The 111531-nt window shown below is 69.3% G+C and carries 111 protein-coding genes, 2 tRNA genes and 1 other RNA gene (2 of these 114 running past the window's edge); 42 read left to right on the forward strand and 72 right to left on the reverse strand.

Annotated elements, in window-relative coordinates; genetic code table 11:
- Nucleotides 1-1339: the 3' portion of an alpha-amylase family glycosyl hydrolase gene (locus V8246_RS00535; protein WP_336188298.1), read on the forward strand. 281 nt of this gene lie to the left of the window's left edge; the window shows 1339 of its 1620 coding nt (coding positions 282-1620); its start codon lies off the left edge, out of view; its stop codon occupies nucleotides 1337-1339.
- Nucleotides 1340-1498: 159 nt separating this feature from the next.
- On the opposite strand, the gene V8246_RS00540 is transcribed toward V8246_RS00535, so the two are convergent.
- The 7 genes from V8246_RS00540 to V8246_RS00570 form a co-directional block, all read right to left on the reverse strand.
- Entirely contained in the window at nucleotides 1499-2551 is a 1053-nt protein-coding gene (locus V8246_RS00540) for a LacI family DNA-binding transcriptional regulator (protein WP_336187468.1), read from the reverse strand.
- A 177-nt stretch (nucleotides 2552-2728) separates the two neighbouring features.
- The gene (locus V8246_RS00545) at nucleotides 2729-3211 is read right to left on the reverse strand and encodes an OsmC family protein (RefSeq protein WP_336187469.1); all 483 of its coding nucleotides are present in this window, start codon (nucleotides 3209-3211) and stop codon (nucleotides 2729-2731) included.
- Nucleotides 3208-3897, reverse strand: a complete 690-nt coding sequence (locus V8246_RS00550) for a DUF3365 domain-containing protein (protein WP_336187470.1) — start codon at nucleotides 3895-3897, stop codon at nucleotides 3208-3210. The genes V8246_RS00545 and V8246_RS00550 overlap by 4 nt, the downstream gene beginning before the upstream one ends.
- On the reverse strand, nucleotides 3894-7145 hold the full coding sequence (locus V8246_RS00555) for an efflux RND transporter permease subunit (RefSeq protein ID WP_336187471.1): 3252 nt from the start codon (nucleotides 7143-7145) through the stop codon (nucleotides 3894-3896). The genes V8246_RS00550 and V8246_RS00555 overlap by 4 nt, the downstream gene beginning before the upstream one ends.
- A gap of 1 nt (nucleotide 7146) precedes the next feature.
- Nucleotides 7147-8220 carry an efflux RND transporter periplasmic adaptor subunit gene (locus tag V8246_RS00560; protein ID WP_336187472.1) on the reverse strand — a complete coding sequence of 358 codons (1074 nt, stop codon included), beginning with the start codon at nucleotides 8218-8220 and terminating at the stop codon, nucleotides 7147-7149.
- A 14-nt stretch (nucleotides 8221-8234) separates the two neighbouring features.
- On the reverse strand, nucleotides 8235-8438 hold the full coding sequence (locus tag V8246_RS00565) for a DUF2892 domain-containing protein (protein ID WP_162108916.1): 204 nt from the start codon (nucleotides 8436-8438) through the stop codon (nucleotides 8235-8237).
- Between the two features lie 32 nt (nucleotides 8439-8470).
- Nucleotides 8471-9742, reverse strand: coding sequence for an FAD-dependent oxidoreductase (locus V8246_RS00570; RefSeq protein ID WP_336187473.1), 1272 nt, complete (start codon nucleotides 9740-9742; stop codon nucleotides 8471-8473).
- Nucleotides 9743-9850: 108 nt separating this feature from the next.
- On the opposite strand from V8246_RS00570, the gene V8246_RS00575 reads away from it, so the two are divergent.
- The 5 genes from V8246_RS00575 (at nucleotide 9851) to V8246_RS00595 (ending at nucleotide 12269) form a co-directional block, all read left to right on the forward strand.
- Nucleotides 9851-10240 carry a rhodanese-like domain-containing protein gene (locus V8246_RS00575; protein ID WP_271250109.1) on the forward strand — a complete coding sequence of 130 codons (390 nt, stop codon included), beginning with the start codon at nucleotides 9851-9853 and terminating at the stop codon, nucleotides 10238-10240.
- The gene (locus V8246_RS00580) at nucleotides 10237-10599 is read left to right on the forward strand and encodes a metalloregulator ArsR/SmtB family transcription factor (RefSeq protein WP_336187474.1); all 363 of its coding nucleotides are present in this window, start codon (nucleotides 10237-10239) and stop codon (nucleotides 10597-10599) included. Before V8246_RS00575 ends, V8246_RS00580 begins: the two co-directional genes overlap by 4 nt.
- 8 nt (nucleotides 10600-10607) lie before the next feature.
- Nucleotides 10608-10964, forward strand: a complete 357-nt coding sequence (locus tag V8246_RS00585) for a rhodanese-like domain-containing protein (RefSeq protein ID WP_336187475.1) — start codon at nucleotides 10608-10610, stop codon at nucleotides 10962-10964.
- A 22-nt stretch (nucleotides 10965-10986) separates the two neighbouring features.
- Entirely contained in the window at nucleotides 10987-11343 is a 357-nt protein-coding gene (locus tag V8246_RS00590) for a carboxymuconolactone decarboxylase family protein (RefSeq protein ID WP_187572258.1), read from the forward strand.
- Nucleotides 11344-11408: 65 nt separating this feature from the next.
- Nucleotides 11409-12269, forward strand: coding sequence for an MBL fold metallo-hydrolase (locus tag V8246_RS00595; RefSeq protein ID WP_336187476.1), 861 nt, complete (start codon nucleotides 11409-11411; stop codon nucleotides 12267-12269).
- 6 nt (nucleotides 12270-12275) lie between these two features.
- Here V8246_RS00595 and V8246_RS00600 read toward each other — a convergent pair whose 3' ends face one another.
- The 6 genes from V8246_RS00600 to V8246_RS00625 form a co-directional block, all read right to left on the reverse strand.
- Nucleotides 12276-13004, reverse strand: a complete 729-nt coding sequence (locus tag V8246_RS00600; RefSeq protein WP_336187477.1) for a murein L,D-transpeptidase catalytic domain family protein — start codon at nucleotides 13002-13004, stop codon at nucleotides 12276-12278.
- A gap of 58 nt (nucleotides 13005-13062) precedes the next feature.
- On the reverse strand, nucleotides 13063-14088 hold the full coding sequence (locus V8246_RS00605; protein ID WP_336187478.1) for a L,D-transpeptidase: 1026 nt from the start codon (nucleotides 14086-14088) through the stop codon (nucleotides 13063-13065).
- A 64-nt stretch (nucleotides 14089-14152) separates the two neighbouring features.
- On the reverse strand, nucleotides 14153-15442 hold the full coding sequence (gene thrC, locus V8246_RS00610) for a threonine synthase (protein WP_336187479.1): 1290 nt from the start codon (nucleotides 15440-15442) through the stop codon (nucleotides 14153-14155).
- A 48-nt stretch (nucleotides 15443-15490) separates the two neighbouring features.
- The gene (locus tag V8246_RS00615; protein ID WP_336187480.1) at nucleotides 15491-16420 is read right to left on the reverse strand and encodes a homoserine kinase; all 930 of its coding nucleotides are present in this window, start codon (nucleotides 16418-16420) and stop codon (nucleotides 15491-15493) included.
- A gap of 31 nt (nucleotides 16421-16451) precedes the next feature.
- Nucleotides 16452-18944: a bifunctional aspartate kinase/homoserine dehydrogenase I gene (gene thrA, locus V8246_RS00620; RefSeq protein ID WP_336187481.1), complete on the reverse strand. Its 2493-nt coding sequence runs from the start codon at nucleotides 18942-18944 to the stop codon at nucleotides 16452-16454.
- Between the two features lie 331 nt (nucleotides 18945-19275).
- A complete protein-coding gene (locus V8246_RS00625; RefSeq protein ID WP_336187482.1) occupies nucleotides 19276-19896 on the reverse strand; it encodes a hypothetical protein in 621 nt (206 codons plus the stop codon).
- Between the two features lie 206 nt (nucleotides 19897-20102).
- On the opposite strand from V8246_RS00625, the gene V8246_RS00630 reads away from it, so the two are divergent.
- The 6 genes from V8246_RS00630 (at nucleotide 20103) to V8246_RS00655 (ending at nucleotide 25382) form a co-directional block, all read left to right on the forward strand.
- A tRNA-Arg gene (locus tag V8246_RS00630) sits at nucleotides 20103-20179 on the forward strand.
- Nucleotides 20180-20394: 215 nt separating this feature from the next.
- Complete coding sequence (locus V8246_RS00635) at nucleotides 20395-21927, forward strand: aldehyde dehydrogenase family protein (protein ID WP_336187483.1); 1533 nt, start codon at nucleotides 20395-20397, stop codon at nucleotides 21925-21927.
- A gap of 146 nt (nucleotides 21928-22073) precedes the next feature.
- A complete protein-coding gene (locus V8246_RS00640) occupies nucleotides 22074-22352 on the forward strand; it encodes a DUF4190 domain-containing protein (RefSeq protein ID WP_336187484.1) in 279 nt (92 codons plus the stop codon).
- A 14-nt stretch (nucleotides 22353-22366) separates the two neighbouring features.
- The gene (locus V8246_RS00645) at nucleotides 22367-23422 is read left to right on the forward strand and encodes a quinone-dependent dihydroorotate dehydrogenase (protein WP_336187485.1); all 1056 of its coding nucleotides are present in this window, start codon (nucleotides 22367-22369) and stop codon (nucleotides 23420-23422) included.
- On the forward strand, nucleotides 23419-24459 hold the full coding sequence (murB, locus tag V8246_RS00650) for a UDP-N-acetylmuramate dehydrogenase (protein ID WP_336187486.1): 1041 nt from the start codon (nucleotides 23419-23421) through the stop codon (nucleotides 24457-24459). Before V8246_RS00645 ends, murB begins: the two co-directional genes overlap by 4 nt.
- Nucleotides 24460-24473: 14 nt before the next feature.
- A complete protein-coding gene (locus V8246_RS00655; protein WP_162108900.1) occupies nucleotides 24474-25382 on the forward strand; it encodes a DMT family transporter in 909 nt (302 codons plus the stop codon).
- 12 nt (nucleotides 25383-25394) lie between these two features.
- Here the strand turns inward: V8246_RS00655 and V8246_RS00660 are convergent, their stop codons facing one another.
- Nucleotides 25395-28115, reverse strand: coding sequence for a serine/threonine-protein kinase (locus V8246_RS00660; protein WP_336187487.1), 2721 nt, complete (start codon nucleotides 28113-28115; stop codon nucleotides 25395-25397).
- A gap of 95 nt (nucleotides 28116-28210) precedes the next feature.
- Between V8246_RS00660 and V8246_RS00665 the strand changes: the two genes are divergently transcribed.
- Nucleotides 28211-29107, forward strand: a complete 897-nt coding sequence (locus tag V8246_RS00665; RefSeq protein WP_253460593.1) for a GGDEF domain-containing protein — start codon at nucleotides 28211-28213, stop codon at nucleotides 29105-29107.
- Nucleotides 29108-29122: 15 nt separating this feature from the next.
- Here the strand turns inward: V8246_RS00665 and V8246_RS00670 are convergent, their stop codons facing one another.
- A complete protein-coding gene (locus V8246_RS00670; protein WP_336188299.1) occupies nucleotides 29123-30064 on the reverse strand; it encodes a DedA family protein/thiosulfate sulfurtransferase GlpE in 942 nt (313 codons plus the stop codon).
- 372 nt (nucleotides 30065-30436) lie between these two features.
- On the opposite strand from V8246_RS00670, the gene V8246_RS00675 reads away from it, so the two are divergent.
- Together V8246_RS00675 and V8246_RS00680 are read left to right on the forward strand one after the other, a co-directional pair.
- Nucleotides 30437-31852, forward strand: coding sequence for a pectin acetylesterase-family hydrolase (locus V8246_RS00675; RefSeq protein ID WP_284448075.1), 1416 nt, complete (start codon nucleotides 30437-30439; stop codon nucleotides 31850-31852).
- 49 nt (nucleotides 31853-31901) lie between these two features.
- Nucleotides 31902-32513 (forward strand): hypothetical protein, encoded by a 612-nt coding sequence (locus V8246_RS00680; RefSeq protein WP_336187488.1) that lies wholly within the window; start codon nucleotides 31902-31904, stop codon nucleotides 32511-32513.
- Nucleotides 32514-32681: 168 nt separating this feature from the next.
- Here the strand turns inward: V8246_RS00680 and V8246_RS00685 are convergent, their stop codons facing one another.
- Complete coding sequence (locus V8246_RS00685) at nucleotides 32682-33353, reverse strand: phosphatase PAP2 family protein (RefSeq protein WP_336188300.1); 672 nt, start codon at nucleotides 33351-33353, stop codon at nucleotides 32682-32684.
- 4 nt (nucleotides 33354-33357) lie between these two features.
- Nucleotides 33358-34623 (reverse strand): flavodoxin-dependent (E)-4-hydroxy-3-methylbut-2-enyl-diphosphate synthase, encoded by a 1266-nt coding sequence (gene ispG, locus V8246_RS00690; RefSeq protein WP_336187489.1) that lies wholly within the window; start codon nucleotides 34621-34623, stop codon nucleotides 33358-33360.
- A 95-nt stretch (nucleotides 34624-34718) separates the two neighbouring features.
- Between ispG and V8246_RS00695 the strand changes: the two genes are divergently transcribed.
- Both V8246_RS00695 and V8246_RS00700 read left to right on the forward strand, forming a co-directional pair.
- Nucleotides 34719-35942, forward strand: coding sequence for an ATP-binding protein (locus tag V8246_RS00695; RefSeq protein ID WP_336188301.1), 1224 nt, complete (start codon nucleotides 34719-34721; stop codon nucleotides 35940-35942).
- 13 nt (nucleotides 35943-35955) lie between these two features.
- Entirely contained in the window at nucleotides 35956-36510 is a 555-nt protein-coding gene (locus tag V8246_RS00700; RefSeq protein ID WP_162108894.1) for a response regulator transcription factor, read from the forward strand.
- A gap of 132 nt (nucleotides 36511-36642) precedes the next feature.
- Here V8246_RS00700 and V8246_RS00705 read toward each other — a convergent pair whose 3' ends face one another.
- The 4 genes from V8246_RS00705 to V8246_RS00720 all read right to left on the reverse strand — a co-directional run bounded on the left by V8246_RS00705 (nucleotide 36643) and on the right by V8246_RS00720 (nucleotide 41301).
- On the reverse strand, nucleotides 36643-37122 hold the full coding sequence (locus V8246_RS00705) for a copper chaperone PCu(A)C (RefSeq protein WP_336187490.1): 480 nt from the start codon (nucleotides 37120-37122) through the stop codon (nucleotides 36643-36645).
- Between the two features lie 172 nt (nucleotides 37123-37294).
- Nucleotides 37295-39496, reverse strand: coding sequence for a TonB-dependent receptor (locus tag V8246_RS00710; RefSeq protein WP_336187491.1), 2202 nt, complete (start codon nucleotides 39494-39496; stop codon nucleotides 37295-37297).
- Between the two features lie 62 nt (nucleotides 39497-39558).
- Nucleotides 39559-39957: a DUF2946 family protein gene (locus V8246_RS00715; RefSeq protein ID WP_336187492.1), complete on the reverse strand. Its 399-nt coding sequence runs from the start codon at nucleotides 39955-39957 to the stop codon at nucleotides 39559-39561.
- 63 nt (nucleotides 39958-40020) lie between these two features.
- Nucleotides 40021-41301 carry a sialidase family protein gene (locus V8246_RS00720; protein WP_336187493.1) on the reverse strand — a complete coding sequence of 427 codons (1281 nt, stop codon included), beginning with the start codon at nucleotides 41299-41301 and terminating at the stop codon, nucleotides 40021-40023.
- A 118-nt stretch (nucleotides 41302-41419) separates the two neighbouring features.
- Here V8246_RS00720 and xseA point away from each other — a divergent pair, with 118 nt between their 5' ends.
- The 3 genes from xseA to V8246_RS00735 all read left to right on the forward strand — a co-directional run bounded on the left by xseA (nucleotide 41420) and on the right by V8246_RS00735 (nucleotide 45069).
- Nucleotides 41420-42751, forward strand: a complete 1332-nt coding sequence (xseA, locus tag V8246_RS00725; protein WP_336187494.1) for an exodeoxyribonuclease VII large subunit — start codon at nucleotides 41420-41422, stop codon at nucleotides 42749-42751.
- A gap of 101 nt (nucleotides 42752-42852) precedes the next feature.
- A complete protein-coding gene (locus V8246_RS00730) occupies nucleotides 42853-43197 on the forward strand; it encodes a ribonuclease E inhibitor RraB (RefSeq protein ID WP_336187495.1) in 345 nt (114 codons plus the stop codon).
- Between the two features lie 105 nt (nucleotides 43198-43302).
- A complete protein-coding gene (locus V8246_RS00735; protein ID WP_336187496.1) occupies nucleotides 43303-45069 on the forward strand; it encodes a VWA domain-containing protein in 1767 nt (588 codons plus the stop codon).
- 37 nt (nucleotides 45070-45106) lie between these two features.
- Here the strand turns inward: V8246_RS00735 and V8246_RS00740 are convergent, their stop codons facing one another.
- A complete protein-coding gene (locus V8246_RS00740) occupies nucleotides 45107-48022 on the reverse strand; it encodes an EAL domain-containing protein (protein ID WP_336187497.1) in 2916 nt (971 codons plus the stop codon).
- Between the two features lie 249 nt (nucleotides 48023-48271).
- Here V8246_RS00740 and V8246_RS00745 point away from each other — a divergent pair, with 249 nt between their 5' ends.
- The 5 genes from V8246_RS00745 (at nucleotide 48272) to V8246_RS00765 (ending at nucleotide 52798) form a co-directional block, all read left to right on the forward strand.
- Nucleotides 48272-48826 carry an RNA polymerase sigma factor gene (locus tag V8246_RS00745; RefSeq protein WP_162108884.1) on the forward strand — a complete coding sequence of 185 codons (555 nt, stop codon included), beginning with the start codon at nucleotides 48272-48274 and terminating at the stop codon, nucleotides 48824-48826.
- Nucleotides 48823-49938: a hypothetical protein gene (locus V8246_RS00750; protein ID WP_336187498.1), complete on the forward strand. Its 1116-nt coding sequence runs from the start codon at nucleotides 48823-48825 to the stop codon at nucleotides 49936-49938. The genes V8246_RS00745 and V8246_RS00750 overlap by 4 nt, the downstream gene beginning before the upstream one ends.
- Complete coding sequence (locus V8246_RS00755; RefSeq protein ID WP_336187499.1) at nucleotides 49935-50525, forward strand: YigZ family protein; 591 nt, start codon at nucleotides 49935-49937, stop codon at nucleotides 50523-50525. Before V8246_RS00750 ends, V8246_RS00755 begins: the two co-directional genes overlap by 4 nt.
- 44 nt (nucleotides 50526-50569) lie before the next feature.
- Nucleotides 50570-52351: an ABC transporter transmembrane domain-containing protein gene (locus tag V8246_RS00760; protein WP_336187500.1), complete on the forward strand. Its 1782-nt coding sequence runs from the start codon at nucleotides 50570-50572 to the stop codon at nucleotides 52349-52351.
- A 69-nt stretch (nucleotides 52352-52420) separates the two neighbouring features.
- The gene (locus V8246_RS00765) at nucleotides 52421-52798 is read left to right on the forward strand and encodes a hypothetical protein (protein WP_336187501.1); all 378 of its coding nucleotides are present in this window, start codon (nucleotides 52421-52423) and stop codon (nucleotides 52796-52798) included.
- A gap of 19 nt (nucleotides 52799-52817) precedes the next feature.
- Here the strand turns inward: V8246_RS00765 and V8246_RS00770 are convergent, their stop codons facing one another.
- Nucleotides 52818-53981 (reverse strand): acyl-CoA desaturase, encoded by a 1164-nt coding sequence (locus V8246_RS00770; protein ID WP_336187502.1) that lies wholly within the window; start codon nucleotides 53979-53981, stop codon nucleotides 52818-52820.
- Nucleotides 53981-55084: a ferredoxin reductase gene (locus tag V8246_RS00775; RefSeq protein WP_336187503.1), complete on the reverse strand. Its 1104-nt coding sequence runs from the start codon at nucleotides 55082-55084 to the stop codon at nucleotides 53981-53983. The genes V8246_RS00770 and V8246_RS00775 overlap by 1 nt, the downstream gene beginning before the upstream one ends.
- Nucleotides 55085-55204: 120 nt before the next feature.
- Between V8246_RS00775 and fabR the strand changes: the two genes are divergently transcribed.
- A complete protein-coding gene (gene fabR / locus V8246_RS00780) occupies nucleotides 55205-55843 on the forward strand; it encodes an HTH-type transcriptional repressor FabR (RefSeq protein WP_244966723.1) in 639 nt (212 codons plus the stop codon).
- Nucleotides 55844-55849: 6 nt separating this feature from the next.
- On the opposite strand, the gene V8246_RS00785 is transcribed toward fabR, so the two are convergent.
- From V8246_RS00785 to rlmD, 11 genes are all read right to left on the reverse strand, one after another.
- Nucleotides 55850-56356 (reverse strand): L,D-transpeptidase family protein, encoded by a 507-nt coding sequence (locus V8246_RS00785; protein ID WP_336187504.1) that lies wholly within the window; start codon nucleotides 56354-56356, stop codon nucleotides 55850-55852.
- On the reverse strand, nucleotides 56353-57978 hold the full coding sequence (locus tag V8246_RS00790; protein ID WP_336187505.1) for an acyl-CoA dehydrogenase family protein: 1626 nt from the start codon (nucleotides 57976-57978) through the stop codon (nucleotides 56353-56355). The genes V8246_RS00785 and V8246_RS00790 overlap by 4 nt, the downstream gene beginning before the upstream one ends.
- A gap of 111 nt (nucleotides 57979-58089) precedes the next feature.
- Nucleotides 58090-59337, reverse strand: coding sequence for an NAD(P)/FAD-dependent oxidoreductase (locus tag V8246_RS00795; RefSeq protein WP_336187506.1), 1248 nt, complete (start codon nucleotides 59335-59337; stop codon nucleotides 58090-58092).
- A gap of 92 nt (nucleotides 59338-59429) precedes the next feature.
- Nucleotides 59430-59636 carry a cold-shock protein gene (locus V8246_RS00800; protein ID WP_162110185.1) on the reverse strand — a complete coding sequence of 69 codons (207 nt, stop codon included), beginning with the start codon at nucleotides 59634-59636 and terminating at the stop codon, nucleotides 59430-59432.
- Nucleotides 59637-59726: 90 nt separating this feature from the next.
- A complete protein-coding gene (locus tag V8246_RS00805) occupies nucleotides 59727-60473 on the reverse strand; it encodes an S-methyl-5'-thioinosine phosphorylase (protein ID WP_336187508.1) in 747 nt (248 codons plus the stop codon).
- Nucleotides 60474-60476: 3 nt separating this feature from the next.
- Nucleotides 60477-61046: a hypoxanthine-guanine phosphoribosyltransferase gene (locus V8246_RS00810; RefSeq protein WP_336187509.1), complete on the reverse strand. Its 570-nt coding sequence runs from the start codon at nucleotides 61044-61046 to the stop codon at nucleotides 60477-60479.
- Nucleotides 61046-62053, reverse strand: coding sequence for a beta-N-acetylhexosaminidase (nagZ, locus tag V8246_RS00815; RefSeq protein ID WP_336187510.1), 1008 nt, complete (start codon nucleotides 62051-62053; stop codon nucleotides 61046-61048). The genes V8246_RS00810 and nagZ overlap by 1 nt, the downstream gene beginning before the upstream one ends.
- 109 nt (nucleotides 62054-62162) lie before the next feature.
- On the reverse strand, nucleotides 62163-63728 hold the full coding sequence (locus V8246_RS00820) for a cryptochrome/photolyase family protein (protein ID WP_336187511.1): 1566 nt from the start codon (nucleotides 63726-63728) through the stop codon (nucleotides 62163-62165).
- Nucleotides 63725-63868, reverse strand: a complete 144-nt coding sequence (locus V8246_RS00825; RefSeq protein WP_336187512.1) for a DUF2256 domain-containing protein — start codon at nucleotides 63866-63868, stop codon at nucleotides 63725-63727. Before V8246_RS00825 ends, V8246_RS00820 begins: the two co-directional genes overlap by 4 nt.
- 72 nt (nucleotides 63869-63940) lie before the next feature.
- Nucleotides 63941-64432 (reverse strand): CYTH domain-containing protein, encoded by a 492-nt coding sequence (locus V8246_RS00830; RefSeq protein WP_336187513.1) that lies wholly within the window; start codon nucleotides 64430-64432, stop codon nucleotides 63941-63943.
- On the reverse strand, nucleotides 64432-65775 hold the full coding sequence (gene rlmD / locus V8246_RS00835) for a 23S rRNA (uracil(1939)-C(5))-methyltransferase RlmD (protein WP_336187514.1): 1344 nt from the start codon (nucleotides 65773-65775) through the stop codon (nucleotides 64432-64434). The genes V8246_RS00830 and rlmD overlap by 1 nt, the downstream gene beginning before the upstream one ends.
- 100 nt (nucleotides 65776-65875) lie before the next feature.
- On the opposite strand from rlmD, the gene V8246_RS00840 reads away from it, so the two are divergent.
- The gene (locus tag V8246_RS00840; RefSeq protein WP_336187515.1) at nucleotides 65876-66574 is read left to right on the forward strand and encodes a response regulator; all 699 of its coding nucleotides are present in this window, start codon (nucleotides 65876-65878) and stop codon (nucleotides 66572-66574) included.
- A gap of 3 nt (nucleotides 66575-66577) precedes the next feature.
- Here the strand turns inward: V8246_RS00840 and recO are convergent, their stop codons facing one another.
- The 9 genes from recO to rpoE all read right to left on the reverse strand — a co-directional run bounded on the left by recO (nucleotide 66578) and on the right by rpoE (nucleotide 75313).
- A complete protein-coding gene (recO, locus tag V8246_RS00845) occupies nucleotides 66578-67321 on the reverse strand; it encodes a DNA repair protein RecO (RefSeq protein WP_336187516.1) in 744 nt (247 codons plus the stop codon).
- 15 nt (nucleotides 67322-67336) lie between these two features.
- On the reverse strand, nucleotides 67337-68275 hold the full coding sequence (gene era, locus V8246_RS00850; RefSeq protein ID WP_336187517.1) for a GTPase Era: 939 nt from the start codon (nucleotides 68273-68275) through the stop codon (nucleotides 67337-67339).
- Nucleotides 68276-68285: 10 nt separating this feature from the next.
- Entirely contained in the window at nucleotides 68286-68948 is a 663-nt protein-coding gene (gene rnc / locus V8246_RS00855) for a ribonuclease III (RefSeq protein WP_336187518.1), read from the reverse strand.
- 4 nt (nucleotides 68949-68952) lie between these two features.
- Complete coding sequence (locus tag V8246_RS00860) at nucleotides 68953-69330, reverse strand: DUF4845 domain-containing protein (protein ID WP_187572213.1); 378 nt, start codon at nucleotides 69328-69330, stop codon at nucleotides 68953-68955.
- Between the two features lie 39 nt (nucleotides 69331-69369).
- On the reverse strand, nucleotides 69370-70170 hold the full coding sequence (lepB, locus tag V8246_RS00865) for a signal peptidase I (RefSeq protein ID WP_336187519.1): 801 nt from the start codon (nucleotides 70168-70170) through the stop codon (nucleotides 69370-69372).
- Nucleotides 70171-70245: 75 nt separating this feature from the next.
- Complete coding sequence (gene lepA, locus V8246_RS00870) at nucleotides 70246-72054, reverse strand: translation elongation factor 4 (RefSeq protein WP_336187520.1); 1809 nt, start codon at nucleotides 72052-72054, stop codon at nucleotides 70246-70248.
- Between the two features lie 146 nt (nucleotides 72055-72200).
- The gene (locus tag V8246_RS00875; protein WP_336187521.1) at nucleotides 72201-73706 is read right to left on the reverse strand and encodes a DegQ family serine endoprotease; all 1506 of its coding nucleotides are present in this window, start codon (nucleotides 73704-73706) and stop codon (nucleotides 72201-72203) included.
- 72 nt (nucleotides 73707-73778) lie between these two features.
- On the reverse strand, nucleotides 73779-74696 hold the full coding sequence (locus V8246_RS00880; RefSeq protein ID WP_336187522.1) for a sigma-E factor negative regulatory protein: 918 nt from the start codon (nucleotides 74694-74696) through the stop codon (nucleotides 73779-73781).
- Nucleotides 74693-75313 carry an RNA polymerase sigma factor RpoE gene (gene rpoE, locus V8246_RS00885; RefSeq protein WP_162110200.1) on the reverse strand — a complete coding sequence of 207 codons (621 nt, stop codon included), beginning with the start codon at nucleotides 75311-75313 and terminating at the stop codon, nucleotides 74693-74695. The genes V8246_RS00880 and rpoE overlap by 4 nt, the downstream gene beginning before the upstream one ends.
- Before the next feature lie 239 nt (nucleotides 75314-75552).
- Between rpoE and V8246_RS00890 the strand changes: the two genes are divergently transcribed.
- A complete protein-coding gene (locus V8246_RS00890; RefSeq protein WP_336187523.1) occupies nucleotides 75553-77616 on the forward strand; it encodes a 3-hydroxyacyl-CoA dehydrogenase NAD-binding domain-containing protein in 2064 nt (687 codons plus the stop codon).
- Between the two features lie 15 nt (nucleotides 77617-77631).
- Nucleotides 77632-78030 (forward strand): hypothetical protein, encoded by a 399-nt coding sequence (locus V8246_RS00895; RefSeq protein ID WP_336187524.1) that lies wholly within the window; start codon nucleotides 77632-77634, stop codon nucleotides 78028-78030.
- An 18-nt stretch (nucleotides 78031-78048) separates the two neighbouring features.
- Here the strand turns inward: V8246_RS00895 and V8246_RS00900 are convergent, their stop codons facing one another.
- Nucleotides 78049-78576 carry a GNAT family N-acetyltransferase gene (locus V8246_RS00900; protein WP_162110203.1) on the reverse strand — a complete coding sequence of 176 codons (528 nt, stop codon included), beginning with the start codon at nucleotides 78574-78576 and terminating at the stop codon, nucleotides 78049-78051.
- 124 nt (nucleotides 78577-78700) lie between these two features.
- Here V8246_RS00900 and V8246_RS00905 point away from each other — a divergent pair, with 124 nt between their 5' ends.
- A complete protein-coding gene (locus V8246_RS00905; protein ID WP_336187525.1) occupies nucleotides 78701-79330 on the forward strand; it encodes a hypothetical protein in 630 nt (209 codons plus the stop codon).
- A 6-nt stretch (nucleotides 79331-79336) separates the two neighbouring features.
- On the opposite strand, the gene V8246_RS00910 is transcribed toward V8246_RS00905, so the two are convergent.
- Nucleotides 79337-79591, reverse strand: coding sequence for a hypothetical protein (locus V8246_RS00910; protein ID WP_336187526.1), 255 nt, complete (start codon nucleotides 79589-79591; stop codon nucleotides 79337-79339).
- Nucleotides 79592-79674: 83 nt separating this feature from the next.
- The gene (locus V8246_RS00915) at nucleotides 79675-80568 is read right to left on the reverse strand and encodes an alpha/beta hydrolase-fold protein (RefSeq protein ID WP_336187527.1); all 894 of its coding nucleotides are present in this window, start codon (nucleotides 80566-80568) and stop codon (nucleotides 79675-79677) included.
- A gap of 111 nt (nucleotides 80569-80679) precedes the next feature.
- Between V8246_RS00915 and V8246_RS00920 the strand changes: the two genes are divergently transcribed.
- From V8246_RS00920 to V8246_RS00930, 3 genes are read left to right on the forward strand one after another with little or no spacing between them, the layout of a single operon-like run.
- Nucleotides 80680-81156, forward strand: coding sequence for a helix-turn-helix transcriptional regulator (locus V8246_RS00920; protein WP_336188302.1), 477 nt, complete (start codon nucleotides 80680-80682; stop codon nucleotides 81154-81156).
- On the forward strand, nucleotides 81153-81572 hold the full coding sequence (locus V8246_RS00925) for a VOC family protein (RefSeq protein WP_162110207.1): 420 nt from the start codon (nucleotides 81153-81155) through the stop codon (nucleotides 81570-81572). The genes V8246_RS00920 and V8246_RS00925 overlap by 4 nt, the downstream gene beginning before the upstream one ends.
- Nucleotides 81569-81805 (forward strand): hypothetical protein, encoded by a 237-nt coding sequence (locus tag V8246_RS00930; protein WP_162110208.1) that lies wholly within the window; start codon nucleotides 81569-81571, stop codon nucleotides 81803-81805. Before V8246_RS00925 ends, V8246_RS00930 begins: the two co-directional genes overlap by 4 nt.
- Before the next feature lie 29 nt (nucleotides 81806-81834).
- On the opposite strand, the gene V8246_RS00935 is transcribed toward V8246_RS00930, so the two are convergent.
- From V8246_RS00935 to V8246_RS00950, 4 genes are all read right to left on the reverse strand, one after another.
- Entirely contained in the window at nucleotides 81835-82053 is a 219-nt protein-coding gene (locus V8246_RS00935; protein ID WP_162110209.1) for a polyprenyl synthetase, read from the reverse strand.
- 92 nt (nucleotides 82054-82145) lie between these two features.
- A complete protein-coding gene (locus tag V8246_RS00940; protein WP_336187528.1) occupies nucleotides 82146-82871 on the reverse strand; it encodes a L,D-transpeptidase in 726 nt (241 codons plus the stop codon).
- Between the two features lie 112 nt (nucleotides 82872-82983).
- Entirely contained in the window at nucleotides 82984-83259 is a 276-nt protein-coding gene (locus V8246_RS00945) for a hypothetical protein (RefSeq protein ID WP_336187529.1), read from the reverse strand.
- Nucleotides 83260-83568: 309 nt separating this feature from the next.
- Nucleotides 83569-84213, reverse strand: coding sequence for a hypothetical protein (locus tag V8246_RS00950; RefSeq protein WP_336187530.1), 645 nt, complete (start codon nucleotides 84211-84213; stop codon nucleotides 83569-83571).
- Between the two features lie 186 nt (nucleotides 84214-84399).
- Here V8246_RS00950 and V8246_RS00955 point away from each other — a divergent pair, with 186 nt between their 5' ends.
- Entirely contained in the window at nucleotides 84400-84687 is a 288-nt protein-coding gene (locus V8246_RS00955) for a hypothetical protein (protein WP_185895777.1), read from the forward strand.
- A 6-nt stretch (nucleotides 84688-84693) separates the two neighbouring features.
- Nucleotides 84694-85689, forward strand: a complete 996-nt coding sequence (locus tag V8246_RS00960) for a DNA topoisomerase IB (RefSeq protein WP_336187531.1) — start codon at nucleotides 84694-84696, stop codon at nucleotides 85687-85689.
- On the opposite strand, the gene ligD is transcribed toward V8246_RS00960, so the two are convergent.
- From ligD to V8246_RS01035, 15 genes are all read right to left on the reverse strand, one after another.
- Entirely contained in the window at nucleotides 85684-88257 is a 2574-nt protein-coding gene (gene ligD, locus V8246_RS00965; RefSeq protein WP_336187532.1) for a DNA ligase D, read from the reverse strand. The two genes, V8246_RS00960 and ligD, sit on opposite strands and share 6 nt — an antisense overlap.
- Before the next feature lie 75 nt (nucleotides 88258-88332).
- Nucleotides 88333-88959, reverse strand: coding sequence for a GIY-YIG nuclease family protein (locus V8246_RS00970; RefSeq protein WP_336187533.1), 627 nt, complete (start codon nucleotides 88957-88959; stop codon nucleotides 88333-88335).
- A 3-nt stretch (nucleotides 88960-88962) separates the two neighbouring features.
- Nucleotides 88963-89871 (reverse strand): Ku protein, encoded by a 909-nt coding sequence (locus V8246_RS00975; RefSeq protein WP_336187534.1) that lies wholly within the window; start codon nucleotides 89869-89871, stop codon nucleotides 88963-88965.
- Between the two features lie 94 nt (nucleotides 89872-89965).
- Nucleotides 89966-90319, reverse strand: coding sequence for a PilZ domain-containing protein (locus tag V8246_RS00980; protein WP_162110216.1), 354 nt, complete (start codon nucleotides 90317-90319; stop codon nucleotides 89966-89968).
- 22 nt (nucleotides 90320-90341) lie between these two features.
- The gene (locus tag V8246_RS00985) at nucleotides 90342-91319 is read right to left on the reverse strand and encodes a DNA polymerase III subunit delta' (RefSeq protein ID WP_336187535.1); all 978 of its coding nucleotides are present in this window, start codon (nucleotides 91317-91319) and stop codon (nucleotides 90342-90344) included.
- Nucleotides 91316-91978, reverse strand: a complete 663-nt coding sequence (gene tmk / locus V8246_RS00990) for a dTMP kinase (RefSeq protein WP_336187536.1) — start codon at nucleotides 91976-91978, stop codon at nucleotides 91316-91318. Before tmk ends, V8246_RS00985 begins: the two co-directional genes overlap by 4 nt.
- Entirely contained in the window at nucleotides 91975-93042 is a 1068-nt protein-coding gene (mltG, locus tag V8246_RS00995) for an endolytic transglycosylase MltG (protein WP_336187537.1), read from the reverse strand. Before mltG ends, tmk begins: the two co-directional genes overlap by 4 nt.
- Nucleotides 93043-93110: 68 nt before the next feature.
- Complete coding sequence (locus V8246_RS01000; RefSeq protein WP_336187538.1) at nucleotides 93111-94472, reverse strand: aminodeoxychorismate synthase component I; 1362 nt, start codon at nucleotides 94470-94472, stop codon at nucleotides 93111-93113.
- A 114-nt stretch (nucleotides 94473-94586) separates the two neighbouring features.
- Complete coding sequence (gene fabF / locus V8246_RS01005) at nucleotides 94587-95828, reverse strand: beta-ketoacyl-ACP synthase II (protein WP_336187539.1); 1242 nt, start codon at nucleotides 95826-95828, stop codon at nucleotides 94587-94589.
- Nucleotides 95829-95938: 110 nt separating this feature from the next.
- Nucleotides 95939-96178, reverse strand: a complete 240-nt coding sequence (acpP, locus tag V8246_RS01010) for an acyl carrier protein (RefSeq protein ID WP_014161144.1) — start codon at nucleotides 96176-96178, stop codon at nucleotides 95939-95941.
- Between the two features lie 142 nt (nucleotides 96179-96320).
- On the reverse strand, nucleotides 96321-97064 hold the full coding sequence (gene fabG / locus V8246_RS01015; protein ID WP_336187540.1) for a 3-oxoacyl-ACP reductase FabG: 744 nt from the start codon (nucleotides 97062-97064) through the stop codon (nucleotides 96321-96323).
- 66 nt (nucleotides 97065-97130) lie between these two features.
- Entirely contained in the window at nucleotides 97131-98075 is a 945-nt protein-coding gene (gene fabD / locus V8246_RS01020) for an ACP S-malonyltransferase (protein ID WP_336187541.1), read from the reverse strand.
- A gap of 204 nt (nucleotides 98076-98279) precedes the next feature.
- Nucleotides 98280-99275, reverse strand: coding sequence for a beta-ketoacyl-ACP synthase III (locus V8246_RS01025; protein WP_185895766.1), 996 nt, complete (start codon nucleotides 99273-99275; stop codon nucleotides 98280-98282).
- Between the two features lie 92 nt (nucleotides 99276-99367).
- The gene (gene rpmF, locus V8246_RS01030) at nucleotides 99368-99562 is read right to left on the reverse strand and encodes a 50S ribosomal protein L32 (RefSeq protein ID WP_056880637.1); all 195 of its coding nucleotides are present in this window, start codon (nucleotides 99560-99562) and stop codon (nucleotides 99368-99370) included.
- Between the two features lie 67 nt (nucleotides 99563-99629).
- On the reverse strand, nucleotides 99630-100136 hold the full coding sequence (locus tag V8246_RS01035) for a YceD family protein (protein WP_336187542.1): 507 nt from the start codon (nucleotides 100134-100136) through the stop codon (nucleotides 99630-99632).
- A 122-nt stretch (nucleotides 100137-100258) separates the two neighbouring features.
- On the opposite strand from V8246_RS01035, the gene V8246_RS01040 reads away from it, so the two are divergent.
- Entirely contained in the window at nucleotides 100259-100828 is a 570-nt protein-coding gene (locus V8246_RS01040) for a Maf family nucleotide pyrophosphatase (protein WP_336187543.1), read from the forward strand.
- Between the two features lie 4 nt (nucleotides 100829-100832).
- On the opposite strand, the gene V8246_RS01045 is transcribed toward V8246_RS01040, so the two are convergent.
- Nucleotides 100833-102686, reverse strand: a complete 1854-nt coding sequence (locus tag V8246_RS01045) for a glycosyltransferase family 39 protein (protein WP_336187544.1) — start codon at nucleotides 102684-102686, stop codon at nucleotides 100833-100835.
- 69 nt (nucleotides 102687-102755) lie between these two features.
- Between V8246_RS01045 and V8246_RS01050 the strand changes: the two genes are divergently transcribed.
- The 4 genes from V8246_RS01050 to V8246_RS01065 are packed head-to-tail and all read left to right on the forward strand — an operon-like array spanning nucleotide 102756 to nucleotide 107106.
- On the forward strand, nucleotides 102756-103682 hold the full coding sequence (locus V8246_RS01050) for an AAA family ATPase (protein ID WP_336187545.1): 927 nt from the start codon (nucleotides 102756-102758) through the stop codon (nucleotides 103680-103682).
- Between the two features lie 8 nt (nucleotides 103683-103690).
- Nucleotides 103691-104650, forward strand: a complete 960-nt coding sequence (locus V8246_RS01055; RefSeq protein ID WP_336188303.1) for a DUF58 domain-containing protein — start codon at nucleotides 103691-103693, stop codon at nucleotides 104648-104650.
- Entirely contained in the window at nucleotides 104637-106580 is a 1944-nt protein-coding gene (locus tag V8246_RS01060; RefSeq protein ID WP_336187546.1) for a DUF3488 and transglutaminase-like domain-containing protein, read from the forward strand. The genes V8246_RS01055 and V8246_RS01060 overlap by 14 nt, the downstream gene beginning before the upstream one ends.
- A gap of 16 nt (nucleotides 106581-106596) precedes the next feature.
- The gene (locus tag V8246_RS01065; RefSeq protein ID WP_162109269.1) at nucleotides 106597-107106 is read left to right on the forward strand and encodes a Slp family lipoprotein; all 510 of its coding nucleotides are present in this window, start codon (nucleotides 106597-106599) and stop codon (nucleotides 107104-107106) included.
- Between the two features lie 72 nt (nucleotides 107107-107178).
- Here V8246_RS01065 and V8246_RS01070 read toward each other — a convergent pair whose 3' ends face one another.
- The 4 genes from V8246_RS01070 to dnaX form a co-directional block, all read right to left on the reverse strand.
- Complete coding sequence (locus tag V8246_RS01070) at nucleotides 107179-107532, reverse strand: histidine triad nucleotide-binding protein (RefSeq protein WP_336187548.1); 354 nt, start codon at nucleotides 107530-107532, stop codon at nucleotides 107179-107181.
- 25 nt (nucleotides 107533-107557) lie between these two features.
- Entirely contained in the window at nucleotides 107558-108151 is a 594-nt protein-coding gene (gene recR, locus V8246_RS01075; RefSeq protein WP_162109254.1) for a recombination mediator RecR, read from the reverse strand.
- Nucleotides 108152-108236: 85 nt separating this feature from the next.
- On the reverse strand, nucleotides 108237-108557 hold the full coding sequence (locus tag V8246_RS01080) for a YbaB/EbfC family nucleoid-associated protein (RefSeq protein WP_162109253.1): 321 nt from the start codon (nucleotides 108555-108557) through the stop codon (nucleotides 108237-108239).
- A gap of 7 nt (nucleotides 108558-108564) precedes the next feature.
- Nucleotides 108565-110322 carry a DNA polymerase III subunit gamma/tau gene (gene dnaX / locus V8246_RS01085; RefSeq protein ID WP_336187549.1) on the reverse strand — a complete coding sequence of 586 codons (1758 nt, stop codon included), beginning with the start codon at nucleotides 110320-110322 and terminating at the stop codon, nucleotides 108565-108567.
- A gap of 131 nt (nucleotides 110323-110453) precedes the next feature.
- Here dnaX and V8246_RS01090 point away from each other — a divergent pair.
- Nucleotides 110454-110546, forward strand: a tRNA-Ser gene (locus V8246_RS01090).
- A 72-nt stretch (nucleotides 110547-110618) separates the two neighbouring features.
- Nucleotides 110619-110715: signal recognition particle sRNA small type (ffs, locus tag V8246_RS01095), an RNA gene on the forward strand.
- 57 nt (nucleotides 110716-110772) lie between these two features.
- Here the strand turns inward: ffs and V8246_RS01100 are convergent.
- Nucleotides 110773-111531: the 3' portion of a beta-propeller fold lactonase family protein gene (locus V8246_RS01100; protein ID WP_336187550.1), read on the reverse strand. The gene runs 258 nt beyond the window's last position; only the last 759 of its 1017 coding nucleotides appear in the window; the start codon falls outside the window, past its right edge — the gene reads right to left on this strand; the stop codon is at nucleotides 110773-110775.

Raw genomic sequence — 111531 nt, forward strand, 5'->3', positions numbered from 1 at the left:
GGACAACCCGGATGAAGCCTTCACCGGCGGCGAAGAAGTGAAGTGGGCCGGGATGTTCACCGACCGCGGCAAGACCGGCTACCACGGCTACTGGGGCATCAACTTCTACAAATTGGACGAGCACCTGCCCAGCGAAGGGCTGGATTTCGCCGGCTTCACTCGCGGCATGAAGGCGCAGAAGCTCGACGTGGTGCTGGACATCGTCGGCAACCATGGCTCGCCCGCGTATTCGATGCCGAAGATGCAGCCGCAGTACGGCAAGCTCTGGGACAAGGATGGCAGGCTGGTCGCCGACCACCAGAACCTGGATCCGGACCAGCTGGACCCGCGCCGCACGCCGATGCACGCGTTCTACAACACCGGGGGCGGCCTGGCGCAGCTGTCCGACTTCAATGAGAACAACCCGGCGGTGATGGAGTACCTGGTCGGCGCGTATGAGCAGTGGATCGACCAGGGCGCGGCGGCGTTCCGCGTGGACACCATCGCCTGGATGCCGCACGCGTTCTGGAAGGAATTCGCCCACCGCATCCGCGCGAAAAAACCGGGCTTCTTCATGTTCGGCGAGAACTTCAACTACGACGCGGCCAGCATCGCCGGCCATACCTGGGCCCGCAACGGCAGCTACAGCGTGCTGGACTTTCCGTTGAAGGCAAAACTGACGGAGGTGTTCGAAAAGCCCGGCACCGGCTACGAGGAGATCGGCAAGGCGCTGTACCTGGAAGACGGCCCGTACGCCAACCCGTACGATCTGATGACGTTCTACGACAACCACGACATGGCGCGCATGAACGCCAGCGACGCGGGCTTCATCGACGCGCACAACTGGCTGTTCACGGCACGCGGCATTCCGGTGATCTATTACGGCTCGGAGATCGGCTTCGAGCGCGGCAATGCCGAGCATGCCGGCAACCGCAACTACTTCGGTCAGGAACGCATCGACGCGGCACCGCAGAGCCCGATCTTCGCCCCGCTCAAGCGCATCGCCCAGCTGCGCCGCGACACTCCGGCCCTGCAGCGTGGCCTGCAGCTCAACGTGCGCCTGAAAGGCGACCAGGCGATCTTCTACCGCGTCCTGCAGCACGAAGGCGTCACCCAGACGGCGCTGGTGCTGCTGAACAAGGCGGATGCGCCGGCGAAGCTGTCGGTGTCGGAGCACCTGCAATCCGGTCAATGGCGCGATGCGTTCACCGGCAAGACCCAACGTGTACGCAACCGCCTGCAGGCCGACGTACCGGCGCACGGCGTGCGCGTGTTCGTGCTGGATGCGCCGATCACCCGCGCCGATACGCGCGCGCGCCTGGCCGAGCTGATGGCACGCAAGGCGCCGAAGGCGGATTGAGGGGCCCCACTGTAGGAGCGACGTCAGTCGCGACCGGCTGCCGTCAGTCCACTTCGGCGCTGGATGCCCAAGGCGAACCTTTGCGGTTTGCAGGCCGGCACGCGTTCATGACATGCACGGTCTGCGGTCGCGACTGACGTCGCTCCTACGACGGCGCCCTCACTTCGCTGCGGTAGAGCCGCGCAGCGCCAGCTTCACCGCGATGGTCTGGCTTTCCGCCGGTTCGCCATGGATCAGCGCCAGCAAGGTCTCGACCAGCAACGCGCCCGCGCGCTTGGTGTCCTGCTGCACGGTGGACAGGCCGGGGTTGACGAAGCTGGCCAGCGGGATGTCGTCGAAGCCGGCCACGGCGACATCCTCCGGTACGCGCAGCCCGCGCTCCAGCAACGCCTTCATGGCGCCGACGGCGATCAGGTCGCTGGCCGCGAAGATCGCATCGAAGGAGGCACCGCGGGCCAACAGCTCGGTGGCCGCGTCGTGGCCGGACTGCTCGGTGGTGATGGCATCGACCTGCAGGGCGGGATCGGCCGAGAGGCCCGCGGTCTCAAGTGCCTGGCGATGGCCGAGGTAGCGCTCGAAGAACTCGGGATAGTGGTTGGACGCATGCCCCAGGAACGCGATGCGCCGTCGTCCCTGCGCGATCAGGTGGGCGGTGATGTCGTGGCCACCCTGGGTGTTGTCGCAACCGATCGACACACCGGGCGTATCCGGCTGGACGGCGCCCCAGCGCACGAAGTGGGTGCCCTGCTCGACCAGCTTCTCCAGCCGGCCGCGCGACTCCAGATAGTCGCCATAACCCAGCAGGATGATGCCGTCGGCCTTCTTGCTGTCCTCGTAATCGGCCTGCCAGTCGTTGGACAGCTGCTGGAACGAGATCAGCAGGTCGTAGCCGCGCAGCGCGCAGGCGCGGGTGATGCTGCCCAGCATGGACAGGAAGAAGGGATTGATGGACGACTCATCCGGGGTCGGATCTTCGAAGAACAGCAGGGCCAGCGTGCCCGAATGCTGCCGGCGCAGGTTGGAGGCGTTCTTGTCGACCTTGTAGTTCAGCTGCTCGGCGATGGCCAGGATGCGCTTGCGCGTTTCCTCGTTGACCATCGGGCTGCCCCTCAGCGCGCGTGAGACGGTGGGCTGGGACACGCCCGCCAGGTGGGCGATGTCCAGCGAAGTGGCCTTTCCCTTGATGGGCGCGATCACGGACGGCGTCTGCAACGGACTGCGGAGATCCGGATCATGCCATGCTCGGTGGCCGGCGGCGACCCGGAGGGCGCGGGGCTTACACGGCCTTGTGGCGCCCTGTGGGAGCGACGTGAGTCGCGATGATGCCTTCCCGCTGGCCCTTCGCGACTCACGTCGCTCCCACAACAGCAGCCACCCCCCATCTGCAACTCAGGAGTCGCCCTGCTCCGTCCGCGCCATGCCGTGCAGCTGGACGCCGTCGGCGTCGGTGATGCTGACGGAAACCTCGATGCCGTGGCGCACGCTCTCGGTCACCACGCAGAAGTTCTCGAACTGGGCCAGGATGCGTTCCAGCGAGGCGTGCGCCGTGCCGGGCTCGGCCAGCTGGATATCGGCATGGATGTGGCCCACACGCAGCCTGCCCTGCTCGTTGCGCACCAGCGCCGCGGTGGCATGGGTGACCAGCTTGCCCGGCGTGTTCCTGAACTTGCGCAACGCGAACAGCAGGCTGGCCGACAGGCAGTTGGCGACGGCCGATACCAGCAGCCGCGTCGGGTTCGGGCCCTCTCCCTTGCCCAGCGGCTCGGGCTCGTCGGTCATCAGGTCGGCGATGGTGGTGTCGTCGAAGCGGATGCGGAAGCTGTAGTCCTCTTCCTGCTCCAGGGTGATGCGGATCGGCGCGTCGGTGCTCATGGCGTGGCCTCCTGAGGGGTGTGGGCAGCGGTGGCGGGCACTTCGACCCACAGTCCGCCGCGCAGGTCGCCCACCGCGAAGCCGGTGGCCGCGTCGTCAGGATAATGCGCCGCGATGGCCGCGCGGACGGCCGGGGCGACCTGCGTGCCATGGCAGGCCAGGCAGCCGGGTTCGGTGGCGATGCCCCGCATCAGGCGCAGCGCGACGCCCTCGGGCAGGCCTTCGCGGACCACCGACACCTGCTCCGCGGCGGGCGCACCCTCCAGGACGGCTTGCTGGAAGGCGTCCAGCGTGGCGAGCTGCCACCCCTCGGCGGCCTGTCCGGCGTTGCGGTTGCGCCCGGGCAGCGCGACGCGGCCCAGGCGCACGCCGTGCTCGGCCATCACCGAATCTGCGATGGCCGGCGCCTCGGCGTGGCAGACCTCCACGGCAGCCGTGGGGCCACCGGCCTGCATCGCCGCCTGCAGGCGGCCACGCAGGCGAGCGCTGAAGGCCTGTGCGGCCGCCTTCGCGCGATCGAGATCGGGATCAAGCGCGGGCGCGGTCCGTGACGCTTCGGCGCCCTGTTCCGGGCGGGCTTCGGCCACGTTCCGGCCCGCATCACCGACGGCCCCGGGGGCGCATGCCGTGACGGCCCACGCCAGGCAAGCCGACCACAGCAGCCGTTGAGGGTTCGATGGGCTCATGCGTCGGACTCCTTGTAAGCACGGTGCTTCAGCGCGTAGTACAGCAACGGGATCACCACCAGCGTCAGCACCGTGGACACCAGGATGCCGAAGATCAGCGAGATCGCCAGGCCGTTGAAGATGGGGTCGTCGAGGATGAAGAACGCACCCGCCATCGCCGCCAGTGCGGTCAGTGCGATCGGTTGCGCGCGCACCGCGCAGGCGTCGACGACCGCCGACTCCAGCGACTGCCCGCGCTCGACCAGATGGTTGATGAAGTCCACCAGCAGGATCGAGTTGCGCACGATGATGCCCGCCAGCGCGATCATGCCGATCATGCTGGTGGCGGTGAACTGCGCACCCAGCAGGGCGTGGCCCGGCATCACGCCGATCACGGTCAACGGGATGGGCGCCATGATCACCAGCGGCACCACGTAGTTGCGGAAGTAGGCCACCACCAGCAGGTAGATCAGCACCATGCCGGCCGCATAGGCGATGCCCATGTCGCGGAAGGTCTCATAGGTGATCTGCCACTCGCCGTCCCACTTGATGCCAAAGCCGGCGGTCTCGGGCGGCTGGCGGATGTAGAACTGCCCCACCTGCTGGCCGTCGAGGGCGTTGTCCGACACCTGCCCGACCAGGTCGAACATGCCGTACAGCGGGCTGTCGACCGTGCCGCTCTCGTCGCCCATCACGTAGACCACCGGCAACAGGTCCTTGTGGTGGATGGCACCGTCCCACCAGGTGGAGCGCGCCTGCACCAGTTCCGACAGCGGCACGAGTTGGCCGCTGCCGCCCCTCACCCGCAGCGTGAGCAGACCGTCGAGCGAAGCCTGGTCGGCCACCGGCAGGCGCAGGCGGATCGGACGCGGATACTTCGAGCCGCCATCGATCACGTGGGTGGCGTCCAGCCCCGACAGGCCCGCGGCGATCGTCTCGGTGATCGCCGACTGCGGCACGCCCAGGCGCGCCGCGCGCACGCGGTCGATCACCAGGATGTCGCGGCGTGCATCGGCTTCCACGCTGGTGTCCACATCGACGATGCCCTCGGTCGCCAGGAAGCGCTGCTCGAGCGCCCGCGCCACCTGCCGCTGGCGGGCATAGTCGGGCCCGTACACCTCGGCCACGATCGGCGACAGCACGGGCGGCCCGGGCGGCACTTCCACCACCTTGACCGACGCGCCATGGCGACGGCCGATCGCGTCCACCTGCGGGCGCAGGGCGACGGCGATCTCGTGGCTCTTGCGCTCGCGGTCGTGGCGGTCCACTAGGTTCACCTGCAGGTCGCCCACGTTCGCACCCTCGCGCAGGTAGTACTGCCGCACCAGCCCGTTGAAGTTGATCGGCGCGGCCGTACCGGCATAGCCCTGGTAGTGCAGGACTTCCGGCGTGCGGTCCAGCACGCCGGCCAGTTCGGCCAGCAGGGCGTTGGTGTCTTCCAGCGTGCGGCCTTCGGGCAGGTCGACCACGATCTGCAGTTCGGACTTGTTGTCGAACGGCAGCATCTTCAGCACCACCAGCTTGAACACCGCCAGGCTGGCCGCCAGCGCCACCAGAACGGCCATGGCGACGAACAGCAGGCGCCGGCGTCGTGCGCCTCGGCCCGCATCAAGGAAGGGCGTCATCACGCGTTCGAACAGGCGATGCAGGCGCGCGGCCATGGTGCCTTCCGCATGGCCGTGGGCAGCGCCCTCACCCGCAGGCGCGACCGCATGCCGCTTGAGCAGCTTCAGCGACAGCCACGGCGTGACCACCAGCGCGATCATCAGCGACAGCAGCATGCCGACCGAGGCGTTGATCGGGATGGGCCGCATGTACGGCCCCATCAGGCCGGTGACGAAGGCCATGGGCATCAGCGCCGCGATCACGGTGAAGGTGGCCAGGATGGTCGGACCGCCCACTTCGTCCACGGCGGGCGGAATGGCCTCGGCCAGCGACATGCCGCCCTGCGCCATGTGCCGGTGGATGTTCTCGACCACCACGATGGCATCGTCCACCAGGATGCCGATGGAGAAGATCAGCGCGAACAGCGAGACGCGGTTGAGGGTGAATCCCATGGCCCACGACGCGAACAGCGTGACCGCCAGGGTCAGCACCACCGCGCTGCCGATCACGATGGCTTCGCGGCGGCCCAGCGCGAACAGCACCAGCAGCACCACCGATCCTGTGGCGAAGACCAGTTTCTTGATCAGCGTCTGCGCCTTGTCGCTGGCCGTCAGGCCATAGTCGCGCGTGGTCTCCACCTGGATGCCGTCGGGAATGACGGTGCCATGCAGCGCCTTCACCCGCGCCAGGGCGGCGGACGTGATATCGGCCGCATTGCTGCCCGGCTTCTTGGCGATGGCCAGCGTCACCGCGGGCGCCACGCCACTGGAAGGTCCCGCGCGTTTGGCGGGCGCACCGTGCCACACGTAACTCGACGGCGCATCGGCCGCATCGCGGACCGTCGCCACGTCTTCCAGGCGCACCGGCTGGCCACCCGACACGCCCAGCACCAGGCCGGCCACGTCCGCGCGATCGGCCAGGAACTGGCCGGAGGTCACCTGCACCACCCCGTCCGCACCGACGCGCTCGCCCGCCTGGCGCGCCAGATTGGCGGCCTGCAGGGCCGCGGACAGATCATTCACCGCCAGGCCATGGCTGGCCAGTCGCGCGGCATCGAGCTGCACCATCACCGCGCGCTCCGGTGCGCCGAGGGTGAACACGTCGCGCGTGCCGGGGATTCGCTTGAGCTCGGTTTCCAGCGTGTGGGCCACTTCGGCCAGGTCGCGTGCGCCGCGCTGCGGATCGTCCGTCCACAGGGTCAGCGCCATCACCGGCACGTCGTCGATGCCCTTGGGCTTGATGATGGGCTGGCCCACGCCGAGGTTCGCCGGCATCCAGTCCTGGTTCGAGAACACCTTGTCGTAGAGGCGCACCAGCGCGGGCTGGCGCTTCACGCCCACGTCGAACTCCACCGTCAGCACCGCCACGCCGGGCCGGCTGATCGAATAGGTGTGCTTGATCTCCTCGATCTCGGACAGTTTCTGTTCCAGCGGATAGGTCACCATCTGCTCGACCTGGCGCGCATCCGCGCCCGGGAACGGCACGATGACGTTGGCCATGGTGACGTCGATCTGCGGCTCTTCCTCGCGCGGCGTGATCATCACCGCCACCAGCCCCAGCAGCAGGCCGAGCAGCGCGAGGATCGGCGTCAGGGGGTTGGCCTGGAACGTGCGCGCTAGGCGACCGGAGATGCCCAGTCGCGGGAGGTTCGGGAGCGATGCCATGTCAGCCGTCCTTGCGCGCCGCCACCAGCGCCTGCTGCGCGGCGACCGGATCGGTGGCGATCCTCTCGCCGGGCTTCAATCCCGAGATCACGTCCACCTGATCGCCGGCCGCATCACCCACCCTGACCTGACGCAACGACAGCCGCCCGTCGCTGAGCACATACAGCGCCGTCACCTCGCCGCGGCGCAGCAGCGCGCTGGCGGGAACGCGCGGGAATGCCGCGCCCTTCACGGCCGGGAACACCACTTTCGCGGTCAGCCCGGGTTGCGGCGGCACATCGAGCGCCGGCAGCTGCACGCGGATCCGCACTGCGTGGGTGGACGCATCCGCGGCAGGAAAGACGATGACGTCGGCGGCATCGATCCGGCGCCCGTCGTCGAAGGTGACCACGGCCGCGGGGTTGGCCCGGACCGCCTCCGCTTCCGACTGCGGCACCGATACTTCGATGCGCAAGGCGCCCGGTGCGAACACGGTCATCAGGGTCTGGCCGATGCCGACGCTCTCGCCCGGTTCGACATCGCGGGTGGCGACGATGCCCGCGTAGGGCGCGCGCACCGTGGTGTAGTCGGTCTGCTGGCCGGCGTTCGCCAGCTGGGCGCGGGCGGCGTCGCGTGCGGCGGCCGCCGAATCGCGCGCCATCCGGGCCTGGTCGAGCTGGGCCCGTGAGACGAACTGGTCCTTCGCCAGGTTGGCGAAGCGCCGGTAGTTGGCTTCCGCCTCGGTCGCGGATGCTTCGGCCGCGCGCAACTGGGCGCGGGCGGCGTCGACACCGGACTGCTGTTCGACCGCACTGAGCCGCACCAGTACGTCGCCTGCCGCCACGCGGTCGTTGGCATCCCGCGCCACGGCGACCACGCGCCCGTTCGTCTGCGCCGACAGCGTGGCCTGTTGCACGGCTTCCACCACACCCTCCCAGGCACGGCCGCCCACCGCATCGGCAGTCTTCACCTGGAACGTCTGCAGTCCCTCGATGCGCGCGGCAGGCGCGGCGGGTTCTTCATGCCCGCACGCGGCCAGGGCGGCCACCAGCAACAGCGGCAACAACGGGCGCGATGACATCACGATGCGGCTCACGGCAGGCATCGCGCTCACTTGAATGCGCAGCCGGCGCGTACGCCCAGCTTGCGGAAGACGATGGCGGCGGGACAGAAGCCGGTCACGCTGGCCTGCAGCATGTTCACGCCGATGAAGACGGTGAACCAGAGCCACAGCGGCGAAACGAAGTGGGCCAGCGCCAGGCTGGCGAGGGTCATCACGCCGGCGAAGCCGAGGACGGCACGGTCGAGGTTCATGAGGGGTTCTCCAGAAATGGAATGGGGGGAAATCAGCGGGTGCGCATGATGCCGAGCAGCTTGAGCACGTATTTCTCGTAGATCGGTTCGGTGTTGCCGGACTTCATCTTCATCAGGAAGTACTTCTCGAACGCGATCTTGGCCACATGTACCCATTTGCCGACCTTGGCCCAGGTGACGTTGCGCGGCGGGATCTGCGGCAGGGCCACGAACGCCGCGCCGGTGTCGCCCATGTCCGCCAGGCAGATGGCGTTCCACGTCGCTTCGGCGGTGACCGGTCTGCCGGCCAGCTCGGCCTGGATGTTGTGCGCCACGGCGGTGACCATGGACTCGATCATGAAACCGGTCTTGGGCGCGCCCGTCGGCACCGGCGTGGCCTCCACGGGCGAGATCGCCACGCACACGCCGAGCGAGAAGATGTTGGGATAGGCCGGGTTGCGCTGGTGCTTGTCGATCAGGATGAAACCCCGCGGATTGCACAGCCCCTCGCCCTGGCGCACGGCCGGCACGCCGGTGAAGGCCGGCAGCACCATCGAATATCGGAACGGCAGGGTGTGCATCTTCCTCGGCTGACCGGCATCGTCCATTTCGGACACGTCCATCTCGCCCTCGCGCACCGCGGTGATCTTCGCGTTGGTGATCCACTGGATGTGGCGCTGGCGGAACTCCGATTCCATCATGCCCCTGGAATCGCCGACGCCCCCCAGCCCCATGTGTCCGACGTACGGTTCCGGGCTGACGTAGGTGATCGGCACCCTGTCGCGCAGCCTGCGCTTGCGCAGGTCGCTGTCCAGGATCATCGCGAACTCGTACGCCGGCCCGAAGCAGCTGGCCATCGGCGCCGCACCCACGACCACCGGCCCCGGGTTCTCGAGGAAGGCCTGGTAGGCCTGCCACGCGGTGGTCGCGTGCGGCGTGGTGCAGATCGAGTGGGTGAAGCCGCCTTCCGGCCCCAGGCCCGGCACTTCATCGAACGCCAGTCGCGGACCCGTCGCGATCACCAGATAGTCGTAGTCGAGGGTGCGCCCGTCGCGCAGCCGCACACGGCTGTGGTCGGGCTCGACCCGCTCGGCACCAACGCCCTCGAAGGCGATGTTCTTCTTCGCCAGGTAGCGGGCGACCGGCATCTCGACATCGGACGGCTTGCGCCAGCCCACGGCGACCCAGGGGTTGGAGGGCGTGAACGAGAAGCGGTCGCCCTCCCCGATCACGGTGATCTCGGGCCCTTGTCCCAAGGTGCCGCGCAGTTCGTAGGCGGCGCTCATGCCCCCGATGCCTGCACCCAGTACGACGATGCGTGCCATGTCTTCCCCTCCAGGTTCGATGGCCGCCGCCGGCAGGAGTGCCGGTCGGCTTGCAATACAAATTAGCATCTACTAATATTAGAGTCAACTAATATATTGGAGGCATCCATGGCACGCACCGTCCAGGATCTGGTGGCCGAGGCACGCGGCCGTATCGAAGAGATCGCGCCCGACCAGCTGGCGGCGCAGGACGACTGCGTCCTGATCGATGTGCGCGAACCCTCGGAATACGCGCAGGGCCACCTGCCGGGCGCGATCAACCTGCCGCGCGGCGTGCTGGAATTCCAGATCCACGCGCACCCGGCGATGGCCTGCACCACCAGCGAAGCGCTGGCCGTCGCCGACCGTGAGCTGGTGCTGTACTGCCTCACCGGCGGACGCTCGGCGCTGGCGGCCGACAGCCTGCAGGCGCTCGGCTTCACCCGTGTGCGCTCGCTTGCGGGCGGGCTCACCGCATGGCGCAATGCCGGCCATCCCCTCACCCCGGAACCCGCATGACCCGCAGCCTCTCCACGTCCACGTTCGACATCGCCGCCATGCAGGCGCATGCAGGCGATGCGGCGCAACTGCTCAAGGCCCTCGCCAACGAGAAGCGGCTGCAGATCCTGTGCCTGCTGACCGCGGGCGAGCGCTCGGTGGGCGACATCAACGCCCTGCTCGACCTGAGCCAGTCCGCGCTGTCGCAGCACCTGGCCGTGCTGCGCGAAGAAGGCCTGGTGCAGACGCGCCGCGAGGCCCAGAACGTGTTCTACGCACTGATGCCGGGGCCGGCGGCGCAGGTCATGCATACGCTGCACGGCATCTACTGCGCACCGGCCGCGGCGCCCGCGCCCCGGCAGCGCACGCGAAAGTCATGATGCTGGGTATGCTCAAGTCCCTGTTCGGCCGCCGCGGGGCGCAGGCTTCTCCGCAGGAAGCGGTCGCGTGCCTCAACCGGGGAGCCGCCCTGGTCGACGTGCGCGAACAGGGCGAGTTCGCACGCGGTCATGTGCAGGGCGCCCTCAACATTCCGTTGGGCGAACTGCGCGCCGGCGGCACCGCGCTGCTGGATGCCCACCTCCCCGCCGGTACGCGCGAGGTCGTGCTGGTCTGCCAGAGCGGCATGCGCTCGCGCGTGGCCCAGGCCATCCTGTCAGGCGACCCCGCGCGCACCTATCTCAACCTGGCCGGTGGCATGGCGGCGTGGCAGAGCCACGGCCTGCCCATCGTGCGACACCACTAATCCGAGACCACAAGGTATTCCCATGTCCAGTGCAGACCGTTATCAGGAACTGACCACCCGCATCAACCGGCACCTCGGCCCCTTCCGCACGGCGGCGCCGGAGGTGATGCAGGGATTCGGCGCCATGGCGCGCGGTGCAATGGCCGCCGGCGCGCTCGACGAGAAGACCAAGGAACTGATCGCGATGGCGATCGGCGTGGCGGCGCGCTGCGATGGCTGCCTCGGTTTCCATGCCAAGGCGCTGGTGCGCCTGGGTGCCACGCCGGAGGAGTTCCAGGAGATGCTGGGCGTCGCCGTCTACATGGGCGGTGGCCCATCGCTGATGTATGCGGCGCATGCACTGGAAGCATTCGAGGAGTTCTCCGCGAAAGCGTCCTGAGAGCGCTTGGCCGCGTGCGTGCGGGCTGCCATGATGGGCCGCCGCAACCCGCCAGGAGCCCTGCCATGACACAACCCCGGGTGCATGCGCAGTTCGACGAAGCCACCCACACGGTCAGCTACGTGGTCTGGGATCCGGCCACGCGAAGTGCCGCGATCATCGATCCGGTGCTGGACTACGACCACCGCACCGGCCGCGTGTCGCACCGCTCGGCGGATGACCTGCTCGGCTTCGTCGCTGACCAAGGCCTGTCCGTCGACTGGGTGCTGGAGACGCACGCACATGCCGACCATCTCAGCGCAGCGCCGTACCTGAAGGAAAAAACCGGTGCCCCGATCGGCATCGGCGCGCGCATCACCGAGGTACAGCGCACGTTCGCGCCCGTGTTCGGGCTGGACGATGTCAGCGGCGACGGCCGCGAATTCGACCGTCTTTTCCGCGACGGGGAGACCATCGCAATCGGCGGGCTGCAGGTCGAGGTGATGCACACGCCCGGCCATACGCCGGCCTGCGTGTCGTACCGCATCGGCGAGGCGGTGTTCGTCGGCGACACGTTGTTCATGCCCGACTATGGCACCGCACGCGCGGACTTCCCGGGCGGCGATGCACGCACGCTGTACCGTTCCATCCACAGGCTGCTCGCACTGCCGGACGCCACGCGCCTGTACCTGTGCCACGACTATAAGGCACCGGGACGCGACCACTTCGCATGGGAAACCACGGTGGGCGAAGAGAAGACGCGCAACATCCATGTGGGCGGCGGCGTGGACGAAGCCAGCTTCGTGGCCATGCGCGAGGCGCGCGATGCCACCCTGGCCGCACCCGTCCTGCTGCTGCCGTCGTTGCAGGTGAACATCCGCGCCGGCCGGCTGCCCGACCCGGATCGGGACGGACGCCGCTTTCTCAGGATCCCGCTGAAGCCCTGATCCGCGTCAGCGGCCCGCAGCCGACGATGCGGCGCGAGCGGCCACGCCGCTTCCGCAATCGGCGCTCAACAGGCGCGACTGCTTCAGCCAGGCGGGGTCGGGGTAATACGCGAACACGAAGGAACCGCCGCGGATGCTGTCGATCAGCGGCCGCGCCACGGCGGTACTGACGGCCGGGCACCCCAGGCTGCGGCCCAGCCGGCCCTGCGAACGCACCAGCGCGTCGCTGACGTAGGGAGCGCCGTGGATGACGATGGCGCGCTCGCGCGCCTTGTCGTTGAAGCCGGGCTCCAGTCCCTGCAGGCGCAGCGAGTACCCGTTGGAACCACGGTAGGCCTCCTGGGTGACGAAGGCGCCCAGGCTGGACATATAGCTGCCGGTGGCATTGGAGAAGCGGGTGGCCAGGTTCTCGCCGGTATTGCGGCCATGCGCGACGCGCTCCTCGAACAGCAGGCGGGCTTTTTCCAGGTCGAACACCCACAGCCGCGGCTGGGTGGACGGTCGGCTGTAGTCGATCACACTGAGCCGGCGCATCGGCACGTCGGCGTCGCCGCGCCGCAGGGTGCAGGCCATCGCGTGCGTGGCCATGGCCAGCACCTCGCGGTCAACGCCCGGCGCCGCCCGGTGGAGAGCCTCGGCCAGACGACCGGGGCCGACACGCGGGGGCGCGTCGGCCGCCAGCGCCACGGCGGTCGGGGTGCAGCTCAACAGCAGGACGGACAGGCAACGCTTCATGATCAGGCTCGGGAACGGGGGGACAGGATGCGCCGTGCCCGGGTTCCCTCCACACCGCTCAGCGTAAAGCCGAGGTGGGGCCCGCTTCATCCGATTCCAAGACCGGCACCGTCGGCTGTTCGGCCGGCGTTGCGCGCACGCCCGGCAGGTCCGACAGCAGCACGGTGGTGCCGGGAGTCAGGATGCCGTATAGCCGGCGGGCGAAGTCCTGCGGGATCCAGAGCGCATCGCCCAGCGAGCGCAGGGACGGCATGGGCGTGTCCGCCTCGCCCAGCACGCGGTGGGCGACCCAGCGGTGCTCCTTCTGCTGCGGATCCAGCAGGCTGGGGATGTCTTCCATCTCCGTCGTCATCACCAGCAGCACGGTGCCGTTGAGGGCGAAATCCTGAATTTTCTGCAAGGGCGCCGAACCGATCAGCACGCCGTTGCGCAACACCGACACGCGCTGGTCGTACAGGCTGACGAGGATGCTGACCGGGCCCTCCGGCGAGGCGGCTTCGTTCCAGTACACCTCGTAGGCCGACAGCGCCGGGTACGCGGCCTGCCCGCCGGCGATGACCGGCGCCAGCACCGCAGGATGCACGACGCTGGCCGGCGACGCCTTCGCATTGGCCACCACCACCGAATCGCCGAAGCGGGTGATGCCGAACAGCTTCTCCGCGAACGCCTGCGGCAGGCGCACGCAGCCATGCGATGCCGGGTATCCCGGCAGGTGGCCGCCATGCAGGGCGATGCCGTCCCAGGTGAGCCGCTGCATGTACGGCATGGGGGCATCGTTGTAGAGGTTGGACCGGTGATCCTTGTTCTTCTGCAGGATGGTGAACACGCCGGTGGGGGTTTCCTTGCCCGCCTTGCCGGAGCTGATCGTCGACACGCCGATGGCGATGCCGTTGCGGTACACATAGGCGCGCTGTTCGTCCAGGCTGACCACCAGCACTACCGGACCTTCCGGCGCGATCTGCGGGTACCACAGGAATTCGCCGGGCTTCAGCGTACGGACGTCGGGCGGCGAGACCGCGGACTGCGCCTGCGCGGCAGACGGGGCGATCCCCCACAGCAGCGTGGCCAGCAAGAGGGCGGGCAAGAAATGGCGCGTCATCCGATGAGCTTAGCGCAGGAGCTCCTGCCTTGTGCCAGATGGATCCCGACTACGGCAGCACGCGCTCGCGCAAGGCGTCGTAGTCGGCAGGAATCGGATCGGCATGCGCAGGACGCGACAGCAGGTCGGCCAGTGCGGGCGGCACCTCGACCGCGCGCCCGATCAGCGGCTCCACCACGCTTTCGAACTTGGCCGGGTGCGCCGTGGCCGCCACGGCCCAGTCGCCCTCCCCGCCCTGTGCACGCAGGTCTTCCAGCACCTTCACCGCCGTGGCGGTATGCGGGCAGTGCACTTCGCCATGGTCGCGGTAGCGGCGCGCGATCACCTCGCGGATGGTCGCGTCGTCGACCTCACTGGCGGTGAAGGCTGCGCGCAACGCGACGTCATCGCCGGCGTACAGCCAGCGCAGGCGCTCGAAGTTGCTGGGCGCCCCGACGTCCATCGCATTGGCCAGCGTCGCCACGCTCGCCGCCGGCGCGTAGGCGCCGCCGGCGAAGAAGGCGGGCAGCACCCGGTTGGCGTTGGTGGCCAAGGCGATGCGTCCCAGCGGCACCTCCAGCGTGCGGGCAAGGATCGCGGCCAGCGCATTGCCCAGGTTGCCCGTGGGCACGACGAGATTCAGCGTTCGGCCGGTGGCTGCCCGGTGGCTCAACGCCGCATGCGCGTAGTAGCTCATCTGCGGCAGCAGGCGGCCCAGGCTGATGCTGTTGGCGGAACTGAGCGGGGCCTGCGCCTGCAGCTCGGCGTCGTTCAACGCGCGCTTCACCAACGCCTGACAGTCGTCGAACGAACCCGCCACGCGCAGCGCCACGATGTTGTCCCCGAAGCAGCCCAGCTGGTGCGCCTGGCGCGGCGACACGCGCCCATCCGGATACAGCACGATAACCCGCAGGCCCGGCTGACGGTGGAATGCCGCAGCGACGGCCGCGCCGGTATCGCCGGACGTCGCCACCAGGATCGTCAGCGGCGCGGTCTCGTTGCGGCGTACACGCGCCATGCTCGCGGCCAGGAAGCGCGCACCGAAATCCTTGAATGCCGCCGTGGGCCCGTGGAACAGCTCCAGCACGTGGTCGTCCGGCGTACCCAGCGGGCGCAGCGGCGCCGGGAAATCGAACGCCTCCCGGCAGATCGCCGCCAGTTCGCCTGCCAGCGCATCACCGGCGAAGAATGGCGCCAGCAGCGTGGCGGCAGTGGAAGCGATGTCGTCCCCGGCCGCGAGCTCGCGCGGCGCAGGCAGCACGTCCGGTACGTACAGTCCGCCATCGGGAGCCAGTCCGGCGGCGATGGCCTGGCTGAGCGTGGCGGCGGGCGCGGTGTTGCGGGTCGAGATGAAGTTCATGGTCTGTCGTGGCAAGGCGGCGTATGCGGCGGCCGTGGGGGAAGGGATTCAGGTCGCGGACAGCAGTTCGGCGCCCGTCGCGTTGATCGGCGATACCCAGGCCTGGCTGTCGAAACCGGCGGCCGCGAAAGCCGCCTGCACGGCAGGCGCCGCCGCTTCGGCCTCGCCACGCGATTCGAACCAGGCGAACACGCTGGGGCCGGCGCCGGAAATGCTCGCCCCCATCGCATTGGCGTCCAGTGCCGCCTGTTTCGCCGCGCCGAAGCCGGCGATCAACGGCGCGCGCCGCGGTTCCACCAGCACATCGCGCAGGCCTTCGCGCACCAGTCCGGCGTCGCCGGCATGGCAGCCCGCAAGCACCAGCGCAAGGTTCGCGCTCTGCGCCACGAACTCCTTCAGTTCGTAGGCGCCCTGCAACGCGGCGCGCGCGCGGCGCGTCTCCAGGATCGCCTCCGGATGCACCAGCACGCTGTGCCAATGGTCCGGGACGGGCACACGCACCAGCCGGTCCGCCGTGGACAGCACCAGGCCGCCCAGCAGCATCGGCCCCAGGTTGTCGCCATGCTTGCCACCGCTGGCAACGGCCTCGCCGACCAGGGCGTGCGGATACAGCTGCTCGCGCGTCACCGGCGCATCGAGCAGCGCATTGGCCGCGACCAGGGCCGCCACGCACGATGCGGCGGAACCGCCCATGCCGGAGCCGAGGGGAATGCCCTTCTCGATCTCCACCTCGAAGCCGAACGGCAGCGCCAGCGCTTCGCGCAGCGAGATCAGCGCCGCACCGGCGGTATTGCCCGGCGCATCCAGCGGCAGGTCGACGGTGGCGCCGTGGATGCCGGTGATGCGCACATCCGTCGCCTCGATGCGACGCACCGTCACGGTGTCGCCGACGCCTTCGATCACATGGCCCAGGATGTCGAATCCCACGCCCACGTTGCCCACCGATGCCGGCGAAAACGCACTTGCCTGCTGCCTCATGCCCACTCCATGTCGTTCGTTCCCGGATGCGTCACAGCTTCGCGCCCTGCCCCGCGGCCACGCGCAGCACGTCGGCGAACACGCCGGCCGCGGTGACTTCCGGGCCCGCGCCCGGGCCCTGCACGATCAGCGGATTGTCGCAGTATCGGCGCGTGGTGAACTGCACGATGTTGTCGGTCAGGCGCAGGTTGGCGAATGCGTGCGCCGCGGGCAGTTCCACCAGCCCCACGCTGGCATGGCCTTCGGCATCCAGCCGGGCGACGTAACGCAGCACGTTGCCGGCGGCACGCGCCTTCGCCAACCGGTCGGCGAAACCGGCATCCACCTCGTGCAGCCGGGCCATGAAATCGTCCACGCTCGCCTGGCGGAGGGATTCGGGCACCAGGCTCTCCACGTCCACGTCCTCCAGCGCCAGTTCGCGTCCGGCTTCGCGGGCCAGGATCACCAGCTTGCGCGCCACGTCGGTGCCGGACAGGTCGTCGCGCGGATCCGGTTCGGTATAGCCCAGGCCACGCGCCTCGGTGACCAGCCGCGAGAACGGCGCGCTGCCGTCGAACTTGTTGAACAGCCATGCCAGCGTGCCGGAGAAGATGCCCTCCACCGACACCACCGCATCGCCCGTATCCAGCAGATCGCGCAGCGTGGAGATCACCGGCAGGCCAGCGCCGACGGTGGCTTCGTAGCGGAAACGCGCGCCGCTGCCGGACGCGGCATCGCGGATGGCGTGGTAGCGCGCCAGCGGACCGGCACCGGCCTGCTTGTTGGGCGTGACCACGTGGATGCCGGCGGCCAGCCATCCCGCATAACGGTCGGCCACCAGCGGACTGGCGCTGCAGTCGACGATCACCGCGTGCGGCATGTGCGCCGACAGCAGGTGCTCGGTGAAGCGGTCCAGGTCCGCGGCCTGCGTGCTGGCGTCGAAACGCGCGCGCCAGTCGTCGCCCAGGCTGCGCTCTTCCAGCACCATGCGCGTGCTGGAGGCGATGGCGCGCAGGCGCAGGTCCAGGTTGGCCTTGGCCAGCAGTTGCGGCTGCGCGGCGCGCAGTTGCTCGATCAGCGCCGCGCCGACGTTGCCCGGCCCGATCACGCCGATGGCGAAGGTCTGCGGCGACAGCCAGAAGCCGGCGTGCGCCGCGCGCAGCGCCTTGGTGGCGTCGGCGCTGTCGATGGCCACGGAGATGTTGCGCTCGGACGAGCCCTGCGCGATCGCCAGGATGTTCACCTGCGCGCGCCCCAGCGCGCCGAACAGGCGCGCCGACACGCCCGGGGTGCCGGCCATGCCGTCGCCGACGGCGGCCAGCACGCTGACGCCGTCGCGGCGCTGTACGCGCTGGATCTGGCGGGTATCCAGCTCGTGCGCGAAGGCATCCAGCAGCGCCGCCTGTCCCTTGGCGGCCTCGCTGGCCCTGACCACGCAGCAGATCGAATGCTCGGAGGAGCCCTGCGAGATCATCACCACCGAGACATGCGCGTTGCGCAGCGCGGCGAACACGCGCTCCGCCGTGCCGGGCACACCGATCAGGCCGGTGCCTTCCAGGTTGAGCAGGGCCAGGTCGGCGCTGAGCGTCAGACCCTTCACCGGGCCCACCGCGTCGCGCTCGGCGGTGATGCGGGTACCCGGATGTTCCGGATGGAAGGTGTTGCGGATGATGATGGGCAGTCCCCGCTCCATGGCCGGCGACATGGTCTGCGGATGCACGACCTTGGCGCCGAAATACGCCAGTTCGCAGGCCTCGTCGTAGCTCAGGGCACCCAGCTGTACCGCCTCGGGAACCACGCGCGGGTCGGCGGACAGCACGCCATCGACGTCGGTCCAGATGTGCAGTTCGGCCGCGTCGTACAACGCCGCGAAGATCGCGCCGGAATAGTCGCTGCCGTTGCGGCCCAGGGTGGTGAAGCGCCCCTCGCGGTCACGCGCGACGAAGCCGGTGGCCACCACGCGTCGTTGCGGGTGCGCGTCCCGCCACGCCGCGAGCCGCCGCGCGCTGTCCTCCCAGTCCACCACCACGCCCAGTTCACCGTGATCGACGCGCAGCACCTCGCGTGCATCCAGCACGGCGCAGTCCTCGCCCTGCAGCGTCAGGTATTCGCCCAGCAACCGCGCGGAACACACCTCGCCCAAGCCCTGGACGCGTTGCAGCACCAGCTCCGGCAGGCCGCCGATGACGATCAGCGCGTTGAGGATCTCCTCGAGCTTCTGGAAGCGCTCGTCCACCCACTCGATCACCGGCCCGGCCGCTTCGCCCAGCAACGCCACCGCCGCGCCGCGATGACGGGCGCGCAGCGCATGCCAGCTTTCGTGCCATTCCGGCCGGTTGGCGGCGGCCAGCTCGCACAGTTCGATCAGCGCATCGGTGACGCCCTTCATGGCCGACACCACGGTGACCTGCACCTCCTCGTCGCGCGCCAGCAGCAGCTTGGCCACGTGGCGATAGCGTTCGGCATCGGCGACGGAGGTGCCGCCGAACTTGTGGACGACGGTGCGGGGTTTGGGCTGTTCGACTTCGGCGCTGCGGGACGACATGGGTCAGGAACCTCGGTAAGGAGGCCCGGCACGCATCAGGAATCGGGGTGGCCCTGCATCCTGATCCGGGTGCGGGGCCGTGGGTTGCGGATTACGCGAACACGACCGGCCGCACCTGACGAGTCAGGGTGGTAATGGTCGTAATCGGGGTCGTGCGTCCGCCGTGCGCACGCGGGCTCGCCGGCATCGGGGCCGTCGTCGTATCCGCAGTGGCGTGGGCGTGGGAGCGCATGCACGAAGAAGACCACGGCACCCCCGGGGTCTGTCAAGCGCTGCGACGCAACAAAGCCAATGATTTCAGATGGATGCAACTGAAACCAATCAGTTCCCCCTACGGCGTCACTGTCATCCATTCGTAGTAAGCGTGCTGCAGCTGAACCGAATAGGCTCCGTTCTGCACCGCATGCATCTCCACATGCGTTGCCCACTCCTCTGGGCATTTCGCGTGTGTGTCATAGCGAGGACTACCTTTCGAGCAAGTACCCAAGGCGATGGGCCCCAGGAGGACGCGGTCCTGCTCCCGGATGGTGACGACGGCATAGTCCTCTGCCGCTCCCAGTTCGCCTTGCGGATTTGCATTGTAGTAGGCACCCCGTATCACGACGGTCAGCGCTCCGCACTCCGACGTCAACGCTTTCGTGCCTATGCGGAGGACCTCACCGCGGGAGTCTGCCTTGCCATAGACGACAAGCGAGCCCAGATCGATGACACGTGCCTCGTAACCACGCCGGAGACGCTGCGGTTGATCCGCAAGGATCACGCTGGACCGCTCGGGTGCGCAATGAAAAGCGATGTCTGAACCGTCAGCCTCCCCCTCCACGACCGGCGCGTCCGCGGGCGTTGCGAAACTGACCCGAGCGAGAACGCAGGCAAGCAGGCCAAGGCACCCTCTCGGCATGCGCAGAGCCAGACGGTGCGGATACATGACTGAGCGAGGATTCCGAAACTCCATGGGGGCCTCCTGGAGTGGGCAGTGAGGGCAGTTTGACGTGGGACGACGCGGCCGGGTATCGGACTATTCCGACAACGACGTTGTCCCACACCACCACGCAGACTTCCGTCGAACGAACCGCGGGCGTGCTGAGGATCACCCAGCGCTCCGGGATCGCGCACGCTTTGGGCCATTTGCCGGACTGCGCTATTCTTAGCATCAACGATGGCCCCGTAGCTCAGCTGGATAGAGCGGTCCCCTCCTAAGGGACAGGTCGCACGTTCGAATCGTGTCGGGGCCGCCATTCCCTGCCCTGCAGGCGCCGCTGCGCATCGGCAGATCGCCGATAGCGCCACCTCCGGCTCGGCAATCCGAACAGACGCCGACAGCGAATCAACGGCAACGTAAGCGGTTGAAATGCACGGGATTTCCCGGCGTTCGCGCCCGCCCGCTCTGGTAGAATCATGCCCCCGCGATGCGGCCCGGCCGCATCCCCGCATTCGATCCCTGGAGCACTTCATGCCCGCAGACCTTCTCAAGGCCCTTGGCCTTGCCAGCACCAATTCCGGCACCTACCTCGGCAGCGGCGAGTGGGCCACGACCACCGACGCCGGCCTGTTGCAGTCGATCAACCCCACCACCAACGAGGTGATCGCCGAGGTCCATGCCAGCAGCCAGGCCGACTACGAGAAGGTCGTCGCGCGCGCGCAGGCCGCGTTCAAGATCTGGCGCACCACGCCGGCGCCGCGCCGCGGCGAAGCCATCCGCCTGTGCGGCGAGGCGTTGCGCAGGCACAAGGACGCGCTGGGTTCGCTGGTCGCGCTGGAAATGGGCAAGAGCAAGCCCGAGGGCGATGGCGAAGTGCAGGAGATGATCGACATCGCCGATTTCGCCGTGGGCCAGAGCCGCATGCTGTACGGCTACACCATGCATTCCGAGCGTCCCGGCCACCGCATGTACGAGCAGTACCATCCGCTGGGCCTGGTCGGCATCATCAGCGCGTTCAACTTCCCGGTCGCGGTGTGGGCGTGGAACTCGTTCCTGGCCGCGATCTGCGGCGACGTCTGCATCTGGAAGCCGTCCAACAAGACCCCGCTCACCGCGATAGCCAGCATGAAGATCTGCAACGAGGCGCTGAAGGAAGGCGGCTTCCCGGACATCTTCTTCCTGATCAACGACGCCGGCGTCGAGCTGGCGCAGCAGTTCGTCGACGACAAGCGCATCCCGCTGATCAGCTTCACCGGTTCCACCCAGGTGGGGCGCACCGTGGGCGAGCGCGTCGCCCGCCGCATGGGCCGCAGCCTGCTGGAGCTGGGCGGCAACAACGCGATCATTCTGGACGAAACCGCCGACCTGAAGCTGGCCATCCCCGGCATCGTGTTCGGCGCCGTCGGTACGGCCGGCCAGCGCTGCACCACCACGCGCCGCCTGATCGTGCACGAATCGATCTACGACACCGTGCTGTCCACGCTGATCAAGGCGTACAAGCAGGTGGAGGGCAAGATCGGCGACCCGCTGGACCCGGCCAACCTGATGGGCCCGCTCAACAGCCAGGGCGCGGTGCAGCAGTTCCTGGACTCGATCGCCAAGGCCAAGGCCAGCGGCGGCACCGTCGAAACCGGCGGCACCGCGATCGACCGTCCGGGCAACTTCGTCCTGCCGGCCATCGTCACCGGCCTGAAGAACTCCGATGAAGTGGTGCAGCACGAGACCTTCGCCCCGATCCTGTACGTGATGAAGTACAAGACCCTGGACGAGGCCATCGAGATGCAGAACGCCGTGCCGCAGGGCCTGTCCTCGTCGATCTTCACCCAGAACCTGAAGGCGGCCGAACAGTTCCTGTCGGCGGCCGGCAGCGACTGCGGCATCGCCAACGTCAACATCGGCACCAGCGGCGCCGAGATCGGCGGCGCCTTCGGCGGCGAGAAGGAAACCGGCGGCGGCCGCGAGTCCGGCTCGGACGCGTGGAAGGTCTACATGCGCCGGCAGACCAACACGATCAACTACTCCGACTCGCTGCCGCTGGCGCAGGGCATCAAGTTCGACCTCTGACCCGCAAGACGGCCGGCATGCCCGCATGCCGGCTGCCCTGAACGGGCCAGCATCTGGGATAATCGCGCCTCCCTCATCGGGCGGCGCTTTTTTTTGCCTGTCCGATCCAGTGCCATCGCCTCCCTGACCCCTGCACGGAGCTCCTGATGAACCCAGCACGCACCACCAGCAGCCTCGCCATCGCCAGCCTCGTGTCCGGCATCCTCGGCTGGACCCTCCTGCCGGTCCTGGGCACGCTGGTGGCGATCGTCACCGGCCACATGGCGCGCGCGGAGATCCGCCGCAGCGGCGGTGCGCTGGAAGGCGACGGACTGGCCATCGGCGGCCTGATCCTGGGCTGGCTGTCGGCGCTGCTGTGGATCATCGGCATCGCGGTGCTCTTCCTGTTCCTGGGCGGCCTGGCCTGGCTGGCGACGCTGAACTGATCCCGCCCGCCGCCATGTATCCCCTCGCCCGCCCCTTTCTCTTCGGCCTGGATGCCGAAACCGCCCACGGCCTGGGCCTGAAGGCCCTCGACCTGGCCTACCGCACCGGCACCACACCGCTGGTGGCCCGCCCCATCGCGCCGATGCCCACCAAGGTGATGGGGCTGACCTTCCCCAATCCGGTCGGCCTGGCCGCCGGCATGGACAAGAACGGTGCGCACATCGATGCGCTGTTCGCGCTGGGTTTCGGCTTCGTCGAGATCGGCACGGTCACGCCCAGACCGCAGCCGGGCAATCCGAAGCCGCGCATGTTCCGCCTGCCGCAGCATCAGGCCGTCATCAACCGGCTGGGCTTCAACAACGAAGGCGTCGATGCGCTGGTGCGCAACGTGGAAGCCGCTCGCCGCGACCGTGGCCTGCTGGGCATCAACATCGGCAAGAACAAGGACACCGCCAACGAACGCGCCGCGTCCGACTACCTGTACTGCCTGGAACGCGTCTATCCGCTGGCGGACTACGTGACCGTCAACATCTCCTCGCCCAACACCGCCGGCCTGCGCGAACTACAGGAAGAACAGGCATTGCGCCAGCTGATCGGCACGCTGCGCGATGCGCAGGAGGACTTGGCGGCGCAGCACGGCAAGCGCGTGCCGATGCTGGTGAAGATCGCGCCCGACCTGTCCGACAGCGACATCGACGCGGTCGCGCGCGTGCTGGGCGACATGCAGGTGGATGGCGTCATCGCCACCAACACCACCGTGTCGCGCCTGAGCGTGCAGGACCATCCGCTGGCGCGGGAAACCGGCGGCCTGTCCGGCGCGCCGTTGATGGGCCAGGCCACGCTGGTCCTGCGCCGCCTGCGCACGCGCCTGCCCGACAGCATTCCGTTGATCGGCGTGGGCGGCATCCTGTCCGGCGCCGATGCGGTGGCGAAGATGTCTGCCGGCGCATCGCTGGTGCAGTGTTACACCGGCCTGGTGTACCGCGGCCCGGAGCTGATCCGCGAATGCGTGGAAGCCATCCGACGCCGTCGCGAAGCGCCGAGCCGCGGGCCGGTGGCGCCGGAATGACGCCAGGCTACCGCCTCACCGCCAACGCCCCGCTGCGCGACCGCAATACCTTCGGCGTGCAGGCGCTGGCGCCCTGGCTGGTCGAAGTGGACGACGCTTCGGCGCTGGCCGAAGTGATGGCGCTGCCGCAGGTCGCCGAATCCGAAAGCCTGGTGATCGGCGGCGGCAGCAACCTGCTGTTCGCCGGCGATGCACCGGGCGCGGTGATCGCCATGGCCACGCATGGCCTGCGCGTGCTGTCCGACGACGGCGGACAGGCGCGCGTGCGCGCCGATGCCGGCGTCGCCTGGCACCCGCTGGTGATGTGGACGCTGGAGCAGGGCCTGTGCGGGCTGGAGAACCTGGCCCTCATCCCCGGTACCGCCGGCGCGTCGCCCATCCAGAACATCGGCGCTTACGGCACCGAGGTGGGCGAGTTCATCGCCGTGGTCGAAGCGCTGGACCGCCATGCGGGCGCGATGGTGCGGCTGGACCGCGACGCCTGCGCATTCGCTTACCGCGACAGCGTGTTCAAGCACCAGGCCGACCGCTACCTGGTGACGGCGGTGGAGTTCGTGCTGCCGCGCACGCCGCACCTGCGCCTGGATTACGCCGGCATCGGCGAGGAACTCGACGCGATGGGAATCTCCGCGCCGACCGCGCGCGAGGTGGCCGAGGCGGTGATCCGGATCCGCCGACGCAAGCTGCCGGATCCGGCCGTGGTGGGCAATGCCGGCAGCTTCTTCAAGAATCCCATCGTCTCGCAGGCGCAGGCCGACGCGATGCTGGTCGACTATCCCACGCTGCCGGTATTCCGTGGCGACGCCCCGCACAACCGCAAGCTGTCCGCTGCATGGATGATCGAAGCCTGCGGCTGGAAGGGCCACCGCGATGGCGATGCGGGCGTCTCCGCCGCGCACGCCCTGGTGTTGGTCAACCACGGGCAGGCCACCGGCGCCGCGCTGCTGGGGCTGGCGCGGCGCATCGCCGAATCCGTGCACGCGCGCTTCGGCGTGGGGATCGAGCCGGAACCGAAGATCATCGGCGCCCGCTGGTAGCCCGACCACCGCGCATGCCCGCCATTCCCGCCCACTTCCGCGCCGCCGTGCTGATGCTGGGCAGCACGGTGCTGTTCGCCCTGATGGTGGTGGCGATCCGGCTGGCCTCGGCCACTTTGCACACGTTCGAGATCGCGTTCTTCCGCAATTTCTTCGGCCTGCTGGCCGCGGCGCCGCTCATCCTGCGGCACGGCCCGGGGTTCCTGAAGACCACCCAGTTCCCGCGCTACCTGTTCCGCTGCGTGATCGGCATCTGCTCGATGCTGGCCGGCTTCTGGGCCATCGGCCACCTGCCGCTGGCGCAAGCGGTGTCGCTGTCGTACTCCACGCCGCTGTTCGTCACCCTGGCCGCGGCCGCGATGCTCAACGAACGCGTGCGCGCGCGCCGCTGGACCGCGGTGGTGCTGGGTTTCGTGGGCGTGCTGGTGATCGTGCGGCCCGGCACCGCGGAATTCACCGCGGACGCGATGATCGCCGTGCTGGCGGCAGTGATGAGCGCACTGGTGGCGATCCAGATCAAGCAGCTCTCGCAGACCGAGCCGGCCGACCGCATCGTCATCTACACCACCCTGCTGTGGGTGCCGATGTCGCTGCTGCCGGCACTGGCCGTATGGGAATGGCCGCAGGGCATCACCTGGGTGTGGGTGGTCGCCGCCGGCGTGCTGGGCACCGGCGGCCACATGCTGTGGACGCGCGCGCTGAAGCTGGGCGAGGTCTCGGCCCTGACGCCGATCAGCTTCATGCAGTTGCCGGTGGTGGCGCTGTTCGGCTGGCTGCTGTTCGACGAAACGCTGGACGCATGGACGCTGGCCGGCGCCGGCATCATCTTTGGCGCCAACGCCTACATCGCGCACCGCGAGGCGGTGCTGTCGCGCCGCGCCGCGTCCGAGGCGCCCAGCGCGGCGGCCAAACCCGGCGAGTGACGGGGCCGGCGCTCAGCCCTGTTTGCCAGGCCGCCTGCCTTCTCGGTAACGTTTGACGAACTCGGCGTCCGCATCGGCCAGCGTGGCCGGATCGGCCGCAAGCAGGGGGGCGATGTACTGCCGCTCCAGCGCGTCGGCCTGCGTGGTCAGGCCCAGTTCGCGACTGGTGTCGATCAGGTTCCACGCCGCGGTGCGCGTTTCCACGTGCGTCTCGCCCAGCACCTTGCGTCGCAGTTCGAACAGGCGGCGGTACTCGTCCAGCGCCTCGCGCGTGCGCCCGGACACGCGCAGGGCTTCGGCGCGGATCACCATGGTCATCTGCGCCTGCGGGTGCCTTTCACCCAGCACCTTCAACGCCAGTGGCTGCACATCCGACAGCAGGCGCAGCGCGGCCTCGGGCTGCCCCGCATTGAGCAGCGTGCCGGCATGGTTGATCAGGATGGACAGCGTGTCCGGATGCGATGGGCCCTGCATCCGGCTGCGCACCGTGATGACCTGTTCCTCCAGCGGCAGCGCGGCCGCGTAGTCCTCCAGGCGTGCGTACGCCGTGGCGAGGTTCAGGCGAGTCCTTACCGACTGCGGGTGATCGCGCCCGAGGACGCGCTCGCGCGCGGCCAGCGCATCCTTGAGCAGCGGCAGCGCGGCGGCGGCGGCGCCGGCGTCCACCATCATCGTCGCCAGCGTGCTGCGTGCCTGCAGCGTGACCGGATGCTCGCTGCCCAGCTTGCGCACGTAGCGCGAAGTGAGGTCGCGCTGCATGGCGATGGCGGCGTCCTTCTCGCGGTTCATGATGCGCAGCACGGCCAGGTTGCCCATGGCCGACAACGTCTCTTCGTGGTCGGGACCGAGCACCGCGGTGCGGCCGGCCACCACCTGCTCCATGTTCGCGCGTGCCTCGGGCAGTTCGCCCAGGTTGCGCTGCACGGCGGCCAGATTGTTGGTGGCCTCCAGGGTGGCCGGATCCCGCTCGCCGGCGACCTCGATCAATCGTGCACGGACTGCCTCGACGACGCCCTTCGCCCGCGGTCGGTCGCCGCGGGCCGAGATCACCTGCGCCTGTGCCAGTTCCAGCTTGACCCGCACGCGGTCGTTGGCAGGCAGGGTGAACGCGCGCGGCAGCGCTTTCTCCAGCACGGCCTCGGCCTGGTCGAGGTGCGCCCCTTCCAACAGCGCCTGCACCTGCTCGTTGCGCACGCGCAGCGTCTCCGGTGCGCCGTCGCCAAGGCGAGCGGCGCGGTGCTCGGCCACCCGGCCGAACAGCTCGGCGGCCTTGTCGTAAAGGCCGATCGCGGCGTAGACGCGCGCCACGGACTCGCGCAGGCCGACGGCCACGTCGGGCTGGTCGGCGAAATCGCGGGAGATGGCCGCTTCCGCATTGGCCAGCAGCTGGCGGTCCACCAGGTCGCGAGCGAGATCACCGGTACTGGCCTTGGCCAGGGTGGCGCCGAAGGCGGCGGCGGCGACCGGGTCGCGTTCGGCCACCTGCGCCGCCAGACCCTCGGCCAGGCCCACGCCCATCGTCTCGATGTCGATTTCCTCCAGCATCGACTGCTGGAACGCAGCCACCTTCTCCAGCTCCGCACTGCGCGTTTCGGCCAGTGCGCGTTGCGTGCGCGCCTGCTGCAGACCGTACAACGACAACGCTAGACCCCCCAGCAACGCGACCAGCGCGAAGCCCGCGGCGACGGCTGCGGCGCGGTGGCGGCGCAGGAACTTGCGCCACACGTAGGCGCGGCTCGGCGGTACCGCCGCCACGGTGCGCCCCTCGAGATAGCGCTGCAGGTCGTCGGCCAACGCCGCGACGGACCCGTAGCGGGCGTCGCGATCGTGCTGCATGGCCTTCAGCACGATCCAGTCCAGATCGCCGCGCAGGCGCTCGCGCATGCGCGGCAGCGACAGGCCGCGCTCCTGCGCCACCTGCCGCGCCTGCTCGGCCGGCAGCGCCGCCAGCCGCGACGACGGCGCGACGGCGGTCGGCGTTTCCGCCGACCAGGTCTCGCCCACGGCCTCGGGGCGCACGCCGCTCACCAGTTCGCACAGCACCACGCCCAGCGAGTACACGTCGCTGCGCGTGTCCACCTGGCGCGCGTCACCATGCGCCTGTTCGGGGCTCATGTACTCGGGCGTGCCCGCGCGCTCCAGTGCGGCGTCGCCGGCCAGCGACGCGGCCATCGCGATGCCGAAATCGATGATCTTCGGCGCGGGCCGGCCGTCGAGCGTGTCCACCAGCAGGTTGCCCGGCTTCAGGTCGCGGTGGACCACGCCCTTGTGATGCGCGTGCTGCACCCCCTCGCAGACGCGGATGAACAACGCCACGCGTTCGTCCAGCGACAGCCGTTGCTCCCGGCAGTAGCGCGTGATCGGGCTGCCCTCGATCAGCTCCATCGCGAAGAAGGGATAGCCCTCCTCCGTGGTGCCGGCATCGTAGATCTGGGCGATGGCCGGATGGCGCATCTGCGCCAGCACCTGCCGCTCCACTTCGAACCAGGCCAGGTGGCGGGCCTGCAGGCGCTGCGCGCGCATCAGCTTCAGGGCCACCTCCCGGCGCACCGGTTCCAGCTGCGTGGCGCGGTAGACCTCGCCCATGCCGCCGCGACCCAGCAGGCCCTCGATGCGGTAATGCCCCAGGCGCGCCCCGGGCGCCAGCGTGCCGTCGGCCGCGGTCGGCGCATCCTGCAGTCGCGTGGCCAGGCTCTCGGTGGGTGCGAGTTCGTCGTAAGGCTGCGATGTCATTCCACGGTCCCCGGTGCGCCCCGGCATGGTATCGGAAGCGTGAGTTGACCGACCGATCCGGTACACTCGGGCCCGCACCTGCCAGCCGCACGCGCATGTCCCGGGACCCCCACGATCCACCCACCACGCAACGGACCATCCTGAGCGACGGCCCGCGGCCGGCCTCGCCGCGCTCGGCCTGCGTGGTGGTGATCCACGGCGAAGGCCTGGGCCGGCGTGCGGACATCGACACCGCCCGGGTGCGCGTGGGCCGCTCGCAGGAAGCCGACCTGCACATCCCGCACAACAGCGTCTCGCGCCTGCACTGCGAGCTCTGGCGCGACGGCGACACCTACTGGGTGCGCGACCTCGGCGCCACCAACACCACCCGGCTGAACGATACGCCGGTGGCGCAGTCGGCGCTGGTCGACGGCGACCACATCACCCTGGGCGAGAGCATCCTGAAGTTCATCAGCCACAGCAGCGTGGAGGCGCGTTACCACGAGGAGATCTACCAGCTCGCCACCCACGATGCGCTGACCGAGATGTACAACCGCCGCCATTTCATCGAAACGGTGGAGAAGGAGATCGCCCGCGCCATGCGCCACCAGCGCGCGCTGACCATGTGCATCATCGACGTGGATCTGTTCAAGCCGATCAACGACCGCTACGGCCATATCTCCGGCGACCAGGTGCTGAAGCAGATCGCCGGACTGGTGCGCCGGCATGTACGCAACGACGACGCGGCCGCCCGCATCGGCGGCGAGGAATTCGCCGTGCTGCTGCCCGAATGCGGGCCGGAAGCCGCCTACGGCTTCGCCGAGCGCCTGCGGGAGGCGGTAGAGACGGTGGTGTTCCGGCCCGGCGGCCAGCCGCAGCGCATCACGGTGAGCATCGGCATCGCCGCACTGACCCCCGAGCGCGACACGGTCAGCCGGATGATGGCCGCGGCGGACGCGGCCCTATACCGGGCCAAAAGCGAAGGCCGCAACCGGGTGTGCATCGAGCACTGACCGCGGCGGACGCGCTCAGCCGCCGATCCGTTCCACCCCGTAGCCGGCGTCCCGCCACGCATCGATGCCGCCCCGCAGCGGCAGCACGTCGCGGAAGCCGGCCTCGCGCAGCCTCGCCGCCATCCACGCTGCGGATACTTCATCCGGGCAGGCGCAGTAGATGACGACCTTCCCATCGCGCGGATACGTGGCCAGGATCCCGTCCAGCTGGCGCTCGTCGGCGAACACCGCGCCCGGGATGACGTACGGGTCCACGTCGCGGAAACCCGGCGCGCGGATGTCGAACACCACCGGCGGCTGGCCCGCCCGGACCAGGGCTTCGAGTTCCGGCGGATCGATCCGCGCCCCCTCCAGCGACCTCAGCAGCGTGCGCCGACGCCACCAGCGCCAGCCCACGTAGGCCGCCAGCAGCACGCCGATGACCACGCCGGCGCCAGTGCCCAGCTGCGACAACGCATCGATGACCGTTTCCACCTGGCGGGCGAACACCACGCCCAGTCCCAGCCCCAGCGCCGCCCACAGGGCAGCACCCAGGCCGTCGTAACGCAGGAACAGCGGCAGCCTCGCCTGCATGGCGCCGGCCAGCGGCACGGACACCATCGACAGGCCGGGGATGAACTTCGCCACCGACAGGACGCGGACGCCGAAACGGCCGTAGAAGCGTTCCGTGCGCTTCATGCAGGTGTCGCGCGACAGCGAAAGCCGGCACAGTGACTGCAGCGTACGGTTGCCGTAGCGGCGACCGGCGTAGAACCACACGCTGTCGCCGATCAGGCTGGCGGCCACCGACACCGCCAACACGCCCAGCAGCGGCAGCCACATCGCCTCCGGCTGCAGCGCCAGCCCCGCACCCACCAGGACCAAGGTGGGCATCGCCGGTACGGGCAGACCCAGCGACAACGCCAGCACATTGGCGAACACCAGCAGTGCGCCGTATCGGTCGACCAGATCCTGCATTGCCATCCCCGGGGAGTCCACGGCGCATTCGGCGGCGTGCGTGCGCATGTTCGATCCACGGCCGGCCTGCGGCAAGGCGTCCGCCCGCAACGATCCGTTGCCCGGCGCGATACCGCACGCCTGTACCACCTGCGTGCTGCGACGCGGGATCGCTCCGTTTACCTGACCGCCCGCGCGGGCGCCGAAGGGGGGCATCGCGGCCAATTCCGGGGGCCAGGGCAGCCAAAGCCGACGCCATCACGCGGACTTAATCCCGTGGCGCGACGAACGCACCACCATGCGCCGCTGTACGGTCGCCGCCCCCACGCGTGCCGCACGCCAAGGCAGTCCATCCCGTTGAACGTCCACAGACTCTCGCCGGAGGATCCGATCATGGTTGCACCCGTACGACCCGCACGCCTGCCGCTTGTCCTCTCCACCGCAGCGCTCGCGATCGCCATCGCCGCGCCACTCAAGGCCGAAGAAGGCGATTACAGCTTCTGGCAGACCCTGGTGAACCTGGTCTCGCCGCCCAAGGCCGACAACAAGGTGACCGCTGCGCAGCGCACCGGCAGCTATCCGCTGCTGTCCAATCCGTCCGGCTTCAGCGACGGCTTCCAGCCCGGCCGTTACGACGCCTGGCAGACCATCCAGCTGGCGCCCTCGACCGGCGCGGTCTGCGGCGACGGCTCGCCCTTCAAGTTCTTCGTCAACCGCGTGGCCGATACGCGCAATACCATCGTCTACATGGAAGGCGGTGGCGCCTGCTGGGACTACGCCAGCTGCACCGGCCAGACCGGCGTACGCGGCGCACGCAATCCCAACGGCATTCCCGACGACTACATGAGCCTGCTGAACCCGGGCGCGAGCCTGGTCAGTCCCTTCGTCACCCGCGTCAGTCCGTTCGATGCGGTGAAGACGCAGGGTTGGAACATGGTCTACATCCCCTACTGCACGGGCGACATCTACAGCGGCGACCGCGTGGCGGTCTACGACGACCCGAGCGGGCAGAACGCGCCGCTGGTGTGGCACCACAACGGCGTGCGCAACGTGCGCGCGGTGGTGAGCTGGCTGAAGGACAACCTGCCACGCCCCACCCAGATGCTGTCCACCGGCTGCAGCGCCGGTGGTGCCGGCAGCCTGACCAGCTACCACCCGCTGCGCCGCGACCTGGCGCCCACGCGCAGCTTCCTGATCGACGATTCGGGCCCGATCTTCCCCACGCCCAAGAACGGCAACCCGGTCGACTATCCCTCGCAACCGCTGATGGCCCTGATCCGCAGCGCTTGGGGGCTGGACCAGCCGAACGGCCCGCTGCCCTATCTCGCCAGCGGCCTGCCGCAGTTCGACCTCGACGAACTCGGCAGCCTGTATCCCGCGCTGTCCAGCAAGTACGCGAACGACCGCCTGGGCCATACGCACTTCTGGAAGGACCTCAACTATTCCTCGTACTCGTACGAGCGCTTCTATCCCGACATCGCCAACGCGCCCGACCAGGCGACCAAGGAAGCCCGCATCCATGCGCGCTGGGACATGGACACCGCACGCCTGCGCGACCGCCTGAATGGCCTGGACAACGTCGGCGGCTATTTCCCGCAGTACCGCGCGCTCAACGAAAGCCACTGCACCACCATCGTCGACTTCAAGAACGCCGACGTGCAGGCGCAGAACCTGGAACTGAAGCACTTCATCGACAGCGTGCTGGATGGCCGGGGCAAGGTGCTGGATGCCAGCGAGCAGGACGACAAGGCCGACAAGGCCAAACCGTTCAACCTGCTGTACTGGCTGGTGGACCAGTTGCTGGGGTGAAGCAGGAAGGCCGGGGCCGTCCGACGACGGTCCCGGTGGAGGGTCGCGCATGAAGAAGCTGCTGACGTGGGTGGTACCTTGTTTGGTGCTGCTGGCCGCCGTAGCGTGGTGGACAGGCGACGGCACGACGCCGACCGCCGTACAGCCCATCTCCGCAGGCGATGAAGTCGAAACGGCCCCAGCCGGGCTGGAGACGCTGCAAGCCACGCCACAGGCGAAGGAGCACCTCGAGCGCCAGCGCTTCGAAGCCGATGCGAAAGACTTCTTCGCCCGTTCCACGTCGTTGCGCGCGGTGGAACGCAGCGAACGCGCCGATGCGCTGACGCGCCAGATCGACAAGTACGAAGCAGCGGGCGGCCTGTCCGCGGGCGAAGCCGTGCTGTTGCGCACCGCGCTGGTCAAGGCCACCGTGGACGATCCCGCGCGACAGGCGGAGGAAGTCGCGGCCATCGCCGACCGCTATCGCGCCCACGCCGACCGGCGCATGGCCGCCTTCCTCGAACAGCAGCGCAACGACCCGCGCTTCCAGACCTACAAGGCGCGCGAAGCGCAGGTGGTCGCCGAGGTGATGGCCGCCACCACGATTCCCGCCGGCCTCACCCGCGACCAGTACCTGCGCCAGCGCCTGCAGGAAGAACGCGAGCGGGCGTATGCGCCGTAGAACCCGCTCGTTGTAGGAGCGACGTGAGTCGCGACCGCACGCTCTCCGCCGCCCCCCCCCTCGCTCACGCAACATGGCGACGCGGACAGGACGCTATCAGCTACGCATCCGCGATATTCAATTCGTGCGGTCGCGACTTACGTCGCTCCCACAGAAGAGCAGAACGCCTCACCGCACCTGCCACGGCCGCTCGCGGATGCGGTACAGCACCAGGTAGACGCCGGACACCCACGCGATGCCCGCCGCCCAGCCGCCGAGGATGTCGGACGGATAGTGCACGCCCAGGTAGATGCGCGAGGCCCCGACGGTCAGCGCGAACAGCGCGGCAAGCACGGCGGCTGGCCAGCGGAAGCGCGTGTGCCAGCACAGCAGCACCACCACCATCGCCAGCGTCGCCGAGCCCATCGCGTGGCCGCTGGGGAAACTGAAGGTGTGCTCGGGCGCGATGGACTCCCACAGCGCCGGCCTGTCGCGCTGGAAGAACTGCTTGGTCGCCATGTTCAACAGCGCGGACCCACCCAGCGAGACGCCGGCGAAGGTCGCTTCGCGCCAGCGACGCGCGACCAGCAGGCCCAGCGTCAGCACGATGTCGGCCGGGACCACGCCCCACTGGTAGCCGAGCGCCGACACCACCACGAAGAACCGGTCCAGGGTCGGGCTGGACAGCGCATGCGCCTGCCAGAGCAGCGCATCGTCGAAGTAGAAGTCTTCCAGCTCGTGGATTTCGTCAGCCAGTTCGACGAACAGCCACAGCGGCGCCAGCAGGCAGAGGAACAGCAGGACCAGGCGCCCGCCATGTTCGCGGAACAGGCCGGCGATGAAACGCCGGCCGTTCGCCAGCGGGTCAGCCGGCCGCACGCGCGTACTTGGCCTCGACGTACCCGTCGATCAGGGCGATGAACTCCTGCGCGATGTTCTCGCCGCGCAGGGTGAACTTCTTTTCGCCATCGACGAACACCGGGGCCGCGGGCGCCTCGCCCGTGCCCGGCAGCGAAATGCCGATGTTGGCGTGACGCGATTCGCCCGGCCCGTTCACCACGCAGCCCATCACCGCCAGCGTCATGTTCTCCGCGCCGGGATGGGTGACCTTCCACTCCGGCATCCGGCCGCGCACGTGTTCCTGCACGACCTTGGCCAGTTCCTGGAAGAACTCGGACGTGGTGCGGCCACAGCCGGGACAGGCCGTGACCATCGGCGTGAACGCGCGCAGGCCGGTGGTCTGCAGCAGTTCCTGCGCGACGATGACTTCCTGGGTGCGCGACTGGCCCGGTTCCGGCGTCAGCGAGATGCGGATGGTGTCGCCGATGCCCTCCTGCAACAGCACCGCCAGCGCGGCGCTGGACGCCACGATGCCCTTGCTGCCGATGCCGGCCTCGGTCAGGCCCAGGTGCAGCGCGAAATCGGTGCGGGCCGCCATGTCGCGGTACACCGCGATCAGCTCCTGCACGCCGCTGACTTTGGCGGACAGCACGATGCGGTCGCGCGGCAGGCCGATCTCGACGGCGCGTTCGGCCGAATCCACCGCCGAGCGGATCAGCGCCTCGCGCAGCACGCGGCCGGCATCCCACGGCACTTCGCGCGCGTGGTTCTCGTCCATCAGCTGCGCGGCCAGCGCCTGGTCCAGCGAACCCCAGTTGGCGCCGATGCGCACCGGTTTGCCGTAGCGGATGGCGAATTCGATGAGCTGGGCGAACTGGGTGTCCTTCTTCTTGCCGAAGCCCACGTTGCCCGGGTTGATGCGGTACTTGGCCAGCGCCTCGGCGCAGGCCGGCTCGCCCGCCAGCAACTGATGGCCGTTGTAGTGGAAGTCGCCGATCAGCGGCACCGAAATGCCCATCATCTCCAGCTTCTCGCGGATGCGCGGAATGGCGGCGGCGGACTCGGGGTTGTTGACGGTCAGGCGGACCATCTCCGAGCCGGCGCGCCAGAGTTCGGCGACCTGCTTCACGCTGCCGGCGATGTCGGCGGTATCGGTGTTGGTCATCGACTGCACCACCACCGGGCGACCGCCGCCCACGATGGTGTTGCCGATCTGGACGGCCTGGGTGATGCGGCGCGGCCAGGGCGCGGCGTCGGTAGGGGGCGTGGGGCGGGTGACGGCGTCGTGCATGCCCGCATTGTAACGTGGGCACCCCGCCCGCCTGCGACGCCGTGCCGCAGGCCGCGTGGGCGCGCTTGCACTAGCATGTACCGATGCCGAATACCCTGCTGACCACCACGCCGTCGTTCCTGCGCACGCTGTGCAACCTGCGCTGGGTGGCGATCGTGGGCCAGGCGGTGACCGTGCTGGTCGCGCTGGGTCCCTTGGGCATCGCCCTGCCCCGCTGGCCGCTGTGGGGCGGGATCGGTGCGCTGGCCCTGTTCAACGTGTACGCCACCTGGCGCAGCCGCCGGCCCGGCGAGGAGCGCCCGGGGGAAGCCTTCGCCCACATGCTGGTAGACGTGGCGGTGCTGTCCTGGCTGGTGGCCTGGAGCGGCGGCATCGGCAACCCGTTCAGCTCCATGTTCCTGCTGCTGATCGCCGTCTCAGCGCTGGCCCTGCCGCTGCGCTGGGTGCTGGCCACCGGCGTGGCCTGCCTGCTGGGCTACATCATGACCGCCGTGTTCGGCCGCCCGCTGCCGCACCTGCATGGCGGCCAGTTCAACGTGCACCTGTGGGGCATGGCGGTGAACTTCGTGCTCTCGGCCGGCGTGGTGCTGTACTTCTCCACCCGCCTGGTGGCCGCCTTGCGGATGCGCGAACAGGAACTCGCGCGCCTGCGCGAGCGCTTCGCGCGCAACGAGGGCATCGTCGCGCTGGCCACCCACGCGGCTGCCGTGGCGCACGAACTGAACACCCCGCTGGCCACCCTGACGCTGCTGGCCGAGGACATCCGCGAGCACGCCAGCGACGCGGATGTCCGCGACGACGCCGGCACGATGCGCCAACTGATCGACGTGTGTCGCGACCGCGTACGCGCGCTCGCCGCCTCGGCCGACATGGGCGTGCACCAGCGCGTGGACCTGGACGACGTGGTGCAGCGCTGGCAGCTGATCCGCCCGACGGTGGAGCTGCAGCGCACCGGCGCCCTGCCCCCCTGGCTGGCCACCGACGCCTCCACCGGGCACCTGCTGCAGGCGCTGCTGAACAACGCGGCCGATGCCAGCCGCCAGGCCGGCTCGCAACGGGTGGACCTGGACCTGCGCTGCGAGGGCGATGAACTGGTGGGCACCGTGCGCGACTACGGCAACGGCTTCCACGAATCGGTGCCGTTCCAGTCCGAACAACTCTTCCGCACCAGCAAGCCCGAGGGCATGGGCGTGGGCCTGGCCCTGTCGCACGCCACCATCGAGCGGCTGGGCGGGCGCATGACCATGCGCGCCGTGCCGCCCAAGGGCGTGCAGGTGCAGTTCCGCCTGCCGGTGGCGGGCAACGACGAATCTCCCTGATGCGAGGCATCCGATGAAAGGCCTGCTGGTCGACGACGACGAACTCTACGCGCGCACGCTGCAGCGCAGCCTGGCGCGCAAGGGCATCGAGACGGAAATCGCACTGGACGCGGCCAGCGCACTGGCGCGGGCGCGCGAATACCTGCCCGACTTCGCCCTGGTCGACCTGAAGCTGGGCAGCGATTCGGGCCTGACCCTGATCGAGCCGCTGCGCGCGCTGCGCGCGGACATGCAGATCCTGCTGGTCACCGGTTACGCCAGCGTCGCCACCGCCGTGGAATCGATCAAGCGCGGCGCCGACGACTACCTGCCCAAGCCGGCCACCGTGCCGACCATCCTGCGCGCACTGGGCCTGGAAACACCCGCCACGCCGATCGACGACATCGAGGCTGCCGAAGACACCATGACACCGCTCAGCCGGCTGGAATGGGAGCACATCCAGCAGGCGCTGGCCGAAACCGAAGGCAACATCTCCGCCGCCGCCCGCCTGCTGGGCATGCACCGGCGCTCGCTGCAGCGCAAGCTGGCCAAGCGTCCCGGACCGGAGCGACGCTGGGTCGACGAATAGCCGCCGAGGACAGCTTTACCGGCAACGCATCTGCCCGGCGAAGCTTCGGTCAACAAGCGTCGCTTCCTCCGGCGCCCCTCGCTGCCAGGGTCGGGCGCAGGGCGATGCCGTCAGGCGCTCCCTTCTTCTGCATCACTGGTGCGGCTTGGGCGACGCCGCACCGAGCGGCCTGACCTCGAACACGACCGGCATGCGGCCCGCGCGCTCGAACACGAGCGTCGCGTCCACCTGTTCGCCTGCCGGCAGTGCGCGCGTGGGCTGGATGAACATCAGGTGGTGACCACCCGGCTTCAGTTCGGCCATCGTGCCCGCGGGTAACGGCAGGCCATCGACCAGCTCGCGCATCCGGGCCACGCCCCCCTCGTCGCGCATCTCGTGGATCTCCACGCGCTGCGCCGCGGCGCTCTCGACCGTCAGCAGGCGGTCATCGGCCGACGTGCCGTTGTGGAGGGTGAGGAAGCCGCCGGCGACCGGTGCGCCCGGTGGCGTGGCGCGCAGCCACGGTCCGGTGACGGTCACGGCGGCGGATGGCGGGGCCGGCGGCTGGGTTTCATGGGGAGACGGCTGGCAGGCCGACAGCAGCAATATCAGGCTGGCAAGGGAACGTTTCATGTCGTGGTTTCCGTATCGGATGTGGACGAGAAGGTGTCGAGCAGGGTCAGCGGCCGTGCATGCGCGGCCACGCGCCCCAGGCCGCACAGGCCCAGTACGCAGGCCCACGCGATCAGCCAGCTGCTGACGCAGAGGAAGAAGATCGTGTCTATGGCAATCCCGGGCGATGCGGTCAGAAGGTCTTGCGCAGCACGATTTCCCAGCTGCGCGGATCGCCGAGATAGGCCATCGTGCTGCCCAGCGCGTACACCACGTGGGTGCGGTCGCCGAGGTTGCGGCCACGCACGCTAAGCTCGGTGCTCCCGTTCCACTTGAAGCCCAGGTGCGCGCCCCAGGTGGCATAGCCGGCGGTCGACAGCGTGTTGGCGGCGTTGGCGTAGCGCGATGAGACGCCGCGGACATCCAGGCCCGCCGACCAGCGCGGCCCGAACGCGTAGTCCACCCACAGGTTGCCCACGCGCGCGGGCGTGTTGGTGGGGCGATTGCCGGCACGCGACACCGGTACGCCGCCGACGTTCTCGTAGAAATCGTCGAGCGTGGCATCCACCCAGGCCAGGTTGCCCTCGACCTTCAGCGCCTCCAGCGGTCGCCAGCCGAACGTCGCTTCGATGCCCCGCGAGGACTGTTGCCCCACCGGCAGCGTCTGCCCCGGATGGGCGGGATCGGTGATGGCGAGGTTCCGCCGTACGATGCGGTACGCGGCCAGCGTGGCGAAGTGGCGCGCGTCGCGTGACTGGAACTTCGCGCCGACCTCGCCCTGCCGTCCCGTGGTCAGATCGAAGTCGCGCAGCGTGGCGAAATTGGCGGTGCTGAGGATGCCCGCCGGCGGATCGGCCGCGGTGCTGTACTGCGCATACACGCTCGTCTGCGGCGTGATGGCCCAGTTCAGCGCGACACGTCCCGTGGTGGGCGTGTACTCGCGCTCGAAGCGTGCGGGATTGGTGGCCGTGACCGCGCGGTGGTTCACCACGTCCAGCACGATGCGGTCGCGGCGCAGCCCGGTCAGCAGCGATAGCGAAGGCGTCAGCTCGGTCAGGTTCTCCAGGTACAGCGCCTGCGTGTGCAGCCGGTTGGTACGGTCGGGCGTGTAGACGATCGAGGTGCCGGGCACGTCGAGGAAGCGGCCCGGCGTCACGGCGTCGAGCGGCACGGTGTCCACCGTGGCCGACAGCGACAACGGAAAGCGTGTCTGCCGGTTGTAGCTGACATCCAGACCGGTCGCCCATTGCGTCGGCAACCCGAACAGCGCGCCGTCGTGGCTCCACTCCAGCCGGTTGCCGTAGACCTGCTGGTCGTGCCGCTGCAGCAGCGTGCCGGAGCGGATGACGCCGCCGTTGTCGGCCGTCAGGCGATAGCTCTCGACGTTGCGGTAATCGCGCAGCGCGTCGTAGTGGTAAACCGTGTTGCGCACGGTGTCGTGCCCGCCGGGCGTCCACTCCAGCAGCGAGCGTACCCAGCGCACGTCCTGTCCGTAGTAGCCGTCGGCGACGTTGTAGTTGCGACCCACCGTCTGCGGCAGCACCGACAGGCGACCGGTCGCGGGCTGGCGCACCGGCGTGCCCCAGTAGGGACGATGACTGTCCTCCTGCTGGAACTCGACCGCCAGCGTGTGGCGCAGCATGGGGGCGACCTGTACCAGCCACGACGCCGCGAGCGTCGAGGCTTCGCGTTCCTGCCCGTCGATCCCGCTTTCGGCGTCGCGCGTGCTCGCGTCCACGCGGATCGCCTGGCGCGTGTCGTCTCCCCCCACGCGCACGTTGGCCCCCATCGCCAGCGTGCCGTCGCGGAACGAGCCCCACGAAGCCTGCATGCCCGCTTCGTCGCGATCCAGCCGGGCCAGGCGGGTGACGTAGTTGATCGTGCCGCCGACCGCGCCGGCACCGTACAGGAAGCTCGATGGCCCGCCGATCGCTTCCACCCGCTCGTACTGCCACGCGTCCACGGGACGCGCGGCGATGCTGGCGTACTGCACGTCGATGCCGTTGAACAGCTGGGTGATCTGGCTGCCGGAGAAGCCACGGTAGGTCACCGCATTGCCATTGCCGGGCGGCGATGCCACGGTCAGGCCGGGGATGCCGGCCAGCGCCTCCTGCGTGGTGCGCACGCCGCGCGCATCCAACGTGTCGCGATCGATCACGGTGACCGAGGCCGGCGTCTGCAGGAGGCTCAGCGACAGGCGGGTGCCGGTACCGGCCGTCTGTTCAAGGCCGGCCTTGTGGCCTTTGACTTCAACGGTGTCGAGCTCGGTGGCACGCACGCCATCAGGCAACACGACGGATTCGGCGGCATGCGCGGACAGGACAAGCGAAAGGGCCGCGGCTACGGCCACGGACAGGCACGACGCACGCGGCGTCGCCCGGGACATCAGGGACATGGAAACTCCAAAGCACAAGGACGCGGCGCATCGGCCGCACGGTCAACCAGGGGTCTTGTGGTTCAGAGCAGGACGGGCGGTCCTTGCCCGCCCAGGCCACGCAGGCGCAGCCGCCTGGCGCGTGGAAGCGTTACGACGCTTGCGATCGCGTCTCCGGCCAGACGGGGGAACAGCAACGCGATGGCCAGTAGCAGCAAGGGCAGCGCCGCCGCCAGCGTGCAGTACGCGCAATCCGAGCCCATCGGCATGCCGTCGGGCAGCGGCGACTTACCGACCGGCGACTCGGCGCGCGTGTCGACCCATTGGGTGCCCTCGGTGGTGCACAGCTCGGTCCAGCCTGCCAGCACCTGCGGCCCGTCGCTCGCCATCCACCGCGTGATGGACGGCGCAAACGCCATCAGCAGCGCGGCCAGCAGGGCCAGCTGCAGCATCGGTCGGAGGAAGGCGTGTGAGCGGATCACCGTGGAATTCTAAGCGTTAAGGACTCTGGAGGTCAGATGCGACGGAATGTCGCACCCTCCTCATCAGGGCCACCTTACGCGTGCGCCGTGCAGGCCCGGCACGTCGCCGGCCACATCGGTCCACACCAGCCATGCGGCATCGTCGTGCCACTGCAGGCGGGGGATTCCACTCGCCCGCCCACGCGCGGACAGGGTGGCCACGCGCACGTGGTGCGCTTGCCGCCACGCGTCGTCGTATCGGCCCAGCACCAGCGTCTGGCGCTCGTCGGGCGCCTGCTCCAGCCAGCTCACCAGCAGATGACCCTCGCCGCGCGCCAGACCCAGGCGGCCCAGCACGTGCGGGCCCTTCGCCAGCGTCACCGGCGCGGCGAACGTGTCGCCCGCATCCGTGGAGCGCGCTGCCCGCAGCGCCGGCGTACCCTCCGCTTCCGTGTACCACGCGACCCAGACCGTCGCGCCATCGGCGACCACCACCGGCCCGTTCACCGGGCATCCCGCGATCCGCCAGCGGTCCGCATGCACGTCGCGCGGGGGCGTCCAGCGTTCGCCATCGAAGCGGACGATGCGCGTGTCGCGGATCTCGTCGTCGCTGCGTCCCCGGTAGACGACCACGACACCGCGATCCGTCACGGCGGACGAGGTGGTGCAGCAGTCGCAGGTGGACGTGTCGAGGGGCCATTCGGCGTCCTGCTTCGCCTCCGCGTCGTAGATCGCGGCACGCAGCATCATCGGCGCGCCACCGCCGTGATGGCCGTCATCGTGATGCGCATGCGCGCCCTCGACGGCCTTCTGCCGGCTGTCCAGCCAGGCGATGCCCAACCGGTCGCGCGCCTGCGGCCAGAACGTCACGAAGCCGTGATCGCCCGGCGTGCCGGCAGGATGCACCAGCTGAGGGGCGCTCCATGTCGCCCCGCCGTCGCCGGAACGCACCAGGTCGATGCCGTAGTCCATGCGCGAGGGCCCCGTGCTGCGCAGCCAGTGCGCCCACAGCGAACCGTCCTGCAAGGCATGGACGTGCGGTGTGTCGGCCCAGTTGACGAACCACTTCGCGCCTTCGGCGATCGTCCTGGGCGCATGCCAGTCCCCGGACTGCGCAGGACGACGGCTGAATCGCAGCCGATGCCCGCCTTTGTCCATCGGCTCCACCCAGCTCAGCAGCAGCGCACCGTCCGGCGCAGTGACCAGGTCGGGTTGCGCGGCAGGGGTGGGCGACGGCAGGCGCAGGTCTTCCACCTTGGGTTGGGCGGCGCCGACGGCGTGGGCCGGCGCGTCGGTGGGCGAACAGGCCGACAGCGCGACGATCAGCATCGGCAACGCGACATGGGACCAGCGTGACAGGGACATGCGGACGTTTCCGGCCATCGGGACCCCGGCATTCCATCACGGAATGCCGCCGCCCGACTGCGACCGCGTGTCGCAGGCATTCGCGTCACCCACCGGCGTCACCGTTTATCCTTCCCGCATGACCGACACCGCCCGCGACATCCTCACCCCCACCCAGCTGAACACGCTCGCCCGCGATCTGCTGGAAGGCGCGTTCCCGCTGGTGTGGGTGGAAGGCGAACTGGGCAACGTCACCCGCCCCGCCTCGGGCCACCTGTACTTCACCCTGAAGGACGCGCGCGCGCAGGTGCGCTGCGCCATGTTCAAGCCCAAGAGCCAGTGGCTGAAATTCGCCCCGCGCGAGGGCCTGCGCGTGCTCGCGCGCGGTCGTTTGACGCTGTACGAAGCGCGCGGCGACTACCAGCTGGTCATCGACAGTCTGGAAGAAGCCGGCGAAGGCGCACTGCGCCGCGCCTTCGAGGAGCTGAAGGCGAGGCTCACCGCGGAGGGCCTGTTCGACGACACGCGCAAGCGCGCCCTGCCCGCCTACGTGCGGCGTCTCGGCGTGCTGACCTCGCCCACCGGCGCGGCGGTGCGCGACGTGCTGAGCGTGCTGCAACGCCGTTACCCCTTGCTGGAGGTCGACGTGCTGCCCGTGCAGGTGCAGGGCGAAACCGCGGCGGGCCAGATCGTCGACATGCTGCAGCGTGCGGCGCGCAGCGGGCGTTACGACGTGCTGCTGGTCGCCCGCGGTGGCGGCTCGCTGGAGGACCTGTGGGCCTTCAACGATGAGCGCCTGGCGCGCGCCATCGCGGCCTCCCCGGTCCCCGTCGTGTCCGCCATCGGCCACGAGACCGACTTCACTCTCGCCGACTTCGCCGCCGACCTGCGCGCACCGACGCCCTCGGTCGCGGCCGAACTGCTGGTACCGGACCGGCGCGACCTGCTGGCGCGCGTGCAGGCGCTGCAAGGCCGGCTCGCGACGAACCAGGTGCATCGGCTGCGCAACGCCATGCAACGCGCCGACCGCGCCGCGTTGCGCCTCCATGCGCTGCGACCGCAGGCGCGCCTGGAGATGCTGCGGCGTCGCCAGGAAGACGCCGCACGCCGCCTGCATGCGCTGTGGCGCGACCAGCAGGCGCGTCGCCAGGCCGCACTCCGCCATGCCGACGCCGTGCTGCGCGCCCACGCGCCCCGGCGTCGGCTGGAACAACTGCGGGCGCGGCTGCTGGCCCTCGCCCCCCGCCCCCAGGCCGCCGTCGCCCGCACGCTGCAACGCGACGCCCTGCGCCTGCGCGCGCTGGCGCGTTCGCTGGAAGCCGTCAGCCCGCTGGCGACCGTCGCACGCGGCTACGCTTTGATCACCAAGGAAGACGGCACCCTGGTGCGCTCGGTGGCGCAGGTGCAGCCGGGTGAGCGCGTCGACGCACAGGTCGGCGATGGTCGCCTGACGCTGCGCGCCGAACCGTAGACCGGACGCGGATACCGCACGCAGGCCACCGGAACCGGGGCTATGGCACCCCACTTAAACGCGCGCCCGGCCGGCCGCGCGCATCACACCAGGAGCACGACATGATCACACGCGAACAACTGGTCGAGATGTTCGACAACATGGCCAGGGAAACCTCCTGGGACCTGAGCAAGCCGCTGGTCTGGGGCTATTTCTTCACGCATGGCTCGCGTCCCGCACTTGAAGCGGTCGTGCCGCTGCTGCAGGCGCAGGGCTACCGCGTCATCGCGCTGTACCTGGAGGACAAGGACAACCGGAAAGACCCGGACCTGTGGTGGCTGCATGTCGAGAAGACCGAAGTGCACACGCCCGACAGCCTCCATGAGCGCAACCAGGCGCTGTACCGCTTCGCCGAAGAACATGGCCTGGATGCCTACGACGGCATGGATGTGGGCGCCATCGACTGACGCGACACGCCCGCGCGCGGGGTGCGGATGCGGAGGCCTCCCTCGCTCAACCCCATTCCCCGACCCCGCGCGTTCGACTCCCTGTCCCACACACGGAGTCACGCCATGTCGCACCGTCTGACCGTCACCCTGCTGGCCGCCGCCCTGCTGGCCGCCTGCCAGTCCAGTCCCACCGCACAGCACGCGCCCGAGGCGGAAGCGGCCACCGCCGCGGCCGATGCCCAGCTCACCCACCAGGCCGCGGCGGCCGCACGCAGCGAGCAGGCCACGCTGGACAGCATCGTGGTGACCGGAACTCGCCTGCACCGCGAACAGGCCAAGACCGCCATGCCCACGGGGCACGTCTACGCGCCGCCTGCACCGCCGGCGCCGGTGATGGCGATGGAATACCGCATCGCCCACGCGCCACTGGCCCAGCCTGCCACGCCGGCCAACACCGAGAAGTACGCCGAACGCGACGACAATCCGGTCAAGCGCACGCTCGACGAACCCGTCTCCACGTTCTCCGTCGACGTCGACACCGGCAGCTACAGCAATGTGCGACGCATGCTGCGCGAGGGCCAGCGTCCGCCGGCCGACGCCGTGCGCGCGGAGGAATTCATCAACTACTTCCGCTACGGTCATGCCGCACCGACGGACCGCAGCCGTCCCTTCAATGTCACCACCGAACTCGCCCCTGCGCCCTGGAACGCCAAGCGCCAGCTGCTGATGGTCGGCATCAAGGGCTACGACGTACCCAAGGCGACGCTGCCGCCGGCCAACCTGGTGTTCCTGCTGGACACGTCGGGTTCGATGGAATCGCCGGACAAGCTGCCGCTGCTGAAGCAGTCCTTCGCCCAGCTGGTGCCGCAGCTGCGCCGTCAGGACCGCGTCAGCATCGTGGTCTATGCGGGCTCGGCCGGACTGGTGCTGCCGCCCACGGCGGGCGACCGCCACGAGGAGATCCTCGCCGCGCTGGACCGGCTGCAGGCCGGGGGCAGCACCAACGGCGGCGACGGCATACGGCTGGCGTACGCGATGGCCAAGCAGGCCTTCGTCAAGGACGGCGTGAACCGCGTGATCCTGGCCACCGATGGCGACTTCAACGTCGGCACCGTCAGCCAGGATGCACTGGAAACAATGGTGGCCGACCAGCGCAGGTCGGGCATCGCGCTGACCACGCTCGGCTTCGGCACCGGCAACTACAACGACGCCCTGGCCGAGAAGCTGGCCGATGTGGGCGACGGCAACCATGCCTACATCGACACGCTACAGGAGGGCCGCAAGGTGCTGGTGGACGAAATGCAGTCCACCCTGCTGACCATCGCGCGCGACGTGAAGATCCAGGTGGAGTTCAACCCCGCGGTCGTGTCCGAGTATCGCCTGATCGGCTACGAGAACCGCGTGCTGGCCAACGAGGATTTTGCCAACGACAAGGTCGATGCCGGCGACATCGGCGCGGGCCACGAGGTCACCGCGCTGTACGAGATCACGCCGGTGGGCAGCGGCGCCGCCCGCCTGCCCGCGCTGCGCTATGGCGACAGGCAGGTGGCCGCCGGCGCCCCGACCGACGAGGTCGCGCACGTGCGCCTGCGCTACAAGCTGCCGGGGCAGGACAGCAGCCGCCTGATCGAGGCGCCGGTCGCACGCACGTCACTGACCACGCAGCCCAGCGACGCGTTCCGGTTCGCCAGCGCAGTGGCGGCCTACGCCGATCTGCTGCGTGGCGGCCAGCGCATCGACGCATGGGATTGGCGCGATGTGGCCCGCACGGCACGACAGGCCGGCGGCCGCGACCCGCACGGACTGAAGGCGGAGTTCGTCGAACTGGTCGACCAGGCGCGAAGGCTGGTCGCGGTGCAGGACGATGCACCCGCCATCGCCGGCGAGTGAGCCGCAAGGAGGGCGGCATCGAGGCCGCCCTCCCGCTTTACCCGGCCTGTACCGTGTCGGCCATGCCGACCTGCTCCAGGCTCGCCATCGGCCGTCCCAGCAGATAGCCCTGGCCCAGATGGCAGCCCAGCTCGATCAGTGCGCTGCGCTGCTCCTCGGTTTCCACGCCTTCGGCGATGGTCTCGATGCCCAGCGTGCCGGCCAGCGCCAGGATCGCGCGCACCAGCGCCAGGCTCTCCGGCCGCGCTTCGGCGCCCAGTCCCGATACGAAGCTGCGGTCGATCTTCAACACCGAGATCGGGAACCGGTGCAGGTACGACAGCGCCGAGAAGCCTGTGCCGAAGTCGTCCAACTGGGCCAGGATGCCGTGCTGGCGCAGCGTGCGCAGGATGCGCAGCGTGCGCGGGGCGTCGTCGAGCAGCGCGACCTCGGTGATCTCCAGCCGCAACCTGGCCGGATCGGCGCCATGGGCCTCGAACATCGCCAGCAGGCGATCGCCGAAGTCGGGCGAACGGAAATGCCGCGGCGACACGTTCACCGAGATGTAGCCGTCCACGCCCCGCGCGATCTGCCGCACCACCTGCTCGTACAACAGCCAGTCGACCTGTTCGATCAGGCCGCTGTCCTCGCCCAGGCCGATGAACTCCGCCGGCAGCAGCAGTCCACGGCGCTCGTGCTGCCAGCGCAGCAGCGCCTCGTGGCCGATCACCCGCCCGTCGTCCATGCGGCGGATGGGCTGGTAGAACGGCAGGAAATCACGATGGTTGATCGCGCGGCGCAGGTCGGCCTCCAGATCCAGGCTCTGCATCGCCGCTTCGCGCATGGCTTCGTCGAACATGGCGCAGCGGTCGCGCCCCTGCTCCTTTGCGCGGTACATCGCGGCATCGGCATCGCGCAGCAGTTCTTCGCCATTGCGATAGCGCGGGTGCCACACGGCGATGCCCAGGCTGGCGGAGGGAAAAAGCTCGCGGCCGGCCACCCACATCGGCCGCCCCAGCACCGCCAGCAGGCGCTGGGCGAAGTCGCGCACGTTCTCCACGCCGTCCGTGTATTCCACCAGCAGGGCGAACTCGTCGCCGCCCAGGCGCGAGACCACGTCGTCCTCGCGCACGCTCATGGTGATGCGCCGCGCCACCTCCACCAGCAGTTCGTCGCCGGCGGCGTGGCCCATGCTGTCGTTGACCAGCTTGAAGCGGTCCAGGTCGAGGAACAGCACGGCGAAGGCCTGGCCGTCGCCATGCCGTGCGCGCTCGATGGCGGCCGACAGCCGGTCCAGCAGGTGCGGACGGTTGGGCAGACCCGTCAGCGCATCGTGGGTGGCCTGGTAGGTGAGCTGCTGCTCGGCGCGCAGGCGCTCGCCGATCTGTGCGCGCAGCTGGTGGTTGGCCTCGGCCAGCTCGCGGGTGCGTTCGTCCACCCTGCGCTCCAGTTCGGCGTGCGCGCTGCGCAAACGTTCGTGCGTGCGCTGCCGGTCCAGTCCGTTGCCGATGTGGTGGGCCACGAACGTCAGCAGGTTCTGGTCGTGCGAGGTGAACTTCACTTCTTCGGTGTAGCTCTGCACCACCACCGTACCCACCACGTCCTCGCCGCGGAACAGCGGCACGCCCAGCCAGCTGTACGCTGGCGGCCCGTGCTGCTGCAGCTTGCCCTGTTCGGCCAGTCGGGCGATCACGGGGCGGTCGGCCAGCAGCGGCCGGCCGGTGGCGATCACGTACTCGGTCAGCCCATTGGTCATGCGCCGCGACTTGCGCATCGGGTCGCGCTCGTCGATCGAGTAAGGGAAGTTGAGCTGCTCGCCGTCGTCCGAGACCAGGGCGATGTAGAAGTTCCGCGCATTGATCAGTTCGTCCACCACCACGTGGACGTCGGCATAGAAACGTTCCAGGGTCTCGGAGGTGATGGCGAGCTCGGTGATGCGGAACAGCGCGCGCTGCAGCTTCTCGGCACGCTTGCGCTCCATGATCTCGGCCTGCAGCTCGCGGTTGGCGCGCTGCAGCTCGTGCGTGCGCACCGCCACGCGATGCTCCAGCTCCACATGCGCATGCTTGCGGTCCAGCGCGGTCAGGATGTGCTGGGCCACGTACCCCAGCAGCGCGCGGTCCTCGTCGGCGTAGCTGGCGGGGGCGTCGTAGCTCTGCACGACGATGGCGCCGCAGACGCGGTCGTCGCGGCGCATAGGCACGCCCAGCCAGTCCAGGCTGTCCGGCCCGTGCGACGGGTCGCGGATCACGCCCAGCTTCTGCCGGATCACCGCCGACGGTCCCCGCAGGGGCTGGCCGTGGCGCAGCAGCGCGAACGTCATGCTGTTGGCCATTTCCTCTTCGCCGAATTCGCGTTCCGGTTCGGCGACATACGGGTCTCGCTGATCCGCGAAGTACAGGAAGCGCACCGTACGACGCTGGTCGTCGTAGAGGACGATGTAGCAGTTCTCCGCATACATCAGCGAGTTCACCACCGCGTGGATGCGGCGGAGCATCTCGGGCATCTCCAGGTCGGCACCGGCCAGATCGGCGATCTCGTACAAGGCCTGCTGCAGCCGCTTGGACTTCTCCAGGGACACGATGCGCGCCTGTGCGCGCGAGGCGTCCAGCGTGGTTTCCACCAGGGTACGCGCCAGCGCCAGCCACGCCGCTTCATGCTCGGCCGGGCGGCCGTGGGCTCCGGCCACCGCCAGCGCCATGCGGGCGTTGCCGTCGGCATTGTCCCAGGCGTGCACGCTCAGGTCCGGATCGTCGTGCTCGGCCGCGTCGGCCAGCGCCTGGTCCGCACGCCGCCGCAGCGCCGCCGATGCGCCCGGCGTGGCCGCGCTGCCACCGCCCAGCGCCCAGTCGCGCCAGCACACCGCCAGCTCCGCGTCCGGCGGCAGCAGGCCGCACAGGATCGCCGCGATCCGCTCTGCGGGCGACACGGGCGTGCTGGCCGGATTGTCCGCGCTGACCGATGGCGTAGGCATGACCGTGTCCCGACAGAGACGGTGCGTGAATCTGGATATCCCCCACGGCGAGCATACCGCCAGCCGGGCCCTGAACGGAAACGACCGCTGCAACCCCGCCGCACGTTCCGGGCCGTTCCGGAACAGGTGCGCCTTTTCCCTGCTCCCGCCACCTCCGCCCTCCGGTCGGCCTGCCGCGCGCGGCTCGCACCCGCTGCTCCCGCGTGTCCCAGCTTCACGCGCACGCGCGGACCGCTTACGCTGGTGCCGGTGAACGACCTTGCCGAGCCTGCCGACGAAACCCTGATGCTGGCCTACGCCAGCGGCGACGCGTCGGCCTTCGAACAGCTTTACGCACGCCATCGCGGGCCGCTGTACCGGTTCTTGCTGCGGCACCTGCGCGACGCCGCGCTGGCGGACGAGTTCTTCCAGGACACCTGGCAGCGCGTGATCGCGGCGCGCCAGGGCTGGAAACCGGAAGCCGCATTCGGGACCTGGCTGTACCGGATCGCGCACAATCGGCTCAACGACCACTGGCGCGCGCTCAAGCACCGGCCGCCCGCACCCGAGGACGCCGAGGCCCGCACCGAGCGCGTGCCGGACCCGGATACGCCGGAGCGCCAGCTGTCGCAGTTCGAACAGCGGCGGCGCCTGCAGCTGGCCATGGACGAACTGCCGCCGGAGCAGCGCGAAGTGCTGCTGCTGCGGCTGGAACAGGAACTGACCCTGGAGGAGATTGGCGAGATCACCGGCGTGGGCCGGGAAACCGTGAAATCGAGGTTGCGGTATGCGATGGACCGGTTGCGGACGAGATTGAACGAATGAAGACCCCCCACGAGCCCCTGACGCCCGAAGAACGCGCGCTGGCGCAGTCGCTGTCCCGGCTGGGTCCGCACGGCGGTCCATCGCCGGGGCTGGACGCGCGCATCCTGGCGGCCGCCCGTGCGGCCGCGCAGGAAGCGCCCGCACCGGGTGGGCAGGTGCCGCCCCCGCGTCGCCGCTGGCCGCTGGGCCTGGGCGTGGCCGCCTCGGTATTGCTCGCCGCCGGCGTCGCCTGGCAGCTGCGCCCTGCCTACGAGGTACCGGTGGCCAGCGAGGTCCCGGCCGCGGCGCCCGTCCACGCGCCCGCCGTGGTGATGGACAGCCCCGAGGCCGACATCGATCCGGCCGCCGTCAGCGCCGCCCCCGTCACCGTGCAGGAAGCGCCTGCCCCGGCGCTGCCGCCCACGGTCCCCGTCGACGCCGCGGCGTCGGGCCCCGCGCGCAAGAATGCGGAAGCGGCCGCGCGACAGGAGACGGCCCCCAAGCGGGGTCCGCTGGGACTGATTCCCGCCGTGCCCGGCCTTTCCGCCCCTGAAGCCCCACGGATCACGCGCTCCGCGCCCCAAGCCTTCCCGGCCGAGGCCACCAGCGCGCCGGCGCCCGCCCCGGTGGTGGCAGACGAAGCGATGGAGATGCAGGACGCTGCGGCTGCGGCGCAGGCGCGTGAACGGGCGGCCGCACAGCAGCAGGAACAGCGGATCCGCTACGACGAGGCGCGGCAGGAGAAGGCCCGGGCCACCGACGCACGTGCGCTGGAATCGATCACCGTGACCGGAAGCCGCGTCCAGAACCGGGAGACGCCCACCCGTGCTCAGGGAGCCGCCCCGGTGCCTGCCGACGTGACACCCCCCTCGCCACCCGCACCACCGCCCCCGGCCGCCAGCGCCGGCAGCAGCCAGCCCAGCGCCGCCCGTACCGCCCTGCGCCGCACCGACCTGCAGGTCCCCGTGGACGAGGACACACGGCTCCCGCCGGACGAATGGCTGGAACGCATCCGCCTGCGGCGCGACCTGGGCGACAGCGCCAATGCGTTGCGCAGCCTGCAACTGTTCGTTCAGGCGCACCCGTTCCAGCGCGTCCCGGACGATCTGCGCCCCTTGCTGGGCACGCCGTGACCGACACGCTTGCCGAGCGCACCTCCCATCTGCTGGAGGTGAAGCACAGCCGTTTCCTCGCCAAGGCCGCGCCGGTCGCCACGCCGGACGACACGCTGGCGTTCCTGCGCGAGATCGCCGTACCCGATGCCACGCACAACTGCTGGGCCTACCGGATAGGAGGCGAGTACCGCTCCAGCGACGACGGCGAACCTGCAGGCACAGCGGGGCGTCCGATCCTGGCTGCGATCGACGGCCAGGGCTTCGACCGGGTGATGGTGGTGGTCACCCGCTGGTATGGCGGCATCAAGCTGGGTGCCGGCGGCCTGGTCAGGGCCTACGGGGGCGCCGCCGCGGAATGCCTGCGCACCGCCCCGCGGCAACCGCTCGTGGTCACCACACGCCTGGTGCTGGCCTGTGTGTTCGATGACCTGGGAGCCGTGCATGCGGCCCTGGCACCATATCTGGCGACCAAACTGCAGGAATCGTTTGACGAGAATGGCGCGCTGCTGACGCTGGAACTTCCCGCGCATCGCGTGGACGCCTTGAAAACCCATCTGCGCGACGCCACCCGTAACCGGGTGCACGTGGTACCCGCAACGGCGTGAATCCGGCGGCAGGTGCGACACCCTCTTATCGATGCCGGATGCCGATGAACGACGACGCCACGACCACCCACACCGCTGCCGATCCCACGCCCAAGGCCAAGCTGGGCACCCTGCGCGCGCTGTGGCCGTTAGTGCGCCGGCATGGCGGACTGTTCACCGCGTGGCTGCTGGCCCTGGCGCTGGCCTCTGCGGCCACGCTGAGCCTGCCCGTCGCGTTCCGGCAGATGATCGACAACGGGTTCACCGACGGCGCCAATATCAACCGAGCCTTCCTGTTCCTGTTCGTGGTGGCGGTCGTGCTGGCCCTGGCCAGCGCCGCGCGCTTCTACTTCGTATCCCTGCTGGGCGAAAAGGTGGTCGCCGACCTGCGCGGCCAGCTCTACGGCCACCTGATCGGGCTGGACGCGGAGTTCCATGACCGCACACGCAGTGGCGAGCTGGTGTCGCGGCTCTCCGCCGACAGCGAACTGCTGCGGACCGTGGTGGCCACCAGCATGTCGGTCGCGCTGCGCAGCAGCGTCACCGTGATCGGCAGCCTGGCGATGCTCTTCGTCACCAGTCCGCGGCTGGCCGCCTTCGCGCTGATCGGCATTCCGCTGGCGGTGCTGCCGATCGTGCTGGGCGCGCGCCGGCTGGAAAAGGCCTCGCGCGCCAGCCAGGACCGCGTGGCCGATGCCAATACGCTGGCCAGCGAAACCCTGGGCGCCGTCCGCACGGTGCAGGCGCACGCGCGCGAACCTTACGAGCGCAGTCGCTTCGGCGCCGCCATCGCCACCGCCGTGGACGCGGCGCGCCGTCGCATCCGCGCCCAGGCCTGGGTGACGGCGGCGGCGATCACGCTGATCTTCGGCGCCATCACCCTGGTGCTGTGGTCGGGTGCGCACGATGTCATCGACGGCACGATGAGCGCCGGCACGCTGGGCCAGTTCGTGCTGTACGCCCTGATCGGCGGCGGTTCGGTCGGCGCCCTGGCCGAGGTCTGGAACGAACTGCAGCGCGCCGCCGGCGGCATGGGCCGCATCGCCGAATTGCTGGACGAGACGCCGACCATCCGCTCCCCGGCCGCGCCACGCGCGCTGCCTACCCCGGTGAAGGGCGAGATCCGCTTCGAGCATGTCGCGTTCCACTACCCTTCGCGGCCCGACCTGCCCGCGCTCGACGATTTCGATCTGACCGTGCGCCCGGGCGAAACGGTGGCCCTGGTCGGTCCTTCGGGCGCCGGCAAGAGCACCGTGTTCTCCATGCTGCTGCGTTTCCACGATGCGCAGTCCGGCAGCGTGCGCATCGACGGTGTGGACCTGCGCGACCTCGACCCCGCCCACCTGCGCGAACACATCGCCCTGGTGCCGCAGCAGCCCACCATCTTCGCCGCCAGCGCCGCGGAGAACATCCGCTACGGCAAGCTCGACGCCACGGATGCCGAGCTGCAGGCGGCCGCCGAGGCCGCCGAAGCGGACGACTTCATCCGCGAACTGCCGAGGGGCTTCGACAGCCAGCTCGGCGAACGCGGCGCGCGCCTGTCCGGCGGCCAACAGCAGCGCATCGCCATCGCCCGCGCCCTGCTGAAGGACGCCCCCATCCTGCTGCTGGACGAAGCGACCAGCGCACTGGACGCCCAAAGCGAGCGCGCCGTGCAGCATGCACTCGAGCGGCTGATGGCCGGACGCACGACGCTGGTCATCGCGCACCGGCTGGCCACCGTGCTCAAGGCGAACCGCATCGTGGTGATGGATCGCGGCCGTATCGTCGCCCAGGGCACGCATGCGGAACTGCTCGCCCAGGACGGCCTGTACGCGGAACTGGCGCGCCTGCAGTTCCTCGACTGATCCGCCGGGGGCGATGACGGCCGCCCGCGCACGGGTCTAGGATGCCGTGTTGCCCGCAGGAGATCGCGCATGATCCCCGAACCATTGCCGCCGCTGCTGCGCGGCCTGGGCACGCTGTTGATCCTGCTGACCAGCGCACTGGTCGTGACCGTGGAGCGTCGCGACAATGCCGAACGTGCCGAACAGGCGCACCTCGCCCGCATGGCGCTGGAGTCGGAACGATCGCTTCAGCAGGGCCGCACCGGCACGGACGCGCTCACCGCCGAACTCAGGCTGCTGCGCCTGCAACTGCAGGACAACGACCTGGCCGACGAGGTCTTCGAGAACCCCTGGTTCCAGTGGCTGGGCCTGCTGGGCACCGGCCTGATCGCAGCCTCGTTCTTCGCCGAATGGCAGCTCAAGCGCAGTATTGCCCGCGCAGCACGCGCAGTGTCGCCGGACGGCTAGGCGCGCACGCCTGCGCGCCTCACGCGGTGGCGTCGGCGTGCCGCAGCGGGGCGAACTTCGGCGGCCGGCTGGGGAAGGCGTGCCGCACGATCCGCCAGCAGACCTGGCCGAACTGGGTGAGCAGCGTGCCGGTGTTGTAGTGCTGGCCGTAGCGCGCGCAGATGGCGCGCACTTCCTTGGCCATTTCCGCGTAGCGGTTGGCCGGCACGTCCGGGAAGAAATGGTGTTCGATCTGGTGGCTCAGGTTGCCCGACATCACGTTCATCAGGAAGCCGCCGCGCAGGTTGGACGAACCGCGCAGCTGGCGCAGGTACCAGTGGCCGCGCGACTCGTTCTTGACGCATTCCTTCGGGAACGTCTCGGCGTTGGCGGTGAAGTGCCCGCAGAAGATGATCACGTAGGTCCACACGTTGCGCAGGCCGTTGGCGACCAGGTTGCCCAGCAGCACGGGCAGGAAGAACGGGCCGGCCAGCGCGGGGTAGATCACGTAGTCCTTGGCCAGTTGCTTGCCCATCTTGCGTACCACCGGCGCCGATGCGACGCGCAGTTGCCGGCTGCTCATCTTGCCGTGCCACCAGCGGCCCAGCTTGAGGTTCTGGATGGCGATGCCCCACTGGAACAGCAGCGCGAACACCACCGCGATGACGGGCTGCGCCAAGTAGAACGGCTTCCACTTCTGCTCGGGAAAGATGCGCAGCAGGCCGTAGCCGATGTCGTCGTCCAGCCCGCGCACGTTGGTGTAGGTGTGGTGGCGGAAGTTGTGCGTGTACCGCCAGTTGTCGGCGGTGCCGACGATGTCCCAGTCGTAGCTCTTGCCGTTGAGCTGCGGATCACCCAGCCAGTCGTACTGGCCGTGGATGACGTTGTGGCCCAGCTCCATGTTCTCCAGGATCTTGCCCAGGCCGAGCGACAGCGCGCCCAGCGCCCACAGCACCCAGAACAGCCAGCCGACCGCGCTGTCGGCCAGCCACAGGCCGCCGGCGATCGCCGCCGCGAACAGCAGCGCGCGCCCGATCAGGTTGCTGTAGCGCACCGCCTTCACCACGTTGCGGATGTAGCGCGCATCGCGCGCGCCGAGGGTCGCCAGCGTGCGGGCGCGCAGTGCGTCGAGTTCCGCGCCGAAGCGGTCCAGTTCTTCCGCGCTCAGCGCGCGGTTGCGGGAGGAGGTCGCAGGGGTGGCCATTACAGATCCAGCTCGAGGTCGGTGGCGGCGCTGTGGACGCACAGCTTCAGCGCCTGGGTGGGTTCGTGGAGGAGCTCGCCGCTGGGCAGGTGGCGCGTGCTGCCGGACGACTTGCCGCAGGCGCAGGTGTTGCAGATGCCCATGCGGCAACCGGCGGGCGGTTTCAGACCGTGCTGCTCCAGCGCCACCAGCAGGGATTGGCCGCGCGGCACGCGCAGCGTGCGTCCGCTGCGTCGCAGGCGGATGTCGACTTCGCCTTCGTCCACCACCGTCACGGGCGGCGCGGTGAAGGCTTCGGCCTGGAACGCCGCCACGCGCGGCGCCAGCAGGCTGCGCGCGGTTTCGACGAACCCGCCCGGACCGCAGGCCATCACCTGCCGCGCGGACAGGTCGCCGACATGCGCGCCCAGCAGCGCGTCGTCGATGCGGCCTTCGGCCTCGTCCGCGGCCTGCGCGGCCTCGCGCGTGAGCAGCAGGCGGAAATGGAAGCGGGGATGGACGGCGGCGAGCGCGCGCAGTTCGTCCAGAAAGCAGGCCTCTTCGCGCCGGCGCACCCAGTACAGCAGCGTCGTGTCGGTCGGCATGCCCTGGCCGGCGAGGTCGCGCACCAGCGCCATCAATGGGGTGATCCCGCTGCCGGCGGCCAGCAGGAGGAAGGCGCCACGCGGCGACGCGGGCAGCGTCATTTCACCGAACGCCTGGCCCAGGTCGACGATGTCGCCCATGCGGGCGTCATGGCACAGGTGACGGCTCACCTTGCCGCCTTCGATCGCCTTGACGGTGATCGGCAGCAGGCCGTCGGCGCGCGGCGGCGCGGTCAGGCTGTAGCTGCGGGTCAGCCGCACGCCGTCGATCTCGATACCCAGGTTCACATGCTGGCCGGCGCGGTGGCCGGCCCAGTGGCGATTGGGCTTGAACAGCAGGGTCACGGCGTCGGTCGAGGCGGCTTCGCGCGCCACCAGCCGCGCCAGCGGGCGGTCCCAGGTCCAGGTGCGATGCAGGCGCGAGGCCCAGAAGTCGAACACATCCGGCTTGACCAGCGGCCGGATCAGGCGTTTCAGGGGGCCGGGCCGGCGGGCCGGCGGTCGGATCTGGGCATTCATGTCCCCACTATACCCGCGGGAAGACGCATGTGTATACACTTGTACATTAATTTACGGGGCTATGATGGCCCTACCACTCCGTATGTCGGGCCCGCACGCGTGACCTCATCCCCGCAATCGCTGCATCCCGACGACCACGGCCCCGGCCGCAAGGCCTCGATCTCCCGCGAGGACCTGTTGGCGGCCGCCCTGAAACTGGTCGGCCCCCATCGCAGCGTCTCCACGCTCAGTCTGCGCGAGGTCGCCCGCGAAGCCGGCATCGCGCCCAACAGCTTCTATCGCCAGTTCCGCGACATGGACGAACTGGCGGTGGCCCTGATCGACCTGGCGGGCCGTTCGCTGCGCAAGATCATCGGCGAGGCGCGCCATCGCGCGGCCAGCACCGACCGCAGCGTGGTGCGCGGTTCGGTGGAGGCCTTCATCGAGCAGTTGCGCGCCGACGACAAGCTGCTGCACGTGCTGCTGCGGGAAGGCAACGTGGGCTCGGACGCGTTCAAGCACGCGGTGGAGCGCGAACTGCAGTTCTTCGAAGAGGAACTGTGCCTGGATCTGGTGCGCCTGGCCGCACGCGACAACGCCCCGCTCCACGAGCCCGCGATCGTCTCCAAGGCAATCACCCGCCTGGTGTTCGCGATGGGCGCCACCGCCATGGACCTGCCGCGGGCGAAGGATCCCGAACTGATCGACCAGCTGTCGGAAATGGTCCGCCTGATCATCACCGGCTCGCGCGCCCTCGCCTCCCGCTCCGCGCCGCGCTGAACGCTCTCAGGGCATCATGCGGATCGGCGTTCCGACGGGAACGCGCTGCCAGATCGCATCCATCTCGTCGTTGGTCACGGCGATGCAGCCTTCGGTCCAGTCGACGCGCGAACCGGGCGGCGTGGCGCCGTGGATCATGATGTCGCTGCCCGGATCGACGCCGCGCGCCAGCGCCTGCCGGCGGTCGGTGTCGTCGGGATAGGAAATGCGCAGCGACAGGTGGAACCGGCTGCGTGCATTGCGATAGGTGATGCGGTAGTCGCCCTCCGGCGTACGCTGGTCGCCCTGTTCGCGCTTGTGCCCCATCGGGGCACCGCCCAGCACGACGCGGTAGGTGGCGATCACCCGGCCGCCGCGCAGCAGGTCCATGCGGCGCTGCGCCTTGTACACATGGATCGCATCCGCCCGCTGCGGGGCCGGGAGCAGTGAAGGCGACGGTTCGCCCGGCGCATGCGCCTGCGCCTGCGCCGTGATGCCCAAGGTGGTCAGCAGGACGGGCAGCCAACGCCTCATGCCGGCCATGCCCGTGCGAGCACGGGTTCCATGTCAGCGCCTTCCGGCAGCGTCCCGAACGCCAGGCCATGTTCGCCCGCCAGCCGGCTGCGCACGAACAATGGCGCCACGGGGCTGCCCGCGCGCAGCAGCACCGCCGCCTGCAGCGCCAGCGCCAGACGCTCGACCAGCCGGCGCGCACCGGCTTCGCCAGTGGACATCAGGTCCACGCGCAGACCATCGACGAACGCCTCGTAAGCCGCGTCCGTCCCCGCGGCGGATGCCAGTTCGCGACCAACCGCATCGAGCACGCCGGGTTCGCGCGCCAGCGCGCGCAGCACGTCGAGGCACTGGATGTTGCCGCTGCCTTCCCAGATCGAATTGAGCGGCGCCTGCCGGTACAGCCGCGGCAGGATGGAGTCCTCCACGTACCCCGCGCCACCCAGGCATTCCTGCGCCTCATTGACGAAGGCCGGGGCGCGCTTGCAGATCCAGTACTTGCCGGCGGCGGTGGCGATGCGGGCGAATGCCGCCTCGCCCGCGTCGTGCGGGGCTGCATCGACCGCGCGTGCCACGCGCAGCGCGAACGCCAGCGCCGCCTCCGCCTCCAGCGCCAGGTCCGCCAGCACGTTGCGCATCAAGGCATGCGCGATCAAGGGCTTGCCGAACGCGCGGCGATGGTGCGCATGGTGCAATGCCTGCGCAAGCGCCATGCGCATCTCCGCCGCCGAGCCCAGCATGCAGTCCAGGCGCGTCAGCATGACCATCTCGATGATGGTCGCCACGCCCCGACCCTCCTCGCCGACGCGCCAGGCATGCGCGCCGGTGAACTCGACCTCGCTGGAGGCGTTCGACCGGTCGCCCAGCTTGTCCTTCAGCCGCATCAGCCGGAGTGCGTTCCGGTTCCCATCGTCCAGGTGCCGGGGCATCAGGAAGCAGCTGAGGCCCGCCGGCGCCTGCGCCAGTACCAGGAAGCCGTCGCACATGGGCGCGGAGAAGAACCATTTGTGCCCGACCAGTACGTAAGCATCGCCGCGCGGCGTGGCCGTGGTGGTGTTGGCGCGCACGTCGGACCCGCCCTGCTTCTCGGTCATGCCCATGCCCAGGGTGATGCCGGCCTTGTCGGCGATGGGGATGTCGCGCGGATCGTAGTGCGGTGCAGCGGCCTTGGCCGCCCAGTGCGCCAGACGCGGCTCGCGCTGCAGGACCGGCACCGCGGCATGCGTCATCGTCAGGGGGCAACTGGTGCCGGCTTCGGCCTGGTGATGCAGGTAGCTCAACGCCGCGCGCGCGACGTGCGCGCCAGGTCCGGGTTCGTGCCACGACAGGCCCGCCACCCCATGCGCCTTCGCGGCCTCCATCAGGCGATGGTAGGCGGGATGGAATTCGACCGTATCGATGCGTCGGCCATGGCGGTCGTGAGTACGCAGCCGCGGCCGGTCGCGATTGGCGTCGAAGCCGAGCCGATAGAGTTCATCGCCGGCCAGCGCGCCGTACGCCGCGAGCCGCGGCGCGAAGGCGGAAGCCCCCTCGCGCGCGACCGTTTCGCGCAACGCCAGGTCATCCGCCCACAGGTCGCGCGGCTCGAACGGAGGCGGCGCGTTGTCGACCCGATGCGTTTCGAATGAAGGTAGGTCGTCCATCACCGGCTCCCGCTGCGCGTCAGGCCGATTCTCTCGCAATTCCGCGGTGCCTGCGGCCGGAACCCGCACTTCGATCCGGCTGCCGGACGTGCGCGCTGCTCGCGCCGCGGGTTACATCTTTCCCAAGGCGGGAGCGCGGAGGCCGTCGAGCGCCCGCATGAAGTCCGGCTTCGGCGCCAGCGTACCTAGGAAACCGTGCTGGATGCCGCTGAGCACGCGCAGCATGTGGCCGCGCCCGCCGGGCAGGCGGCCCGCAGGCAGGAAGGCGACATCGCGCGCACGCGCGACCCAGTCCAGGTCTGACTGGAAGATCGGTGTCAGCCAGCGGCTCCAGAACTGATAGATGCCGACATGGGCCTGCCGCTGTCGCTGGTAGGCCTGCAGGGCCGAAGCGACATCGGCCTGCAGGCGCAATGCGTCGCGCAGGGCCATCGCGTCCATCAGCGCCATGTTGACGCCCTGTCCCAGCTGCGGACTCATGCCGTGTGCGGCGTCGCCCAGCACGACCAGACGATCGCGATGCCAGTGACGCAGGGTGACGTCGCGATAGCTCGCGCGCGCCAACTGGTCCGGGTCGACCGTATCGGCCAGACGGGCATCCGCCTCGGGCCACAGACGGGCGATCTCGTCGCGCCACGCGGGCAATCCGCGCGCGCGCCAGCCCTCGAAGTCGTCGATCGGCAGGCTCCAGAAGAAGCTCAGGCGCGGCGTGTCGTCGCCGGGCCGCGTACCCACCGGCAGCAGGCCGATCATCTTGCGCGCGGCGACGTAGCGTTGCCGCAGTTCGTCGCCCCACGCCCAGTCGCCCTGCGGCACCAGCCGCCAAAGCGCGCCCCAGGGGTACACCGCCTCGCGCTTCACCGCGCCGGTGGCGCCGCGCAGGCGCGAGGCCGATCCGTCCGCTGCGACCACCAGGTCGAACGGACCGTGCCAGCGGCCATGCGGATCGCGGATGCGGCGGGTGTCGTCGCTGATGGCGTCGATCGCGTGCCCGGGGTGGAGCATACCCTGCCCCGCCCACGCCTCCGCCAGCAGCGTGAACAACGCGCCACGCTGCATGCCCAGGCCGAACAGGCGCGCATCCAGACCGCTGTACCGCATGTCCATCACGGCGCGACCGCACGGCGTTTCGCCGTACAGGCGATTGACCCGTCGGCCATGCGCCATCACGTCGGGCAACAGGCCCAGTTCCCACAGCACCTGCAGGCCGGTCGGCTGCAGGAGGAAACCCGCGCCCACCGGACCCGGTTCCGGCGCACGTTCGAAGACCTCCACCCGGTGCCCGTCGCGCGCGAGCAGCAGCGCGGCGGCCTGGCCGGCGGTGCCGTATCCGACGATGGCGATGTGCAGCGGTTTCACTCAGGCGGCTTCTCCGTAGCGCCGGCGCGGGGGGCCGGAATGCAGGCGTTAAAAAACCCCGCCGGAGCGGGGTTCAAGAAAATCGTCTTGGATCAGGCGGCCGGCGTGATGTTGGACGCCTGTGCGCCCTTCGGGCCCTGGGTCAACTCGTAGCTGACGCGCTGGCCTTCCTGCAGGCTGCGGAAGCCCTTGGCATTGATGGCGGTGTGGTGCGCAAAGACATCGGCGCTGCCATCTTCTGGCGCGATGAATCCGAAGCCCTTGGCATCGTTGAACCATTTCACGGTACCGTACGGCATAGCGCTTGTATTTCCTTTTCTGGATGCGGGTGGTGTGTGTGACGGGAGGTCACACCGGCCGAGTATGCAAAGGCTCGCGCGCGTTGACAATCACCCGCGCGCCACCGCGGCGATCAGGGCGGGGATACCGGCCGAGGCCGCAGCGACGTTCGCCAGCACCTCATCCATGGTGATCTCCTCGTCCGTTCCGCAGCCCGCCGCCCAGTTGGCGACGATGGCCAGACATGCGTATTCCAGGCCCATTTCACGGGCCAGGCCCGCCTCCGGCATGCCCGTCATGCCGACCAGATCGCAGCCGTCGCGTCGCATCCGGCGGATCTCCGCACGCGTCTCCAACCGCGGCCCCTGGGTGGCGCCGTAGCAGCCGCCATCGACCAGTTCAACGCCGCAGGCGCGCGCCGCGTCCATCACCTGCCGGCGAAGTAAATGCGTGTACGGGTCACCGAAGTCGACATGCAGGACTTCACTGCCCGGTTCTTCGCAGATCGTCGAGATACGGCCCCAGGTGTAGTCGATCAGCTGGTCGGGACAGGCCAGTACGCGCGGGCCGTAGGCATCGGTGATGCCGCCCACGGTGTTGAGCGCCAGCACGCGGGTGGCGCCAATGTCCTTCAGCACCTGCAGGTTGGCGCGGTAGTTGACCTGGTGCGGGGGTACCGAATGCCCCTCGCCATGACGGGCCAGGAACGCCACGCGCCGGCCTTCGAGCGTGCCGATGCGGACCGGTCCGGAAGGCGCGCCGAAGCGTGTGTCCAGCACCCGCGTCTCCACGTCCTGCAGGTCGGCCAGCCGGTAGACGCCGGTGCCGCCGATGACGGCAAGCGCGATGTCGGCCATGGCTCAGTCCTTCAGCGCGTAGATGGCCGGCAGGTTGCGTCCCTGCTCGTGGTAGTCCATGCCGAAACCGAACACATAGCGGTCGGCGACCTGCATGCCCACGTAATCGGCACTGATGCCCTCCACGCAGCGGTCGTGCTGCTTGGTGGTCAGCGCGGCGATCCGCACGTCGGTGGCGCCCTGCTCCAGGCACCACTGCTTCACCGCCAGCAGCGTGTGGCCTTCGTCCAGGATGTCGTCCACCAGCAGCACGCGGCGGCCGTACAGCGCGGTCGCCGGACGGTGCTTCCACACCAGCTCGCCGCCGGTGGTTTCGCCGCGGTAACGGGTGGCGTGCAGGTAGTCGAATTCCAGGTCCAGGCCGCGCGCGCCCAGTTCCAGCGCCAGCTGGCCGGCGAACGGCAGCGCACCGTGCATGATGGTCAGGTAGACCGGCACCTCACCGGCGTAGTCGCGCGCGATGGGCGCGGCCATCTGCGCGATGGTATGGTCGATCGTCGCGCGATCGACCAGCAGGTCGGCGTTGGCCAGCGCATCGGCCAGCTTCGGCCGCGGATTGCCCAGCGATTCCATCAAGCCACTCCTTTCAGACTTTCGATCACGCGCGACTGCGTCTGGCCATAGCGCGCATCCGCGATCAACCCATCCCACCCCAGCGCACCGCGACCCAGCACGCCGAGAACGGCGGCGGTATTCAGCGCGCGCCCTTCCACCGCCTTCAGCGATTCCTCGACCAGCTTGGGCGAGCAGACCAGCACCACATCGCAACCCGCATCCAGATGGTCGTGGATGCGCTGCTTCACGCCACCGGCGGAAAACGCCGCGGCCATGCCGATGTCGTCGGAGAACACCACGCCCCGGAAACCCATTTCCTCGCGCAGGATCTTCTGGATCCAGAACGGCGAATAGCCGGCCGGCTCCGGGGCGACGGCGGGGTACTTCACGTGCCCCATCATCACCGCATCGGCCTTGGCCTCGATGCCCGCCACGAAGGGCACCAGGTCCTCGGCACGCAGTACCTCGAGCGGACGCGGATCGACGGCATCGTCGAAATGGGTGTCTTCCAGCACGGTGCCGTGGCCGGGGAAATGCTTCAGCGTGGCCGCCATGCCGGCGCTGTGCATGCCGCGCACGTAGGCGCGCGTGAATTCGGCGACCACCTGCGGATCGGCGTCGAACGCACGGTCGCCGATGGCGCGGTTGCCGCGGGCCAGGTCCACGACCGGGGCGAAGCTCAGGTCCACGCCGCTGGCGATGATCTCGCTGGCCATCAGCCAGGCGTGCTCTTCGGCACGCTGCAGGGCCAGCGCCGGATCCTGCGCATACAGCTTGCCGAAGCCCTCCAGGGCCGGCAGGTCGCTGTAGCCGTCGCGGAAGCGCTGCACGCGTCCGCCCTCTTGGTCCACGCAGACCAGCTGCGGGCGCGGCGCGGCAGCGCGGATGGCCTGCGACAGCTCGGCCACCTGGCTACGCGAGGCGAAGTTGCGGGTGAACAGGATGACGCCGGCCACGGCGTCGTGCTGCAGCCAGTCGCGCTCCTGCGCGGTGAGTTCGGTGCCGGCGATGCCGATGACGAGCATTGCGGGGAAAGCCTCGAAGCGGCGCCAAGGGGCGCGGAGCCGGCATTGTCGCAGAAGCCCGCGCGGCCGTCAGATGCGGGCGTTCACGCGCCAGCGCCGGCGTGCGGCCTCACAGGTCTTCCAGCATGCCGCGGACCTGCCGGGCCTGCGCCGACAGCGCCTCGCGCGCGGCGCCGTCCATCCGCGCCAGCTGGCGGTAGGCCAGCGCCATGCGGGGATTGCCTTGCAGGACGACGTGGTGCCGGTCCAGGAAGTCCCAGTACAGGGCATTGAACGGACAGGCGCGCGCGCCCGTGCGCTGCCGGCGGTCGTAAGGACAATCGTTGCAGTAGTCGCTCATGCGATGCAGATAGGCGCTGCCACTGACGTAGGGCTTGCTGGCCAGCCGTCCGCCATCGGCGAACTGGCTCATTCCCAGCGTGTTGGGCAGCTCGACCCACTCGAACGCATCGATGTACACCCCCAGATACCAGCGATGCAGTGCCTGCGGGTCCAGGCCGGCCAGCAGCGAGAAATTGCCGATCACCATCAGGCGCTGGATGTGGTGCGCATGCGCCTGCGCCAAGGACTGTCCGATGGCATCGGCCAGGCAGCGCATGCGCACGCGACCGGTCCAGAACCAGTCCGGCAAAGGCGCGTCGTGGCCGAAATGATTGAGCGCCACATAGCCGGGCATCTGCGCCCAGTACACGCCGCGGACGTATTCGCGCCATCCCAGGATCTGGCGGATGAAGCCCTCCACCGCCGGCAGCGGCGCATGTCCCGCACGCCATGCCGCCTCGGCGCGCGCGATCACCTCGGCCGGATGCAGCATCTTCGTGTTCAGGGCGAACGAGAGCAGCGAGTGGAACAGGCGCGGTGCCTGGGTGCTCATCGCATCCTGATACTGGCCGAACCAGGGCAATGCCTGTTCGACGAAGGCGTCCAGATCGGCCAGCGCCTCGTCGCGGTCCAGCGGCCAGCGCAGCGCATCGGCTTGCGGAGCGCCGAAGCTGGCCACGCCCGCGGCCTCGATGGTGTGCCACAGGGCGCGGTGATCGTGTGGCCTGCGCCAGTCCGCGGGCGCAGGTGGCGTGCCGGGCCAGGCGGCACGGTTGTCCTGGTCGAAGTTCCAGCGCCCGCCGGCCGGCGTCCCGTCGGGTTCCAGCAACACGCCCAGCCGGCGTCGCATGTGGCGGTAGAAGGTTTCCATGCGCCATTGCCGGCGCGCACCGAACAGCCGACCGGCCTCGTCGCGCGCGGCCAGGAAGTGCGCGTCCGCCGCGCGTTCCACCACGATGGGGAGCGTGGCCGCCCAGTCGCGCAATTGCGTGTCCAGTCGCCACTCGTCGGCGGGCTGGTAGGCGAACGTCGAGGCGCCGTGGAGCGTGAGCAGCGCGTCCAGGTTCTCTGTCAGCCGCTGGCGGTTGCTGGGGTCGTCGATGGCGACATAGCGGACCCGGTGACCCTGCGCGCGCAGGCGGGCGGCGAAGGCACGCATGGCCGCGAAGATCGCAAGGATCTTCTGCGCGTGATGCAGCACGTAGTCGGTTTCCTGCCGCATCTCCATCATCACGTGCAGGACGCCGGGATCCACGCGCGCGAACCAGCGATGCTGTGGATCCAGCTGGTCGCCGAGAATCAGGCGGAGCGTATGGACGGGCTGCACGGTGCGCCCGCCGTCCGATGTCGTCACTTCCGTTGGCCCCGCTGCCGTCGGCAGCGTTCCGAACAATGCGCCACCTCATCCCAGACGTCGCGCCACTTGCGGCGCCAGGTGAAGGGGCGACCGCAGGTGCGGCAGGGCTTGCTGGGCAGGTCGGACTTGCGGCGCATGGCGGGTGTGGCAGAGGTTTACCGCCTCCTACGCGCCGCCCTCCCGCGCGGATGCGCCCGTGCGATACGCGATTACCTTGCCCAGCGCGTGTACGGATGGCTGGCCAGCGCCAGGTTGTAGTAGCGCGGATCGTCGGTCACTTCGCTTCCCAGCCAGTCAGGCCGCTCGAATGCCTCATCGGCGTGGTCCAGTTCGATCTCGGCGACCACCAGGCCGGCGTTCTCGCCCAGGAACTCATCCACTTCCCACAGGTGGCCACCGTGGCGGACCAGATGCCGCCGCTTGTCCACCAACCCACCCACGCACAGCGCCAGCAAGGCGCGCGCATCGTCCACCGGAATGCGGTAGTCGAATTCCTGGCGGGTGTGGCCCAGCTCGCGCGACTTCAGGTTGAGGAACGCTTCGTCGCCCTGGATGCGTACCCGCACCGAGGCCTTCTGCTCGCCGCGGTCCATCGCGCCCATGTCGTTGATGTACCCCTGCGCCATGGGGACGACCGCGTGTGCGGCCGCGCGCCAGCCGTTGCCGGCGACCAGGAACTTGCGCTCGATTTCGATACCCATCAGCGCCTCTCGAACAGGGCAATGGACTCCACGTGCGCCGTATGCGGGAACATGTCCATCACGCCCGCCGACACCAGCGCGTACCCCTGCTCGTTGACCAGGTAGCCGGCATCGCGCGCCAGCGAGCCGGGGTGGCAGCTGACGTACACGAGGCGGTCGAACTGCTTCAGCGGCAGCTGCTGCAGCACTTCGATGGCGCCCGAGCGCGGCGGATCCAGCAGCAGCTTGTCGAAGCCCTGGCGCATCCACGCCGTGCCGCGCTGGTCCTGGGTCAGGTCCGCGGCATGGAACTGCGCGTTCGACAGCCCGTTGCGCTGCGCGTTCTCGCGGGCGCGCGCCACCAGCCCGGCCTCGCCCTCCACGCCGACGACCTCGCCCACCAGGCGCGCCATCGGCAGGGTGAAGTTGCCCAGGCCGCAGAACAGGTCCAGCACGCGGTCCTGTGGTTGCGGATCGAGCAGCTCGAATGTGCGTGCGATCATCTTCTCGTTGAGCGCGGCATTGACCTGGATGAAGTCCAGCGGCCGGAACGCCAGCGACACGTCCCAGGGCGCCAGTGCGAACGCCAGTAGCGGTGCATCGGGCCACAGCGCGTGGACGCTTTCCACGCCGCCCGGCTGCAGGAAAATGGCGAAAGCACTGGCCTGGCCGAATGCGGCCAACTTGGCGCGGTCGCCCTCGCTCAATGGCTGCAGGTGGCGGAACACCAGCGCGACGCCGCTGAAATCCGCGGCCGCGTCGCCGGCGATGAATTCGATCTGCGGGATGTGCTCGCGCGCGTCCAGGCTTTCGACCAGGGCGGCCAGCTGCGCCACCTTGCCGCCGATCTCCGGAATGACCGTGTGGCATTCGGACAGGTCGGCGACGAAGCGCGGATCCTGTTCACGGAAACCGACCAGCGTCCTGTCCTTCTTGTTGACCCGACGTACCGAGAAACGCCCCTTCCGGCGGTAGCCCCAACTGGCGCCGGTCAGCGGCGGCAGCACGGACGTCGGCGACACATGGCCGATGCGCTCCAGGTTCTCCATCAGCACGCGCTGCTTGGCTTCGATCTGCCGCGTCTCGTCCATGTGCTGCAGGACGCAACCGCCGCAGGTGCCGAAATGCGGGCAGCGCGGTGCCACGCGGTCGGGCGAGGCCTCCAGCACGTCCAGCGTCCTGGCCTCGTCGAAGTGGCGGTTCTTCGCGGTCTGTTCGGCCATCACGCGCTCGCCCGGCAGCGCCCCCGACACGAATACCGCCTTGCCGTCGCGGCGGGCGACGCCGCGGCCGTCGTGGGTCAGGTCGGTGATGATGGCTTCGAAGGGGGTCTTGTCGATGCGGGGGGAACGGGTGCGTGCCACGTGGCGTCAGGCTGCGTGAGTCGGAAGGGGCCGTATTGTCGCATGGCGGCCGAATAGCACTCCGAGGCTAGAATGGCCCCGATCCGCAGGAAGCCCCGCCATGAACTCCGCTCCCGGCACGATGCCCTCGATCCTGTTGGTGGAAGACGATCGCATCAGTGCGGCCTTCCTGTCGGCCGCGTTGGCGACACTGCCGGCACGGGTGCATGTCGCGGAGGACTGCGCACAGGCGCTGGCGGCGAGCGGACCGTTCGACGCCTGGCTGATCGACGCCAACCTGCCGGATGGCAGCGGCACCTGGCTGCTGCAGCACCTGCGTGAGACCGATGCGGCCGCCAGCGCGCTGGCGCACACCGCCGACGCCACGGCGGCCACGCGCGACGCGCTACTGCGGGCGGGCTTCGCCGAAGTCCTGGTCAAACCGCTGTCGACACAGGCGCTGGTTGATGCGCTGCGCGCTGCCCTGCGTGGCGGGAGTGACGAGCCCCACGACGTTGCCGACTGGGATGATCGTGCGGCGCTGGCGGCGCTGGCCGGCAACCCGGAGCACGTGGCCAGCGTGCGGCAGCTGTTCCTGTCCGAACTGCCCACCACCCGCAGCGCCTGCCTGGCGGCCTTCGACCGCAGCGACCCTGCCGCGCTGCGCGCCCAGTTGCATCGGCTGCAGGCCAGCTGCGGTTTCGCGGGCGCGGCCACGTTGGCGGCGATCGCCTCGCGCTGGCACGCTGCGCCGGCGGATCGGGACCTTCGGGAGGCCTTCGCTGCGGCCTGCGCACGCCTGCTCGCGCCCGCGTCCTGAGCCCTACCCGGTCGACGGGCCCGCGCGCTTCAGCCGGCCCAGGTCGCCGATCATTTCCCACGACTTCAGCCCGCGCGGGCCCAGGTGGTGGGCCAGCACGGACCGCAGCGGCAGGCGCAGGCTGGCCAGGTCGTCCGCCGACGGCCGCACATCACGGGCCAGCGCGAGCAACGCCCGACCGGTCGCGGCCCGACTCCGCTCGTCGTGCCCGCGGTCGCTGAGCAGGCGGCGCGGCCCCTGCTCGGGATCGAGCCGGTAACGTGCCGCAGGATCGATGGGATCGCCCTCGGCGTCCTCGTCCAGCGCAAAGCCCACGCCCAGCGCCTCCAGCAGGTCGCGCTCGAAGCGTCGCAGGGTCCACGCCAGGCCTTCGCGCTGCCGCAGGCCCTCGCGCGCGTCCGCATAGGCTTCGAACAGGGCGGGAAGCGGATCGTGCCGTGGCGCCAGGCGCAGCACCAGTTCGTTGAGGTAGAACGCCGCCAGCATCGCGTCCCCGGCCGGCTGCGGTGCGGCATCCAGCGCCTCGGCGGCGACCAGCCGACCCAGCTCGCCGCGCAGGTCGACGTCCAGCCGGATGCACTGCAGGGGCTGCAGCGCGGCGCGCAGCACATGCCGCTTCGGGCCCTGCACCCCGCGTGCGACCAGACCGATGCGCCCGTGGTCGTTGCCCAGCACTTCGACCAGCAGGCTGGTCTCGCGCCAGGGGCGCGCGTGCAGGACGAAGGCGGTCTCGCCCGTGATGCGCATCAGGGGGGCGACACCTTATTCGTAGCCGAAGGCCTTCAACGCGGTCTCGTCGTCCGACCAGCCTTCGCGAACGCGCACCCAGGTCTCCAGGAAGACCTTGCGGCCGAACAGATGCTCCATCTGCTGGCGCGCCTTGCTGCCGATGTCCTTCAGGCGTGCGCCGCCCTTGCCGATCACGATGGCCTTCTGGCTTTCGCGCTCCACCCAGATCACCGCACCGATGCGGGCCAGTTCGCCCTTGGGCGACTCCTCGGTGGTGAAGTGCTCGATCTCGACCGTGGTGGCGTACGGCAGTTCCGCACCGAGCTGGCGCATCAGCTGCTCGCGCACCAGTTCGGCGGCGAGGAAGCGCTCGCTGCGGTCGGTGATCTCGTCCTCGCCGAACGTGGGCGGCGCTTCCGGCAACAGGCCCAGCACATCCTTGACCAGGGCCTCCAGGCCATTGCGCTTGAGCGCCGATACCGGATGCACCGCGGCGAATTCGCGTTCCTGGCCCACCTGGGCCAGGAACGGCAGCAGCGCGGCCTTGTCCTTCAGCCGGTCGACCTTGTTGACCACCAGCACCACCGGGATGCCGGCGTCGCGCAGCACGTTGTAGGCCAGGGTGTCTTCTTCGTCCCAGCGGCCTGCTTCGACCACCATCAGCGCGGCATCGACCTCTTCCAGCGCACCGCGCGCGGCCCGGTTCATCACCCGGCTCATGGCCGATGCCGAGAACTTGCCCTGCTGCTTGTGCAGGCCGGGGGTGTCGACCAGCACGATCTGCCCCGCCGGCCGGTCCTTGCCGGCGGCGAACGTGGCGATGCCGAGCAGGCGGTGGCGGGTGGTCTGCGGCCGGTTGGAAGTGATGCTGACCTTGGCACCCACCAGGGCGTTGGTCAGGGTGGACTTGCCCACGTTGGGGCGACCGATCACGGCAACGCTGCCGCTGCGGTGGGAAGGGGAATCGCTCACCGGAGGGTACTCATCTGGAAATGTCGAGCTTCTCGAGCAGCGCCGCGGCGGCGGCCTGTTCGGCGTTGCGACGGGAAGTGCCTTCACCGTCCGCCGTCAGCGGGGGGTCCAGCGTAGTGCACCGGGCGAGGAACTGCTTGGCGTGGTCGTCGCCGCTTTCCAGCACCAGTTCGTAGACGGGCAAAGGACGCTGGCGTCCCTGCAGCCATTCCTGCAGCCGGGTCTTGGCGTCCTTTTCGGGCCGTCCGACCGGCAGCGCCGCCAGCGAGGTCTCGAACCACGGCAGCACCACGGCCCGGCAGGCCTCATAGCCGCTGTCCAGGTAGATGGCCGCGACCACCGCTTCCAGCGCATCGGCCAGGATGGAATCGCGGCGATGGCCACCGGATTTCATTTCGCCCGGACCCATCGTCAGGCGCTCGCCCAACTGCAGCGTGCGCGCGATGGTGGCCAACGACGCCTCGCGGACCAGTTCGGCCCGTGCCCGGGTCAGGGCACCTTCGTCCGCCTTGGGCCAGCGCTGGAACAGCGCCTCGGCGATCAGCAGATTGACCACGCCGTCGCCCAGGAACTCCAGCCGCTCGTTGTGCGGCGCACCCGCGCTGCGATGCGTCAGGGCCTGCGCAAGCAAGCCCTGGTCGACGAAGGCATGGCCGATGCGGTCAACCGCCAACTCCTTATTCCGGCGCGCGCCGCGTCAGCGGCTCGGACGCGTCGAACTTGCCGATCACGTCCAGGTTGCCCACCAGCGGACGACGCACTTCGTAGCTGACGCTCATCTTCCAGCCACCGTCCATGCGCTCGATCTTCACGTGGGAAGGCTTCACGCTTTCGGAGTAGTTGATGTACAGCCGGCGGAAGAACAGGTCCTGGATCTTGGCCGGGTCCATGTCGGACACGCCGGGTTCGGCCGCCACGCCCTTGAGCGAGGATTTGACCGCGTAGAACTCCTGGTACATCGGGAACAGCCGCATGGCGATGAAGGCGGCGAATCCCACCACCACCAGTACCAGCAGGAATCCCAACAACGTCATGCCACTCTGGTTTCGCTTCATCGTGCTTCCCCCGTGCTTGCCCCGTGGATGTTGGACCGCTTACTCGATGCCGTTGCCGATGCGCGAGGCATCGAAGCCATTCTTGCAGAACCAGCCCTGGCAGTTCAGCCAGACCAGGAACGCCTTGCCGCGCAGGTTCTGCTCCGGCAGGAAATGGTAGTCCCAGAAACGGCCGTCCAGGCTGTTGTCGCGGTTGTCGCCCATCACGAAATAGTGGCCCGGCGGAACCACCCAGTCCCCCTCGCCGCCCCCCGGCGGGGGCAGGCCCACGCTTTCCAGGATGGTGTGCGGCCGGCCGGGCAGATCCTCGCGCAGCAGGGTGGCGCCGAACGCCTCGGCCCGCCCGTCGGCGCCGCCGTACTCGCCCAGGGTCTCGTACTTGAGCGGCTGGCCGTTCAGGTAGACGGTGTCGCCATGGAAGCCCACCTTGTCGCCGGGCAGGCCGATCACGCGCTTGATCCAGTTGTTCTCGGGGTCGTGCGGCGGCTTGAACACCACTACGTCGCCGCGCGCCGGTTCGCCGATGGCCACGAACTTCTGGTTGGTGATCGGCAGGCGCAGGCCGTAGGAGAACTTGTTGACCAGGATGAAGTCGCCGATCAGCAGGTTGGGCATCATCGAACTGGACGGGATCTTGTAAGGCTCGGCGATGAAGCTGCGCAGCACCAGGACCATGGCCAGCACCGGGAAGAAGGCGCGCGAGTAGTCGACCAGTACCGGTTCCTCGTCCAGCAGCCCGCCCTTGGCCTTGCGGCGCTTGGCGAAGAACAGGGCATCCAGCAGCCACACCGCACCGCTGCCCAGCGTGGCCACCACCAGCAACGTTTCGAACCAGGTCATCAAACTCATCGAGCGTCCTTTGGATTGCACGTGCCGGCCGGCGACGGCGCTGCCGCCGCCGGTCCCTGCACCGGATTACTTGCTGTCCACCTGCAGCACCGCCAGGAAGGCCTCCTGCGGAATCTCCACGCGGCCCACCTGCTTCATCCGCTTCTTGCCCTCTTTCTGCTTCTCGAGGAGCTTCTTCTTGCGGGTGATGTCGCCACCATAGCATTTGGCCAGCACGTTCTTGCGCATGGCCTTGACCGTGCTGCGCGCGATGATCTGCGAGCCCACGGCGGCCTGGATGGCCACGTCGAACATCTGCCTTGGGATGAGGTCCTTCATCTTCTCGCACAGCTCGCGGCCGCGCCGGTCGGCGTGGCTGCGATGCACGATCAGGCTGAGCGCGTCGACCTTGTCGCCATTGATCAGCGTGTCCAGGCGTACGAACGGACCGGGCTGGAAGCGCAGGAACGAATAGTCCAGGGACGCATAGCCGCGGCTGACCGACTTCAGCTTGTCGAAGAAGTCCAGCACCACCTCGGCCATCGGCAGCTCGTAGCTGATCTGCACCTGGCTGGCCAGGTACTGGATGCCGATCTGCACGCCGCGCTTTTCCTCGCACAGCTTGATGATGGCGCCGATGTAGGTCTCGGGCGTCAGGATGTTCGCGCGGATGATGGGTTCGCGCACCTCGTCGATCAGGTTGGACTGCGGCAGTTTGGCCGGGTTGTCCAGCGAAAGCACCGTGCCATCGGTCTTGAGGACTTCATACACGACGGTCGGCGCGGTGGTGATCAGGTCAAGGTCGTACTCGCGCTCCAGGCGCTCCTGCACGATCTCCATGTGGAGCATGCCGAGGAAGCCGCAGCGGAAGCCGAAGCCCATGGCCTCCGAACTTTCCGGTTCGAACCGCAGCGCGGCGTCGTTCAGGCGCAGCTTCTCCAGCGCCTCGCGCAGTGCCGGGTAGTCTTCTGCGTTGACCGGGAACAGGCCGGCGAACACGCGCGGCTGCATTTCCTGGAAGCCGGGCAGCGGGCCCGGTGCCGGGTCGCCGGCCAGGGTCAGCGTGTCGCCGACCGGGGCGCCGTGCACGTCCTTGATGGACGCGGTGATCCAGCCCACCTCGCCGGCGCCGAGCTTCTTCAGCTCCTTGCGCTTGGGGGTGAACACGCCGACCTTGTCCACCTCGTGGGTGCGGCCGGTGGACATCACCAGGATCTTGCTCTTCGGGCCGATCTCGCCCTGCATCACGCGCACCAGCGAGACCACGCCCAGGTAGTTGTCGAACCACGAGTCGATGATCAGCGCCTGCAGCTTGTCGGTGTCGCGCGGCTGCGGCGGCGGGATGCGCTGGACGATGGCTTCCAGCACCAGGTCCACGTTAAGGCCGGTCTTGGCGCTGACCGCGACGGCATCGTCGGCGTCGATGCCGATGACGGCCTCGATCTCGGCCTTGGCGCGCTCGATGTCGGCCGTCGGCAGGTCGATCTTGTTGAGCACCGGCACCACTTCCAGGCCCTGCTCCACCGCGGTGTAGCAGTTGGCGACGGACTGCGCTTCCACGCCCTGGGCGGCGTCCACCACCAACAGCGCGCCTTCGCAGGCGGCCAGCGAGCGGCTGACTTCGTAACTGAAGTCGACGTGGCCGGGGGTGTCGATGAAGTTGAGCTGGTAGACCTGCCCGTCCTTGGCCTTGTACGGCAGGGACACGGACTGGGCCTTGATGGTGATGCCGCGCTCGCGCTCGATGGGATTGGAGTCGAGCACCTGCGCTTCCATCTCGCGGGCCTCGAGGCCGCCACAGAGCTGGATGATGCGGTCGGCCAAGGTCGACTTGCCGTGGTCGACGTGCGCGATGATGGAGAAGTTGCGGATATTCCGCATGGAATCGGAGGACATGGGGGCGGCGGCCTGTGCCGTCGTCAGGAGAACGCGACATTATCGCACGGCCGGGCCGCGGCCTGTCTCACCCGGGGATGGGATGGGCCCGGTGCCCAACGACATGGCCCCGCTGGCGCGGGGCCATGCGCGGATGTCGGGGCGGGTCAGTCCTTTTCGACCGTCACCGCCACGAAGCGGGTCACGCCGCGGCTGCGCACCAGCAGCATGACGGTGTCGCCGGGCTTGGCGGCCGCCAGTTCGCGGTCCAGCGCTGCCGGGCTGTTCACCTTATTGCGCCCCACCTGCAGGATGACCATGCCGGGCGACAGGCCGGCCTCGCGGGCGGCGGCGCTTTCCACCCGGCTGACCAGCACGCCGTCGCCGGACTCCAGGCCCAGGCGCTTGCGGCTGTCAGCGTCCAGCGGCTGCGTCTGGATGCCCAGCACGTTGCGGCCGGCGGGTGCGGCGGGGGTATCGGGCGCGGCCGGCAGGGCGCGCGCGGCGGTTTCGCCTTCGTCCAGTTCGCTCAGGGTGACGGCGACATCGCGCGACTTCCCGTCCCGCAGCAGACCCAGGGTCACCTTGGTGCCGGGCGCCATCGCACCGATGACGGGCGGAAGTTCGCTTGAATCGTTGATCGGCCGGCCGTTCACGGACCGGATGACATCGCCCGGGCCAATGCCGGCCTTCTCCGCCGGACTGCCGCTGACCACGTCGTTGACCAGCGCGCCGCGGTTGTCGGGAAGGCCGAAGCCCTTCACCGCGTCCGACGTGACCGCGCCCACCTGCACACCCAGCTGGCCACGACTCACGCGCCCGGTGGATTTGAGCTGCTCCACCGCGCCCATCGCCAGGTCGATCGGGATGGCGAAGCTGATGCCCATGTACCCGCCGGAGACCGAGAAGATCTGCGAGTTGATGCCGACCACCTCACCGCGCGTATTGAGCAGCGGACCACCCGAATTGCCCTGGTTGATCGCCACGTCGGTCTGGATGAAGGGCACGTAGCGCTGCTCCGGCGACGCACTGCGTCCCACGGCGCTGACGATGCCCGCGGTCACCGAATGGTCCAGTCCCAGCGGCGAGCCGATGGCGACCACCCACTGGCCCGGCTTGAGCCCGGCGGAATTGCCGATGCGTACCGTCGGCAGGCCCTTGGCCTCCACCTTCAGCAGGGCCACGTCGTACTGCTGGTCGCTGCCGACCACCTTGGCCGTCAGCTCGCGGCGGTCGGGCAGCGTCACCTTCACTTCGTCGGCACCGTCGACCACATGGTGGTTGGTCAGCACGTAGCCATCGGCGGAGATGATGAAGCCCGAGCCCATCGAGGTGCCGCGCCGCTGGGGCCCCTGCTGGCCCGGGCCGGGCATCTGGAAGCCGGGCGGCAGCATGCGCCGGAAGATCTCGGGGATGTCCGCTTCCTCATCGCTGGCCTGCGCGCTGCGGCGCGACCCGACGGTGGCTTCCACGTTCACCACGCCCGGCCCGACCTGCTCCACCAGTTGGGTGAAGTCCGGCAGACCGGTCACCAGCTGCGGCGCGGCCGACTGCGCCACCGCAGGCGCGGAGGCGGCCACGGGGGCAGGCGCCTCGGCCTGCTGCGCGCAGGCGGCCAGCGGCGTGGTCAACATCAACACGGCCAGCAGGCCGTTACGGGCGTGAGGAGTCATCGAATGCATGCCTCGATAAAAAGGGGAAACGGGGTTGAGAGGGCACCCGGCGTACGACCGGGTGCCGTAAGGTCATTCGCGGGGCGCGTCGGCGGGTACCGCCACCGACGGGGCGGACTGGGGACGCGGTTCGAACGGATAGAACGTCCGCGCTGCCGTCTCCGCGCTGTACCCGGTGGTCAGCGCACCCGTGGCCGACGGATAGCCCGACAGGGCCGAGCGTGGCCAGGGACGCGAGGCGACGACGGCGTCCTGCGCGCGATGCGAGAACGGATCGCTGGCCGCTGTCAGCGCGGTTGCGGCCGACAGCGCCGTCATCGCTTCCAGCGGCGCGCGCTGTGCGCCGACGTTGCCGTTCGCGCGCACCGGCGCATCGGCACGTGCCACACGCTGGGCATTGCGCGCCGCCTGCTGGCTGCGCGTCGCACTGCGGCGCGTGGCGTCCTGGCGCCGCGGCACCGTGGCGGCCACGGCGACGGCCGCCGCCGCGTAGGCTTCGGCATCGGGAGCGGGATCGGCCGGCGATGCCGGCGCCGTCGCAGGCGTGGTGGTCTGCGTGGAAGCGACCTGGGCACCATCGCCGACCGGCACGTCCTGCGGCGACTGCTGGCGGGCCATGAACAGGGCGACCAGCGCCACCGAAGCCGCCAAAGCCCCCCCGCCCCAGCGGGCCAGCAGGTTGCGCGGACGCGCGACCGGAGCCGACGGTGCGGCCTGCGCTGCATTCGATGCGGCCGCGTCGCCGGCGATCGCCCGCGCCACGCGCTCGGCGAATCCGGCCGGCGCCGGCGCCTGGGCGCGGCCACGCAGCACGTCGCCGCACAGCTGCCAGCGCTCCCAGCAGCCGGCCAGGTCGCGGTCGTGCTGGAGGCGGCGCAGCAGGAAGCGGGCTTCGTCGGCCAGCAACTCGCCGTCCATGAGGGCGGACAGCTGCTGGCGGTGATGGGTGTCGAGCTTGTCGATGGTGGGTGTCTCGTTGCGGGCAGTCATGAGCGGGCACGCTCCCGGGTTGCACTGTCGGTATCCAGCAGGGGACGCAGTTGTTCGTCGATGGCCTCGCGCGCCCGGAAGATGCGCGAGCGCACCGTGCCGATCGGGCAATCCATCTTCTGCGCGATCTCCTCGTAGCTGAGGCCTTCCACCTCGCGCAGGGTGATCGCGGTGCGCAATTCTTCCGGCAGCCCGTCCACCGCCTTCATCACCGTGGCCTCCATCTCCTGGCGCATCAGTTCGCGCTCGGGGGTGTCGGTGTCGCGCAGCCGGGCGCCGATGTCGTACTGCTCGGCGTCGGCGGCATCCACGTCCGCCGTCGGAGGACGTCGGTTGTGCGCGACCAGGTGGTTCTTGGCGGTGTTCACGGCGATACGGTGCAGCCACGTATAGAACTGGGAATCGCCCCGGAAATTACCCAGCGCGCGGTAAGCGCGCAGGAACGTCTCCTGGGCCACGTCCTGGCACTCGCTCCAGTCATGGATGTAACGCCCGATCAGCGCCACCACGCGATGCTGGTACTTGCGCACCAGCAGGTCGAAGGCCGCGCTGTCGCCGCGTTGCACGCGCCTGACCAGCTCGAGGTCCAGCTCCTGGGTTGGATCTGTTTCGGCCATGCCGGGCCGCACTCCTGTCGGCTCGGCGGTGGCCGTGCCCTGTGACCGCGCTAGCGGAGGAAAGTTCAACGCCTTGTCCAAACCGTTGCCCTATCAAGAATTTAACCGGAGCAGCGGGAACATCCCCCTGCCGCCGGTCACGCCCGTGACGACGTTCTCGTTGATATGTGGATTTGACGGGGATGAAACAACCTCGGGATGATAGCGGCCTTATCCATACGTGAACGGATGGTCCCTGCATGGCCGCGAACTTCGATGGGCTGCGATTCAGTCACTGGCAGACGGAGCTGCGCGCCGACGGCATCGTCGTGCTGGCTTTCGACCGCCAGGGCACCAGCGTCAATGCGTTCTCGCAGGACGTGCTGATCGAACTGGCCGACATCCTGGAACGCCTGACCATCGATCCGCCCAAGGGCGTGGTGCTGCGCTCGGCGAAGGCCAGCGGCTTCATCGCCGGCGCGGACCTGAAGGAATTCCAGGAGTTCGACCGCAAGGGCACCGTCAACGATGCGATCCGCCGCGGCCAGGCCGTGTTCCAGAAACTGGCCGAGCTGCCCTGCCCCACCGTGGCCGCGATCCACGGCTTCTGCATGGGAGGCGGCACCGAGATCTCACTGGCCTGCGACTACCGCGTGGCCAGCAGCGATCCGTCCACCCGCATCGGCCTGCCCGAAGTGAAGCTTGGCATCTTCCCCGGCTGGGGTGGCAGCGCCCGCCTGCCGCGCCTGGTGGGCGCACCGAAGGCGATGGACATGATGCTCACCGGCCGCACGCTGTCGGCGAGTTCGGCCAAGGCCATGGGCCTGATCGACAGGATTGCCGAGCCGGCGGTGCTGGTGGACGCCGCCGTTGCATTGATCGCTTCGCGCCCGCAACGCACTTTCAAGCAACGCTTCACGGGCTGGATCAGCAACAGCTGGCTGGCGCGCCAACTGCTGGCGCCGCAGATGCTCAAGCAGGTCGCACGCAAGGCGCCGAGGGCGCACTACCCCGCGCCGTATGCGCTGATCAACGTGTGGAAGAGCGCCGGCGGCAAGGGCATCCAGGCGCGTCTGGATGCCGAGCGCAGGGCGGTGGTGAAACTGGCGGGCACGCCGACCGCGCGCAACCTGATCCGCATCTTCTTCCTGACCGAACGCTTGAAGGGCCTTGGCGGGAAAGACCACGGCATCGCGAACGTGCACGTCGTCGGCGCCGGCGTGATGGGCGGTGATATCGCCGCGTGGTCCGCCTACAAGGGCTTCAACGTCACCCTGCAGGACCGCGAGCAGCGCTTCATCGATGGCGCGCTGTCGCGTGCGCAGGAATTGTTCGCCAAGAAGGTGAAGGACGAGAGCAAGCGCCCCGCCGTGGCCGCGCGCCTGAAGGGCGACCTGGCCGGCGACGGCGTGCCGCAGGCGGACCTGGTGATCGAGGCGATCATCGAGAACCCCGAGGCCAAGCGCGATCTGTACCAGACCGTCGAGCCGCGCCTGAAGGCCGACGCGCTGCTGACCACCAACACCTCGTCGATCCCGCTGACCGAACTGCGCGAACACATCCAGCGTCCGGCGCAGTTCGCCGGCCTGCACTACTTCAATCCGGTGGCGCTGATGCCACTGGTGGAGATCGTCCAGCACGACGCGCTGGACGAAGCCAACGTCAGGCGCCTGGCCGCGTTCTGCAAGGCGCTGGACAAGTTCCCGGTGCCGGTCGCCGGCACGCCGGGCTTCCTGGTCAACCGCGTGCTGTTCCCGTACATGCTGGAAGCCGCCACCGCCTACGCCGAAGGCATTCCCGGTCCGGTCATCGACAAGGCCGCGGTGAAGTTCGGCATGCCAATGGGCCCGATCGAACTGATCGACACCGTCGGCCTGGACGTGGCGCAGGGCGTGGGCGCGGAGCTGTCGCCGTTCCTGGGCCTGACATTGCCGGCGGCGCTGGCGACGGTGGAGCCAGGCAAGCGCGGCAAGAAGGACGGCCAGGGCCTGTACAGGTGGGAGAACGGCAAGGCGGTGAAGCCGCCGGTCCCGCAGGACTACAAGACGCCGGACGACCTGGAAGACCGCCTGATCCTGCCGCTGCTCAACGAGGCCGTCGCCTGCCTGCACGACGGCGTGGTCGCCGACAGCGACCTGCTCGATGCCGGCGTGATCTTCGGCACCGGCTTCGCCCCGTTCCGCGGCGGCCCGATCGAGCATGTGAAGGCGGTCGGCCCCGACGCGCTGCTGGAAAAGCTCAAGGCGCTGCAGGCGCGCCACGGCGACCGTTTCGCGCCGCGCCCGGGCTGGGACAATCCGGCGCTGCGCACGGCCACGGTCTGACCGGAAGCGAGCACCATGGCCTTCGCCGACCTGCTGCTGGCCCTGGCGCTCGCGGCGGCGCCCGCCGCGGCCGCGCCGGATGCCGCCGTGCTGTCTGGCGTGCTGGAGGTCCATGAGCGCGCGGGCGGCTGCGGCGGCGAGGCCGACACCGGCCTGCGCACGCATGTGGAAGGCTCGCGCACGACCTTCGAGCAGGACATCTGGCTGTCCTCGCGCGAGTCCCTCGACCCGATCGACGTCCTCCAGGTCGCGCGCGAGGGCACCACGCTCAGTGCGACGGTGAACGTACACGTTGCGGAAACCGAACCCGGCCGCCCCGTTCCCGCCTGCATCCGCCCGGTCAACCTGCGCCTGCACATCGAAGGCCTGCCGCCCGGCAACTACACCCTGCAGCTCAGGCGCGCGGAGTCCTGACGACCACCGCGCGGCGGCTCAGCCCTCCGGCAGCACCTGCGCCATCACCCAGTCTTCCTTCGGATCGTCGCCCACATGGAAGATAGACCGACCGACGATCTGGAAGCCGTGCTTGCGCCAGAAGCGGATTGCCTGCGACGACTCCTGCCACACCGTCAGCCACACCGAGCGCGAGCCGCGCAGGCGTGCGGCGGCCAGCAGGTGCGAGACCAGCACCGCCGCGATGCCACGACCATGGAAGGCTTCGTCCAGATAGATGCGCGCCAGCTCCACCGTGGGTTGCAGGCCCACGTCGGTCGGCGGCAGCGTGCCCCAGCGCAGTTGCGCGAAGCCCGCCCACACACCGTCCTGCTCCACGATCAACGTGAGCGTGTCCGGGTCGCGGATCTCCTGCGCCTGTCGCTCGGGCGTATAGGCCTGCGCAACGAACGCCGCGACGTTCTCGGGTGTGCTGCAATGGCCATTGGCGGCCAGGAAGGTTCGCCGCATCATCGCGGACAGTTCAGCGGCTTCGGACAGCCGCGCGGGTCGGATTTCGGTTTTCATGCACCGTGCATGGTACGTGCTTCCATGCCGTGAAAGAACGCGGAGACCGTGCGCACGAGGCCAATGTGAGTCGTGCGGGCGCCCATCGCCTACCATGGCACCCCCCCTTGTTCCGGATGTTCCCATGCTCCGCTGCTTGATGCTGGCTCTAATGCTGATCCCGCTGCTGGATGCGCGCGCGGCCGACGACGAAGCCGCCGTGCGCGCCACCTTCGCGGCCTACAAGAAGGCCGTGCTGGCGCACCAGGGGGATAGCGCCGCCGACAACGTGACCACCGGTACGCTGCGCGAGTACGCGCGCTACCGCGAACTGGCCCTCTCTGCGCCGCGCACCGCGCTGGAAGCGCTGCCCATGACCGAGCGCCTGCAGGTGCTGATCATCCGTACCCGCGTACCTGCCGCCGATCTGCGCGCGATGGACGGACGCCGGGTGTTCACTCATGCGGTGGATCGCGGCTGGATCGGCCGCGAGGGCGTGGAGCGCAGCGAGCTGGGCACCGTACAGGTGGACGGCGACCGCGCGGCGGCGCGGCTGAAGATCGGCGCCACCGAGCTGCCGGTCGATTTCGAGTTCGAGCGCGAACCGGGCGGGTGGCGTTTCAACCTCATCCCGCTGACCACCATGAGTGAGGACGTGTTCAAGCAACTGGCCCGGCAGAACGGCGTCAGCGAGAACGAGATGGTGATGACGCTGCTGCGCGGCTTGTCGGAAGCCCCGGTGGACGAGCGCCTGTGGGATCCGCCGACACCGTAGTGCGGGTCAGCGCCGTGCGAACACCTCGGGCGGCGCGCGTACCGGGCTGCGATGCGCGGACAGCTCGCCCACCAGCCCCAGTTGCGCGGAGAAATCCGCCAGCCGCGCCCACACGTAGGGCTGCAGGTCGTCAGGGGCGGTGTCGTACACCTGCCGCCACAGCCGGTCCATGAACACGCGCGGCTCCTCGCGCAGCGCTCCGCGTTCGATGCGCTCCCCGGCAGCGGCCAGTGCGGCCCGGATGTCGGCCAACGTGTCCATGCGCGCAGGGTAAGGGCCGTGCATGCCGGTTGTGTTACACGAGACCCGGCCGTCCGACGATCGGCGCCAAACCGTGAATGCGGTTACGGTCCCGGCTTCCTGCGCGGCGTCGCGCCAGCCGGTTCGAACAGCCAGCGCATCGCACGCCGGTAGGCCTCGCCGATGGTAGCCGCGTGCGTGCCGCCTTCGATCTCGATCAGCGCCACCTGCCAGGGCGCCGGTGGCTGCGCGGACCAGGCACTGGCCCACGCACGTGCGGTCTGCCGGCGCGCCTCGGTATCGCGGGTGCCACTGACCACCGCCACCCGCAGGTCCTGGCGGGCATGCACCGAGGCCGGCGCGAAAAGCTGCTCCCGCGCCGGGCCCTGCGCCGGATTGCTGGCGATGCGTCCCCAGAACAGGTCCGGCGCCTCGCGCGCCGACCACAGCACGAAGTAACCACCACGCGACTGCCCCAGCAGGATGCGTCGTGCAGGGTCGGCAGCGTAGCGACGCTCCACTTCGGGCACCAGTCGGTCGCGCAGGAAGGCCAGGAAACCTGGCGCCCCACCCTGCTCCGGAGTGGCGTCCGGCCCGGGCGCGGTGAAGTCGGTATTGCGCCGGTTGACGGCCGGGTCGAAGCCGCCGTAGGCGATGCCGACGATGATCGCCTCGGGCAGCTGCTCGTCGTAATGCAGGAACAGGTGCGTCGGCGCCAGCAGCGGGAACAGGCTGTCGCCGTCCAGGACATACACCACCGGGTAGCGCGTCGGCGCGGTCGCGTCGTAGCCCTCGGGGTAGCGCACGAAGATGTGGTGCACGCGCCCAGAACCGCGGTCCGTCAGCGGGAAATAGTCGCCCTTCAGCGCCGGCAGGTGCGCCAGTGGGCCCTGCACGCCCGCACCGTCCGGGGCGGCAGGCACGGGCGGCGCCGCCCACGCCGCCGGCATCACGACGGCCAGCAGCCAAGCCAGGAGAAACCCCGTGCGAAGGATCATGCCGAATACCTCATCGATGCCGGGCCGGCGGGCCCGGCCATTATCGCCATCCTGGGTCGGCGGGGCGGACGCGGCACAATGGCCACCCGTACCCGCGAAGCGTCCTCCACGGTGAAACCCCGCCCTGATCTGCTGCGCCGGCTGCTGCGCGCGAAGGACCGCATGGATGCCGCTCCCGACCAGGACTGGCCCATCCCGCGGCTGGCCGAGCTCAGCGCGGTTTCGCCGGCGCATTTCGCCCGCGCCTTCAGACAGGCCTTCGGACTGCCGCCGCACCGCTACCTGCTGACGCGACGCATCGAGCGCGCCGCGGCGCTGCTGCGCGACACCGATGCGCCCGTCATCGACATCGCGCTGCAGACCGGCTGGCGCAGCATCGGCACCTTCGGCCGCATCTTCCGCGACATCACCGGTGAAAGCCCGGGCGAATGCCGCCTGCGCGCGCGCAACGCCCTGGACACCCGCGGAGGCATGCCCGAGTGCGTGGTGCGCGCGGTGGAACGTCCGGACCTGAAGAGCGCAGTTCTGGAGAAGCGCCGGCGGGCGCGCGCGACTAAGGTGGCTGCCCCGACCGAGGAGGCTCCATGAGCGAAGGCATCGAGGTAATAGGCATCTATGTGCGCGACCAGGACGAGGCGCTGGCGTTCTACGTGGACAGGCTGGGCTTCCGCGTCCAGGCGGACGTGCGCAACGGCGACTATCGCTGGCTGACGGTGCAGCACCCGGAACAACCGACCCTGCAGCTGGGCCTGTTCCGGCCCGGCCCGCCGGTGCACGACGCCGCCACCGCCGACGCTTTGCACGGACTGGTGGCGAAGGGCGCCATGCCGCCCCTGGTGCTGCAGGTGAAGGACTGTCGTGCGGCTTACGAGGCGCTGAGCGCAAAGGGCGTGGAATTCATCCAGGAACCCATCCGCCGCTACGGCCAAGTCGACGCCGGCTTTCGTGATCCGTCCGGCAACGGCTGGAAGATGATCGAACGCCAGCGCAAGGAGACGGCATGAGCCTCGCGCGCTTCTCACGACAGAGCCACCGCGGGCTCTCGATCGTGTTCACACTGACGGTCGCGCTGAACTTCGCCTGGCGCGCGGCCGCACAGGGCGAACCGCCGGCGTGGGTGACGTACGCGCCGCTGCCACCGCTGTTCCTGCAGCTGTTCACCGGCCTGTACCTGTTCGCGCTGCCCTACCTGCGGCACCGGCATGCCGACAGCGCGGATCGGCGACAGGCTTCATAAGGCTCCCCGTCCGCAGGTCGCGCCGCCGCTCATTTCTTCATGGCCGCCACGATCTCGGACACCCCAAGCCCGAGTTCGAGCTGCAGGCGCACGTACTCCCGCTCCTTGCGCGACAGCGGACGCCCCATTTCGATGCGTACGTCCTCGGCTTCCAGGATGCGCAGGATCCTCGGCAAGGCCGAGCCGATGGCGTCAGGCCCGTAACCCGCTTCCCGCAGGGCGGCGCTGAGGATGGTTTCGGTGTCCATGCGTGATCCAGATCGAATGAGGGAGCGCATTGTGCGCCCCAACGGCCGGATCAGGTGAATTTACCGCCAAAGGCGTTACGCCAACGCGCTCTTCAGCGGCGCGCGGACCGTGCACGTCTTCCCTTGCTGCTCTGCGCGGTGGCGCGACTGCGCACGAACTCCGGGAAGGTCTCCGCCAATGAGTCCTTGTCCGGCAGGATGTAGAACACCCCGCCCCGCTCGAACGTCGGGCGGATGACCTGCTCGTAGAACTCGGGTGCGACGTTGATGCAGCCGTGGGTGACACGGTTGTCGTCGGGCGAAGGCGAGGCCAGGCGCTCGACGCGCCGCTCGGCCGGGACGCCGGTCGCCGTCGGGTGAATGGAGACTGCCGAATCGTAATCCACCCACAGCACGCGACCCGCGTCGATCGACGGGCCATAACCGCCCACGAAGCGTCCGGCGGGCGTCGTGCGGTCCCGACCGGGAATCTCGCGAAGCGCGAGGCCGCTGATGCCCGGCGCCGTGTGATCGCCGATCGCCGAGCCGAAGAGGCCGGGCGCCGCACCGCGAAGGCGTCCATCGCCGCCGAATACCAGGATCTGCGCAGCGGCCTTGTCGATGACCGCGAACGGAAAACCTTCGCTGTCCCTGGCGGCGACCACCCAACCGGCGAGCTCGATCACCGTCTCGGACACATCCTGTTCGGGCGGAAGCAGGTCGACGGACGCGACGGAGGATGCGGTGCTCTCCTCGGCGCGCACCATATCGCTGCTCGCGAAAGCCAGCGCCAACAGCAGTGCGCCACAGGCGCTCCGGATCACAGGGTGCATGAACATGCGGATGGGACGGGTCCTTGAAACGATAAATGGGCAAAACAAAGAAGCCGGTGACCACAAGAGGTCACCGGATCCCGGGTTGAAACCGTTCGTCACAACGTGGGGCGAACGATCAACCGCGCGGCACGCGGCGCGGCGCCTCCTCCAGCTGCCGGACGCGGCTTTCCATCTGGTCCAGACGCTGGTTGGCCTGCTGCGCGGACTGGTTGGCAGATTCGGCACTCTGCGCCGCGCCCTGCACCTTGGTATCGAGCTGGTCGAGGCGCGAGTTGATGGTGGCGAACTCGTCGTCGTACGTAGCGCAGCCGGCAAGGCCCACGCCCGCGACGATCGCCACGCCGAGCACGCGCGCCATGGCCAGGTGTTTCTTCTTGGTGGTCGTAAACATTCCAATCCTCCTTCGTCTTGGGGCCCTGGAATATAGCGGCGTTTTCAGCGGTGGCCGCAAGTCCACTTCAGCTTAGGTTGGAGTACGTAGACACGCCGTGAAGATCGCAGCCATGAGCCTCGCGGCGCTTGTTCGGAAGAATCCATCGATTTGTTGAACCCGTTCGCAGTCGCGTCAAGCAACGCCTCACAATCCCTGCGTACGTGCAGGACATTGCGACACGAATTCCGAGATCGCGTGACGGCCCTATGCGGCGTGTCCTTTTCGTGTGGAAGCGGGCGTAGGCGGCATCGAGCGCGCGAACCTGGCTCAACACCCCATCGGCGGCAGGAACGATACCGTCGATACCACCACCCACCTGCCCTTCCGCAGCACCTCCACCCGCACCCGCACCGTGCTGATCGCCACGAACGGCAGCACCGTGCCCAGCGCATCGCCCTGGCCGATGCGCGGAATCCAGTCGTCCGCCAGCGACGGTTCGCCCTGGGCAGTGGTATGCGCGCGTACCGCCCGCTCCAGTTCCGCCTGGGTGTAAGGCGGGAAGCAGGCGTGCTGCTCGACCGACGGCGTCGGCAGGACGAACGAGACCGCATCCACCGCCTCCGCCGCTTCCCAGCCGGAGACGCAGTGCTTCCAGCCGGTCAGGTCCAGGTGCGGCCCTTCCGCGCTCAGGCCCAGGCTGGTTTCGTACTGTACGCGCACGCGCCAGGCTTCACCCGGCTCCGCGGGCTGCAATTGCAGGGTGGCGCCATACACCTCATCGCCCAGCTCCAGCGGGACCGTCAGCAGGGGCGGCACCGGTCCTTCATGCCGCCACCCCGAGAACGATGTATCGCCGCCCGCATGCGGCAGTACACGCAGACCGACCAGCGCCTGCGTGTGCGCCCGCAGCGGCACGCACAGCAACATCAGGCACAGCAGGGCACCTAGCCGCCATCGTGCGATTCCGTGCATCTCCTTCATCCTTGTTCCCCACAAGAAGCAGAAGCCTGTTGAGATGGTAGCGCGATGCGCGGCGATGTCGGACGCCATGCCGTGCCTGAACACCATCGGGCGCGGCGGCGTCGGCTTCACGAAAGCGTGACCCGGCCACGCCTAAGTTCTGGGCGGACACATACGCGCCACGCGCAGAGGAACGCCATGACCATGATCAGACTGCGGGCCACCGGCCCGCGTACCGGATTCGATGCCCTGCTGGCCGACCTGCACGGCATGGAGGGCGTGGAGCGGGCCGAGGAACTAGCCGACCTCATGCCGCATATGGACGATGAGGATTCCAGTTCCGCCGGTCTGATGGACGACCGCGGCGGCGATGTGCGCGCCCTGGAGATCGAAGTGCTGTCGCCGCACGCGGACCGGGTGCGCGAGGCCGCCGCCGACATCGCAGGCCAGTACGGCCTGGTGCTGGAATTCGTGGACGACTTCTGAGACGCGATGGCCGGGCTGCTGCATACCTCGGATGCGATGCCCGGCCTGCGACGGCAGCGATGCGGGCGCGGTTTCGTGTACCTGGACGCGCGTGGGCGCCCCGTGCGCGCGCCGGCCACGCTGGCGCGCATCCGTCGCCTGGCCATTCCGCCGGCCTATACCGACGTGTGGATCTGCGCGCAGGCCAACGGACACCTGCAGGCCACCGGCCGCGACGCGCGCGGCCGCAAGCAGTACCGCTACCATCGCGACTGGCATGCCGAACGCGGCGCACGCAAGTACGACCGCCTGCTCGCCTTCGCCGACGCCCTGCCCCGCCTGCGCCGACGCGTCCGCGCCGACCTGGCACTGCCAGGGTTTCCGCGCGGCAAGGTCGTGGCGCTGGTGATGGCCCTGCTGGGGCAGACCCTGCTGCGCGTGGGCAACGCCAGCTACCAGAAGACCAACGGCTCCTACGGCATCACCACGCTGCGCAACGTGCATGCGCGCTTCATCGCCGGCAGCGAAGTACGCTTCGCCTTCCGCGGCAAGGGCGGCAAGACGCTGGAAGCGCGCGTCGACGATGCGCGCCTGGTGCGGCTGGTGCGCCGCTGCCGGCAACTGCCCGGCCAGGCGCTGTTCCAGTACCGCGACGGCGACGCCGTGCAGCGCATCGGTTCCGGCGACGTCAACGCCTACCTGCAGGACGTGCTGGGAGGCCCGTTCACCGCGAAGGACTTCCGTACCTGGGGCGCCACGCTGTTCGCCTTCCGCACGCTGGCGACGATGGAGGTGCCCCAGGCGGAAGCGGCCCGTCGGCAGGTCCGCATGCAGGTCCTGCGCGACACCGCCGCCATCCTCGGCAACACCCCGCGCATCTGCGAGCGCTGCTACGTGGACCCACACGTGTTCGAAGGCTGGGAAGACGGCCGCCTGCAGCGCGCGGCGGCGAACGCACGTGGCCCCCGGCAATGTGAGCAGGCGGCGACCCGCCTCCTCAAGCGCATGCGCCGCGGATCATGAGCGCTTGCGACGCCGCTTTTCCGGCACGGGTGATTCCTCCAGTGCGGAGAGCGCCGTGCTGACTGACCCCAGGTCCTGCTTTCGTCGGCCATAGTCGCCCCACGGATGCGCGCGCAGCCGGCCCATGCGGCGCGGCGTGCTGGTCAACGTATAGGCATCGCCGCCCTTGATGCGGCCCAGTTCCTCCCAGCGCAACGGCATGGCGACCGGTGCGCCTTCGCGCGCGCGCAGCGAAAAGGACGCCACGCTGGTGGCACCGCGCCCATTACGCAGGTAGTCGATGAAGATCCTGCCCTTGCGGAACTTCTTGGTCGCGGTGGCGACATAGGCAAGCGGATCGGAAGCGGCCATCGCGTCGGCGAAGGCGTGCGCGAACGCCTTCACCTGCAGCCAGGGACACGGGGGCTTCAGCGGCACCACCACGTGCAGGCCCTTGCCGCCCGAGGTGCGGACGAACGACGTGAGCCCCAGGGCACGCAGGCGTTTGCGCACCAGGCGCGCGGCCTCCACCACGCGCGGAAACGTCACGTCGGCGCCCGGGTCGAGATCGAAGACGATACGGTCCGCCAGGTCCGGGGCGTCGGCCCGCGCACCCCAGGGATGGAATTCCAACGTATTGAACTGCACCAGTTCAAGCAGACCGTCCTCATCGCGCACCACCAGGTAATCCGCGCGCGTGCCGCCCTCTTCGTCCAGCGACACCGCCTCCACATGATCCATGCCGGCCGTGTGATGCTTCTGGAAGAAGCACGGCCGCCCCGCGCCCTGCGGGCATCGCACCACCGACAGAGGACGCCCTTCGACTTCCGGCAGCAGCCAGCGCGCCATCGCTCGGTAGTAGTCGAACACCTGCTGCTTGGTGATGCCGCTGTCCGGAAAGACCACGCGCTGGGGATGCGTCAGTTCGGTCCTGGCGTCGGGGGCGTGCGTGCGCGTGGCGGGCATGGCGGTATCTCCGGCAGAGGGACGTGCTTCACGCAGGTCCGCCGGCCGCTTGTCACGGCGGAGGGTCTTCAGCGCGGGCTGGCGCAGCAGACCCTGATTGCCGCGGCCATGATGGAACACCTCGGCGACCAGGCGCGGCACCACCCAGCGCGCGCGGCGCAGGTCGGGATCGTCCACGTCCACCTGGGCGGTGGGTGTCGCGCGCGCGCCCTTGGCCAGCTGCCTGGCCAAGGAATCGAGCAGCGCATCGCTCATGCCCGTGCCCACGCGCCCGGCATAGCGCCAGCCGCGGGCGCCGTCGGGTGCGGCCAGCAGCAGTGCGCCCAACCCGGCGCGGCGACCCTTCGGCGCGGTGAAGCCGACCACGGCGAACTCTTCCGCATCGCGTTGCTTGATCTTCCGCCAGGCATCGCCGCGGCCGGCATGATAGGGCGCGTCGGCGCGTTTGGAGATGATGCCCTCCAGCCCCCTCTCGATCGCCATCTTCAATGCCTCGTCGCCACGGCCGACGATGTGCGAGCTGTAGACCAGGCGGTCCGGCGGCGACTTCAGGATTTCCGCCAGCAGCGCCTTGCGCTGGTACTGCGGACTGGCGGCCAGGTCCACGCCGTCCACCTGCAGGATGTCGAACAGGACGTAGGACAGCGTGGCGTTCTTCTCGCCCGCCAGCGTGGCCTGCAACAGGCCGAAGTCCTCCTGCCGTCCCGCACCAGCGACCAGTTCGCCGTCGAGCACCGCCTCGTCCAGATCGAGCGCTTCGAGCGCACTGACGATCTCCGGCGCCTGGCCGGTCCATTCGCGTTCGTTGCGCGACCACAGGCGCACGCGGCCGCGCCGGATTTCGGCGATCAGGCGGTAGCCGTCCCATTTCGCTTCGTGCAGCCAGTCGTCGCCGGCAGGCACTTCCTGCTGGAGCTTCGCCAGTTGCGGGGCGCGGAAGCCCGGATGCTTCGACGTGGCGCGCGCGCCATCGAGCCGGGCGGCGCGATGCGCCCAGCGCTCACGGGGCGCGGTGCCCTGCTTGGCGCGGGATGCTGCGCGTGCGCCGACTTTCGCCGCTGCGCGCCTGCGCGGGGCGGGACGCGCGCCCGGTGGCGGCGTTACGTCGTCGAGCAGATCATCGGCCTCGCGCGGGCCGGCGAAATCGTCACGTTCCTTGAACAACAACCACTGCGGCTGACGCGCCGGCGTATGCGTGCGCACCAGGTGCCAGCCCCCCTTGAGCTTGTCGCCGAACATGCGGAAGCGCAGGTGTCCTTTCGCGAGCTGCGCTTCGGCATCGCCGTCGGTGGTCCAGATGCCGCGGTCGAAGGTGGCGACGTGGCCGCCGCCGTACTGCCCTTTCGGTATCTCGCCTTCAAACTGGGCGTAGTCGATGGGGTGATCCTCGACCTCGGCGGCCAGACGTTTCACGTCGGGATCGAAGCTGGGGCCCTTCGGCACCGCCCAGCTCTTGAGCGTGTCGCCCACCTGCAGGCGGAAGTCGTAATGGCGCCGGCCGGCGTGGTGCAGTTGTACGACGAAGATGGGTCGCTTGCCGCGCCCGCGCCGCGCGTCCGCGTCCGCGCCCGGCTCGGGGGTGCGGTCGAAACGGCGCTTGCGACGGTATTCCTGCAGGCTCATGGACGCTCCTCGCCTCCGTTATGACGCCACGGCCGTCAACAGCGCGTGCAAGTAGCGGCCGGGCCGCGCGCGGGGTCAGCCGGGCGACAGGCTGTTGCGTGCATGCCACGCACGCAGGGCCGGCGAAACGGCATCGTCCAGCGGCACGTCGAGCACCCGGTAGGCATCGAGCGCGTCGCGCAGCACGGCCCAGGGCGTGCCCGACCGTGCCAGCGGCCACCCGTCCACGGGACCGTAGCGGGCGATGGCGGCCTGCTCGCCCGCGCCCAGGTGCTCGCGCTGCGCGGCCAGCCGCGCCGCCACCCAGCCCCGCAGCGGATGGAGGGCGAAACCCGCGTCCTCGAGGGCCGCGCGTATGGCGCTCAGGGCGGTTTCCGCACCCCGGAACCATTCGGTCCGGCCCGCCGCACGCGCGGGCACGGTGAGCGGCGGCGGCGCGGCGTGCAGGCGCAGATCGCGCTTCAGACGCGTTTCCCAACCGCGGGCCTCGCGCACGCTGGCTGCCTCGGCCAGCCAGCCGCGGTCCAGGTCGAAGAACGCGTAGTAGCGCGGCGAGAACGCCTGCATGCGCCGCAGCGGATTGGTGGCGATGCCCAGCTTGGCGTGGTCTTCGTAGGCGCAGGGCAGCACGTACAGGAAGGCGCGTCCGCTGGCGCCGGTGCCGACGCCTTCCACCGGCACGACGCGGCGCCCGCCCGCCATGCGTCAGCGCGACGCGGCCTTGCGCGCCGTCTTCTTCACGGCGGCCTTCTTCGCGGCCTTGGCCGCCTTGCGCGGGGCCTTCTTCGCGGGCGCTTTCTTCGCAGGCGTGCGCTTCTTGGTGTCCAGGCTCTTCTGCAGCAGCGCCATGAAATCGACCACGTTGGTGGCGGCGTCCTCGCGCTCGGGCGCGTCGTCGTCCTTGATCTTCGTGGTGGCGCCGCGGGCCTTGATGCGTTTCTTGATGATGGCTTCCAGCCGCTGGCGGAACTCGTCGTGATAGGCGTCCGGCGCCCACTTGGCCGACATCGAGCCGATCAGGCTCTCGGCCATCTCGCGCTCCTTGGCGGTGATGCGGTAGTCCGACGCCTTGCCGGCAGGCAGCTTGTATTCCTCCGGATCCACCAGTTCCTGCGGGTAACGCAGCATCATCAGGACCAGCGCGTCGCCTTCGGGGACCACGGCGCACAGGTATTCGCGGGTGCGGATCACCACCCGCGCCACGCCCACCTTGCCGGTGCTGGCCAGGGTGTCGCGCAGCAGCACATAGCCCTTCTCGGCCTTCTTGCCGGGGACCAGGATGTAGGGCTTTTCGTAAAAGCGGATGCCGATGTCGTCGCGGTCGACGAAGGCCTCCACATCCACCGACTCGTGCGTCTGCGGCGCGGCCGAGGCGATGTCCTCTTTCTCCACCACCACGTAACTGCCCTTGTCGTACTCGAACGCCTTGACGATGTCCTTCCACGGGACTTCCTCGCCGGTCTCGGCGTTCACGCGTTCGAAGCGGATGGGCTTCCTGTCGCGCGAGTCCAGCATGCGGAAGCTGATGTCGACCTTGCGCTCGCCCGACATGAGCGAGACCGGGATGTTGAGAAGGCCGAATGAGAGGGTACCGGTCCAGATCGGGCGCGCCATGGAATGCCTGCCACGGGAAACGAGGCCTGCATGCTGGCCAGCCGGGACGAAAGCCTGCGTGAAAGCGGGTGTCCGCGCGCGACGCGGACGCGCCTCACATGGTGTGCGTGGGCTTCTCGCCGCTGAGGCTGCCGGCCAGCATGGTCTCGATGCGGTTCTTGATCGCTTCGCCTTCGCTGGTCTCGGCGAACTGCACGCCGATGCCGGCCGCGCGGTTGCCCTGGGCGCCCGCAGGCGTCACCCACACCACCTTGCCGGCCACCGGCAGGCGGTCGCTGGACTCGGGCAGCGTGAGCAGCAGGAAGACTTCGTCGCCAAGGAAGTAGCGTTTGGGCGTGGGCACGAAGATGCCGCCGCCCTTCACGAACGGCATGTAGGCGTTGTACAGCGCGGCCTTGTCCTTCACTGCCAGTGACAGGATGCCCTGCCGTCCACCTGCTGCATTCATTCCCCGTCTCCGTGCGTGTCGGTCAGCCGCGCCGCGCCCCGACTGCGCGTCCGCGGTCGCTGCCGGCCCACGCCAGCAGCAGTTCCACCATGGCAAGATCGGCGCGTACCGTGGTCCGCAACAGGTCGCGGGTACGATTGGCGGCGTCGAACCAGGTGGCCAGCTTGTTCAATCGGGCCGGATCGGTCAAGCCGACACGTCCGGCCTGCTCCAGCGCGAGATCGGCGGCATGGCGCAGGCGCGCGTCGGCCAGCTCGTCGTTGGCCCAGCGCTGCGCGGTCTCCACCACCCCGATCTCGCCCTGCTCCAGGCGCTGCAGATCGCGCGCCACGGCTTCGCGCAGCGCCAGGCCATCGTGGCGCAACCAGTCGTCCGCCAATCCGGGGTGGCCACGCGCGGCGTCCAGTGCGCGCAGGGCGTCGGGCTCGGCATGGCCCTGCGCCCGCAGCCAGGCGAGCGCCTCGTCGTGCGGCGGCAGCCTGAACTCGATGCGCTGGCAGCGGCTGCGGATCGTCGCCGGCAGGCGTGCGGGCTGCGCGCTGACCAGCCACAGGTAGCGGCCCGGGGCGGGTTCCTCCAGCGTCTTCAGCAACGCGTTGCAGGCCGCGCGGTTGATGGCGTCGGCAGGATCGAGGATCGCCACCTGCGCCTGGCCGTATTGCGGTGTCAGCGCCAGCTTCTGCGCGACCTCGCGCACCTGGTCGATGACGATCTCGGTGCGCAGCTTGCTGCCGTCCTTGGTGGGCGCGAACGAGACCACCTGCAGGTCGGGATGGGTGCCGGCCTCGATCAGGTGCGCGCTGCGGTCGTTCGCTGCGGGTTCGCCTTGGGCGTCGCGCTGCTGCGCCAGCACGCGGCGCGCCAGGCGGTCCACCACCGCGCGCTTGCCCAACCCTGCAGGGCCGCAGACCAGCAGGCCATGGCCGAGGCGGCCGGCCTCCAGCGCAGCGACCGCATGATCGTACGCGCGCTGTTGCCAGGGCGAGAACAGCGTGCTCATGCCAGGTCGCTGTCCGTCAGCGTACGCAGATAAGCGGTGATCGCCGCTTCCACCGCAGCCGCAACGCCTGCCGGCGGCTGCGCCGCATCGATCACGCGGAAGCGTTGCGGCTCGGCTGCGGCACGCGCGCGGAAGCCGGCGCGCACGCGCTCGAAGAAATCGTCCTGCTCGCTTTCGATGCGGTCCGGCCACAGGTCGCGGCCGGCGGTACGGGCGCGGCCTTCGCGCACATCCAGGTCGAGCAGCAGGGTCAGTCCTGGTTTCACGCCCACGGCGCGGCGCTCGAGGGCGGCGATCCAGTCGGAGTCCAGGCCGCGGCCCGCGCCCTGGTAGGCGTAGCTGGAATCGGTGAAGCGGTCGCTGACGACGAACGCGCCGCGACGCAGTGCAGGGCGCACCACTTCGCGCACATGCTGCGCGCGCGAGGCGAACATCAGCAGCAGCTCGGTCTCCGGCGCCAGCGCTTCGTCCTGCGGATTGAGCAGCAGCTCGCGGATGCGCTCGGCCAGCGGCGTACCGCCGGGTTCGCGCGTCAGCACCACCTCGTGGCCGGCCGCCTGCAGGCGGTCGCGGATGGCCGCGATGGCGCTGGTCTTGCCGGCGCCCTCGCCGCCTTCCAGCGTGACAAGGCGTGGCTGGGTCAGCACGGCCTCGCTCATGGCGCTTCCGCCTTGCGCAGCGTCTCGCGGCGGGTGACCAGGTAGCGCGCGACGGCGGCGTTGTGCTCGGCGAGCGTGGCCGAAAAGATGTGCCGGCCGCTGCCGTCGCCGACCGCGACGAAATACAGCGCATCGCCATCGGCCGGGTTCACCGCGGCGCGCAACGCTTCCGCGCCCGGCATGGCGATGGGGGTGGGTGTCAGACCCTTGCGGGTATACGTGTTGTAAGGCGTGTCGGTGGTCAGGTCGCGGCGTCGGATGTTGCCGTCGTAACTACTGCCGATGCCGTAGATGACGGTGGGATCGGTCTGCAGCGGCATGCCGATCTTCAATCGGCGCGCGAACACGCCGGCGATGGCCGGCCGCTCCTCGGCGATGCCGGTTTCCTTCTCGATGATCGAAGCGAGGATCAACGCCTCCTCCGCCGACTGCAGCGGAATGCCGGGCGCACGCGCTTCCCAGGCGGCGGCCAACGCCTTCTCCATGGCGGCGTAAGCCCGCTTGAGCACGTCCAGGTCGGACTCGCTGCGCGTATAGACGTAGGTCTCGGGCAGGAAGCGGCCTTCCGGATGCTGGTCGGGATGGCCCAGCGCAGCCATCAGTTCGGCATCGCTCATCTGCGCGGTCTTCTGCTGCAGGGGCGAGGCGTTGCGCAGCGCCGCGCGGACCTGGCGGATGTTCCAGCCCTCCACCAGCGTGAACCGGTACTGGAGCGTGCGCCCCTCCCGCATGCGCTGCAGCAGCTCGCGCGGGGTCAGCGTGGGCGCCAGGGCGTACTCGCCGACCTTCAGCTGGCTGGCGGTGTTCGTCTGGCGCGCCAGCAGGCGCCACTGCAGGTCGGTGCCATGCGACACCCCACTCTCGCGCAGCTTGCGCAGGACCGTGGGGAAGGCATCGCCCGAGACCACTTCCACCGTCGCATCGGCCGTGGTGCCGCCGATGGGCGCATCCGCGAAACCCCGATGACCCTGCCACAGCCAGAGGCCGGCACCCACCGCCACGGCCAGCAGCAGGGCGAACAGGATGACGATAAAGCGGCAACCGCGCTTGAGAGCTGACGCCACGTAGTCCTCGGTGCTTGAAGCAGGCTGTGCAGGATACCCGGTCGCTGTCTCAGGCTGTAGGCGCAGGGTCAGCCTTCCAGCGCCTTCAGCACGCCACGGGCCTTGGCGCGGGTCTCGTCCAGCTCCTTTTCCGGGACCGAATCGGCGACGATGCCAGCCCCGGTGCGGAAGCGGGCCACGCTGCCGGTCCCCTCGGCGAGGATCTCGGCGCTGCGGATCAGGATGTTCAGGTCCAGGTCGCCGTCGCGGTTGAGCCAGCCGAACGCGCCGGTGTAGGCGCCGCGCGGGACCTGTTCCAGTTCCGCGATGATCTGCATGCAGCGCACCTTCGGGCAGCCGGTGATGGTGCCCCCCGGGAAGGTGGCACGGATCACGTCGCCGGGCGTCGCATCCGCACGCAGGTGGCCGCGCACGTTGCTGACGATGTGGTGCACGTGCGCGTAGCTCTCCACCGTCATCAGCTCGTCCACCTGTACGCTGCCCGGGGTGCAGACGCGGCCCAGGTCGTTGCGTTCCAGGTCGATCAGCATGACGTGTTCGGCGCGTTCCTTTGGGTGGCCGACGAGTTCGCGGATGCGTGCTGCATCGTCGTCGCCCTCGAAGCGCGGGCGGGTGCCGGCGATCGGGCGCGTCTCCACCACCTCGCCACGCACCGAGACCAGCCTCTCGGGCGATGAACTCACCACCGTCCAGCCCGGCGTGGCGAACAACCCGGCGAACGGCGCGGGATTGGCGGTGCGCAGGCGGGCGTACAGCGCGGCCGGATCCAGTTCCGCTTCGAAGCGCGCATGCCAGGCGCGCGAGAGATTGACCTGGAAGATGTCGCCGGCACGCAGGTATTCGAGGATGCGCTGCACGCCTTCGGTGAAACGCTCCGGCGCGTCCTCGTCGATGCGTGACGGCGGCTGCCAGGCCGGCAGCGGTGGCCGCTGGGCAATGCGCTCGATGTCGGCGCCGATGCGGGCGATCAGGTCGCCCTGCCCCGCTTCCGCCACGATCACGCAATCGCCCGTACTCCGATCGTGCAGTACGGCGGCGGGACAGCGCAGCGCGAGCGCGACGGGGTGCGCCGCGGCCCCACAGGGCAGCTGCAGCACCGGCTCCACCTGCTGCGCCAGCTCATACGCCAGCATCAGGGCCCAGCCGCCTCGGAACGGCCAGCGTGGCTCCTCGCGCGGCGTGCGCTCGGCCTGCCAGTGACGGTCGAGCGCTGCGAGGAAGTCGCCGGCCTCCGCGTTGCCCTGCAGATCGCGGGTGATGCCGTCAGCATCCAGCCGCAGCCCCGTGCCATCGGCCACCAGCAGGAAATCCCAGCGGCCCTGGGCGGTGCCCGACGCGACCGATTCCAGCAGCACCGGATAGCGCTGCGGATCGAGGCGATGCAGGGCCAGCAGGTCGGTGTCCGACGGAAGAGCGCGCGTTTCGATCATGGCTTCGTCATCCCGGCGAAAGCCGGGACCCAGTGTCTTGTCCTGCGGTTGAAGCGTAAGACGCTGGGCCCCGGCTTTCGCCGGGGTGACGTCGGCGATTTTTCCGGCACCGCTTCAGATCCGCCTGAACACCAGCGTGCCGTTGGTGCCGCCGAAGCCGAAGCCGTTCGACATTGCCACGTCGATCTTCTTCTCGCGCGCCGTATGCGGCACGTAGTCCAGGTCGCAGCCTTCGCCCGGCTCGTCCAGGTTGATGGTGGGCGGGATGATGCCGTGGTGGATGGCCAGCACGGAGAAGATGGCTTCCGCGCCGCCCGCCGCACCCAACAGGTGGCCGGTCATCGACTTGGTGGAACTGACCATGATCTTGTACGCGTGGTCGCCCAGCGCGCGCTTCATGGCCAGCGTTTCGGCCAGGTCGCCCAGCGGCGTGGAGGTGCCGTGCGCGTTGAGATACTCCACCTGGTCGACATTCAGCCCGGCGTCCTTCAGCGCCGACAGCATGCAGCGCGACGGGCCTTCGCCGTTCTCGCTGGGCGCGGTCATGTGGAAGGCGTCCTGCGAGGCGCCGAAACCCGCCAGCTCGCAGTAGATGCGGGCGCCACGCGCCTTGGCGTGTTCGTACTCCTCAAGCACCAGGATGCCGGCGCCGTCGCCCAGCACGAAGCCGTCGCGATCCTTGTCCCACGGACGCGACGCGCGTGCAGGATCGTCGTTGCGGGTGGACATGGCCTTCATCGCACAGAAACCGCCCACCGAGGTCGGCGACGAACCGCGCTCGGCGCCGCCGGCGATCATCACGTCCGCATCGCCGTACTGGATGGTGCGCATGGCGATGCCGATGGAGTGGTTCGACGTGGCGCACGCCGAGACCGCCGAATAACCGGGGCCTTTCAGACCCTTCATGATGCTCAGGTGGCCCGGCAGCATGTTGATGATGGTGCTGGGGATGTAGAACGGGGAAATCTTGCGCGGGCCGCCCTCGTGCAGCTTCACCGCGGTTTCCTCGATGCCGAGGATGCCGCCGATGCCCGCGCCGATGATGGCGCCGATGCGCTCGGCATTGGCCTCCGTCACTTCCAGCCCGGCGTCTTCCATCGCCATCAGCGAGGCGGCCAGCCCGTAGTGGATGAAGGAGTCCATCTTCTTCACGTCCTTCGGCGGCACGAAGGCGGTCGGGTCGAAACCGCGGATCTCGCCCGCGATCTTCGTGCTGTAGCCCTCGGTGTCGAAGGTGGTGATCGGGCCCAGGCCCGACCGCCCGTTGACGATGCCGTCCCAACTGGTGGCCATGTCATTGCCCAGGGGGGACACCAGACCCATGCCGGTGACGACGACGCGACGACGCTGGCTCATATCGTATTCCTCATGACTCTTGGCGGCCGCGCCCTACGCGGGCGCATGGGGGCCGGATACGCGCGGGGCCGCATGCGCGGCCCCGACACGGTTTGCTGCAGACGCGGGACTTACGCCTTGACGTGCGCCTTGACGTAGTCGATGGCCTGCTGCACCGAAGTGATCTTCTCGGCTTCCTCGTCCGGAATTTCGCATTCGAACTCTTCTTCCAGCGCCATCACCAGTTCAACGGTGTCCAGCGAGTCGGCGCCCAGGTCATCGACGAACGATGCGCTGGTGGTGACTTCCTCTTCCTTCACGCCGAGTTGTTCGACGACGATTTTCTTGACGCGTTCTTCGATGCTGCTCATGGATTCGCTCCAGACGGAGATGGGTGACTTGTTGGATTCTGCCGACGCCGGGCGAAGGCAAACCGGGGATAGTGTAGTGGAAACCGGGGACGCCGGGCAGGTATCGCCAAACGCCACCTAATCAATCACTTACAGCTAATTCTTACGGCATGTACATGCCGCCGTTGACGTGCAGGGTCTCGCCAGTGATGTAGCCGGCCGCCGGGCCTGCGAGGAAGGCCACCGCGTGAGCGATGTCGGAAGGCTCGCCCAGGCGGCCCAGCGCGATCTGTTCGCCCAGCGCCTTCTTGGTTTCTTCCGGCAGGTCCTTGGTCATGTCGGTGGCGATGAAACCGGGAGCGACCACGTTGACGGTCACGCCGCGGCTGCCGATCTCCTTGGCCAGCGACTTGGAGAACGCGATGATGCCGGCCTTGGCCGCGGCGTAGTTCGCCTGGCCCGCATTGCCGGTCACGCCGATCACCGAAGCGATGTTGATGATGCGGCCCTTGCGCGCCTTCATCATGCCGCGCATCACCGCCTTGGACGTGCGGTAGACGCTGGTGAGGTTGGTGTCGAGGATAGCCTGCCAGTCCTCGTCCTTCATGCGCATCAGCAGGTTGTCGCGGGTGATGCCGGCGTTGTTGACCAGGATGGAGATGGCGCCGAACTCCTTGGCGATGGCGTCGATCAGCGCATCCACCGCGGCCGCGTCGGTCACGTCCAGCTGGCGGCCATGGCCGCCCACACCCGCCATGCGTTGGCCGATGGCCTGCGCACCGGACGCCGTGGTCGCGGTGCCGATGACCGTCGCGCCCTGTGCCGCCAGCTCGTCGGCGATGGCGGCACCGATGCCGCGGCTGGCGCCGGTGACCAGCGCGATTTCACCCTGCAGGGGCTTGCTCATGTGATGTCCTCGGAACGGTCCGCGCGGACGCGGCGAATCAGGATAAGGGATCGGGTGCGGCGAAGGTCAGGCGCGCCACTCGGCGAGCGCGCCTTCGAAGTCGCCCACGCCCCCGATGGCACGCGCGTCAAGGCCCTTGTCGATGCGCTTGACCAGTCCCGCAAGCACCTTGCCGGGACCGCATTCGGCGATATGCGTCGCACCGCTGGATGCCAGCACCTGCACGCATTCGGTCCAGCGCACCGGCAGGTACAGCTGGCGCACCAGCGCGTCACGGATCGCGTCCACACCATCGTGCACCTTCGCATCCACGTTCTGCACCACCGGCAGCGACGGCGCCTGCCAGGACAGGCCCGCCATCACCTCGGCGAGTCGATTCGCCGCTTCCCGCATCAGGGGCGTATGCGACGGCACACTGACGGCCAGTTTCACCACCTTGCGGATACCGCGCTCGGTGAGCAGCGCGATGGCGCGCTCGACCGCTTCGCTGTCGCCGCCGATCACGATCTGGCCGGGCGAGTTGTAGTTCGCCGGTACGACCACCTTGCTGTCGGAGGCCAGGGTGCACACCTCGGACACCAGCGCATCCTCGGCGCCCAGCACGGCCGCCATCGCGCCGACGCCCGTCGGCGCGGCGTCCTGCATCAGCTGGCCGCGCAGGCGTACCAGGTGCGCGCCATCCTTCAGTGAGAGCGCACCCGCAGCCACCAGCGCGGTGTACTCGCCCAGGCTGTGACCGGCCAGCTGCGCCGGCGCGGGCCCGCCCTGCTGCTGCCATGCACGCCACACGGCGATGCCGGCGGCCAGCAGCGCAGGCTGGGTGTATTCGGTGCGGTTGAGCATTTCTTCGGGGCCGCCCTGCGACAGCGCCCACAGGTCCACACCCGCGCCGTCGGAGGCTTCGGCGAACGTCTCGCGCACGATCGGATGCAGCTCGGACAGTTCGGCCAGCATGCCGACGGACTGCGAACCCTGGCCCGGGAACACGAAAGCGAGATGCGTGGAAGTCACTCGGACACCCTGCGTGAAAACAGGCCGCGATGATACGGGCGAACGTGCCGGATTGTCTGTACCGGGGCGTATTGCGCACGCGCCTGCAGCAAGGCGTCGCAGGCCATGGCGGCACCGCGCGAACGCACGATGAAGTTGCCGGAAACGCGAAAGGCGACGCTGCGAAGCGTCGCCTTTCCTCAGGCGGAGATGCGTGCGCGCGGCTCAGTAGCGCAGCAGCACGGAGCCCCATGTGAAACCGCCGCCGAACGCTTCCAGCAGCAGCAACTGGCCGCGCTCGACGCGCCCGGAGCGGATCGCCGTATCCAGTGCCAACGGCACCGAACCGGAAGACGTGTTGCCGTGCTTGTCGACCGTCACGATCACCTGGTCCATCGACATGTCCAGGCGCTTGGCCGTGGCCTCGATGATGCGCAGGTTGGCCTGGTGCGGGATCAGCCAGTCCAGGTCGTGCTTGTCCAGACCATTGGCCTGGAGCGTCTCGTCGACTACGCCATCCAGGGCCTTCACGGCGTACTTGAAGACGTCGTTGCCCTTCATGTGGATGCGGATGCCGTTGTTCGGCTCGTCCTTGTTGAAGCCGGCCGACACGCCCACCGGGTTCCACAGCAGTTCCTTCTTGCTGCCGTCGGCGTGCAGGTGCGTGCTGAGCACGCCCGTCTCGGTGTCGGCCTTGAGCACGGCAGCGCCGGCGCCGTCGCCGAACAGCACGCAGGTGGTGCGCTCGGTCCAGTCGACGATGCGGCTGAGGGTTTCGGTACCGATGACCAGCGCGGTCTTGGCGTCGCCGCAGCGGATGAACTTCTCCGCCACGCTCAATGCGTAGATGAAGCCCGAGCAGGCGGCGTTGACGTCCATCGCGGCGCAGCCGGTCGCGCCGAGGCGCGCCTGGATTAGGCAGGCGGTGGATGGGAAGATCAGGTCGGGCGTGGTGGTGCCGACGACGATCAGGTCGATATCGGAGGCATCCACGCCTGCGGCTTCGAGCGCGCGCAGCGCGGCCTGGTAACCCAGGTCGCCAGCGGTCTGGCCTTCGGCGGCGATGTGGCGTTCGCGGATGCCGGTGCGGGACTGGATCCACTCATCGCTGGTGTCGACCAGCTTCGCCAGGTCTTCGTTGGTCAGCACCTTCTCGGGCAAATAGCTGCCCGTACCGGCGATGCGCGCGTAAATGCGCCCCTTGTTGCCCGGCTCGCTCATGCACGCTCCCATTGCCGGCCCGATCGAGGGCCCAGGTTGTCATCGATCATGCGGAAGGCGCGCCCGGCCCGTGGGCGGGCGCGCTGCATGGATCAATCTTCCTCGACCGCCGAGGTCTTGGTGGCGATGACCTTCTTGCCGCGGTAGTAACCGTCGGCGGTCACGTGGTGGCGCAGGTGCGTCTCACCCGTGGTCGGGTCGGTGGACAGCTGCTTGGCGGTCAGCGCGTCGTGCGAACGACGCTGGCCACGACGGGACGGGGTGACGCGGGATTTCTGCACAGCCATGGGATTGCTCCAGCTCTCGTATCTGTTGGTGAACCTTGCGGTTCGTGTTGCCAGACCGCCGTAGCGGCTAGTTCTTCTTCAGCGAGGCCAATGCCGCGAACGGACTGGTCTTCGCCACCTCTTCTTCGTCCGCCGCCCATTCGCGTTCCACCGCGTCGGACGCCGGATCCACCGCCACCACCGGTATGGCGAGGACCAGTTCGTCCTCCACCAGGTCGGCGGGGCGCAGCATGCCGTCTTCCGGCACCAGCAAGGCCTCGTAGTCGGGCGGCAGCGCGGCCTCTTCCTCCTCGCTGCGCACCAGACCCAACCGCTGCGTCAGTACCACCGGCAGCACGAAACGCTGCAGGCTGCGCTGGCACACCAACGGCAGGCCGGCCTCGATGTGCAGTTCCAGGTACGGGACCCGCAACGCATCGTGGTCGAACTCCACCGTGTAGCGCACGTCGCCTTCGGTATCGGCCAGAAGGCCCTGCAGGCGCGTCATGGCAGACAACGGCAGGCGGCCTTCGAAGCTGCGCCGGTTCGCGACCATGCGCCACGCATCCAGCAGCTCGGGCGTATTCGCGGACATAAGCCGCTGAATGTTAAGGATCAAACCCCGAACTGTCAAACCACCCCAACCGCCGAGGATTGGCTTGCCGCCCGCCGCGCCCACGGGCAGACTCCCCCGCCCGTCCTGCCGGTGCTCCTCCCATGCCGTTGATGCTCGCTTCCACGTCCCGCTACCGGCGCGAGCTGCTGGAACGGCTGCGCCTGCCATTCCATATCGCGCGGCCCGAGGTGGACGAATCGCCCCTGCCCGGTGAGGCCGTCCCGGCCATGGCGGCACGCCTGGCCCGCGCCAAGGCGGAGGCGATCGCCGCCCAGCACCCCGGCACGTGGATCATCGGCTCGGACCAGGCGGCCGAACTGGATGGCGCGCCGCTGGGCAAGCCCGGCCACCGCGAGGCGGCGCTCACCCAGTTGGGCGCAATGTCCGGCCGCCAGGTCCGCTTCCACACCGCCGTGTGCATGGTCCGGGACGGACGCGTCCTGGAAGCGGCCGACGTCACCACCGTGCGCTTCCGTACCCTGGCACCGGCCGAGATCGAACGCTACCTGGACGCCGAGCAGCCGTTCGACTGCGCCGGTAGCTTCAAGTCGGAAGGCCTCGGGATCGCCCTGTTCGATGCCATCGAGTCCTCCGACCCGACAGCGCTGGTGGGCCTGCCCCTGATCGCGGTGGCGAGGATGCTGCGCGAAGCAGGCTTCGACCTGCCCTGACCCGCTAGCGCAGCACCACCGGCTGTTCGGCCCACGTCTCCACGCTGCCATCCCCGCCCGTCACCCGCAGGCCCAGCCAATGCTTGCCGGCCGGAAGGCCGCTGGCGTCCACCTGCGCCTCGAACTGCACGCGCGGCATGCGCGGGTCGCGCGATGCGCCCTTGAGGAACTGCTGCAGCCAGACGTTGTCGGTGAAGTCCGTCGCGGCGGCGACGACCCGACCATCCAGCAATACCTCCACCCGGGTGACCCCCGCCCCGTCCTTCACCGCCCAGCCGCCCACGCTGAAGCGGCGCGCCACGCGGGCGCCGGCCTGCGGCACAGCGATATGGGCCACGACCGGCGAAACGCAGGTACCGCTCTGGCGAATACCCGGCAGCGCGAACAGCAGGAAGCGGCGCGCACCATGATCGATGTTCACGGCCTGCGGTGGCGGCAACGGGCCGATGACGGAGCACAGCTGCTGGTACCGGGCGAGCAGCGCACTGAACTTCACATCCGTCGCGCCCACCACCAGCAGAGTGGGCGCACTCACGCGACCCTCGTGCTGCAGGCCCCACAGCTGCAGCTGCGGGGCACGGCCGTGCTTGCGGTTGAGCGGGTGGTCGAGCACGGGAATGCGCGCGTCAGCGAGCGCGAAACCGAGCTCGGCGCCGGTCTTGAAACTGTCCGCAAGCAACGCGGTTCCTTCCGGCATGCGCGCCCGCGCCTGTTCCACTTCCATCGCCAGGCGGTCCCAGCCGGCGAAATTCTCCGGGTAGTACTTGCTGCCGGCCGCCTGCAGACGCAGGCCGGGCACCGACACCGCCACGTAGTAAGCCAGCATCAGCAGCATGCCGGCGGCCGCCAGCCCCCAAGCCGCCAGACGCCTCTGCCGGGGCCATTCGCGCAGCAGCAGCGGCACGACGGGCAGTAGCGCCAGGTAGCCCGGCAGCGTCCAGTGGAAACTGACGCGCTCGTTGTCGGCGAAGAAACCCAGCAGGAAAAACCCGAAGGTGGACACCGCGCCCAGCAGCGCGAAATAGCGCCATTCGGGCCCGGTGCCGCGCTCGCCGCCGCCCTCGCCACGAATGCCGCGCACGCTGACCACCAGCATGGCCCAGAACAGCAGGGGCGTGGCCAGTGCCGCCTGCACCAGCAGGAAGCGCGCGCCGTCGCCATGGAAGCGCCACGGATGACGGTCGAGCAACTGGAAGCGCAGGCCCGCATCGGCGTATTCCAGATTCCAGGCCAGCAGGGGCGCCCATGCCAGCAGGCCCGCCGCCAGGGCAACCCAGACCCGCGCATCACGCAGTACGCCGCGCCCCTGCGGCAGGCATAGCAGCGCGATCAGCCCCACACCGATCACGCCGATGAAACGATAGTGGCTCAGCGCGCCCAACATGAGGCCCAGCGCCAGTTCGGTGGCCGACGTCGCATCGACGCCGCGCAGCATGCGCGCCCCGGCATCGGCGCACAGCACGGTCGCCAGCGCCATCGGCACGTCGGGCAGCGCCAGCAGGCCCAGCGTGCCCGACAGCGGCATCAGCACGGTCAGCAACGCTGCCTGCCAGCCCACGACGACGCCGAACCAGCGCGCGGCGCTGCGCGCCACCAGCCAGGGCAGCACGGCTGCGATCAGCAGGAACGGCGCGCGCACCGCGAGCACGTGATGCCCGCCGAGTTCCACGCCCAGCCGCGTCAGCCACGCGGTCAACCCGGGCAGGTCGGAATACGCCGCCGCCAGGTGCTGGCCCTCCTGCCAGTAGAACGCCTCATCGACGAACAGCGGCAGGCGCGCGGCGATCGCGACCTTGACCACCGTCACGATGGCCCACACGGCAAGGAACCATCGGCGCGCGCGTTGTTCTTCGTCCATCTCGCTACACTTCTCCGGACCACGATCGAAACCGAGAGCGCGATGTCCGCCATTCCCAGCACCCGCCCTATGCTATCCGAAGGCCTCGCCGACGCCCTCAAGCGGGCGCAAGCGCAGGTCAATGCGCTGGTGTTGGGCAAGACGCACGAAGTGCGGCTGGCGTTCGTCGCGCTGCTGTCCGATGGCCACCTGCTGATCGAAGACCTGCCGGGACTGGGCAAGACCACGTTGGCGCACGCGCTGGCAGCCACCCTCGGCCTGGGCTTCCAGCGCGTGCAGTTCACCTCGGACTTGTTGCCGGCCGACGTGCTGGGCGTGTCGGTGTACGACGCGCAGGCCCGTGCCTTCACCTTCCATCCCGGCCCGGTCTTCACCAACGTCCTGCTGGCGGATGAAATCAATCGTGCCCCGCCCCGCACCCAGAGCGCCCTGCTGGAAGCGATGGCCGAACACCAGGTCACCCTGGACGGCGTAACCCATGCACTCCCGACGCCCTTCTTCGTGATCGCCACGCAGAATCCCGTCGATCTGTCGGGAACGTATCCGCTACCGGACTCGCAGTTGGACCGTTTCCTGCTCAGGCTGGCGCTGGGCTATCCCAGCCCCGCGTCCGAGCGCGAGCTGCTGGCCGGCAGCGACAGGCGTACGCTGATTGCGCAGGCGCTGCCGTTGTTGTCGGCCGAGGACGTGCTTGCACTGCGCGCGGCGGTGAACGATGTCCACGCCAGCGATGCGCTGATCGATTACGTGCAGGCGCTGCTGTCGCGCAGCCGCCAGCACCCGGGCGTGCGGGTGGGTCTGTCGCCGCGCGCCGGTATCGCCCTGCTGCGCGCGGCGCGCGCCTATGCGTTGTTGCTGGGACGCAGCCACGTGCTGCCCGAAGATGTGCAGGCCCTGTTCGCCGCGGTGGCCGCGCACCGGCTGGTGCCGGAAGCGGAAGCCGCGTCCGCCTCCGTACTGGCCAAGGCCATCCTGCACGCGGTACCGGTGGACTGACGGTGGCGATGCAGGCATCGGCGGCCCGGTGGCTGGCCCAGTGGGCGCGGCCGCGCGCGGTGGAGGCGCTGCCGGTGCGCCTGGACCGTCGCCGCGTCTACGTGCTGCCCACGCGGTTCGGGCTGTTCTACGCCGCCCTCGTCTTCACCATGGCGCTGGGTGCACTGAACTACAACAACAACCCGGCCCTGCTGCTGGCCCTGCTGCTCGGCGCCACGGCAATGGCCAGCCTGATGTTCGCCCATCTGCAGCTGTCCGGTCTGCGCGTGGACGCCGTGTCGGCCGATCCGGTGTTCGCGGGTGAGCGCCTGCAGGTGCATGTGTCGCTGTCCGCGCGCGATGCACGCCGACGGAACGGCCTGCGGCTGGAGGCACTGGATGCCAGCACCTTCTTTCCCCCGCTGCCGCCCGAAGGGAGCGCGGTCGCCGAACTGTCCGTGGATACGCGCCAGCGCGGCTGGCACGACATCGGCCGCATGCGGGTGTCGACCACGCAGCCACTGGGATTGGCACGCGCGTGGTCGTGGGTCTGGCCGTCGCCGCTGCTGGTGTATCCGGCCCCCGAAGTACAGGGACCGCCGCTGCCCGAAGACGGGAACACCGGCCAGCACGCCCGCCTGGATCCGGCCGGCGACGATGTCCACCACCTGCGCGGCTATCGTCCCGGCGATGCGCCGCGCACGATCGCATGGAAACCGTCGGCCCGCCGGGACACCCTGCTGGTGCGCGAGTATGAGCAGCCGGTGGGGATCGAGGTGTCGCTCGCATGGGACGCGCTGGGCGCGCTGCCTTACGAGCAGCGTATCCGGCGCCTCGCGCACTGGGTGGAACAGGCCGAGCGCATGGATCGCCGCTACCGCCTCACCCTGCCCGGGCAGCCCGCCCTCGGACCCTCCCACGGCCCCGCCCATCGCCACCTCTGCCTGCGCGCCCTCGCGCTGATGCCGCATGCCGATGCCGCACGCTGACGTCGCCCTCATCCCCGATCGCGACAGCCGCCTGTGGACGCTGGCCAGCGCCGCGCTGTGCCTGCTGGCGCTGCTGGTGCACCTGCCGACCACGCTGGCCCTCGGTCTGGCCGCCACGGGACTGGTGCTGACCGCTGCATCCTGGCGGCGGCCGCTCCCGGCAGTCGTGCGCATCCTGCTGGCGCTGGCGATGCTGGCGGCCGTGCTGTCGGTGACGGGGTTCCGGTTCGGTCGCGATACCGGCTGCGCGCTGCTGGCCGCGATGTTGGCGATAAAGCCCGGTGAGACCCGCAGCCTGCGCGACAACCGCAGCCTGGTGGGCTTTGCGCTGTTCGCGCCCTTCGCGGCATTCCTGCTCGACCAGGGCCCCCTGACCATGGTGCTGGGGGCCCTGGGCATCGGCGGTGCGCTGGTCGCGCTGCACAGGCTGGCCGATGTGGAGTCGCGCAGCGTGGCCACGGGACCGGACGTGGTACCCCGCATGGCGCTGGTGGGCCGACTGGTGCTGATCGGCCTGCCGCTGGTGCTGGCGGCGTTCTGGTTGTTCCCGCGTTTCGCCACCCCGCTGTGGGGCGTGCCCGAACGCGCCCTGTCCAAGCCGGGCCTGGGCGACGAGATGTCGCCCGGCGGGTGGCTGGACCTGATGGCGGATGAAGACCCTGCTCTGCGTGCCCAGTTCTTCGGGGCTACGCCGCCGCCCGAGCAGATGTACTGGCGCGGCCCGGTCATGTGGAACTACGACGGCCGCACCTGGACCCAGGCCCCGTGGCTGCGCGGCCTGCCGCCTGCGCGCGTGCAGCACGGCGACCGGCAATGGGACTATCAACTGGAAGTCGAGCCCACCGACCGCCGCCAGTTGGTCGCGCTGGACCTGGCGGTCGCCGCGCCCGAGGGTGCGCATCTGGCCAACGACTACGGCATGACGGTGCGCACGCCGCTCAGCGCGCTGACCCGATGGCGCATGCGCGCGTCGACGCCGGCCAGCTTCGAAGCCACGTTGCCGCACCTGCTGCGCCAGCAGGCCCTGCAGTTGCCCGCCGGCTTCGACCCGCGCACGCGTGCCCTGGCCGCGCAGTGGCGGCGCGAAGCCGGCGCGGACGATGCTGCCCTGGTCCGGCGCGCCCTGGACTGGATCCGGGCCGAATTCGCCTACACGCTGGAAACCCCGCTGCCCGGCCGCAACGCGGTCGACGAGTTCCTGTTCGACCGCAAGCAGGGCTATTGCGAACATTTCAGTTCCGCTTTCGTCGTGTTGATGCGCGCAGCGGGCGTGCCGGCGCGCGTGGTCACCGGATACACCGGCGGCGTATACAACCGCCTCGGCGGTTACTGGGTGATCCGGCAGATGGACGCACACGCCTGGGCCGAGGTCTGGTTGCCGGGGCGCGGCTGGGTGCGCGTGGATCCGACTGCGGCAGTCGCGCCCGAGCGCATCTACGACACGCTGGACGACCGCCTCGGCGAGGGGGTGGAGGCCGGCCGCCTGACATTGGAGGGTTTCGGCAGCGTCAGCGACTGGCTGCGCCGCGGCTGGAACGACCTGGTCCTGGGCTTCGATGCGCAGCGGCAGGCGCGCCTGCTGGAGCGGCTGGGCGGGAACGGGCTGGGGTCCCGCGGACTGGCGCTGCTGTTCGGCCTGTTCGCGGCAGCGACCCTGGCCTGGATGGCGTGGTTCCTGGCGCGGGGCGAACGCGAACGCGATCCCCTGTTGCGGGCCTGGCATCGCCTGGACGCCCGCTATGCCCGCCTTGGACTGGGGCGCGAGCCGCATGAAACCGCGGGCGACTGGGCGCGACGTGTGGCGGCAAGCCGTCCACAAGGCGCCAATCTGCTGTTTTCGCTCAGCCGCCGTTTCGCCGCTGCGCGCTACGCTCCGGGTGAGGGGGACCAGCGGGCTCTTATCGAAGACCTGCGCCGGCACCGCCCATAACTGCTGGAGACTGGCCATGAACCTTCGCTTCGCTGTCCTCGTCGCAGCCGCCGCGCTGCTTTCCGCCTGCGCAACGGCGCCCAAGCCGCTGCAGGGCAGCTTCACCCAGGTCAATCCGCGCGACGCGGTAGCCACGCCCCAGGTGGGTGCACCGGTCCGCTGGGGCGGCCGGATCATCAGCACCACGCCGGGGCCGAACTCGACCTGCTTCCAGCTGGTGTCGCGCCCGCTGGGCGCCACCGGCCGACCGCTTTCGTCCGCGCCGGATGCCACCGACGGCCGCTTCATCGCCTGCCGGGCCGGCTTCTACGACCCTGCCGTGTTCGCCGAAGGCCGCGAGGTCACCTTCATCGGCAAGATCGAGGGCTACGAAACGGCACGCATCGGCGAATACGACTACCAGCTGCCGCGCGTCGCCGCCGACGTAGTGTATCTGTGGCCGGAAGTGCGCGAAGTGGAAGTCCGCCCCTATCCGTATTACGACCCCTTCTGGGGCCCGCGCTGGGGTTACTGGGGCTGGTGGTGACCGGGTAGGCGCGCAGGTGTGGAAAAAAGCCGCTCGATGAGCGGCTTTTTTCATGAACCTGCATCGCATCGCTCAGGCGGACGTGCCGAAGCGCCCCAGCGGCGCACCAGCGAGCAGGTGCAGGTGGATGTGGAACACGGTCTGGCCCGCATGCTCACGGCAGTTCATGACGATGCGGTAACCATCCTGGGCGAAGCCTTCGCGGCGCGCATACTCTGCCGCCGCCAGCGCCAGCTTGCCGATCAGGTGCGCCTGGTCCTGGCGCATGTCGTCCAGCGTGGGGATGGCTTCGTTCTTCGGGATGAAGAGCACGTGCACCGGCGCCTGCGGCGCGATGTCCTTGAAGCCCAACACGTCCTCATCCTCGTAGACGATGGTGGCGGGAATTTCGCGGCGGATGATCTTGGCGAAGATGGTGTCGGTCATGGGGCGCGTCCTCGTGCGGGTGCGGTCAGTTCATTTCGCTGCGGCCACCGAACGCATGCGCCAGCGTGCCGCGGTCCACGTATTCCAGCTCGCCCCCCAGCGGTACGCCGTGGGCGAGCCTGCTCGGCCGCACGCCTTGCTGGCGCGCCAGTTGCGCCAGGTAGTGCGCGGTCGCTTCACCCTCGACGGTCGGATTGGTGGCGATGATCAGTTCGGTCACCTCGCCCTGGGCCAGGCGCGCGGACAGTGCGTCCAGCCCCAGTTCGCGCGGACCGATGCCATCCAGCGGCGACAGCCGCCCATGCAGGACGAAGTAGAGGCCGCGGTAGCCGGTCGCCTGTTCGATCGCCAGCCGATCCGACGGCGACTCCACCACGCACAGCTGATGGCGGTCGCGGCTGCCGCTGGCGCACAGCGCGCAGATCTCGCTCTCGGTGAAGTCGCGGCACTGCGCGCAATGGCCGATATGGTCCAGCGCCTCCGCCAGCACGCCGGCCAGGCGCTTGCCGCCGTCCCGCTCGCGGTCGAGCAGATGGTAGGCCATGCGCTGCGCGGTCTTCTGCCCGACGCCGGGCAGGACGCGCAGCGACTCGATCAGTTGCTCGAGGAGTGTGGACACGGATGTGCTTCGTCGCGGCTACGGTGGAGGGTGCAAACGGGTTGACCGCAGTGGCGGCTTGTCCTCCACCTGGCCGCTACGGCGCTCAGAACGGCAGCTTCATGCCCGGCGGGATCGGCATCCCGGCCGTGGCCGCGCCCATGCGTGCCTTGGATTCGGCATCGACCTTGTTGGAGGCGTCGTTGAACGCCGCCGCGATCAGGTCTTCCAGCATCTCGGCATCGGACAGCAGCGAGGGGTCGATCCGGACCTTGCGGCATTCCTTGGCGCCGGTCAGCGTCACGCTGACCATGCCGCCGCCCGCGTTGCCGGTGACCTCCAGCTTGGCCAGTTCTTCCTGGGCGCGCTGCAGGTTCTCCTGCATCTTCTGCGCCTGCTGCATCAGTTGGGCGATGTTTCCACGCATGTCGTGATCACTCTTCGTAAGGTCGGATGGAATCCGGGACGAGCCTGGCGCCATGCTGCTGCATCAGCTGCCGGACGTCCGGATGGTTCATGAAGGTTTCCTCGGCGACGTTCTGCTGCTCGTCGCGCTGGCGGTGGCTGCGCTGCTTGAGCGTCTCGCCTTCGGCCGCGGTGGCGAAGGCCAGCCGGGGCGCCACGCCATAGCGGCTGGCGATCGCATCGCGCAGCTCGCCCAGGGTGCGCTCGGAGCGGAGGTAGTCGAAGCCGCTGTCCAGGGCCAGGGTCAGCGTTCCGTTCGCGTAACCGGCGAAGGCCACGTTGTCGACCAGTTGCTTGCCCACGCCCTTCAGGCCGCAGGTCCCGGCGAAATGCAGCCAGGTTTCTGCATCGGTAATCCCGATGTCGGCCGGCATCGTCGTGGCTGCAGGTGCAGGTGCAGGTACAGGTGCGCCCAGGCTCGTCGGTTCGGCGGGAGGCCACGGTGGCATGTCGTCGACGGCAACGCGTGCCGGCGCCGGCATCTCTTCGCGCGCCATCTGTTGCGGCGGCATGACCGGCTCCGCTGTGGCGGCCGCCCTCGCCTGCACAGGCGCGGAAGCGCTGGCCGACGGCACCGACGCCGCAGGCGCAGATGCCGGCGTGGCGGTGGCGGAAGGCGTGCGCGCTTCGCCCCGCATCTCGCCGGCCTGGGCCGGACGGAATGCGAGCATCCGCAGCACGCTCATCTCGAAACCGGCGCGTCCGCTCGGCGCCAGGTGCAGGTCGCGACGCCCGTTGATCGCCATCTGGTACCAGAGCTGGACGACCTCGGGCCGCAGCTGGCCGGCGAAGGCATCGACATCGACGCCTTCCGCTTCCACGCTGGCCGACGGCACCAGCTGGCGCACCTGGATGCGATGCAGCGCTTCCGCCAGCGCATCGAGTACGCCCGCCCAGTCGGGCGAGAACTCCGCCAGCCGCGCCACCACCTGCAGCAGGGCCTCACCATCTCCCTGCACCAGGGCCGCCAGCATGGCGCTGACCTGGGTACGGTCCACCGTGCCCAGCATGGTGCGTACGCCCTCCTCGCGCAGCGCACCACCGGCGTAAGCGATGGCCTGGTCGAGCAGCGACAGGCCGTCGCGCAGCGAGCCGTCGGCGGCGCGTGCGAGCTGGGCGATGGCGGACGCATCGGCCTCGATGGCTTCCGCGCCCAGGATCTTCGTCATCTGGCCACGGATCTGTTCCTCGTCCAGGCGCTTGAGGTTGAACTGCAGACAGCGCGACAGCACGGTGACCGGCAGCTTCTGCGGGTCGGTGGTGGCGAGCAGGAACTTGACGTGTTCCGGCGGCTCCTCCAGCGTCTTCAGCAGCGCGTTGAACGCCGCTTTCGACAGCATGTGCACTTCGTCGATCAGATAGACCTTGTACTTGCCGCGCGAGGGCATGTACTGCGCGTTCTCGATGACTTCGCGCACGTCGTCCACACCGGTGTTAGAGGCGGCGTCGATCTCCAGCAGGTCGATGTAGCGGCCGGCATCGATGTCGAGGCAGGCCGCGCACTGGCCGCAGGGATCGGCACTGGTGCCCTTCTCGCAGTTCAGCGACTTGGCGAAGATGCGGGCGATGGTGGTCTTGCCCACGCCGCGCGTGCCCGTGAACAGGAAGGCATGGTGAACGCGGCCGCTGTCCAGCGCATTGGTGAGGGCGCGGACCACGTGTTCCTGGCCCACCAGCTCTGCGAATCGCTTGGGACGCCACTTGCGGGCGAGGACGAGATAGGACATGCCGCCATTGTGCCACGCCGCGCAAGCCCGTCCTCCGGCCGCTGCTTGTTGCCGGCCTCGCTTGTGGCGCCCCCCCTGCGGAGGCTAGAATTCACGCCCCTGAAAGCGGCCGCAAGCCGCGTTCAGGTCCCGGAGAGGTGTCCGAGTGGTTGAAGGAGCACGCCTGGAAAGTGTGTAAGCGTCTAAACCGCGCTTCGGGGGTTCGAATCCCCCTCTCTCCGCCAGATTCATCGCAACCCGCCATGGTGGGTTGACGACGGACCGCGCCAAGGCGCGGTTTCGTTTCTATGGTGGCCCCGTCGGCCCCTCGCGACGCTAGGTCGAAAACCCCGCCAGGGCCGGAAGGCAGCAACGGTATCGATCGACGCGGGCGCCGAGGTCAGCCGGCGGGGTCACCGCCTTTTCAGCGGATTACCGCTCGCGGCCTCTTGTTGCCGCCAGGCCGGCCGATCAGTCGGGGATGATGGCCAGGGCGTCGGGTTCACGACCGGTCACCCAGTAGTCGACGACCTGCCAGCGCTGCGTGTCGACCACGGCGATGCGATCGCCGCCACTGATCGCCACGTAGGCGCGCGGACGATCCGATGCCACCGCTACTCCGATGGGAAGCGCCGCGATGCCGAGCATCGTGGGCTGGTAGGTCATGTCCTCGCGAGAGAGCGGGACCGTGGCCAACGGGACCTTGGTGCGCGCATTGAACACGGCCAGCGTGGCCGCGCGCGCATGGGTGACGAAGGCGAGCGTACCGTCGGCAGCGAAGGTCACGCGGATGGGAAAGCCCCTGCTGCTCATGCGGCGCTTGACGGCCAGCGTGCGTGGATCGTGCACGGTGAGGGTGCCGTCCTCGCGGTTGGTCACCCAGACTTCGGCCCCGTCCGGCCGCACCGCGACGCCTTCCGCGCCCTTGCCTGCGGGACGTTCCACGCGCGCACCGGTGACCAGGTCGATCCGGCTGACCGTGCCGGCCTGGATCTTGGTCAGGTAGGCCACCTGTCCGTTTGGCGACAGCGCCACCATGTGGCCGGTGCCGGCGCCCACGTCGAGCGTCCGCTCGACTTCGCCCGACGCGACATCCACCACCACCAGGCTGGCGGTGGCTTCCGTGGTGACCAGCACCCGGCGACCGTCGGGGAGGAAGCGGATGCCATGCGGGGCGCTGTGCTGCCCCAGGTCGATCGTGCGCGTGGGCTTGCCTCCCACCAGGTCCAG

It is taken from the genome of Pseudoxanthomonas sp. F11, assembly GCF_037046485.1.
Classification (GTDB): Bacteria; Pseudomonadota; Gammaproteobacteria; order Xanthomonadales; family Xanthomonadaceae; genus Pseudoxanthomonas_A.

Coding starts and splice junctions, on each gene's coding strand:
- V8246_RS00565 (WP_162108916.1), bottom strand. CDS start 8,438: ATGAACCTCGACCGTGCCGTCCTCGGCTTCGCCGGCGTGATGACCCTC.
- V8246_RS00645 (WP_336187485.1), top strand. CDS start 22,367: ATGTATCCCCTCGCCCGCCCCTTTCTCTTCGGCCTGGATGCCGAAACC.
- V8246_RS00905 (WP_336187525.1), top strand. CDS start 78,701: ATGCTCCGCTGCTTGATGCTGGCTCTAATGCTGATCCCGCTGCTGGAT.
- tmk (WP_336187536.1), bottom strand. CDS start 91,978: ATGAGCGAGGCCGTGCTGACCCAGCCACGCCTTGTCACGCTGGAAGGC.
- V8246_RS00555 (WP_336187471.1), bottom strand. CDS start 7,145: ATGGCATCGCTCCCGAACCTCCCGCGACTGGGCATCTCCGGTCGCCTA.
- recO (WP_336187516.1), bottom strand. CDS start 67,321: ATGCGCATCACGGGCGAGACCGCCTTCGTCCTGCACGCGCGCCCCTGG.
- V8246_RS00680 (WP_336187488.1), top strand. CDS start 31,902: ATGAAGAAGCTGCTGACGTGGGTGGTACCTTGTTTGGTGCTGCTGGCC.
- dnaX (WP_336187549.1), bottom strand. CDS start 110,322: ATGTCCTATCTCGTCCTCGCCCGCAAGTGGCGTCCCAAGCGATTCGCA.
- V8246_RS00570 (WP_336187473.1), bottom strand. CDS start 9,742: ATGGCACGCATCGTCGTACTGGGTGCAGGCATCGGGGGCATGAGCGCC.
- V8246_RS01055 (WP_336188303.1), top strand. CDS start 103,691: ATGCAGGCATCGGCGGCCCGGTGGCTGGCCCAGTGGGCGCGGCCGCGC.
- V8246_RS01050 (WP_336187545.1), top strand. CDS start 102,756: ATGCTATCCGAAGGCCTCGCCGACGCCCTCAAGCGGGCGCAAGCGCAG.
- thrA (WP_336187481.1), bottom strand. CDS start 18,944: ATGTCGTCCCGCAGCGCCGAAGTCGAACAGCCCAAACCCCGCACCGTC.
- V8246_RS00945 (WP_336187529.1), bottom strand. CDS start 83,259: ATGTTTACGACCACCAAGAAGAAACACCTGGCCATGGCGCGCGTGCTC.
- V8246_RS00765 (WP_336187501.1), top strand. CDS start 52,421: ATGATCCCCGAACCATTGCCGCCGCTGCTGCGCGGCCTGGGCACGCTG.
- acpP (WP_014161144.1), bottom strand. CDS start 96,178: ATGAGCAGCATCGAAGAACGCGTCAAGAAAATCGTCGTCGAACAACTC.
- V8246_RS00700 (WP_162108894.1), top strand. CDS start 35,956: ATGAAAGGCCTGCTGGTCGACGACGACGAACTCTACGCGCGCACGCTG.
- V8246_RS00930 (WP_162110208.1), top strand. CDS start 81,569: ATGAGCCTCGCGCGCTTCTCACGACAGAGCCACCGCGGGCTCTCGATC.
- V8246_RS00625 (WP_336187482.1), bottom strand. CDS start 19,896: ATGGAGTTTCGGAATCCTCGCTCAGTCATGTATCCGCACCGTCTGGCT.
- V8246_RS00660 (WP_336187487.1), bottom strand. CDS start 28,115: ATGACATCGCAGCCTTACGACGAACTCGCACCCACCGAGAGCCTGGCC.
- V8246_RS00580 (WP_336187474.1), top strand. CDS start 10,237: ATGACCCGCAGCCTCTCCACGTCCACGTTCGACATCGCCGCCATGCAG.
- xseA (WP_336187494.1), top strand. CDS start 41,420: ATGACCGACACCGCCCGCGACATCCTCACCCCCACCCAGCTGAACACG.
- V8246_RS00975 (WP_336187534.1), bottom strand. CDS start 89,871: ATGGCGCGCCCGATCTGGACCGGTACCCTCTCATTCGGCCTTCTCAAC.
- V8246_RS00925 (WP_162110207.1), top strand. CDS start 81,153: ATGAGCGAAGGCATCGAGGTAATAGGCATCTATGTGCGCGACCAGGAC.
- thrC (WP_336187479.1), bottom strand. CDS start 15,442: ATGAACTTCATCTCGACCCGCAACACCGCGCCCGCCGCCACGCTCAGC.
- V8246_RS00600 (WP_336187477.1), bottom strand. CDS start 13,004: ATGAAGCGTTGCCTGTCCGTCCTGCTGTTGAGCTGCACCCCGACCGCC.
- V8246_RS01045 (WP_336187544.1), bottom strand. CDS start 102,686: ATGGACGAAGAACAACGCGCGCGCCGATGGTTCCTTGCCGTGTGGGCC.
- fabF (WP_336187539.1), bottom strand. CDS start 95,828: ATGAGCCAGCGTCGTCGCGTCGTCGTCACCGGCATGGGTCTGGTGTCC.
- V8246_RS01070 (WP_336187548.1), bottom strand. CDS start 107,532: ATGACCGACACCATCTTCGCCAAGATCATCCGCCGCGAAATTCCCGCC.
- lepB (WP_336187519.1), bottom strand. CDS start 70,170: ATGACCTGGTTCGAAACGTTGCTGGTGGTGGCCACGCTGGGCAGCGGT.
- V8246_RS00910 (WP_336187526.1), bottom strand. CDS start 79,591: ATGGACACGTTGGCCGACATCCGGGCCGCACTGGCCGCTGCCGGGGAG.
- V8246_RS00895 (WP_336187524.1), top strand. CDS start 77,632: ATGGCCTTCGCCGACCTGCTGCTGGCCCTGGCGCTCGCGGCGGCGCCC.
- V8246_RS00970 (WP_336187533.1), bottom strand. CDS start 88,959: ATGGCGGGCGGGCGCCGCGTCGTGCCGGTGGAAGGCGTCGGCACCGGC.
- fabG (WP_336187540.1), bottom strand. CDS start 97,064: ATGAGCAAGCCCCTGCAGGGTGAAATCGCGCTGGTCACCGGCGCCAGC.
- V8246_RS00735 (WP_336187496.1), top strand. CDS start 43,303: ATGTCGCACCGTCTGACCGTCACCCTGCTGGCCGCCGCCCTGCTGGCC.
- lepA (WP_336187520.1), bottom strand. CDS start 72,054: ATGTCCTCCGATTCCATGCGGAATATCCGCAACTTCTCCATCATCGCG.
- V8246_RS00950 (WP_336187530.1), bottom strand. CDS start 84,213: ATGCACGGAATCGCACGATGGCGGCTAGGTGCCCTGCTGTGCCTGATG.
- V8246_RS00940 (WP_336187528.1), bottom strand. CDS start 82,871: ATGTTCATGCACCCTGTGATCCGGAGCGCCTGTGGCGCACTGCTGTTG.
- V8246_RS00590 (WP_187572258.1), top strand. CDS start 10,987: ATGTCCAGTGCAGACCGTTATCAGGAACTGACCACCCGCATCAACCGG.
- V8246_RS00785 (WP_336187504.1), bottom strand. CDS start 56,356: ATGAGGCGTTGGCTGCCCGTCCTGCTGACCACCTTGGGCATCACGGCG.
- V8246_RS01025 (WP_185895766.1), bottom strand. CDS start 99,275: ATGAGCGAGCCGGGCAACAAGGGGCGCATTTACGCGCGCATCGCCGGT.
- V8246_RS00880 (WP_336187522.1), bottom strand. CDS start 74,696: ATGACTGCCCGCAACGAGACACCCACCATCGACAAGCTCGACACCCAT.
- V8246_RS00915 (WP_336187527.1), bottom strand. CDS start 80,568: ATGATCCTTCGCACGGGGTTTCTCCTGGCTTGGCTGCTGGCCGTCGTG.
- ispG (WP_336187489.1), bottom strand. CDS start 34,623: ATGCACGACGCCGTCACCCGCCCCACGCCCCCTACCGACGCCGCGCCC.
- V8246_RS00805 (WP_336187508.1), bottom strand. CDS start 60,473: ATGGCCGACATCGCGCTTGCCGTCATCGGCGGCACCGGCGTCTACCGG.
- V8246_RS00545 (WP_336187469.1), bottom strand. CDS start 3,211: ATGAGCACCGACGCGCCGATCCGCATCACCCTGGAGCAGGAAGAGGAC.
- V8246_RS01040 (WP_336187543.1), top strand. CDS start 100,259: ATGCCGTTGATGCTCGCTTCCACGTCCCGCTACCGGCGCGAGCTGCTG.
- ligD (WP_336187532.1), bottom strand. CDS start 88,257: ATGAGCCTGCAGGAATACCGTCGCAAGCGCCGTTTCGACCGCACCCCC.
- V8246_RS00675 (WP_284448075.1), top strand. CDS start 30,437: ATGGTTGCACCCGTACGACCCGCACGCCTGCCGCTTGTCCTCTCCACC.
- V8246_RS00635 (WP_336187483.1), top strand. CDS start 20,395: ATGCCCGCAGACCTTCTCAAGGCCCTTGGCCTTGCCAGCACCAATTCC.
- V8246_RS00710 (WP_336187491.1), bottom strand. CDS start 39,496: ATGTCCCTGATGTCCCGGGCGACGCCGCGTGCGTCGTGCCTGTCCGTG.
- V8246_RS00575 (WP_271250109.1), top strand. CDS start 9,851: ATGGCACGCACCGTCCAGGATCTGGTGGCCGAGGCACGCGGCCGTATC.
- rpoE (WP_162110200.1), bottom strand. CDS start 75,313: ATGGCCGAAACAGATCCAACCCAGGAGCTGGACCTCGAGCTGGTCAGG.
- V8246_RS00670 (WP_336188299.1), bottom strand. CDS start 30,064: ATGCAGGATCTGGTCGACCGATACGGCGCACTGCTGGTGTTCGCCAAT.
- V8246_RS00810 (WP_336187509.1), bottom strand. CDS start 61,046: ATGGAATCGCTGGGCAATCCGCGGCCGAAGCTGGCCGATGCGCTGGCC.
- V8246_RS00935 (WP_162110209.1), bottom strand. CDS start 82,053: ATGGACACCGAAACCATCCTCAGCGCCGCCCTGCGGGAAGCGGGTTAC.
- V8246_RS00790 (WP_336187505.1), bottom strand. CDS start 57,978: ATGGACGACCTACCTTCATTCGAAACGCATCGGGTCGACAACGCGCCG.
- V8246_RS00825 (WP_336187512.1), bottom strand. CDS start 63,868: ATGCGCCGCAAGTCCGACCTGCCCAGCAAGCCCTGCCGCACCTGCGGT.
- V8246_RS00985 (WP_336187535.1), bottom strand. CDS start 91,319: ATGAGCACGCTGTTCTCGCCCTGGCAACAGCGCGCGTACGATCATGCG.
- V8246_RS00860 (WP_187572213.1), bottom strand. CDS start 69,330: ATGAAGCGAAACCAGAGTGGCATGACGTTGTTGGGATTCCTGCTGGTA.
- V8246_RS00875 (WP_336187521.1), bottom strand. CDS start 73,706: ATGACTCCTCACGCCCGTAACGGCCTGCTGGCCGTGTTGATGTTGACC.
- V8246_RS00705 (WP_336187490.1), bottom strand. CDS start 37,122: ATGAAACGTTCCCTTGCCAGCCTGATATTGCTGCTGTCGGCCTGCCAG.
- V8246_RS00760 (WP_336187500.1), top strand. CDS start 50,570: ATGAACGACGACGCCACGACCACCCACACCGCTGCCGATCCCACGCCC.
- nagZ (WP_336187510.1), bottom strand. CDS start 62,053: ATGCTCGTCATCGGCATCGCCGGCACCGAACTCACCGCGCAGGAGCGC.
- V8246_RS00900 (WP_162110203.1), bottom strand. CDS start 78,576: ATGAAAACCGAAATCCGACCCGCGCGGCTGTCCGAAGCCGCTGAACTG.
- V8246_RS00960 (WP_336187531.1), top strand. CDS start 84,694: ATGGCCGGGCTGCTGCATACCTCGGATGCGATGCCCGGCCTGCGACGG.
- V8246_RS00800 (WP_162110185.1), bottom strand. CDS start 59,636: ATGCCGTACGGTACCGTGAAATGGTTCAACGATGCCAAGGGCTTCGGA.
- V8246_RS00840 (WP_336187515.1), top strand. CDS start 65,876: ATGAACTCCGCTCCCGGCACGATGCCCTCGATCCTGTTGGTGGAAGAC.
- V8246_RS00550 (WP_336187470.1), bottom strand. CDS start 3,897: ATGAGCCCATCGAACCCTCAACGGCTGCTGTGGTCGGCTTGCCTGGCG.
- V8246_RS01035 (WP_336187542.1), bottom strand. CDS start 100,136: ATGTCCGCGAATACGCCCGAGCTGCTGGATGCGTGGCGCATGGTCGCG.
- V8246_RS01080 (WP_162109253.1), bottom strand. CDS start 108,557: ATGCGTGGAAACATCGCCCAACTGATGCAGCAGGCGCAGAAGATGCAG.
- murB (WP_336187486.1), top strand. CDS start 23,419: ATGACGCCAGGCTACCGCCTCACCGCCAACGCCCCGCTGCGCGACCGC.
- V8246_RS00830 (WP_336187513.1), bottom strand. CDS start 64,432: ATGGGTATCGAAATCGAGCGCAAGTTCCTGGTCGCCGGCAACGGCTGG.
- V8246_RS00720 (WP_336187493.1), bottom strand. CDS start 41,301: ATGTCCCTGTCACGCTGGTCCCATGTCGCGTTGCCGATGCTGATCGTC.
- V8246_RS00595 (WP_336187476.1), top strand. CDS start 11,409: ATGACACAACCCCGGGTGCATGCGCAGTTCGACGAAGCCACCCACACG.
- V8246_RS00750 (WP_336187498.1), top strand. CDS start 48,823: ATGAAGACCCCCCACGAGCCCCTGACGCCCGAAGAACGCGCGCTGGCG.
- rpmF (WP_056880637.1), bottom strand. CDS start 99,562: ATGGCTGTGCAGAAATCCCGCGTCACCCCGTCCCGTCGTGGCCAGCGT.
- V8246_RS01065 (WP_162109269.1), top strand. CDS start 106,597: ATGAACCTTCGCTTCGCTGTCCTCGTCGCAGCCGCCGCGCTGCTTTCC.
- V8246_RS00890 (WP_336187523.1), top strand. CDS start 75,553: ATGGCCGCGAACTTCGATGGGCTGCGATTCAGTCACTGGCAGACGGAG.
- V8246_RS00615 (WP_336187480.1), bottom strand. CDS start 16,420: ATGAGGCAGCAGGCAAGTGCGTTTTCGCCGGCATCGGTGGGCAACGTG.
- V8246_RS00775 (WP_336187503.1), bottom strand. CDS start 55,084: ATGAATGCCCAGATCCGACCGCCGGCCCGCCGGCCCGGCCCCCTGAAA.
- V8246_RS00585 (WP_336187475.1), top strand. CDS start 10,608: ATGCTCAAGTCCCTGTTCGGCCGCCGCGGGGCGCAGGCTTCTCCGCAG.
- V8246_RS00980 (WP_162110216.1), bottom strand. CDS start 90,319: ATGAATGCAGCAGGTGGACGGCAGGGCATCCTGTCACTGGCAGTGAAG.
- V8246_RS00640 (WP_336187484.1), top strand. CDS start 22,074: ATGAACCCAGCACGCACCACCAGCAGCCTCGCCATCGCCAGCCTCGTG.
- V8246_RS00740 (WP_336187497.1), bottom strand. CDS start 48,022: ATGCCTACGCCATCGGTCAGCGCGGACAATCCGGCCAGCACGCCCGTG.
- V8246_RS00730 (WP_336187495.1), top strand. CDS start 42,853: ATGATCACACGCGAACAACTGGTCGAGATGTTCGACAACATGGCCAGG.
- V8246_RS01060 (WP_336187546.1), top strand. CDS start 104,637: ATGCCGCACGCTGACGTCGCCCTCATCCCCGATCGCGACAGCCGCCTG.
- V8246_RS01000 (WP_336187538.1), bottom strand. CDS start 94,472: ATGATCGAAACGCGCGCTCTTCCGTCGGACACCGACCTGCTGGCCCTG.
- V8246_RS00665 (WP_253460593.1), top strand. CDS start 28,211: ATGTCCCGGGACCCCCACGATCCACCCACCACGCAACGGACCATCCTG.
- V8246_RS00955 (WP_185895777.1), top strand. CDS start 84,400: ATGACCATGATCAGACTGCGGGCCACCGGCCCGCGTACCGGATTCGAT.
- V8246_RS00770 (WP_336187502.1), bottom strand. CDS start 53,981: ATGGCCACCCCTGCGACCTCCTCCCGCAACCGCGCGCTGAGCGCGGAA.
- V8246_RS00655 (WP_162108900.1), top strand. CDS start 24,474: ATGCCCGCCATTCCCGCCCACTTCCGCGCCGCCGTGCTGATGCTGGGC.